This window comes from Bacillus sp. 3a, assembly GCF_017161885.1.
Classification (GTDB): Bacteria; Bacillota; Bacilli; order Bacillales; family Bacillaceae; genus Bacillus; species Bacillus safensis.
On sequence record NZ_CP067376.1, the window covers coordinates 3,106,867 to 3,222,209 of the forward strand.

At 40.8% G+C, this 115,343-nt stretch carries 114 protein-coding genes and 1 pseudogene (2 of these 115 only partly in view); 50 read left to right on the forward strand and 65 right to left on the reverse strand.

What is annotated here, in order from left to right; all coding sequences use genetic code 11:
* The 3 genes in view from JJ692_RS15860 to JJ692_RS15870 are tightly spaced (at most 22 nt apart) and all read left to right on the forward strand, a layout consistent with a single transcriptional unit that may run on beyond the window.
* A protein-coding gene (locus JJ692_RS15860; RefSeq protein ID WP_003210893.1) for a germination protein GerPD crosses the window boundary here: on the forward strand, nucleotides 1-165 show its 3' portion. It extends 12 nt beyond the left edge of the window; only the last 165 of its 177 coding nucleotides appear in the window; its start codon lies off the left edge, out of view; the stop codon is at nucleotides 163-165.
* Nucleotides 165-596 (forward strand): spore germination protein GerPE, encoded by a 432-nt coding sequence (locus tag JJ692_RS15865; RefSeq protein WP_024425504.1) that lies wholly within the window; start codon nucleotides 165-167, stop codon nucleotides 594-596. The genes JJ692_RS15860 and JJ692_RS15865 overlap by 1 nt, the downstream gene beginning before the upstream one ends.
* A 22-nt stretch (nucleotides 597-618) precedes the next feature.
* Nucleotides 619-837: a spore germination protein gene (locus tag JJ692_RS15870; protein ID WP_003211468.1), complete on the forward strand. Its 219-nt coding sequence runs from the start codon at nucleotides 619-621 to the stop codon at nucleotides 835-837.
* Between the two features lie 47 nt (nucleotides 838-884).
* Here JJ692_RS15870 and JJ692_RS15875 read toward each other — a convergent pair whose 3' ends face one another.
* The 5 genes from JJ692_RS15875 to addB are packed head-to-tail and all read right to left on the reverse strand — an operon-like array spanning nucleotide 885 to nucleotide 12,990.
* The gene (locus tag JJ692_RS15875; protein WP_151862953.1) at nucleotides 885-1,184 is read right to left on the reverse strand and encodes an HNH endonuclease; all 300 of its coding nucleotides are present in this window, start codon (nucleotides 1,182-1,184) and stop codon (nucleotides 885-887) included.
* A gap of 20 nt (nucleotides 1,185-1,204) precedes the next feature.
* Complete coding sequence (locus JJ692_RS15880) at nucleotides 1,205-4,600, reverse strand: AAA family ATPase (RefSeq protein WP_206533940.1); 3,396 nt, start codon at nucleotides 4,598-4,600, stop codon at nucleotides 1,205-1,207.
* The gene (sbcD, locus tag JJ692_RS15885; RefSeq protein ID WP_122631156.1) at nucleotides 4,597-5,772 is read right to left on the reverse strand and encodes an exonuclease subunit SbcD; all 1,176 of its coding nucleotides are present in this window, start codon (nucleotides 5,770-5,772) and stop codon (nucleotides 4,597-4,599) included. Before sbcD ends, JJ692_RS15880 begins: the two co-directional genes overlap by 4 nt.
* Before the next feature lie 26 nt (nucleotides 5,773-5,798).
* Complete coding sequence (gene addA / locus JJ692_RS15890) at nucleotides 5,799-9,503, reverse strand: helicase-exonuclease AddAB subunit AddA (RefSeq protein ID WP_206533941.1); 3,705 nt, start codon at nucleotides 9,501-9,503, stop codon at nucleotides 5,799-5,801.
* Nucleotides 9,481-12,990 (reverse strand): helicase-exonuclease AddAB subunit AddB, encoded by a 3,510-nt coding sequence (gene addB / locus JJ692_RS15895; protein ID WP_206533942.1) that lies wholly within the window; start codon nucleotides 12,988-12,990, stop codon nucleotides 9,481-9,483. Before addB ends, addA begins: the two co-directional genes overlap by 23 nt.
* A 152-nt stretch (nucleotides 12,991-13,142) precedes the next feature.
* Here addB and JJ692_RS15900 point away from each other — a divergent pair, with 152 nt between their 5' ends.
* Complete coding sequence (locus JJ692_RS15900) at nucleotides 13,143-13,589, forward strand: ferritin-like domain-containing protein (protein WP_024425498.1); 447 nt, start codon at nucleotides 13,143-13,145, stop codon at nucleotides 13,587-13,589.
* A 197-nt stretch (nucleotides 13,590-13,786) separates the two neighbouring features.
* On the opposite strand, the gene JJ692_RS15905 is transcribed toward JJ692_RS15900, so the two are convergent.
* The 3 genes from JJ692_RS15905 to JJ692_RS15915 are packed head-to-tail and all read right to left on the reverse strand — an operon-like array spanning nucleotide 13,787 to nucleotide 15,509.
* Entirely contained in the window at nucleotides 13,787-14,197 is a 411-nt protein-coding gene (locus JJ692_RS15905) for a DoxX family protein (protein WP_024425497.1), read from the reverse strand.
* A gap of 57 nt (nucleotides 14,198-14,254) precedes the next feature.
* The gene (locus JJ692_RS15910) at nucleotides 14,255-15,094 is read right to left on the reverse strand and encodes a M56 family metallopeptidase (protein ID WP_024425496.1); all 840 of its coding nucleotides are present in this window, start codon (nucleotides 15,092-15,094) and stop codon (nucleotides 14,255-14,257) included.
* Entirely contained in the window at nucleotides 15,087-15,509 is a 423-nt protein-coding gene (locus JJ692_RS15915) for a BlaI/MecI/CopY family transcriptional regulator (protein WP_024425495.1), read from the reverse strand. The genes JJ692_RS15910 and JJ692_RS15915 overlap by 8 nt, the downstream gene beginning before the upstream one ends.
* Nucleotides 15,510-15,775: 266 nt before the next feature.
* Here JJ692_RS15915 and JJ692_RS15920 point away from each other — a divergent pair, with 266 nt between their 5' ends.
* Nucleotides 15,776-16,921: an AbrB family transcriptional regulator gene (locus tag JJ692_RS15920; RefSeq protein ID WP_024425494.1), complete on the forward strand. Its 1,146-nt coding sequence runs from the start codon at nucleotides 15,776-15,778 to the stop codon at nucleotides 16,919-16,921.
* A 38-nt stretch (nucleotides 16,922-16,959) separates the two neighbouring features.
* Here the strand turns inward: JJ692_RS15920 and lepB are convergent, their stop codons facing one another.
* Both lepB and JJ692_RS15930 read right to left on the reverse strand, forming a co-directional pair.
* The gene (gene lepB, locus JJ692_RS15925; protein WP_024425493.1) at nucleotides 16,960-17,472 is read right to left on the reverse strand and encodes a signal peptidase I; all 513 of its coding nucleotides are present in this window, start codon (nucleotides 17,470-17,472) and stop codon (nucleotides 16,960-16,962) included.
* The gene (locus JJ692_RS15930) at nucleotides 17,472-18,089 is read right to left on the reverse strand and encodes a TVP38/TMEM64 family protein (RefSeq protein ID WP_024425492.1); all 618 of its coding nucleotides are present in this window, start codon (nucleotides 18,087-18,089) and stop codon (nucleotides 17,472-17,474) included. Before JJ692_RS15930 ends, lepB begins: the two co-directional genes overlap by 1 nt.
* Before the next feature lie 156 nt (nucleotides 18,090-18,245).
* Here JJ692_RS15930 and JJ692_RS15935 point away from each other — a divergent pair, with 156 nt between their 5' ends.
* Entirely contained in the window at nucleotides 18,246-18,608 is a 363-nt protein-coding gene (locus JJ692_RS15935; RefSeq protein ID WP_044335801.1) for a YhjD family protein, read from the forward strand.
* A gap of 71 nt (nucleotides 18,609-18,679) precedes the next feature.
* Here JJ692_RS15935 and JJ692_RS15940 read toward each other — a convergent pair whose 3' ends face one another.
* From JJ692_RS15940 to JJ692_RS15975, 8 genes are all read right to left on the reverse strand, one after another.
* The gene (locus tag JJ692_RS15940) at nucleotides 18,680-19,633 is read right to left on the reverse strand and encodes an LCP family protein (protein ID WP_206533943.1); all 954 of its coding nucleotides are present in this window, start codon (nucleotides 19,631-19,633) and stop codon (nucleotides 18,680-18,682) included.
* A gap of 137 nt (nucleotides 19,634-19,770) precedes the next feature.
* Nucleotides 19,771-20,715 carry a siderophore ABC transporter substrate-binding protein gene (locus tag JJ692_RS15945; protein ID WP_206533944.1) on the reverse strand — a complete coding sequence of 315 codons (945 nt, stop codon included), beginning with the start codon at nucleotides 20,713-20,715 and terminating at the stop codon, nucleotides 19,771-19,773.
* Between the two features lie 21 nt (nucleotides 20,716-20,736).
* Nucleotides 20,737-21,495, reverse strand: a complete 759-nt coding sequence (locus JJ692_RS15950; RefSeq protein WP_024425488.1) for an iron ABC transporter ATP-binding protein — start codon at nucleotides 21,493-21,495, stop codon at nucleotides 20,737-20,739.
* Complete coding sequence (locus JJ692_RS15955; RefSeq protein WP_024425487.1) at nucleotides 21,486-22,436, reverse strand: iron chelate uptake ABC transporter family permease subunit; 951 nt, start codon at nucleotides 22,434-22,436, stop codon at nucleotides 21,486-21,488. The genes JJ692_RS15950 and JJ692_RS15955 overlap by 10 nt, the downstream gene beginning before the upstream one ends.
* Nucleotides 22,429-23,379: an ABC transporter permease gene (locus JJ692_RS15960; protein ID WP_149125796.1), complete on the reverse strand. Its 951-nt coding sequence runs from the start codon at nucleotides 23,377-23,379 to the stop codon at nucleotides 22,429-22,431. The genes JJ692_RS15955 and JJ692_RS15960 overlap by 8 nt, the downstream gene beginning before the upstream one ends.
* Nucleotides 23,380-23,541: 162 nt before the next feature.
* Nucleotides 23,542-23,820, reverse strand: a complete 279-nt coding sequence (locus tag JJ692_RS15965) for a barstar family protein (protein ID WP_024426542.1) — start codon at nucleotides 23,818-23,820, stop codon at nucleotides 23,542-23,544.
* Between the two features lie 266 nt (nucleotides 23,821-24,086).
* Complete coding sequence (locus tag JJ692_RS15970; protein WP_206533945.1) at nucleotides 24,087-24,569, reverse strand: hypothetical protein; 483 nt, start codon at nucleotides 24,567-24,569, stop codon at nucleotides 24,087-24,089.
* Between the two features lie 299 nt (nucleotides 24,570-24,868).
* Nucleotides 24,869-25,447, reverse strand: a complete 579-nt coding sequence (locus tag JJ692_RS15975; protein WP_024425481.1) for a competence protein ComK — start codon at nucleotides 25,445-25,447, stop codon at nucleotides 24,869-24,871.
* A gap of 289 nt (nucleotides 25,448-25,736) precedes the next feature.
* On the opposite strand from JJ692_RS15975, the gene JJ692_RS15980 reads away from it, so the two are divergent.
* A complete protein-coding gene (locus JJ692_RS15980; RefSeq protein WP_008348804.1) occupies nucleotides 25,737-25,973 on the forward strand; it encodes an IDEAL domain-containing protein in 237 nt (78 codons plus the stop codon).
* A 56-nt stretch (nucleotides 25,974-26,029) separates the two neighbouring features.
* Here the strand turns inward: JJ692_RS15980 and JJ692_RS15985 are convergent, their stop codons facing one another.
* Nucleotides 26,030-26,890, reverse strand: coding sequence for an SDR family oxidoreductase (locus tag JJ692_RS15985; protein ID WP_206533946.1), 861 nt, complete (start codon nucleotides 26,888-26,890; stop codon nucleotides 26,030-26,032).
* Nucleotides 26,891-27,031: 141 nt separating this feature from the next.
* Here JJ692_RS15985 and JJ692_RS15990 point away from each other — a divergent pair, with 141 nt between their 5' ends.
* The 5 genes and pseudogenes from JJ692_RS15990 to JJ692_RS16005 all read left to right on the forward strand — a co-directional run bounded on the left by JJ692_RS15990 (nucleotide 27,032) and on the right by JJ692_RS16005 (nucleotide 32,130).
* Nucleotides 27,032-28,564, forward strand: a complete 1,533-nt coding sequence (locus JJ692_RS15990) for an FAD-dependent oxidoreductase (protein ID WP_151862947.1) — start codon at nucleotides 27,032-27,034, stop codon at nucleotides 28,562-28,564.
* A gap of 92 nt (nucleotides 28,565-28,656) precedes the next feature.
* Nucleotides 28,657-29,196, forward strand: a pseudogene (locus tag JJ692_RS19335) (protoglobin family protein); the annotation flags it as partial.
* A 240-nt stretch (nucleotides 29,197-29,436) separates the two neighbouring features.
* The gene (locus JJ692_RS19340) at nucleotides 29,437-29,952 is read left to right on the forward strand and encodes a methyl-accepting chemotaxis protein (protein ID WP_394336034.1); all 516 of its coding nucleotides are present in this window, start codon (nucleotides 29,437-29,439) and stop codon (nucleotides 29,950-29,952) included.
* 61 nt (nucleotides 29,953-30,013) lie between these two features.
* Complete coding sequence (locus JJ692_RS16000) at nucleotides 30,014-30,598, forward strand: histidine phosphatase family protein (protein ID WP_044335819.1); 585 nt, start codon at nucleotides 30,014-30,016, stop codon at nucleotides 30,596-30,598.
* A gap of 386 nt (nucleotides 30,599-30,984) precedes the next feature.
* Nucleotides 30,985-32,130, forward strand: coding sequence for a serine alkaline protease SapB (locus JJ692_RS16005; RefSeq protein WP_192929551.1), 1,146 nt, complete (start codon nucleotides 30,985-30,987; stop codon nucleotides 32,128-32,130).
* 46 nt (nucleotides 32,131-32,176) lie between these two features.
* On the opposite strand, the gene JJ692_RS16010 is transcribed toward JJ692_RS16005, so the two are convergent.
* Nucleotides 32,177-33,460, reverse strand: coding sequence for a M48 family metallopeptidase (locus JJ692_RS16010; RefSeq protein ID WP_073204584.1), 1,284 nt, complete (start codon nucleotides 33,458-33,460; stop codon nucleotides 32,177-32,179).
* Between the two features lie 177 nt (nucleotides 33,461-33,637).
* Here JJ692_RS16010 and JJ692_RS16015 point away from each other — a divergent pair, with 177 nt between their 5' ends.
* A complete protein-coding gene (locus JJ692_RS16015) occupies nucleotides 33,638-34,045 on the forward strand; it encodes a YhfM domain-containing protein (RefSeq protein ID WP_024426550.1) in 408 nt (135 codons plus the stop codon).
* Nucleotides 34,046-34,126: 81 nt separating this feature from the next.
* On the opposite strand, the gene JJ692_RS16020 is transcribed toward JJ692_RS16015, so the two are convergent.
* The 3 genes from JJ692_RS16020 to JJ692_RS16030 form a co-directional block, all read right to left on the reverse strand.
* A complete protein-coding gene (locus JJ692_RS16020) occupies nucleotides 34,127-35,680 on the reverse strand; it encodes a fatty acid--CoA ligase family protein (RefSeq protein ID WP_206533948.1) in 1,554 nt (517 codons plus the stop codon).
* 171 nt (nucleotides 35,681-35,851) lie between these two features.
* Nucleotides 35,852-36,841: a lipoate--protein ligase gene (lplA, locus tag JJ692_RS16025; RefSeq protein WP_024425472.1), complete on the reverse strand. Its 990-nt coding sequence runs from the start codon at nucleotides 36,839-36,841 to the stop codon at nucleotides 35,852-35,854.
* Between the two features lie 2 nt (nucleotides 36,842-36,843).
* Nucleotides 36,844-37,587 (reverse strand): MBL fold metallo-hydrolase, encoded by a 744-nt coding sequence (locus JJ692_RS16030; protein WP_206533949.1) that lies wholly within the window; start codon nucleotides 37,585-37,587, stop codon nucleotides 36,844-36,846.
* Between the two features lie 155 nt (nucleotides 37,588-37,742).
* Here JJ692_RS16030 and yhfH point away from each other — a divergent pair, with 155 nt between their 5' ends.
* Together yhfH and JJ692_RS16040 are read left to right on the forward strand one after the other, a co-directional pair.
* Entirely contained in the window at nucleotides 37,743-37,880 is a 138-nt protein-coding gene (gene yhfH / locus JJ692_RS16035) for a protein YhfH (RefSeq protein ID WP_008359029.1), read from the forward strand.
* A gap of 339 nt (nucleotides 37,881-38,219) precedes the next feature.
* Nucleotides 38,220-39,509: a glutamate/proton symporter GltT gene (locus tag JJ692_RS16040; protein WP_039177611.1), complete on the forward strand. Its 1,290-nt coding sequence runs from the start codon at nucleotides 38,220-38,222 to the stop codon at nucleotides 39,507-39,509.
* Nucleotides 39,510-39,542: 33 nt separating this feature from the next.
* On the opposite strand, the gene JJ692_RS16045 is transcribed toward JJ692_RS16040, so the two are convergent.
* The 7 genes from JJ692_RS16045 to JJ692_RS16075 form a co-directional block, all read right to left on the reverse strand.
* Entirely contained in the window at nucleotides 39,543-40,592 is a 1,050-nt protein-coding gene (locus JJ692_RS16045; RefSeq protein WP_206533950.1) for a M42 family metallopeptidase, read from the reverse strand.
* A 144-nt stretch (nucleotides 40,593-40,736) separates the two neighbouring features.
* Nucleotides 40,737-43,046, reverse strand: coding sequence for a YhgE/Pip domain-containing protein (locus tag JJ692_RS16050; RefSeq protein ID WP_206533951.1), 2,310 nt, complete (start codon nucleotides 43,044-43,046; stop codon nucleotides 40,737-40,739).
* Nucleotides 43,047-43,110: 64 nt separating this feature from the next.
* The gene (locus JJ692_RS16055) at nucleotides 43,111-43,689 is read right to left on the reverse strand and encodes a TetR/AcrR family transcriptional regulator (RefSeq protein ID WP_024426555.1); all 579 of its coding nucleotides are present in this window, start codon (nucleotides 43,687-43,689) and stop codon (nucleotides 43,111-43,113) included.
* 173 nt (nucleotides 43,690-43,862) lie between these two features.
* Complete coding sequence (hemY, locus tag JJ692_RS16060) at nucleotides 43,863-45,275, reverse strand: protoporphyrinogen oxidase (RefSeq protein ID WP_044333704.1); 1,413 nt, start codon at nucleotides 45,273-45,275, stop codon at nucleotides 43,863-43,865.
* Nucleotides 45,276-45,297: 22 nt separating this feature from the next.
* Nucleotides 45,298-46,236 carry a ferrochelatase gene (hemH, locus tag JJ692_RS16065; RefSeq protein ID WP_024426557.1) on the reverse strand — a complete coding sequence of 313 codons (939 nt, stop codon included), beginning with the start codon at nucleotides 46,234-46,236 and terminating at the stop codon, nucleotides 45,298-45,300.
* A 32-nt stretch (nucleotides 46,237-46,268) separates the two neighbouring features.
* Nucleotides 46,269-47,327: a uroporphyrinogen decarboxylase gene (gene hemE, locus JJ692_RS16070; RefSeq protein WP_024425464.1), complete on the reverse strand. Its 1,059-nt coding sequence runs from the start codon at nucleotides 47,325-47,327 to the stop codon at nucleotides 46,269-46,271.
* A gap of 125 nt (nucleotides 47,328-47,452) precedes the next feature.
* Complete coding sequence (locus JJ692_RS16075; RefSeq protein WP_206533952.1) at nucleotides 47,453-49,588, reverse strand: transglycosylase domain-containing protein; 2,136 nt, start codon at nucleotides 49,586-49,588, stop codon at nucleotides 47,453-47,455.
* Nucleotides 49,589-49,715: 127 nt separating this feature from the next.
* On the opposite strand from JJ692_RS16075, the gene JJ692_RS16080 reads away from it, so the two are divergent.
* The gene (locus JJ692_RS16080; protein ID WP_024425462.1) at nucleotides 49,716-50,201 is read left to right on the forward strand and encodes an antibiotic biosynthesis monooxygenase family protein; all 486 of its coding nucleotides are present in this window, start codon (nucleotides 49,716-49,718) and stop codon (nucleotides 50,199-50,201) included.
* A 65-nt stretch (nucleotides 50,202-50,266) separates the two neighbouring features.
* Here the strand turns inward: JJ692_RS16080 and JJ692_RS19015 are convergent, their stop codons facing one another.
* Nucleotides 50,267-50,419: a hypothetical protein gene (locus JJ692_RS19015; RefSeq protein WP_224426392.1), complete on the reverse strand. Its 153-nt coding sequence runs from the start codon at nucleotides 50,417-50,419 to the stop codon at nucleotides 50,267-50,269.
* Nucleotides 50,420-50,702: 283 nt separating this feature from the next.
* Here JJ692_RS19015 and JJ692_RS16090 point away from each other — a divergent pair, with 283 nt between their 5' ends.
* On the forward strand, nucleotides 50,703-51,890 hold the full coding sequence (locus JJ692_RS16090; protein WP_024425461.1) for a M20 family metallopeptidase: 1,188 nt from the start codon (nucleotides 50,703-50,705) through the stop codon (nucleotides 51,888-51,890).
* Between the two features lie 224 nt (nucleotides 51,891-52,114).
* Here JJ692_RS16090 and JJ692_RS16095 read toward each other — a convergent pair whose 3' ends face one another.
* The 3 genes from JJ692_RS16095 to JJ692_RS16105 are packed head-to-tail and all read right to left on the reverse strand — an operon-like array spanning nucleotide 52,115 to nucleotide 54,820.
* On the reverse strand, nucleotides 52,115-52,822 hold the full coding sequence (locus tag JJ692_RS16095; protein ID WP_087975647.1) for an EcsC family protein: 708 nt from the start codon (nucleotides 52,820-52,822) through the stop codon (nucleotides 52,115-52,117).
* Nucleotides 52,823-52,866: 44 nt separating this feature from the next.
* On the reverse strand, nucleotides 52,867-54,087 hold the full coding sequence (locus tag JJ692_RS16100) for an ABC transporter permease (protein WP_206533953.1): 1,221 nt from the start codon (nucleotides 54,085-54,087) through the stop codon (nucleotides 52,867-52,869).
* Entirely contained in the window at nucleotides 54,080-54,820 is a 741-nt protein-coding gene (locus JJ692_RS16105) for an ABC transporter ATP-binding protein (protein WP_024426563.1), read from the reverse strand. Before JJ692_RS16105 ends, JJ692_RS16100 begins: the two co-directional genes overlap by 8 nt.
* A 486-nt stretch (nucleotides 54,821-55,306) precedes the next feature.
* Between JJ692_RS16105 and JJ692_RS16110 the strand changes: the two genes are divergently transcribed.
* From JJ692_RS16110 to JJ692_RS16120, 3 genes are all read left to right on the forward strand, one after another.
* Nucleotides 55,307-55,735, forward strand: coding sequence for an HIT family protein (locus JJ692_RS16110; protein ID WP_024425457.1), 429 nt, complete (start codon nucleotides 55,307-55,309; stop codon nucleotides 55,733-55,735).
* Between the two features lie 359 nt (nucleotides 55,736-56,094).
* Entirely contained in the window at nucleotides 56,095-57,174 is a 1,080-nt protein-coding gene (gene serC / locus JJ692_RS16115; RefSeq protein ID WP_073204562.1) for a 3-phosphoserine/phosphohydroxythreonine transaminase, read from the forward strand.
* Between the two features lie 127 nt (nucleotides 57,175-57,301).
* Nucleotides 57,302-57,820 (forward strand): tryptophan transporter, encoded by a 519-nt coding sequence (locus tag JJ692_RS16120; RefSeq protein ID WP_024425455.1) that lies wholly within the window; start codon nucleotides 57,302-57,304, stop codon nucleotides 57,818-57,820.
* Nucleotides 57,821-57,869: 49 nt separating this feature from the next.
* Here JJ692_RS16120 and yhzF read toward each other — a convergent pair whose 3' ends face one another.
* A complete protein-coding gene (gene yhzF, locus JJ692_RS16125; RefSeq protein ID WP_206533954.1) occupies nucleotides 57,870-58,061 on the reverse strand; it encodes a membrane protein YhzF in 192 nt (63 codons plus the stop codon).
* Nucleotides 58,062-58,189: 128 nt separating this feature from the next.
* Between yhzF and JJ692_RS16130 the strand changes: the two genes are divergently transcribed.
* Together JJ692_RS16130 and JJ692_RS16135 are read left to right on the forward strand one after the other, a co-directional pair.
* Nucleotides 58,190-58,546 (forward strand): YtxH domain-containing protein, encoded by a 357-nt coding sequence (locus JJ692_RS16130; protein WP_024425453.1) that lies wholly within the window; start codon nucleotides 58,190-58,192, stop codon nucleotides 58,544-58,546.
* Nucleotides 58,547-58,733: 187 nt separating this feature from the next.
* Nucleotides 58,734-59,354 carry an HTH-type transcriptional regulator Hpr gene (locus JJ692_RS16135; RefSeq protein ID WP_024425452.1) on the forward strand — a complete coding sequence of 207 codons (621 nt, stop codon included), beginning with the start codon at nucleotides 58,734-58,736 and terminating at the stop codon, nucleotides 59,352-59,354.
* On the opposite strand, the gene JJ692_RS16140 is transcribed toward JJ692_RS16135, so the two are convergent.
* Nucleotides 59,332-59,676 (reverse strand): YhaI family protein, encoded by a 345-nt coding sequence (locus JJ692_RS16140; protein WP_024425451.1) that lies wholly within the window; start codon nucleotides 59,674-59,676, stop codon nucleotides 59,332-59,334. The two genes, JJ692_RS16135 and JJ692_RS16140, sit on opposite strands and share 23 nt — an antisense overlap.
* 232 nt (nucleotides 59,677-59,908) lie before the next feature.
* Between JJ692_RS16140 and JJ692_RS16145 the strand changes: the two genes are divergently transcribed.
* Complete coding sequence (locus JJ692_RS16145) at nucleotides 59,909-60,430, forward strand: DUF3267 domain-containing protein (RefSeq protein WP_024425450.1); 522 nt, start codon at nucleotides 59,909-59,911, stop codon at nucleotides 60,428-60,430.
* 82 nt (nucleotides 60,431-60,512) lie between these two features.
* Nucleotides 60,513-60,698, forward strand: a complete 186-nt coding sequence (locus JJ692_RS19020) for a hypothetical protein (RefSeq protein WP_072368131.1) — start codon at nucleotides 60,513-60,515, stop codon at nucleotides 60,696-60,698.
* Between the two features lie 51 nt (nucleotides 60,699-60,749).
* Here JJ692_RS19020 and JJ692_RS16150 read toward each other — a convergent pair whose 3' ends face one another.
* Together JJ692_RS16150 and JJ692_RS16155 are read right to left on the reverse strand one after the other, a co-directional pair.
* Nucleotides 60,750-60,839: a YjcZ family sporulation protein gene (locus JJ692_RS16150; protein WP_017360317.1), complete on the reverse strand. Its 90-nt coding sequence runs from the start codon at nucleotides 60,837-60,839 to the stop codon at nucleotides 60,750-60,752.
* A 145-nt stretch (nucleotides 60,840-60,984) separates the two neighbouring features.
* Nucleotides 60,985-61,071 carry a YjcZ family sporulation protein gene (locus tag JJ692_RS16155; RefSeq protein WP_008361129.1) on the reverse strand — a complete coding sequence of 29 codons (87 nt, stop codon included), beginning with the start codon at nucleotides 61,069-61,071 and terminating at the stop codon, nucleotides 60,985-60,987.
* A gap of 161 nt (nucleotides 61,072-61,232) precedes the next feature.
* Here JJ692_RS16155 and JJ692_RS16160 point away from each other — a divergent pair, with 161 nt between their 5' ends.
* Nucleotides 61,233-62,117 carry a peptidylprolyl isomerase gene (locus tag JJ692_RS16160; protein ID WP_024425449.1) on the forward strand — a complete coding sequence of 295 codons (885 nt, stop codon included), beginning with the start codon at nucleotides 61,233-61,235 and terminating at the stop codon, nucleotides 62,115-62,117.
* A gap of 53 nt (nucleotides 62,118-62,170) precedes the next feature.
* Here the strand turns inward: JJ692_RS16160 and JJ692_RS16165 are convergent, their stop codons facing one another.
* From JJ692_RS16165 to JJ692_RS16180, 4 genes are all read right to left on the reverse strand, one after another.
* On the reverse strand, nucleotides 62,171-62,401 hold the full coding sequence (locus tag JJ692_RS16165; RefSeq protein WP_024425448.1) for a sporulation YhaL family protein: 231 nt from the start codon (nucleotides 62,399-62,401) through the stop codon (nucleotides 62,171-62,173).
* Between the two features lie 117 nt (nucleotides 62,402-62,518).
* On the reverse strand, nucleotides 62,519-63,466 hold the full coding sequence (gene yhaM, locus JJ692_RS16170) for a 3'-5' exoribonuclease YhaM (RefSeq protein WP_024425447.1): 948 nt from the start codon (nucleotides 63,464-63,466) through the stop codon (nucleotides 62,519-62,521).
* A 62-nt stretch (nucleotides 63,467-63,528) separates the two neighbouring features.
* Nucleotides 63,529-66,315: an ATP-binding protein gene (locus tag JJ692_RS16175; RefSeq protein WP_206533955.1), complete on the reverse strand. Its 2,787-nt coding sequence runs from the start codon at nucleotides 66,313-66,315 to the stop codon at nucleotides 63,529-63,531.
* Nucleotides 66,316-66,331: 16 nt separating this feature from the next.
* Nucleotides 66,332-67,546 (reverse strand): metallophosphoesterase family protein, encoded by a 1,215-nt coding sequence (locus JJ692_RS16180; RefSeq protein ID WP_206533956.1) that lies wholly within the window; start codon nucleotides 67,544-67,546, stop codon nucleotides 66,332-66,334.
* A gap of 172 nt (nucleotides 67,547-67,718) precedes the next feature.
* Between JJ692_RS16180 and JJ692_RS16185 the strand changes: the two genes are divergently transcribed.
* Nucleotides 67,719-67,907: a YhzD family protein gene (locus JJ692_RS16185; protein WP_044333728.1), complete on the forward strand. Its 189-nt coding sequence runs from the start codon at nucleotides 67,719-67,721 to the stop codon at nucleotides 67,905-67,907.
* Between the two features lie 31 nt (nucleotides 67,908-67,938).
* Here JJ692_RS16185 and JJ692_RS16190 read toward each other — a convergent pair whose 3' ends face one another.
* Nucleotides 67,939-68,712 (reverse strand): enoyl-CoA hydratase, encoded by a 774-nt coding sequence (locus JJ692_RS16190; protein ID WP_051582030.1) that lies wholly within the window; start codon nucleotides 68,710-68,712, stop codon nucleotides 67,939-67,941.
* Between the two features lie 181 nt (nucleotides 68,713-68,893).
* Here JJ692_RS16190 and JJ692_RS16195 point away from each other — a divergent pair, with 181 nt between their 5' ends.
* The 3 genes from JJ692_RS16195 to JJ692_RS16205 are packed head-to-tail and all read left to right on the forward strand — an operon-like array spanning nucleotide 68,894 to nucleotide 70,997.
* On the forward strand, nucleotides 68,894-69,220 hold the full coding sequence (locus JJ692_RS16195; protein WP_241257972.1) for a potassium:proton antiporter: 327 nt from the start codon (nucleotides 68,894-68,896) through the stop codon (nucleotides 69,218-69,220).
* A gap of 52 nt (nucleotides 69,221-69,272) precedes the next feature.
* Nucleotides 69,273-69,770, forward strand: coding sequence for a cation:proton antiporter regulatory subunit (locus JJ692_RS16200; protein ID WP_024425442.1), 498 nt, complete (start codon nucleotides 69,273-69,275; stop codon nucleotides 69,768-69,770).
* A gap of 3 nt (nucleotides 69,771-69,773) precedes the next feature.
* On the forward strand, nucleotides 69,774-70,997 hold the full coding sequence (locus JJ692_RS16205; protein WP_024426572.1) for a cation:proton antiporter: 1,224 nt from the start codon (nucleotides 69,774-69,776) through the stop codon (nucleotides 70,995-70,997).
* Between the two features lie 37 nt (nucleotides 70,998-71,034).
* Here the strand turns inward: JJ692_RS16205 and JJ692_RS16210 are convergent, their stop codons facing one another.
* The 5 genes from JJ692_RS16210 to JJ692_RS16230 all read right to left on the reverse strand — a co-directional run bounded on the left by JJ692_RS16210 (nucleotide 71,035) and on the right by JJ692_RS16230 (nucleotide 76,927).
* Complete coding sequence (locus JJ692_RS16210) at nucleotides 71,035-72,309, reverse strand: lysine N(6)-hydroxylase/L-ornithine N(5)-oxygenase family protein (protein ID WP_206533957.1); 1,275 nt, start codon at nucleotides 72,307-72,309, stop codon at nucleotides 71,035-71,037.
* Between the two features lie 75 nt (nucleotides 72,310-72,384).
* Nucleotides 72,385-73,884 carry a coproporphyrinogen III oxidase gene (locus tag JJ692_RS16215; RefSeq protein ID WP_206534474.1) on the reverse strand — a complete coding sequence of 500 codons (1,500 nt, stop codon included), beginning with the start codon at nucleotides 73,882-73,884 and terminating at the stop codon, nucleotides 72,385-72,387.
* A 113-nt stretch (nucleotides 73,885-73,997) separates the two neighbouring features.
* The gene (locus tag JJ692_RS16220) at nucleotides 73,998-74,864 is read right to left on the reverse strand and encodes a Cof-type HAD-IIB family hydrolase (protein ID WP_039177545.1); all 867 of its coding nucleotides are present in this window, start codon (nucleotides 74,862-74,864) and stop codon (nucleotides 73,998-74,000) included.
* A gap of 451 nt (nucleotides 74,865-75,315) precedes the next feature.
* Complete coding sequence (locus JJ692_RS16225) at nucleotides 75,316-75,672, reverse strand: YlbF/YmcA family competence regulator (protein WP_024425750.1); 357 nt, start codon at nucleotides 75,670-75,672, stop codon at nucleotides 75,316-75,318.
* Nucleotides 75,673-75,793: 121 nt separating this feature from the next.
* Nucleotides 75,794-76,927: a DUF445 domain-containing protein gene (locus JJ692_RS16230; protein ID WP_206533958.1), complete on the reverse strand. Its 1,134-nt coding sequence runs from the start codon at nucleotides 76,925-76,927 to the stop codon at nucleotides 75,794-75,796.
* 213 nt (nucleotides 76,928-77,140) lie between these two features.
* On the opposite strand from JJ692_RS16230, the gene JJ692_RS16235 reads away from it, so the two are divergent.
* The 7 genes from JJ692_RS16235 to JJ692_RS16265 all read left to right on the forward strand — a co-directional run bounded on the left by JJ692_RS16235 (nucleotide 77,141) and on the right by JJ692_RS16265 (nucleotide 83,420).
* Complete coding sequence (locus JJ692_RS16235; protein WP_206533959.1) at nucleotides 77,141-78,253, forward strand: YheC/YheD family protein; 1,113 nt, start codon at nucleotides 77,141-77,143, stop codon at nucleotides 78,251-78,253.
* The gene (locus tag JJ692_RS16240) at nucleotides 78,210-79,568 is read left to right on the forward strand and encodes a YheC/YheD family endospore coat-associated protein (RefSeq protein ID WP_206533960.1); all 1,359 of its coding nucleotides are present in this window, start codon (nucleotides 78,210-78,212) and stop codon (nucleotides 79,566-79,568) included. Before JJ692_RS16235 ends, JJ692_RS16240 begins: the two co-directional genes overlap by 44 nt.
* 152 nt (nucleotides 79,569-79,720) lie before the next feature.
* Nucleotides 79,721-79,930, forward strand: coding sequence for a YheE family protein (locus JJ692_RS16245; protein WP_151039230.1), 210 nt, complete (start codon nucleotides 79,721-79,723; stop codon nucleotides 79,928-79,930).
* Between the two features lie 20 nt (nucleotides 79,931-79,950).
* Nucleotides 79,951-80,826 carry a helix-turn-helix domain-containing protein gene (locus JJ692_RS16250; RefSeq protein ID WP_024426580.1) on the forward strand — a complete coding sequence of 292 codons (876 nt, stop codon included), beginning with the start codon at nucleotides 79,951-79,953 and terminating at the stop codon, nucleotides 80,824-80,826.
* 144 nt (nucleotides 80,827-80,970) lie between these two features.
* Nucleotides 80,971-82,077 carry an ABC transporter ATP-binding protein gene (locus JJ692_RS16255; RefSeq protein ID WP_024425745.1) on the forward strand — a complete coding sequence of 369 codons (1,107 nt, stop codon included), beginning with the start codon at nucleotides 80,971-80,973 and terminating at the stop codon, nucleotides 82,075-82,077.
* Between the two features lie 236 nt (nucleotides 82,078-82,313).
* Nucleotides 82,314-82,517 carry an alpha/beta-type small acid-soluble spore protein gene (locus JJ692_RS16260; protein ID WP_206533961.1) on the forward strand — a complete coding sequence of 68 codons (204 nt, stop codon included), beginning with the start codon at nucleotides 82,314-82,316 and terminating at the stop codon, nucleotides 82,515-82,517.
* Nucleotides 82,518-82,802: 285 nt separating this feature from the next.
* Nucleotides 82,803-83,420 carry an NAD(P)-dependent oxidoreductase gene (locus JJ692_RS16265; RefSeq protein ID WP_073204529.1) on the forward strand — a complete coding sequence of 206 codons (618 nt, stop codon included), beginning with the start codon at nucleotides 82,803-82,805 and terminating at the stop codon, nucleotides 83,418-83,420.
* 117 nt (nucleotides 83,421-83,537) lie between these two features.
* On the opposite strand, the gene JJ692_RS16270 is transcribed toward JJ692_RS16265, so the two are convergent.
* A complete protein-coding gene (locus JJ692_RS16270; protein ID WP_111927066.1) occupies nucleotides 83,538-85,553 on the reverse strand; it encodes an ABC transporter ATP-binding protein in 2,016 nt (671 codons plus the stop codon).
* Nucleotides 85,550-87,307, reverse strand: coding sequence for a multidrug ABC transporter ATP-binding protein BmrC (bmrC, locus tag JJ692_RS16275; RefSeq protein ID WP_034282232.1), 1,758 nt, complete (start codon nucleotides 87,305-87,307; stop codon nucleotides 85,550-85,552). Before bmrC ends, JJ692_RS16270 begins: the two co-directional genes overlap by 4 nt.
* Before the next feature lie 556 nt (nucleotides 87,308-87,863).
* On the opposite strand from bmrC, the gene JJ692_RS16280 reads away from it, so the two are divergent.
* The gene (locus JJ692_RS16280) at nucleotides 87,864-88,370 is read left to right on the forward strand and encodes a universal stress protein (RefSeq protein WP_025093324.1); all 507 of its coding nucleotides are present in this window, start codon (nucleotides 87,864-87,866) and stop codon (nucleotides 88,368-88,370) included.
* A gap of 46 nt (nucleotides 88,371-88,416) precedes the next feature.
* On the opposite strand, the gene dat is transcribed toward JJ692_RS16280, so the two are convergent.
* Nucleotides 88,417-89,274: a D-amino-acid transaminase gene (gene dat, locus JJ692_RS16285; protein ID WP_206533962.1), complete on the reverse strand. Its 858-nt coding sequence runs from the start codon at nucleotides 89,272-89,274 to the stop codon at nucleotides 88,417-88,419.
* 296 nt (nucleotides 89,275-89,570) lie between these two features.
* Between dat and JJ692_RS16290 the strand changes: the two genes are divergently transcribed.
* On the forward strand, nucleotides 89,571-90,425 hold the full coding sequence (locus tag JJ692_RS16290; RefSeq protein ID WP_151039228.1) for a polysaccharide deacetylase family protein: 855 nt from the start codon (nucleotides 89,571-89,573) through the stop codon (nucleotides 90,423-90,425).
* Nucleotides 90,426-90,465: 40 nt separating this feature from the next.
* Here the strand turns inward: JJ692_RS16290 and JJ692_RS16295 are convergent, their stop codons facing one another.
* The 3 genes from JJ692_RS16295 to JJ692_RS16305 all read right to left on the reverse strand — a co-directional run bounded on the left by JJ692_RS16295 (nucleotide 90,466) and on the right by JJ692_RS16305 (nucleotide 92,581).
* Nucleotides 90,466-91,197: an NAD-dependent protein deacylase gene (locus JJ692_RS16295; protein WP_370880876.1), complete on the reverse strand. Its 732-nt coding sequence runs from the start codon at nucleotides 91,195-91,197 to the stop codon at nucleotides 90,466-90,468.
* Nucleotides 91,198-91,226: 29 nt separating this feature from the next.
* A complete protein-coding gene (locus tag JJ692_RS16300) occupies nucleotides 91,227-92,315 on the reverse strand; it encodes a mechanosensitive ion channel family protein (RefSeq protein ID WP_024425736.1) in 1,089 nt (362 codons plus the stop codon).
* A gap of 164 nt (nucleotides 92,316-92,479) precedes the next feature.
* On the reverse strand, nucleotides 92,480-92,581 hold the full coding sequence (locus JJ692_RS16305; protein WP_017360338.1) for a YhdX family protein: 102 nt from the start codon (nucleotides 92,579-92,581) through the stop codon (nucleotides 92,480-92,482).
* A 305-nt stretch (nucleotides 92,582-92,886) separates the two neighbouring features.
* On the opposite strand from JJ692_RS16305, the gene JJ692_RS16310 reads away from it, so the two are divergent.
* Genes JJ692_RS16310 through crcB (JJ692_RS16320) form a run of 3 tightly spaced genes read left to right on the forward strand, consistent with a single transcriptional unit; the run spans nucleotide 92,887 to nucleotide 94,367 of the window.
* Complete coding sequence (locus JJ692_RS16310; protein WP_044333771.1) at nucleotides 92,887-93,603, forward strand: glycerophosphodiester phosphodiesterase; 717 nt, start codon at nucleotides 92,887-92,889, stop codon at nucleotides 93,601-93,603.
* Between the two features lie 5 nt (nucleotides 93,604-93,608).
* Entirely contained in the window at nucleotides 93,609-94,004 is a 396-nt protein-coding gene (gene crcB / locus JJ692_RS16315) for a fluoride efflux transporter CrcB (RefSeq protein WP_044333773.1), read from the forward strand.
* Nucleotides 94,005-94,367 carry a fluoride efflux transporter CrcB gene (crcB, locus tag JJ692_RS16320; protein WP_044333775.1) on the forward strand — a complete coding sequence of 121 codons (363 nt, stop codon included), beginning with the start codon at nucleotides 94,005-94,007 and terminating at the stop codon, nucleotides 94,365-94,367. It abuts the gene before it with no gap.
* Here crcB (JJ692_RS16320) and JJ692_RS16325 read toward each other — a convergent pair.
* Both JJ692_RS16325 and JJ692_RS16330 read right to left on the reverse strand, forming a co-directional pair.
* Nucleotides 94,364-94,756: a hypothetical protein gene (locus tag JJ692_RS16325; RefSeq protein WP_024425732.1), complete on the reverse strand. Its 393-nt coding sequence runs from the start codon at nucleotides 94,754-94,756 to the stop codon at nucleotides 94,364-94,366. The genes crcB (JJ692_RS16320) and JJ692_RS16325 overlap by 4 nt on opposite strands.
* 90 nt (nucleotides 94,757-94,846) lie before the next feature.
* On the reverse strand, nucleotides 94,847-96,229 hold the full coding sequence (locus tag JJ692_RS16330) for a hemolysin family protein (RefSeq protein ID WP_044333777.1): 1,383 nt from the start codon (nucleotides 96,227-96,229) through the stop codon (nucleotides 94,847-94,849).
* Nucleotides 96,230-96,566: 337 nt separating this feature from the next.
* On the opposite strand from JJ692_RS16330, the gene JJ692_RS16335 reads away from it, so the two are divergent.
* Complete coding sequence (locus tag JJ692_RS16335) at nucleotides 96,567-97,007, forward strand: MerR family transcriptional regulator (RefSeq protein ID WP_034667702.1); 441 nt, start codon at nucleotides 96,567-96,569, stop codon at nucleotides 97,005-97,007.
* A gap of 58 nt (nucleotides 97,008-97,065) precedes the next feature.
* Nucleotides 97,066-98,397 (forward strand): hemolysin family protein, encoded by a 1,332-nt coding sequence (locus tag JJ692_RS16340; RefSeq protein WP_024426590.1) that lies wholly within the window; start codon nucleotides 97,066-97,068, stop codon nucleotides 98,395-98,397.
* Nucleotides 98,398-98,642: 245 nt separating this feature from the next.
* On the opposite strand, the gene JJ692_RS16345 is transcribed toward JJ692_RS16340, so the two are convergent.
* Nucleotides 98,643-99,245 carry a lysophospholipid acyltransferase family protein gene (locus JJ692_RS16345; protein ID WP_024425286.1) on the reverse strand — a complete coding sequence of 201 codons (603 nt, stop codon included), beginning with the start codon at nucleotides 99,243-99,245 and terminating at the stop codon, nucleotides 98,643-98,645.
* 371 nt (nucleotides 99,246-99,616) lie between these two features.
* Between JJ692_RS16345 and JJ692_RS16350 the strand changes: the two genes are divergently transcribed.
* The 3 genes from JJ692_RS16350 to JJ692_RS16360 are packed head-to-tail and all read left to right on the forward strand — an operon-like array spanning nucleotide 99,617 to nucleotide 101,437.
* Complete coding sequence (locus JJ692_RS16350) at nucleotides 99,617-100,108, forward strand: sigma-70 family RNA polymerase sigma factor (protein WP_024425287.1); 492 nt, start codon at nucleotides 99,617-99,619, stop codon at nucleotides 100,106-100,108.
* On the forward strand, nucleotides 100,101-101,159 hold the full coding sequence (locus JJ692_RS16355; RefSeq protein WP_024426591.1) for an anti-sigma factor: 1,059 nt from the start codon (nucleotides 100,101-100,103) through the stop codon (nucleotides 101,157-101,159). Before JJ692_RS16350 ends, JJ692_RS16355 begins: the two co-directional genes overlap by 8 nt.
* Nucleotides 101,147-101,437 carry a hypothetical protein gene (locus JJ692_RS16360; RefSeq protein ID WP_024425288.1) on the forward strand — a complete coding sequence of 97 codons (291 nt, stop codon included), beginning with the start codon at nucleotides 101,147-101,149 and terminating at the stop codon, nucleotides 101,435-101,437. Before JJ692_RS16355 ends, JJ692_RS16360 begins: the two co-directional genes overlap by 13 nt.
* A 64-nt stretch (nucleotides 101,438-101,501) precedes the next feature.
* Here the strand turns inward: JJ692_RS16360 and bcaP are convergent, their stop codons facing one another.
* Both bcaP and JJ692_RS16370 read right to left on the reverse strand, forming a co-directional pair.
* Complete coding sequence (gene bcaP / locus JJ692_RS16365; RefSeq protein ID WP_044333781.1) at nucleotides 101,502-102,902, reverse strand: branched-chain amino acid transporter BcaP; 1,401 nt, start codon at nucleotides 102,900-102,902, stop codon at nucleotides 101,502-101,504.
* Nucleotides 102,903-103,353: 451 nt separating this feature from the next.
* Nucleotides 103,354-104,184 (reverse strand): C40 family peptidase, encoded by an 831-nt coding sequence (locus tag JJ692_RS16370; protein WP_024426592.1) that lies wholly within the window; start codon nucleotides 104,182-104,184, stop codon nucleotides 103,354-103,356.
* Between the two features lie 353 nt (nucleotides 104,185-104,537).
* On the opposite strand from JJ692_RS16370, the gene JJ692_RS16375 reads away from it, so the two are divergent.
* The gene (locus JJ692_RS16375; protein ID WP_024425291.1) at nucleotides 104,538-105,902 is read left to right on the forward strand and encodes an alkaline phosphatase; all 1,365 of its coding nucleotides are present in this window, start codon (nucleotides 104,538-104,540) and stop codon (nucleotides 105,900-105,902) included.
* Nucleotides 105,903-105,949: 47 nt separating this feature from the next.
* On the opposite strand, the gene JJ692_RS16380 is transcribed toward JJ692_RS16375, so the two are convergent.
* Both JJ692_RS16380 and JJ692_RS16385 read right to left on the reverse strand, forming a co-directional pair.
* Nucleotides 105,950-107,371, reverse strand: a complete 1,422-nt coding sequence (locus JJ692_RS16380) for a SpoVR family protein (protein WP_370880851.1) — start codon at nucleotides 107,369-107,371, stop codon at nucleotides 105,950-105,952.
* A 67-nt stretch (nucleotides 107,372-107,438) separates the two neighbouring features.
* On the reverse strand, nucleotides 107,439-108,638 hold the full coding sequence (locus JJ692_RS16385) for a globin domain-containing protein (protein WP_206533963.1): 1,200 nt from the start codon (nucleotides 108,636-108,638) through the stop codon (nucleotides 107,439-107,441).
* Nucleotides 108,639-108,821: 183 nt separating this feature from the next.
* Here JJ692_RS16385 and JJ692_RS16390 point away from each other — a divergent pair, with 183 nt between their 5' ends.
* Together JJ692_RS16390 and JJ692_RS16395 are read left to right on the forward strand one after the other, a co-directional pair.
* Nucleotides 108,822-109,253: an Rrf2 family transcriptional regulator gene (locus JJ692_RS16390; RefSeq protein ID WP_024425294.1), complete on the forward strand. Its 432-nt coding sequence runs from the start codon at nucleotides 108,822-108,824 to the stop codon at nucleotides 109,251-109,253.
* A 159-nt stretch (nucleotides 109,254-109,412) separates the two neighbouring features.
* Nucleotides 109,413-110,888, forward strand: a complete 1,476-nt coding sequence (locus JJ692_RS16395; RefSeq protein ID WP_024425295.1) for a catalase — start codon at nucleotides 109,413-109,415, stop codon at nucleotides 110,886-110,888.
* A gap of 110 nt (nucleotides 110,889-110,998) precedes the next feature.
* Here the strand turns inward: JJ692_RS16395 and JJ692_RS16400 are convergent, their stop codons facing one another.
* Entirely contained in the window at nucleotides 110,999-111,319 is a 321-nt protein-coding gene (locus JJ692_RS16400; protein ID WP_024425296.1) for a YqzG/YhdC family protein, read from the reverse strand.
* Between the two features lie 191 nt (nucleotides 111,320-111,510).
* Here JJ692_RS16400 and JJ692_RS16405 point away from each other — a divergent pair, with 191 nt between their 5' ends.
* Nucleotides 111,511-111,759: a YhdB family protein gene (locus JJ692_RS16405; RefSeq protein WP_024425297.1), complete on the forward strand. Its 249-nt coding sequence runs from the start codon at nucleotides 111,511-111,513 to the stop codon at nucleotides 111,757-111,759.
* Between the two features lie 411 nt (nucleotides 111,760-112,170).
* Here JJ692_RS16405 and JJ692_RS16410 read toward each other — a convergent pair whose 3' ends face one another.
* The 3 genes from JJ692_RS16410 to JJ692_RS16420 form a co-directional block, all read right to left on the reverse strand.
* Nucleotides 112,171-112,821, reverse strand: a complete 651-nt coding sequence (locus tag JJ692_RS16410) for a response regulator (protein ID WP_024425298.1) — start codon at nucleotides 112,819-112,821, stop codon at nucleotides 112,171-112,173.
* Nucleotides 112,818-113,963 carry a GAF domain-containing sensor histidine kinase gene (locus JJ692_RS16415; RefSeq protein ID WP_206533964.1) on the reverse strand — a complete coding sequence of 382 codons (1,146 nt, stop codon included), beginning with the start codon at nucleotides 113,961-113,963 and terminating at the stop codon, nucleotides 112,818-112,820. The genes JJ692_RS16410 and JJ692_RS16415 overlap by 4 nt, the downstream gene beginning before the upstream one ends.
* 155 nt (nucleotides 113,964-114,118) lie before the next feature.
* Nucleotides 114,119-115,343, reverse strand: the 3' portion of a protein-coding gene (locus tag JJ692_RS16420) for a phospho-sugar mutase (RefSeq protein WP_103132141.1). It continues 521 nt past the right edge of the window; the window shows 1,225 of its 1,746 coding nt (coding positions 522-1,746); its start codon lies beyond the right edge, outside the window; its stop codon occupies nucleotides 114,119-114,121.

The following is a 115,343-nucleotide window of genomic DNA, read 5'->3' on the forward strand; positions in this document are numbered from 1 at the left end:
GTTGTCAACCGCAACATCGAGACTGGAAGCATTAAAGTAGTCGGGGTATCGTCTTCTTCCCTATTTATCATCGGGGACACAGACCATGTACAATTATCCTCGATTTTCGATACTCCGCCAGAATCACTGATTATTGGCCCGTTTGTTCCTCTGGCGCCTCGATAATGATCAAGCGCACATCTCAAGTAAAGTTCTCAAAGGTGAATTCTGTCGGGATTTCGAGTGTGGTTCAAATTGGTGATACTCAGGAGCTATGCCCGAAAGTCAAGGTATTAGCTGTTCAACGAACCATTAGTTTGTTTTATGGCTATGAAGCAGAAAATTTAGATGCGAAAGAATTTGAAGTGTATTATGAGCCCATTCCTTTGATGCTGCCAGAGCGATCAGTGAGAACGGCATTTTACCATGAAAAGCCTGTGATTAAAGTGTCTTCAATCCATGTAGAAGGGGTATCATCGTCCTCTGTCTATCAAATCGGCTCTACTTGTAGAATGAATGGCGTTGCGCGAGTGAAGCATATTAGAGAGCTGTTTAGCAATGATGAAAGTCCGCAAAACTCACAAATGGACCTACCTGCGCATATGATGGTGATATGACTTCGAATAAAGGATGTCGATTATGCCAGCAATTGTCGGACCCATTTACATTAACTCTATTTCTGGAGGCGTCGTAAACGTCGGTGACTCATTCTACCTGTCGCCTAAAAGTTCGTCAAAATCTGCTTTAGGCTCTGGAGCGGGGAATACCGGAGATTTCTTGATATTAAATAATGGCATTAGCGCCACCAACTATGTGGATCCTGACTTAAATGATCAGAATATGGTAGGCAATGCATAAAGCAGCTCCTCTACATCCATTTCAAATAGAGGAGCGCTTTTTTATGCTTATTTCTTTCTGCGCTGTCTCGATTTTTTTGTTTTGACCAGCTTGCTTGCCGGCTGTTTCCGAATCCATTTGATGTACGAAGCAAGCTTTTCATCTTGCCTCAGCGCATCAATTGTGTTCAAACGTGCGGCAAGCTCCTGGTTTGTATAGAGGGCATGTACTTGTTTATGACAAGGGATGCATAGGTAGGCAGTCGGTAAAAAAGCCCCGCCTTCTTCTCTTGGCGTTAAGTGATGTTCTGTGAGCAGGACATCTTGTCTTCCGCACAGCTCACATAATCCAATTGTTTGCTTTGCCACCCGTGTCATCACCTCAATATTTACATTAATTCCATTGAGACTGTTGTCCCTTTCCCGCTTGGATCTGCCGGATGGACAATCAGTTTTTTCGGCAGCCGCATTTTCAATTCTTCCACATGGCTGATGACACCAACAGCTAAGTTTTGAGACTGTAATTTCTCTAATGCAGTGATCACTGTATCAAGCAAGTCTTGATCAAGGGTACCAAAGCCTTCATCAAGGAAAAAGAATTGCAGCGGGAACTCACCTCTCAGCTGAATCTGCGCTGAAAGAGCTAGCGCAAGCGCAAGCGACGTCAGGAAGGTTTCCCCGCCGGACAAGCTGGACACTGGACGTCTGACACCGCCATTCGCATCATCACGCATGACAAAACCGCCTTCTGAATCAACCTCAATCGCATACCTTTGTCTTGTCAAAATACCAAGACGGGCAGATGCATCACGACTGACACTTTCCAGCTGTTCTTCTGCTAAGAACTCAACAAATGTATTTCCTTTAAACACAGTTTGCAACTTATCGAGCCGATCAATTTCTTGCTGTAGCTCCGCCAAGCGTTCATGAATACTTGCAAATCGCTGGTGATTTTCTTCCATTACACGCAGATGTTCATATGCAGAGCCGCTCATCACTGTTGCTTCTTCCAATGCCTTTTCTGCCGCTTCTTTCCTCAGTTGAATGTCAGTCCATTGCTTTTCATCTAGTGACTCATCTTTCAGCAGTTCAGAAATTCGCTTTAAGTTTGCGGCACATTGCTTTCTTTTATCCTCAAATTCGTCAATTTCTTGTTTAACAGTTTGACGTACTGATTGATTCATGAAAGCAGATTCAATCTCTTGAGGCTTATCAAAAGGAGAAGACTCCGATTCTTTAGTCCATGCTTCACTTGCTTCTTGTTTTCTCCGGTCAGCCTCTTGAAGCTGACGCTCACAGCTTGAAAAATGACTTTGTGCTTCACTAAAGAGCTCCTGCGCTTGCTGTAATTGCTTGTACGATTGCTGTTCCATTTCATTGAGACGAGCAAGCGTGTGTTCAACCTCGATCAATTCATCAGAAATGGAGACAGCTTTCAATGGATATCTCCCTAAATCTGTTTCATATTGATGAATGAGCTGCTGCTGGCTTTCTAGCTGATGCGCTAGTTTATCAAGTTCCTTCTCTACATCGTATATGGCTGTTTGCAGCTGTTCTTTTGCCTGCTGTTTTTCTTCCAAAAATGAAATACTTTTCTCAATACGCTCTTTATAGCCTTCCGCTTGCTGGTCCTTTTCGTCGATCTGCTTTTGCATCTCTTGTACTTGGTGCAATGTAAAGTGCGGGAAGGCCTGTTCAAATTGAGACGTTTGCTCTGCAAGCTCAGACTGAAGCTCCTTGATCAGCCCGTCTAATTCTTCGGTACGCTGCTGATCAAATGTCATTTGATCTTTCGTCTTGCTTATCTCTGCTGCTTGATCATATGTTTCATCCATTAAACGAGCTCGTTTACGTTCAACTTCTTGAATATCTTGTTTCAAGCCTTTCCATTCTTGCATGAGATTCTGCAAGGACTCCGGCTTTTGCACTGCTTCTACTGCTGCTGCAACTTCCGCACCTGGAGCTTTCTGAGATAAAAAGGCAAACTGCTTTACTAATTGATTGGCGTGCGTTTCCAATAACTGCTTGGCTGCATACATGTCTCTTGTATATTCCTCTGCTTGCTTGAGCTCTGTGTCCATCCGTTGAATCACTTCATCGATTTGTGCCACTGTTTCTTCATGATCAGTGTTTTCCAGTGCCTGTGGGTTATGATGAATCGATCCACAAACAGGACATGGCTCACCATCTACGAGCTCTGCCGCTAATTCTTTTCTTAATTCCGCCGCCCTAACAGCATCACGCTGTTTTAATTTTTCGAGCTTCTGACTTTGTTCTCTTTTACTCCATTCTGTAAAAGCCCGTTCGAATTCACATACATAGAAATAAAGCTGTTCAATCGCTTGAAATGATTGGTCTATTTTTTCATGATGGTCTTTTTGCTGTTTTTGAAGCTTTTCATATGCTGCTGCGCTCTGTGTTGATCGCTTTTTGAGCTCCTCCATCTTTTGTTCTTCCTTGTGTATGCTTTGGTGTATTCTTTGAATATTTTCGCTTAAACGCAAAGCATCCTGTACACTTTTCCGTTCTTTTACAGAGACTTGTAATTGCTCGAGCTCACGCTTCAGCTGTGTTTGTTTTGCCAGTGCACGTTCTAACAAAGATTGGAGATTGTCTGCTTCTTCTTTTTTTTGTAATAATTGCTGCGTTGTATCGTTTTTTCGCTGTTCGATTGCCGTCTTTTCCTGAAGAGCCGCCTCTTTTTTCCGTTCAATTTCCTTTAGCTGAAGCAGCTGCTCTTTCTTTTGAAGAAGTTCTGGCTCAGTTTCTATTTTCTTTTGCCTTGCTTGCTCATAGTTCTGTGTCATTTGATCATAGATCGTTCGTTGATGCAGCAGCTGATTTTCTGCTTCCTGCTTCTCTTTTAATGCTTGAGAAAGCTGATTTTCAGCCTTTGTTAATGCATCCGCATAAGGCTTTAATGCCTCTGCCTGCTCAGCAATATGAAGCTTGGCCTTTTTCTCTTCCATTGATGGTGCCAGTTGATTCAGATGGTTTAGTTCCGTCTCATAAGCTTCTTGTTCCTTTTGATACTGCCAAATTGTTTGCGCCTTTGTAAAAGCAGTGAACGCCTCATCCCGCGCTTGTTTTTTCTCATGAAAAATAGCCTTTGCCTGCTCTGCCGCTTCCTTTGCCTTTGCGAGCGCCTCTGGACCAGCTTCACCTAAACCATTCAGCTCAGCAAGCAGTTCATTTTTTTGTCCATACTGATTCTGCGCCTTTGCGCGCAAACGTTTAACGAGCTGATCCCCATACTTCTCCAGGTTAAACAAACGCTGAAGCATTTGTCGTCTATCGGCTCCTTTTAAAGAAAGGAATTCTGCAAACTTCCCTTGGGGCAAGACAACCGCTCGCGTAAAATCATCAATGGTTAACCCGAGTAATTCTTCTATTTTACGATTGACCTCACTCGCTTTATCTGCAAGAACTGTCTGCGTATCACCAATTTCAATCAAACGGCATAGTGTCGTTCTGACTTTCATTTCATCTGCCCGCTTGAAAGCACGTTCTACTTTATAAGAAATGTGATGTTCCTTTTGCAAAGCGAACGTAAAGGAAACTGACAGCTTCTCTTCCGCTTGGTTCAAAATACCATGTGTATTATTTAACGCACGTTCCACTTTGCCATAAAGTGCCAGGGTCATGGCGTCTAATATGGACGACTTTCCGCTTCCTGTCGGTCCAAAAATGCCAAACACACCTGCATCACATAATGAGCTAAAGTCAATTGTTTGTTCTTCTCTGAAGCTATGAAGTCCTTTAATGGTTAGTGTAATCGGCTTCAAGTCGCTTCCTCCTCTTGCATTTCATTGGCGAGCTCCAAAAACAGCTTGACTGTTTTTTCATCAGGAAGACCGCCGCCTGTCTGGCGCTCATAAAATTTCACGAACCGCTCTTCGATTGAGAGCTTTTCGACTTGCTTTTGTTCTTCCATTTGCTGAAGTTCTTTAAATTTCGGTCTAATATGGACAAACCCGCTATGCTGCTTTCGGAGCTGATGAATCTCTTCTATGGAGAGCTGATCTGTTAAATGAATCTCTAAATCAATCCATGCCTGAAGATCCCGTTTTTCATCCAGCCACTCGTGTACTTGGCTCAATCCTTCAGTTGCCTTCCATTTCACAAGTGGTTTTCCGCTTGATAACAACACTTCTTTCCAGCTTGCTTTTTCATTAGGTTTTGCCTCTACAATCGTGACTGATTTGGCATATCCTGATTCAGAAAAGCTGTAAGCAAGAGGGGACCCGGAATAGCGGGCAATCGTTTTGGCACGTTTGATGGTTTGCGGGCGGTGCAAATGACCAAGGGCCACATAGCAGGCTGCTTCTGGCAGACTTTCAGCCGCAACGGTATATGCACCGCCTACTTCAATCGGTCTTTCTGAATCTGTTTGACTTCCTCCTGCCACATAAATATGGCTTGTTGCGATATTGACCGTATCGGCTTGAAATTGAGCGCTTAAATGTTGGAACGCTTGCTGTATTTTTAAATTGTAATGATCACGAAGCAATTTCTCTTCAAATGTTTCAGCCAGCACCTCGTTAAGTCTCGCTTCAGACGGATAAGCGAGTGCTGCAATGGATAAACGTTCACTCGAAGAAGGAACATCGACGCGGATGATGTCATTTGTCGGATATCCAATTAAATGAATCCCCTGATCATTTGTTAAAGGAGATGCGGCAGATAGTCGATCCGGATTATCATGGTTGCCTGAGATGACCACGACCTGACGTTTTCCTTTATCAGATAAGGCAGATAGACTTTCATAAAAAAGCTGTTCTGCTCTAGCAGGCGGATTCACTGTATCAAAGGCGTCTCCAGCCATGACAATGACATCAATGTGTTCGTCTTTTACGATTTGATACAGCTCATCTAAAAACTGTGCTTGCTCATCAAGCCGGCTCCGGCCTTCAAGGGTTTTTCCTAAATGCCAATCTGCCGTATGCAGAATCCTCATTTGATTCACCTCTCATTCCGATACATTTATAATGAAATTTCTAAATTCCCATCAAAGAAATAAAGAATTTTCTCCTCTAATGTTCTGTTTGTTAAACGTTCTACTGCTTTTGCATATAACGCTATTTGAGTTTCATAGCGCTTTTTCAAAATAGGTACAGCTGCTTCAAGACCGCCTGTATATCTGCCTTGCACTCTATCTGTTTTATAATCTAGTAAATATAGTTTTCCATCCGTTTCAAATAAACAGTCAATCATCCCTTGAATAAGGACAGGCTCCCCCTCTGCATCAATATGGCTGTATACCTCTTTAACAGGTAACACCATACTAAATGACACTTCTCGTTTCACCCAGTCCGCTTTCAGCAGCTTTTGCCCAATAGAAGTAGAGAAAAAAGCGGAAATTCCTTCTTGATCAATTGACTGAACTTGCTCATTTGTTAGCAAGTCCCGCTGCTGTAAGGAATCGAGCAGCTGATGTATATGGATTTCATCGAGGGGCTCGTCAGAAGAAAGCGGAATATGCTGCATGACTGTATGCATTGCGGTGCCTTGCTCTGCGGCAGTGAGTGCTTTTTTCTTCATGAAAGCCGGCCGGTCATACAACGTTGCATGAGCTCTTCTAAGAGAAGAAGGAACACTGTACTCATCCTGTATTTCTTTCATTCTCTTTATCTCTGAAACAGACTGCTTTGTGCCGACTTGTGAGGCCGCTAGATACGGATATCTCCATGAAAGTCTCTCTGCTACTTTCTCATCAGCATCACCATATCCTTCAACAGGTAAGCCGTCCATCAATGCTTGTACCACCTCATCTTGCTGCTTCTTTTCAAGTGACATATCTTCTTTTAGAAGATCGGAAGCTTGAGTAAATGAGATTGTGAATGCTGATGGGTGCGAAAGAACAACATCACCTGTTTCTTCTAAAATAGATGACATTGCTTGGTGACGGATGAGAGCAGGACCAATAAAATCTAAGTATGTTTTCGATTGATAACGTTCAAAATCAGGGAGGAGCCAGTCCTCTCCGGTTGCAGCATTTTGCCATTTGCTTAATGCCTTCACCTGATTTTTGACAGAGCCGACAAGAAATAATTTTTCCTTAGCCCTTGTGAGCGCTACATATAGAACTCTCAGCTCTTCAGATAATAGCTCTTTCCTCATCTTTTTTTTCATCGCAACAAGCGGTAATGTTGCATAACTAATTCTCAGCTCTGGATGAATATATTTGCTTCCAAAGCCTAATTCTTTATCAAGTAAGTAGGACTGGTTTAAGTCCATCATATTAAAGTTTCTGCCGAGTCCTGCGGTAAAGACGACTGGAAATTCTAATCCTTTACTGCTGTGGATCGTCATCATGCGAACAACGTCCTCTGTTTCACTGAACGTTTTTGCCGCCCCAAGATCATCTCCACGCTCCTGCATTCTTTCGATAAAGCGAAGAAAACGGAACAGCCCTCTAAAAGCAGCTTTTTCATACTGCTTCGCTCGATCATAAAGAGCACGGAGATTCGCCTGTCTCTGTTTGCCTCCAGGCATCCCGCCGACGTAATCTAGATACTGCGTATCGCGGTATACTTCCCAAATCAATTCCGCTACTGAATGATTCATAGAGAAATCACGCCACTTACGCAACAACCTGAAAAATCGTTCTAGTTTTTTGCATGTAGGGTGATCTGAATGAGTCACACTCATAAATGCTTTCACAGCATCATAATAGGTGCCTTTTTTATCACTCGTGCGGATCAGTGCCATTTCATTTTCGTCTAAATGAACAATTGGTGATCTTAATACAGCTGCAAGCGGAATATCTTGATATGGATTATCAATGACTTTTAACAGAGAAAGAATCACGGACACCTCTGTTGCTTCAAAATAACCAGAGGAAAGATTCGCATACACAGGGATTCCCTGCTTCTTCAATTCCTCCATCATTTGCGGTGCCCACGGCATGGAGCGAAGCAAAATCACAATGTCTCGATACTGCAAGTTACGAGTCATTTGCTGTTTTGAATCGTACACTTGAAATGGCTGCTCCACCAATTGTCTTATTTTTTTAGCAATGACTCTCGCTTCAAGCTGTACGGTTTCTAGCTCTTCTCGCTCTTCGTCAGTTTCTGCTTCCTGTTGATCTAAATGTACAAGAAGCATTTCTGTCGTTGTATCTTCGCTTTCTGGATAACTCGCTCCAAGCTTTAATTCAGCTTGTTCATCATATTCAATTTCTCCAACTGTTTCCCCCATCAGCTGTTTGAACAAAAAGTTCGTACTGTCTAACACATCTGAACGGCTGCGGAAGTTTTTATTTAAATCAATTCTCTTCCCTGTTTCTTTGCCGTCTGGTGTGAATTGTTTATATTTGTTTAAAAAGAGCATGGGCTCAGCCAGTCTAAAACGATATATGGACTGCTTTACATCACCAACCATAAACAGGTTGCCCTCTGCAGCATGTTCCCCTTTAGATACAAGCTTTAAAATCGTTTCTTGCACAAGGTTTGTATCTTGATATTCATCAACGAGCACTTCTTCAAACTGCTGTTGATAGTACTTGGCCGCTTCTGTTTCGATCAAATTTCCTTCCGCGTCCTGCTCTGCTAAAATGCGTAAGCAATAATGCTCTAAATCCGAAAAATCCACGATTGATTTTTCTTGCTTCGCTCTTTCGAAACGCTCTCCAAACTGGATGACAAGCTCCACAAGTGTCTCGACCACCGGCTTCATTTCAGCTAAGCTTTTCAAATGCTGGGCGGGACTGCGCATAAAGTATTCATCTTTAAGCTTTTCTAATTGTTTTTTTGCTTGATTGCGTGCATCTGTGGCTTTTTCTAACAGCACAGGGTCATATTCGTCCCCTTTACATGTTTTGAGCCTTTTAAAATTGATGTTTGGCAAAAGCTCGTAAAGCTTCTCAAAATCATCTTGGTGCCTGATTAATTCATTGACTTGCTCTAAATCATCTATAAAATTTTCTGCTCTCGGTGCTGGGCCGCCCGGTTCTTTTGATAGGGCGAGAGCTCGTTCGAGCAGTTCCAGACAGCTTCGAAAAACGAGAGAAAGGTCCTCTTTGATATATGGGTAAAACGGTAATTGTTCTACTTTTGTTTGAGCATCTACATCATAAAGAGAAAGGAATGCCCTCATCCATTGCTCAGGTGAAGGGTGAGATCTGGAAAACTCATAAATTCTCTTTACAAGCCATTGCAAGTCTAAATCATGACGATCAGAAGTGTAACGGTCAACCAGTTCAAAGAACGCTGGCTTTCCAGCCTTATATTCGTCCTCAAACAGTTCATCTAACACTTCATCTCCTAATAATTCTCCTTCTGTTTGATCAGCCAAACGAAAGCCTGGATCTAGGTCAATCTCATAGTAAAAGGTGCGCAAAACCTGCAAGCAAAAGGAGTGCAGGGTGGAGATATTGGCACGATTCATGAGCGACAGCTGTCTTCTCATATGAAGGGACCCGGGGTTTTTGGCTAACTCCTTTTCAAGTGCTTCTGTGATCCGATGCTTCATCTCTGCCGCAGATGCATTTGTGAAAGTCACAACGAGCAGACGATCCACATCAACTGGATCTTCAGGACGGGTCATTTTTCGAATCAGCCGTTCAACCAAAACAGCTGTTTTACCTGACCCTGCCGCCGCCGCAACAAGAATATCTTGTCCTTCTGAAACGATGGCTTCCCACTGGTCATCCGTCCAAGTACTGTTATTCGGTTTTGGTATTTGCATACTGATCCCCTTCTTTTTTGATCCGGTCTATCACAACATCATCCTTTTCAGATGAAAGCACTCTAAATTCATTATCTTCTATCGATTCATCAAATTGGCAAATAGACTTAAATGAACAAAAGCGGCATGGTGTTTGATCCTTCAATTTATATGGATTAATGGCTACTTCGCCATTTGTAATTCTTTCGCCTGCCTCTTCAAACGTGCGCCGAACATGCTGTGTGAGTATATGGAAATGATCTTCACTTAAAACAGCAGAGTCAGAACGGAAGGACCCATCTTTTTTCAAGCCGGCTTGAATGACTTGTGATCTTCCTGATTCAAGCGTTTGATCCATTAGCTTTACCGCTTCTACATCTTCAAGCAATAGACCTTTCATTTTAAATTTCTTGAATATTTCCTGTTCAATTTCATCCTCTGCAAGCGGAATCGGTGCTTGAATGAGCGGATCATGAATATGGAAATATAAAATGCCAGCTGGTGTTGCTTCTACACCGAGCCACTCCTTCGAATACGTAATGGTCAGGTCTAAGTATGTGAGCATTTGCAAGGCCAGCCCATAGTATACTTCTGCTAGATCAAGACCTTTCTCACTCGATTTGTAGTCGACGATTCTCAACAGCAGCCCTTTTGAACCTTCTGCTTTATCCACCCGGTCAATTCTTCCGACAAGCTCCATCGTGCAGCCATTTTTCAATTGAAAAGTAAACGGCGGAAGTGGTCCTTGGCCTCCAAAGCCTAACTCAAGCCCAACGGGAGAAAATCCACTCACTCTTGCATGCTCACTTAATATAGAAGAGACTCGAATCAAGATTTTCTGGAGTTTTTCTTTAATATAAGCATGCCGGTTAGAGCTTAATAGGATTTCCTTTTGAAGACGCGGAGCAAGCTGTTCGATTGCATGTCTTGAATAGTTGACACAGTCATCCTTCGTTAGGTTTTTCCAATCCTTTTTTTGTTCAACAAGCGTATCTGAAATATGCTTTAAGGCCGAGTGAAACAGCTGGCCGATATCGGGTGCTTCCAATTTATAAAATTGCCGGTCCTTTAGTTTTAACCCGTGGGAAGCAAAGTGAGAAAATGCACACGCATTGAATTTCTCCATTCTTGAAACACTGCCTTGAATGTGATCACCGTAAAGTTCTTTTGTGACGTTTGGTTTTAAGCGCTTCGCTCGATTTGTAAAAAACAAACTCGACAAGATGTTTTTTGATACATCCCGATGAGATGACGTCATCAAATAATTATAGACACTCCACCATACACCACTAATGGGATATTGGTTGAGCCATTGCTGCAGCTGCGAGACAGTATACGATAACGAGACATGCTCATTCGCTACAAATTTTAATTGCTCCTTGTCATCCAGCTGTTCCGGGTCTAACACATACAAAGCATGCTCATGATTTGGCATAAGCTCCTGACAATACTTGATAAGAGTCGAAGGCAATAGAGAGCGCCCCTCTTCATCTGACACTGAATAAGACAGATACAAATGATGAGATGGACTCGACAGCGCCTGGTAAATTAAAAATTGCTCATCTAGCAGCCGTTCCTTTCCTGTCTCTGCCAGCTCTGCTCCTGCTCGTTTTAACCATTCCCTGTCATCCTCAGACAATACACTTTCGTCAGAAGGGCGTGCGGGAATAACGCCATCATTTACCCCAATGATAAACATACACTTCACTTGATACATTCTGGATAAATCCATACTTCCGATAAATACTTGGTCGAGTGAAGGCGGAATTAAAGCGAATTTTAAAGAGGCCAATCCTGTATCCATCATCTGTTGGAATAAAGGAAATGAGAGCTCCTCCTCACCGAGCATTTCCACAAATTCGTCCATTAATTGAATAACAGCTTCCCATACTTGTCCATGCTGCATGGCTTCAGCTAATCTACCTGCTTCTTCAGCTTCCAGCCTAGCCTTTTCAAGTTTATCCGGCACTTGTATTTCCTCTAAAAAGACATAGACTGCCTCTACCATGTCTTTTACCTTTTGCGCTTTTTTCAGCCTTTTTTGCAATTGGAAAAGCGGAGGTGCGATCCATTCCTTTACATCATTCAGCATCTGTTCCATTTCAATTTCTTGATCTGTTTGTCCAAAATCCTCATCTAAGGATTGAAACCGCCTGTAATGGAAACGGGAACCGTTTGTCCAGCGTTCTCCTTTTACACCATAAGCAATACAGTAGTTTTCAAGCTGATCTGCCTGTTCTCTCGCTTTGTTTTTGGCAAGTTCGAGCGGAAATAAGAACTCTGTCTTCACGCATCGAAACACGGCCTCATACCGCCAGTTTCCTTTTATGACATCCAAGCTCGAACGAATCAATTCAATGAGCGGATGATACTGCATCGATTCATTTCCATCAATAAAAAAAGGAATATCGTAATCTCGAAAAACCTCTTTTAACGTATCTTTATAGTCGTCTACATGCCGCGCTACAATCGAAATATCTCGCAGTCTAAGTCCTTCTTCTCTCACTAAATGAAGAATTTCTCTCGCTACTCCCTCAATTTCAGCTCGTTTACTCGCACTTTTAGATACTGTGAGATGAGGAGTGACTTCCTGATATGGCTGCACCGGTCTCTGCTCATATTGCCGTTCTAAATAAGCAAGATCCGGCGTATGAAGATGACGGTTATTTCTCTCCAAAATGTGCTCAGAAATGGCCGCTCCGCACTCTTTGGCAAGCTGATAGAGCTGGAAATACGTTTTACCTGTCATACGAAATAAATCAAGTTCATTTGGCAGCTTATCATGATAGGAACGATCCACTGTGAAAGCAGCCGTTATTTTCTCAGCATGCAGCAGAAGCTGTTCAATGACGAGAAGCTGCTGCGGTGTAAATTGATAAAAACCATCTATATAAATGTGTGCTCCTTTTATTTCTTCAGATAAAGGAATTTGCTGCGTGAGAAGTGTCAAATAGTCTTCTGAGTGCACATATTCATCTTGTAAATGCTGCTCCATCTGCTGATAAAGAACATGCAGATCATGCAATTTCTCGGCTGCCCGTCTTTCTTCTGTATACTCTGAATGCATGCTCGATAATGAAATTTTTTCAATATCCTCCGGCAGCATGCAGTATCTCTTGAACTCAGCCATCGTCTTTTCGATTTGCTCCACAAACCCCGGCTTATCACTCGCTTTTTTGAATACCTTAAACTTTTCTTTCTCCTCTTCAATCACTTTTCTTAAAAGCATTTGAATTCCTGTGCTTGTCACAAATTGCCGGTTCGCTCCGCCAGTCTGCTGTAAAATAGACCAAGCAAGACGCGTGAAACTAAATACTTTTGCCCTGATCATCCCGCCAGCTTCAGACGTTTTTGCAAGCTCGTATTCCATTAAGAATGTCATTTGATCCGGGACTAAAAAAATGATTGGCGGACCCAACGGATCAAGCCGAAGCTGTTCTTTGATTTCCTCTAAGATTGCAGTCGTTTTTCCACTCCCCGATCTGCCTGCTAAAAACTGAATCTCCACGCTCCACAACACCTTTCTTATGTACTCATATTCTAGCGAAAATAAAAGTAAATAGCTATTTTCCCCTTCTCCTTCCTAAAAAGATATAGGCACCTTTCCTTACTCTTCTCATATCATAAACCATCATGAACTCAAAGGAGGCTGGCAATATCATGTATTACAGTTATTATGACTACTCGCCATATGACATGCGCCAAAACACAAGAATCATTTCAGATCTTGAAAAAGCAATCAATGGTGAATATTCTGCGATCCAATGCTACGAAAAACTTGCCCAAAGAGCAAAAACTCCTGAGGCAAAAAAAATCATTCAAGAAATACGCCAGGATGAAGTCAGACACTATCAACTATTTTCAAAGCTATATTATTCTTTAACAGGTAAAAACCACAAACCAAGCATAACAGAACCTTGTCCAGATCAATTTAGAGAAGGGCTTCTTTTCGCATTTAAAGATGAACAAAGAACGGTCGATTTTTACTTAACGATATCAGATTATGTCCGGGATCAAGGAACAAAAGAGCTGATGAAACGTATCGCTCAAGATGAACAGCAGCATGCTGTATGGTTTTTATATCTTTTAACGCACCATGTGTCTTAGATAGTCCTATTTTAATAGGAGATCGTATGTTCCGTCAAAAAATGAAATTGTCTTTTTATTCATTCAATCTATAAAATAAAGGAAGGATTCTCAGCAAACCTCTCATCTCTTTCACTTTTTCAAACGTGAAAACGACAATTTGATAAATAAAAAACTCCTCTGCCACAAATAGCAGAAGGAGTTTTTTTCATGATCGTTTAATGAAATTTTGCTTCATTGCTTTGCTGCTGATGTTTTAGCATCCCATCAATGGACAGCATCTTACTGCCGCTAAGTGTTAAATAAAGCGCCATGACAAGCAGCGATAGTTCAAATTCATAACCGCCCACAAATCCTTTAGAAAAACCAACCGTCATAATCGCCACAGCCATAATGGGTACAAATAAGGCTGCGAAAATACGTGTTCCTAGACCTAAAATCAAGGCGATACCACCGACCAGTTCAATTGTCTTCACAATATAGGCCATAAATTCCGGTATACCGATTTGTCCAAAGAATGCGGCTGTTCCTCCCAGACCTCCTTGATATGCTTGAAGTCCGTGTAGAAAGAAGATGATACCTAAAATAACACGTACAAAAAGTGTACCTATTTCTTGATTTGTTTTCATATAGTGATTTCCTCCTGTTTTTACACTACATAATGTAATGTTAATAAGTAAAAAAAATTAGTAATTTAGATTAAGCATAATGATTAAGGCCACCATGAGAATCGTTGATGTGACAATGGGAATGATGGGTACATTGAAAGGAATATTGTATGTTGGGTTTAAGATCTTCTGTATTCTTAAATTCAATGCCCGATCTCCAAAGGATACCGCAAACTTCGTTTGTTTTTGAAACTGCGTTCTCTTTTTAATCAGTTTCAAAAGGGCTTGCCCTACTCCAAGCTCAGTGCCTGTCTGCCGAATCGCGTAGTCATCTGCGATCACTTCACGAAAAACGGAATAGCTTTGTCTCATATGCTTTAACACTGGAATGTACCAAATCACTTTTGTAAGCATTGAGAATGTGAAGGCCTTTAAAGGATCGTAGCTGTATTTGTGGTGCAATTCATGATGAACAACAGCATCAATTTCCTCTTCATCCAGCATGTCCATGAGAGATGTTGATAAGTAGACCTTTGGATGAAGCATCCCCATGGCAAAAGCAAGCGGTTCATGACAATGAAACACAATGATGTCATTTGCATATTTTTCAGATAAAGATTCGGTCGACTGGTAATCGACTGCAAGCATCAGATTTTGCTTGAATTGAATGTATGTTTTGATTTGCTTCGTCATATAAAAAATTGCAAATCCCAGTGTGTAGAGGACTAAAGCATCTAGAAAATATTTCAAAGGAGTGAATCCATAGAATTCGAGAACAGACTGGCATACATGAATGAGATTATATGCTTGATTCCAGCCAAAAAAGCTTGAAAGCACGTAATACCCCATCTGATAAAAAATCGTTAAACCAATCAATATACCGCTTAAAAATAGCAGGCTCGATTTCATTTTATTCATTTTGCTGCTCCTCTTTTTTGGATGCCAGCCTTGCTTCAAGCACTTTGAGTAATTCAGGGTCAGCACTTTCAATTGCATCCACCATATGATTCACTGCCAGTGGACCAAAATCGTCCATCAGCCCTTGCGTAATCCATTTTGTCTGCTCATTTAGAAATTCTTCTTTTGTTAAAATGGGATTATAAATAGATGAACGCCCTTTTGTTTTCTTCTCGACAATTCCCTTTTCGGTTAAGCGGTTCAGCACAGTCATCACTGTGTTGAAATTAATCGGCTTTTCATCTGACAGCTTCTGCTGCACTTCTTTAATCGGCATATCCTCACCTTGATAAAGGATTTCCATAATTCTTCCCTCTAAAGGACCGAAAAAACGATTCAATCCCTTTTCATTATATTTAAAAGAAGGAATTTTCATGTAATCACCTCACACTAAGGATTGTAGTGTAATTGAAAATGATAGTCAACTGATAACTAAAATAGGGGAAAATCGTTGTATATTGTTTTTGTTTTTGGTAAAAATTATATCTTTACTTTTATCAAGAGGCTATCTTGCTCTTGATAAGATAATCTTATGAAAAAGGTAAAAAAATTCGTATTTTATTTATAAAGACTTTTGTATTATAGTAAAGATAACAACATTTCACTTACTGAACAAATTTATAGGAAGAAGGTTTACATGTGATGAAACAAGGAAACAGCCTTCGAACCGATCTCATTTTGATCGCGATAAGCGGTTTAGGTGGATTTCTTTTGTCTTTAACAGGAATGTCTATTGGCTGGATGGTCGGTACATTAATCACAGCTGCATTTATTGCCATGCGACGTCCCACCCTGTTTCAGCGTAAAGGAAACAACACCTTGCGTATTCACAGCAGATGGCTACTCCTTGGTCAATTCATTCTCGGAATCGAACTCGGACAGAAAATGAACATGAAAGTTCTTCATATTTTTGCTGAACATTGGCTCCCTGTGAGTTTCATGCTCGTTTTTTCTATTCTACTGGCGATGCTCTCTGGTTTTGCCTTATGGAAGCTGAGTAAAACAGATATGCTGACCAGCTTTGTCGGAACAGCCCCAGGCGGTTTATCTGCTATGCCAGGGATTGCCCAAGAGGTTGGAGCAAATACAGCCGTTGTCAGTCTCGTACAAACAACACGTGTATTAATGGTGGTACTCACCATCCCATTTACGGTGTTCTATTTAAATACAAAAAATCCAGCGGATGCAGCTGCAGGCGTGCAAGGGAGCGCCTTTTCATCCGGCGTTTTCACCCTGTCAAATATCTCGTGGACTGCTGCACTTATTTTAGGTGCCTGGCTTATGTCACGCCTCGCGGTTCGGCTTCATTTCCCTGCCCCTTGGCTGATTGGCAGCATGTTAGGAGTTGCAGCTCTTCAAGTAGGTGCAGGTGCGCTCATAGGTCATGATTTGATTCCTTATTGGCCAGCACAAGCGAATATCGCATCACAGGTATTTCTCGGTGCAACCATCGGTTCAAAAATGAATAAACAGATGTTTGTCGGGCTAAAAAACACGTTAATTGTAGCCGTCGTCAGCTCAGCTGGATTGATTGCTGCAACGGTTCTCAGTTCAATTGCCATTGCAGAGGTCACAGGCATTTCTGTCATTACAGCCATTCTTGCCTTTTCGCCTGGCGGTATTGCAGAAATGGCAACAACAGCAGTCACACTCCATGAGGACTCAACCTTTGTAGTAGCTGTACAAGTCGTTAGAATCATTCTTGTCATTGCGATGCTGCCACCGTTTTTTCGATTCTTACATCATGTCTGGGCAAAAAGACATCCTGAATATAAAGCCGCAAAATAAAAAAAGAGACGCTTTGCATGTGCAGAGCGCCTCTTCTTTTATTCATCCTGATTTCTTTTGACACCAACTACTTGATCCTTTGAAATCGTTCCAAAATGCCGGCTGTCGAAGCTATGTATTCGGTTATCTCCGATTACGAAGTAATGGTTTTTTTTGATTTTATCTTGTCCTGTGATGGCTTTCAGCTGAAAATCTCCTGTCAGGACATTCCCCATTTTATGTTTTTTCTGCTCTTTTAAATAGGGTTCTTTCCATTTTTCCCCATTAACAAATAACTGATCATCTACATACTTGATCGATTCTCCTGGGAGCCCAATGACCCTTTTGATCAAAATTTGATTTTTAGGGCCGTGAAATAACACATAATCAAACCGGCTAATTTTCGTGAGTTTTGGCGAGAACTTGTTGATTAATAATTCTGTTCCATCTGTAAATGTGGGGTCCATACTAACCCCTTCTACTTTATACTTCACAAACATGAAATTCTTTACCTGGAACAATAAGACGATGCATGTAATAATCATCAACCATAGCAATGGCTTCTTTTTCATTAAGAGCCTCCTTTGTCCTCACGCTTGCTCATTCGAATGTTCAACCTATTTTCTACTCTCTTTCCAACATACCATAATAAAACGATAACTAGAACCGCAAAAACACTTCTTAACGGATTCTTTACTAAAGCAGAAAGATCATAACCAATAAAACTAATGATAAAGAGCATGACACACTTACCAGCTAAAGCAGCTAATGAAAATTGCCACATGCTAATTCTTGATAAGCCTGCGACAACATTGACAGCCGCAGAAGGTGTAAAAGGAAAGCAGAGTAAAATAAATAACGGACCAAATCCCCGCTTCTCCACCCAAAGCATTAATTTCTTAATGGAAGGGTGTCTGCTGATAAAGTTCAGCATTCTCATCTGTCCAAATTTTCTGATCAGTAAAAAGACAAGAATAGAACCTGCACTTGCACCGATCCAGGTTAATAAAAAGCCTTCCCAAAGGCCGAATGCATTCGCATTTGCCACCGCAAACGCCACGAGTGGTAAAAACGGAAGAAATGCTTCAATCAGAGGAAGCAATATAGCGACAATTGGTCCAAAGGCCTTGTAGCTTTCAAAAAATGATGTGATATTTTCATGAGTAAATAGAGAAAGAAATGATGTCAACTTGTTTGACTCCTTCAAGGTTTGTCTACATTTCATTTTACATGGAAAACATAAAAATATACAAATGAATACCACTCGCCCCCTTGAGATTATTTGACTCATTCGATATAATAAATAGGAACATTTGTTCTATTTTTAAAGAAAGCAGGCTTGGACATGACGAGACTATCAAGAATACAGCTTCAGATGATGGAACAGGCCATCTTTCTCCCAATGGTCATCTCCATCCTCAATCGTGATCTGACACACTTAAAACAACATCAAACATTTAAATTAAATGAACCATACATTCAGCTTGTGACCTCCGTGTTAAAGGAAGCACAGAAAGCACTTTACGAACTGAAGCAGCATTTACGTAAAGAAAATATGAAGGTACAGAAAATTGAACACGATGAAGGATTTACAACGTATCTATTTATCATAAATGGCTATGAAGAAAAGCATAAATACTTTAATCCGCGTATACGTCACCGGGTAGAGGAACTGCTGACTGGATATTTTCTGCATCAAGCAAATTAACTTCTTGCTGAAATGCGGCGTGGTACCCATGCAAAGAAAAAAGCCTGCCGCGGCGGCAGGCTCCTTCTTATTTATGATAATTCAAGCTGTTTTCTCAGCTCTGTTCTAACTTCTTCTAATCCTGGTCCATCTAACTCAAAGTAATACACATTCCCAGGCTGATAATCATGGCCCTTTAGCTGAATCGTATCCACTGATTTCAATGAGCTCAGTAATGGAAAAAGACCGATGAACTGCTTCATGGAAAGATTGGTTGAGACATTATCACCAAGCGTATCAATGATGTTGTCATATGACGGGATCGAAGAAATCGATTTAGATTTTTCGAAGATGGCTTGAAGTGCCTCCATTTGGCGTTTTCCGCGCATGAGGTCACTATCAGCCTTTCTCGTTCTCACAAAGGCTAAAGCTTCTTCACCATTTAACGTATGTGTTCCTGTTTGCACATGAACTTTCCCTTTTGAATCCTTTTCCATTTGTTTTGCGATGCCTTCATCTTTAATCGTTACGTCAATTCCATTTAGCTCATCCACAATGTCTTGAAACGCCTTAAAGTTCCCTGAAATCACATAGTCTACAGGAATGTTCAACAAGTTTTCGACCGTTTTGACTGACAAATCTGCACTCCCAAACGCATGGGCGTGAGCAATTTTATCATATCCTCTCCCCGGTATATCCACATAAGCATCACGAGGAATACTGAGAAGCTTAATGGTTTTGTCTGTTCGATTCACCGCCGCTAGTAAGACCGCATCACTTCTTGCTTCGTCTACCGTTTCACCTGGACGGCTGTCAATTCCAAGCAGCAGCACCGAAAAGCTGTCCTTTCCTGGATCAAAAGCTTTCACACGCTTTTGCGAGGTGTCTCCTCTTTCTAATGATACTTGCGCCTTATTCGACGCTCTTGAAATTTTATAGTATGCGTATCCAGTCACGGACACTGCCATCACCATGACAAATGCCATGATAAACAGCACGGCTTTTACCCAAGGCCTTAGTCTTCTTTTTGATCTTTTTTCCTTCATCCTTTCCGAACCCTCACTCTATCTTAGTCTATCAATGTAGGTTCCACTATAACATATTTTGATGAAAGTTTCCTGCATGCAACATATTTTTATGAATCCACAATAAAAAGCCGCTCAAGATGAGCAGCTTTCGTCCATTATTTTTGGCTAATTCCTTGTTTTACTTCATCAATCATGGCAGTGAATGATTCAAGACCGCCGCCAGATAAATACCACATGTCAGAGTTCAAATACACCACATGGTTGTTTTTGACTGCTTTCACTGATTTCACATAATCATTTTCAACAAGCTGTTTCGCAGACGTTTCTTCTCCGATCGCTGCGCCTCGGTCAACGACAAATAGATAATCTGGGTTCGTTTTGACCATGTATTCATACGAAATGCTTTGTCCGTGTTTATCAGATGGCTCAAGCTTTTGATCTGCCGGTGTGATCCCAAACACATCGTGGATGAGACCGTATCTTGACTTAGGACCAAAGGCTGTCATTTTGCTGTCGTTCGCCATGATCACCAGTCCATTTTTCTTTAACTCTTTTGCTTCTTTCTTTAAAGCATCCACTTTTTGATCAATGGCAGCTAGTTCTTCTTTGACTTTGTCTTCTTTATCAAAAATCTTGCCTAAAGTTGCGGCATTCTTTTTAAATGATTCCATATAATTGGCATTGTCTACATCCATATAAATCGTAGGGGCAATTTCAGAAAATTCATCGAATGCATCTGCTTGACGGTGCTGGATAATGATTAAATCCGGCTTGATTTCTGCAATTTTTTCAAAGTTCGGCTCTTTTAATCCGCCGACATTTTCATATTTGTCTCCTTCATATTTAGATAAATATTTAGGCACCACTTGTTTCGGTAAAGCTGTTACATTCACACCTAGTTTGTCTAGCGTATCAAGGCTTCCCATATCAAACACGACCACTTTTTTCGGGTTTTTCTTGATCTTTACACCATCTTTATTCAGCATGTCTTTTACCGTCACAGTTTCTTCTTTAATTCCTTCTGTTTTTCCTTGATTTCCGCAGGCAGCGAGTACCACGATCGCTGTTAATACAGTCATCATCCATATCCATTTTTTCATACGTGATCACCTCTTTATTTTTTAAGAAAAATATAAGCAAATACGCTCACCGCGAATAACTTCAATCGGTATGCGCATGTCATAAATTTGTTCAAGTGCATCTGTTTGAATCACTTCGTCCACTCCACCTTCTTTAATAACCTGTCCATCTTTTAAGGCGACGATATGATCGGAATACACAGAAGCAAAATTAATATCATGAAGAACGACAACAATTGTTTTCCCAAGATCTTTGACGAGCTGCTGAAAGAGCTTCATCATCTCGACAGAATGATTCATATCCAAATTGTTTAAAGGCTCATCTAAAAAAATATAATCTGTATCCTGCGCCAGCACCATTGCAATAAAGGCTCTTTGTCTTTGTCCACCGCTCAGTTCATCTACATATTGATGCTGGATATCAGCAAGCTTCATGTATTGGAGGGACACATCGATCATCTTCTCATCCTCTTTAGTCAGACGGCCCTGTGAGTAAGGGAAACGGCCAAAACTGACAAGCTCCCGAACGGTCAGCCGCACATTCATATGATTGGCCTGCTTTAAAATACTCATCTTCTTCGCAAGTTCCTGCGGAGGGTATGCGCTATATGGGTTGTCTTCTAAATAAGCTGCACCTGAGTCTGGCTGTATCAGCCGGCTCATAATGGATAAAAGCGTGCTTTTCCCCGCACCATTCGGACCAATGAGAGAGGTCAGCTGTCCCTTTTTCACACTGATTGTTGTGTCGTGAAGCACTGTTTTTCCGTTATACGTCTTACTGACGCCCTTCATCAAGACCATGAACGACTCTCCTTTAACAGTAAATAAATAAAATACAGTCCGCCGACTAAATCAATCAACACACTAAGCGGCGTTTGAAAAGTAAATACCTTTTCTACAAGAAATTCCCCGCCTACAAGGGCAATCACACTAATAAAAAAAGAGCCTAATAGCAAGTATGTATGCCGGTATGTCCGAAAAAGCTCTCGTGCGACGTTTACGACGAGTAAGCCGAGGAACGTAATCGGTCCGACAAGTGCCGTTGCGATAGACACAAGGACAGCTATTACGATCAGCATCTTTTTTGTGACACTGTCGTAGTCAATGCCTAGATTCACCGCATGCTCCTTCCCAAGAGACATGACATCTAATTTGGAGCGGAATGTCCAAATGTACACACACAGCGCCGCAAATAAAACAGAAGCAATCAGTAAGATGTCCGTGTTCATGTGATTAAAGCTTGCAAAGGATTTATCCTGTACGACTTGATATTCATTCGGATCGATCAGCATTTCCATAAACGAAGAAAGACTTTTAAACAATGTCCCAAACACAATTCCAACAAGCAGAAGCAAGAAAATATGTTTATTTTTGCGTTTGAACATGACTGTATACAGCAGCACAGAAAATAGAATCATCAGCCCAACGCAAAGGAAAAAATTAAAATTCTTATTGACGATCATTAAATGAGTCGACCCAAACACATAAATAATTGCTGTTTGCAAAAACAAGTACAGTGCGTCTAAACCCAATATGCTCGGCGTTAAGATTCGATTGTTGGTCAAAGTTTGGAAAACAACAGATGAAAAGGCAATCGCGCCTCCCGTTAATGTCATCGCAAGCACTTTCTTTAAACGACTTGGGACTGTGTACGGCCAGTACCCCATTTGAAAGGTAATAAAAATTACGATCAACACGGCTGCAATGGCTGCAATCAGGCATAATATACGTTTCTTATGCATAGCGTTTCCTCCTTAATAACATGTACAGGAAGATCGCACTTCCGATGATGCCTACCATGAGTCCAACTGATATTTCATATGGATAAATGATCACCCTTCCGAGCACATCACAAATCAGAACAAAAATAGCTCCTAGTAAAGCTGTATGCGGGAGGCTTTTTTTCAAGTGATCGCCGCGGTAGATCGATACAATATTCGGAATGATTAATCCAAGGAATGGCAGCATTCCAACAGTTAAAATGGTGACAGACGTAATCATTGAAACGATCACCAACCCAACCGCCATCACACGTTTATACGTTAAACCTAAGTTAACGGCAAAGCTCTCGCCCATGCCTGCCACTGTAAAGCGGTCAGCATATAAATACGCAATGATCAATAGTGGAACGCTCACATAGAGCAGTTCATAACGCCCTTGGACAATAAGAGAAAAATCTCCTTGAAGCCATGCGGATACGTTTTGGATCAAATCATATTTATAGGCTATAAACGTAGATATTGAACTGACAATCCCCCCAAACATTAAGCCGACTAATGGTACATAAATCGTATCGTTCACCTTAATATGCCGCAGGATTTTTAAGAAAAGAAGATTCCCAGCTAAAGTAAATAGAAACGCAATCCCCATTTTCATAAGCGGATTCGCTTGTGTAAAAACAAGCATTGCTACTAAAATACCAAGCTTCGCCCAATCCATCGTTCCTGCAGTGGTTGGTGAAACAAATTTATTCCTCGTCATGCTTTGCATAATAAAGCCGCATAAACTAAGGCTCATACCAGCAAGTACAATACTCACAAGACGCGGGAGGCGGCTTGAAACTAACGTGTGCACTTGTTCATCTGTTAAATGAAACAGCTGTAAAATGGACAGATCCTGTACACCGACAAACAGAGATATACATGCCAAACATACAAAAAACAAACTTAATTGATACAATTTCATACAGGTTTCTCTCTTTCTATCAAGCTCTATCCGCCACAAATGATTATCATTATCAATTAAGCGACAGTTCATATATTATCACATCTAGTGAAATATTCAATAGCGGTATGAAAAAGACGCAAACTCAAAAAAAACAGCCTGCGGCAGCGGCTGCTTTTTTCATCATGATTGAATATTCAATTGAAATTGTCCCTTCAATTCCTCTTCTGCTTCTTGAAATAACTGACGCAAGCTCTCAGCATAATCACCAAGAGCGTCTTTGCTCGTTTGAAAATTCACCCATGTCAGCTCTACTGGAAGAGTCACCTCCCCTGTCAAACAGTCCCAAAGGGCATCAAGATTTTTTCCGTAATAGTCAGGAAGGTGTAAAACTGTTTTTAGCTGGTCATGAAGCTCTTCTTGCGACCTGCACGCTGCACCGTCAAGCTGCACTTTTTTCATGTTCATCTTCCCCTCTCCTCTCTATATTTTAAACGAATTGGAGGAGAAAGAGAAAGATGGACATCTTACTTTTGTTTCTGCCCGGCACCTGAAATTAAGAGAATGAGACAGGCAGCAAAAGCAGCTGGTGTTGGCTTGAAAGCAATCGAAGGGATTACTACTAGGATTCGCCTGTACGGACGAAAGCATGATTCAAGAGGGCGTTCGCCGTTTAAAGAAAATCCTTCACATCTAAAAAAGCCTGGAAGGTTTACTTCCAAGCTTTTTTAGGATGATTGCTGAATTTGACCTACTTCTTCAATAAATGCGGCTGTTTGCTGCAAGCCATCCTGAAAATGATGGGTAGCGGAAATAAACAGCTTTTCTTGATCGGGATGCTTCAAGAGCTTTTCCACCTTACTGATCCCTTTTTCAAAGGAAGCAAGACCTGTCTTTAATTGTTCATCGGCCTTTTGATAAGCGGCTGGAACTTCTTGATGATCCAGCCCTTTTTGAATCACACGATCAAATGCTTTCGTCGCTTCTGTCAATTTTTTATTTGTTTGGATCTTTCCATGTCCATCTGAGATAAACTGATCGGTCATATTTTCATATGCTTTATTTAACTCATCCATATAAGACTGCACCCATTGTTCATAAGCAGCTTCTTTTGTGTCTTGCTTTGAAGGCGGCTGACCTGCTTGCTGACAGGCTGCTAGTAATGTCAAAGTTAGGATAAATAGCAGCACCAAATGTGATTGTTTTTTCATACAGAGCCTCCATTTCTTCATCCCATTCGTTCATATCGGTCAAATATAAGCATCCTTTACCACATAAGATTTCTTTTATTGTAACAGACAAGCTCGTGTCACTTCTGTGATTTATGAGTAAATGGATGAAAATACGTCAAAGGATCCACATTTCCCTGTCATTTCCCAATACAACCAATAGACGACGAGACATACGTATTTGGTTTCAATGAGTTCATCTTTATGATGCAGCGGCATCTTTTTACATTGCATTCATGCTTGATAAGAGGTCCAGCGGCTGCTCTGCCGCTGGCTTTTGACTAATATCTGTTACGAAGCTCCCTTAATATAAAATCGTATACGAGATTGAGCTGCTGTTCCTTTGGATACAGCATAAATTCTTGTTTCTTCGGAAGACCACCATCAAGACGATCTTGAAATTTCGTTCGGAGATATGCTGTCCGGTGCACCTGACTCTCAAATGATTTATATGAGACATCAAGTTTGACGGTTTGCTCATTTGTAAAGGTGACCACCGTGTCTCCGAGGGATGATTCTTGGAAGGTATGAATGTATTTGTGGGAGATCCAGCCGCACTGAGGACGGTTGGATGAATAAGTTGGGAAGAAATACAGATGATTGGATGAGTCAATCACAATTGGGGGTTTGTGAGAAATTCCTGTTACTTCGTATGTTCCCGCCTTTCTGCCTGCATAGCTTGAGCCGAAGAATCTGCAGCTGCGTTCAATAATTTGCAGGGGCTTTAATTCAACGTAAAAGCTTGTCTCTCTTTCTATGACTTTTGAATATACTCTTTTTCCTTCTTCAACTGGAAGGACCGCCATTGTTGTTTGATTAATGACGTATGAATCTAAAGGTGTTTCACTAATTCCTGACACTTCATTTCCTCCTGTGTTAATATTTGGTTATTTAAGATACTATTAATCTATCACCAACATATAAGAAACGACAGGATTTTTTCAAAATTTATTAAAAATCATCTTTTTATCATATTTTTTAGTCCATTCGATCTATCGAAAAGCCATTTTTAAAGATATATCACATCCTGTCGATTGGACAAGAGATGTCGATTCTGCTCAAAAATAAATTGTCTAAAAATTATAAATTCTTGTTGATTTTTTCTCCGCCAATCCATATACTATAAAAAAGGCATCGGGGGGATTCTTTATGAAAGAGAAAAAAACGTATGCTGAGCTCATGAAGTCCCGCAACACCCAAAAAACCGAAGAAAACGGCGTCACCATTTTAGACATCTATATTCAAATGGTTTTAGATGAGGCGCTTTATAAACAGCGCTTAACCTTCCTAAGAGAAGAGATTGATAAGGCACTGGATCAGCGTGATGAAAAGCGATTCAATGACTTGTCAGCTCAATATGCAGAACACTGCTTACATCAATCATGATGATTTTACTTGCGGCAAAGAGACAGCAACTCGTCTCTTTACCGCAAGTTTTTTGTTTATCCATTTAAAATGGTCCCGCCATTCACATGCAGCATTTGTCCATTCATATAAGATGAGTCTTCGCTCGCTAAAAATAAATAACTTGGCGCAAGCTCTACTGGCTCACCAGGACGCTCCATTGGGACATCTCCGCCAAATTCAGAGACTTCTTTTTCCGTAAAGGTTGAGGGAATCAGCGGTGTCCAAATAGGACCGGGAGCTACTCCATTTACTCTAATCCCTTGTTTAATGAGCGATAAGGATAATGATCTCGTAAAGGTTACGACCGCCCCTTTTGTGGATGAATAATCGATCAATGTTTCATGCCCTTTATAGGCGGTGACAGATGCTGTATTAATGATGCTGCTTCCTTTTTTTAAATGAGGAAGAACAGCCTTTGTTAAATAAAACATGGCAAAAATATTCGTTTGAAACGTCCGAAGAAGCTGATGCGAGGTAATTTGCTCAATGCTTTTTTGCGGATGCTGTTCCCCGGCGTTATTCACCAAAATATCAATGGAACCGAAGGCATCTTTTGTTTTTTTGACGACCTCATTTGAAAAAGCCTCATCCCCTAAATCACCTGCAATTAAGATGACACCGCCTCCCGCTTTCTCAATATAGTCCTTCGTCTCCTCAGCGTCACGATGTTCACTTAAGTAAACAATGGCGACATTGGCACCTTCTTTCGCAAATAAAACAGAAACTGCTCTTCCAATCCCGCTGTCTCCACCTGTCACAATGGCTGTTTTTCCTACTAACTTTTTATCCTGCACCTCACGATCAAAGATAGGTCTAGGATTCATTTTATATTCAAGACCCGGACGTTCATTTTGGTGCTGAGGCGGCAATGTTTTCTTCGGCTGCTTTGTTGACACGTTAGTCCACTCCTTCCTTTTATCTTGTTTATTTTTATGTGCTGGCTGCTTTTTTATGTATGACGCCCCTGTTTCCTTTCAGATGTATGATTTTCAGCATTGTGGAAAAATTATACACAACAAGTCAATGGAGGCGACAACATGGAACAAGAACATAAAGGAATGGAACAGGCAAAATCGTTATGGCTGGCGGACAGTCAGAAATATTCTTTCCCTGCTGTCAGTGAAGATCTCACAGCAGATGTGATCATTGTCGGCGGCGGTATTACCGGTATCGCTGCGGCGTTTGAAATGACAGAGCGAGGACTAGATGTGATCATCATCGATGCCGAACAATTGCTGCAAGGCACGACCGGACACACAACGGCTAAAATCACCTCACAGCATGATGTATACTATTATGAGCTGATTCAACAAATTGGGATGCCAAAAGCACGTTTGTATGTAGAAGCAAATGAGAAAGCAAAAGACCTCATTCAAGCTCGTATTAAAGAGCACGACATCGATTGTCAGCTAGAGATAAAAGATGCTTACCTTTATACAAAGGAAGAAAGCGGTGTAAAAAAGTTAAAGAAGGAATTAGATGCCTACAAACAGCTTGGTATTGACCGGGAATGGAAAACAAAGCTTTCTTTTGACGCTGACATCAAAGCAGCCCTTGCGATGACCAATCAGGCACAGTTTCATCCCCTTCATTATCTCAATGCGCTAATCGACAAGCTCCTAGAGCGAGGTGTACGTATCTTTGAACAAACAACCGCTGTTGATGTAAAAGAAGGGAACCGGCCTGCTGTCGTCACAAAAAGCGGACATCATCTGACAGGGCGCTATGTCATTTCATGCTCACACTTTCCTTTTTATGATGGAAAAGGACTTTATTTCACCCGAATTCATCCAGAGCAATCCTATGTCGTAGCAGCTAGAACAACTAAACCACTCCCAGACGGAATGTACCTAGGAATTGACCAGCCTGCTCACTCTTTAAGAACGGCAGAATGGCACGGTGAAGAAGTAGTCCTCATCGGAGGAGAAGGCCATAAAACAGGACAAGGCGGAGATGAATCCGCTCACTATGAAGGACTAGAAACGTTTGGAGATGCCACCCTTGGAATAGAAGAAGTGCTGTATCGCTGGTCGACACACGATATGGTCACAATGGATCAAATCCCTTACATTGGCCGCCTGACCAAACACCACCAGAATATCTTTGTAGCAACCGGCTTTAGAAAATGGGGCATGACCACAAGCCACGTCGCAGCCACTCTTATCGGTGATTTAATTGAAGGAAAATCGAATCCATATGAATCAATCTTTACGCCATCAAGACCTGTTACTGACTCTTTCGTCAAAGATTTCGTTAAAGAAAATGCCAATGTCGCTGCCAAGCTGATCAGTGGTAAATTCAAACGAACTGATCAAACAATCGATGATTTAAAACCAGGCGAGGGCGGCATTATCTCGTATGAACATAAAAAGTGCGGCGCCTATAAATCAGAGGATGGGAATGTCTTTCTAGTCGATACAACGTGTACTCACCTAGGCTGTGAAGTGGCTTGGAATAATAGTGACCGCACTTGGGATTGCCCGTGTCACGGTTCACGTTTTTCCATTACTGGAGAAGTAGTAGAAGGCCCTGCTAAAAAACCACTAAAAAGGTCATATAAAGAACAGTAAAATTTCACTCGTCCCCCCTTTAAAAAATCCAATATTATCCGATAAAAAACATAAAGTCTGATATTTGTGATGATTATAGGGGGACAAAAACATTGTTATTTAAAAAAGAGAAAAAACCAAAAAATACTGCTTTTTTTACACAGCAGGATGATGGAATAAAACGAATCAACTTTTCGGCCAATACAGACATCGCCAAACAAATCAAAATGATTGACCTGACGCAGCATGACCTATTGATATTAAAGCAGCTCAATCCGATTGTTCAGGATGACATCGCACATATTGTTGATAAGTTTTATAAAAATTTAGAAGTCGAGTCTTCCTTGATGCATATCATTCAAGACAATAGTTCTGTCGATCGTTTGAAAAAAACACTCCGCATTCATATTAGCGAAATGTTTGCAGGTGTGATTGACGAAGCCTATGTGGCAAAACGCATTAAAATCGCGCAAGTTCATTTACGGATTGGGCTCCAGCCTAAATGGTACATGGCAGCATTCCAAGACCTTCTGCTATCCATTATGGATTTATTCGCTAACCATATCCAAGATTTCAAAGAATATCAGACAGCGGTCAAAGCGACGACGAAAATTTTAAATTTAGAGCAGCAGTTAGTCCTAGATACATTCCAAAATGAATATTCTAAAATTCGTGATGAAGCAGAAGAGCAGCAGCAGGAGCTTCATACAAAAATCACAGAGACTTCAAATTCGCTTGCTTCGCTCTTCTCAAACACAACAAGTGCAGTCGACAAGCTTGTCTCAAAATCGGATGAGATGGCGGACATGTCAAAAGCTGGAACACAAATTTCAGCACAGGTCGAAGAAAAATCAATCGGCGGTAAAAAAGAATTAGAAATTCAGCAAACACAAATGAACCAAATTGATGGCAGCATGACAAAGATTGAAACAGAAATTAAACGCCTTGAAGAAATCGCCAAACAAATTGAACAAATCTTTGGGATTGTCACAGGCATTGCAGAGCAGACGAACTTGTTATCTTTAAATGCTTCAATCGAATCTGCACGAGCAGGTGAACATGGAAAAGGCTTTGCTGTCGTTGCAAACGAGGTACGCAAATTATCAGAGGACACCAAGAAAACGGTTTCAACTGTATCTGAACTTGTCAACAATACGAATTCACAAATCGCCATTGTTTCTCAGCACATTGCGGACGTGAATTTACTTGTGACAGACAGTAAAGAAAAAATGACACAAATCAATTCACTCTTTGATGATATCGTCAGCAGCATGAACTTAAGCAAAAACCAAAACGGAAAAATTGAAATTGACCTTCAGACCTTCCTTAACGAATTGAAGGAAGTCAAACAAACGGTGTCTCAAGTCGCAAGTTCTGTCGAATCCTTAACAAGCCTGACAAATCGCTAATACAGCCTTTTTTCTTCTGCTTTAGTATAATAGAAGAAAAGATAGAAAAGGCGGGATTTGATTGACAACAATTTGCCTAGTCAGACACGGGGAAACAGATTGGAATGCAGCGAAACGAATTCAAGGACGAACAGATATCCCTTTAAACGACACAGGTAAATGGCAGGCTGAACAAACTGGACTTTACTTAAAGGATGTCCATTGGGATGTTGTCATTTCCAGTCCACTAACAAGGGCAAAAGAAACGGCACACTTGATTTTAAATCATGTCCATGCCCCACTTGTCATCATGGATGATTTTATAGAACGAGATTATGGTGACGCTGAAGGCATGTCGTTTGAGGAGCGTCAAAAGCTGTTTCCAGATAAACAATATCCAAATATGGAACCAATTGAGACGATTCAAAACCGAATGCTAGAAGGTATTGAGAAAGTCAGAGCCGCCTATCCAGATCAACATGTCCTGATCGTGGCTCACGGCGCTGCTATCCATGCTTTACTCACCACTTTGGCTGATGAACATATGGGTCTACAGAACACGAGACTTGTTAATGCTTGCTTAAATTATGTGGAATGGTCAGATGGTAAATGGAAGGTCCGTGATTACAACGTGGTCAGCCATTTAACTCAATCCACCCCTTCTTAAAGAGCCTGTTATCTTAGCAGGTTCTTTTTTATGGCAAAAACAATGATAAAATAATATTTTTTTATATCGAAATTCGAAATAGATGCTAGACGATTCTACCTATTTTATGGCTTTTCGGGTATCGAATAATTAACCGGAAATGGATCATGAGAAAAAAAGCACACTCCCTTTTTAATAGATCATCGCTGAAATGATAGAATAAACATATTTTACCACCAGTTCCAAGTGACTTAATTCCCCAATTTTCGCTAGGACTTTCACAAAAATTCGGGTCTACTCTTATTTGCCTACTTCCCTTAAACTGAATATACAGAATAATCAAACGGATCATTCTTATAGACTACGGATGATTATTCTGAAATAAGAAAAAGGGATGTGGAATGTGCGTGAAAAAGAAAAATGTGATGACAAGTGTTTTATTGGCTGTCCCTCTTCTGTTTTCAGCAGGGTTTGGAGGCTCCATGGCAAATGCCGAGACGGTCTCCAAAACAGATAGTGAAAAAAGCTATATTGTTGGTTTTAAAGCCTCTGCCACCACAAACAGCTCTAAGAAACAAGCTGTCATTCAAAATGGTGGAAAACTAGAAAAACAATACCGCCTCATTAATGCTGCACAAGTGAAAATGTCCGAACAAGCCGCCAAAAAACTTGAACATGACCCTAGCATTGCTTACGTAGAAGAAGACCATAAAGCAGAAGCATATGCACAAACCGTCCCTTATGGAATCCCTCAAATCAAAGCTCCAGCTGTACACGCTCAAGGTTATAAAGGTGCTAATGTCAAAGTAGCTGTCCTTGATACTGGAATCCACGCTGCACACCCTGACTTAAATGTTGCAGGCGGTGCGAGCTTCGTCCCTTCAGAGCCAAATGCCACCCAAGACTTTCAATCACATGGAACTCACGTAGCTGGAACCATTGCTGCCCTTGATAACACAATTGGTGTTCTTGGGGTCGCTCCAAGCGCTTCCCTATATGCTGTGAAAGTATTAGACCGCAATGGCGACGGACAATACAGCTGGATTATTAGCGGTATTGAATGGGCTGTGGCCAATAACATGGATGTCATCAATATGAGTTTAGGCGGAGCAAGCGGTTCAACAGCACTTAAAAATGCCGTTGATACAGCAAACAACCGCGGAGTCGTTGTTGTTGCCGCGGCAGGTAATTCAGGCTCTAGTGGCTCTAGAAGTACAGTTGGCTATCCAGCCAAATACGAGTCTACAATTGCTGTTGCCAATGTAAACAGTAACAATGTCAGAAACTCATCTTCTAGCGCAGGTCCTGAATTAGATGTTTCTGCACCTGGTACTTCTATTTTAAGTACAGTGCCAAGCAGTGGATACACTTCTTATACTGGAACATCTATGGCATCTCCTCATGTAGCAGGAGCAGCAGCGCTTATTCTTTCTAAAAACCCGAACCTAACAAATTCACAGGTTCGCCAGCGCTTAGAAAATACAGCGACACCGCTTGGTGACTCATTCTATTATGGAAAAGGGTTAATCAACGCTCAAGCTGCTTCTAACTAACAAAGTGTGATAAAAAAATCCGGCTGATCCAGCCGGATTTTATTTATTACTGCTTTTTCGGCGTTTTCTCTTTTTCCGCCGCTTTTTCCATATCCATGATTCTCTCCATCATGGTTGGGTGTCCATAGCGGAAGATCTTCACTAAAAACGGTGGATTTACCTGGGACAGCCCTGATTTTGCAAGCTTTTGAAAAGACGTTACGCCTGCCTCCCCGTCTTTTGTCATGTTCACCGCATATTCGTCGGCTGCCCGTTCTTGATGCCTTGACACTGCATTTGTAAAAGGTGAAGCTGCAAAAGACAGCATCGATACGATGATTAAAAGAAGCGGAAGAGCAGCAATGTCGTGTGACACCTTGAGACGAAATGTGGCTGCTCCTTTTTGATAAAGATAAAAATAAAGACGGTCGATCGCAAATAATCCGGCCAATGACAGCACTAAATATCCTGCTAATCCAATATAGACATGTTTCATGACGTAATGTCCCATTTCATGCGCCATGATAAATAAAATTTCTTGGTCTTTCAGCTTTTGCAGTGTTGTATCCCATAAGACAATACGCTTATTTTCACCAATTCCTGTGACATAAGCGTTCATCGTATTCGTTTTCTCAGACATATTGACCTCATATACATGATCTGCCGGAATATGCGCTTTGTCTGCCAGCGTTAATATTTTCTTCTCTAGAGCTTGATCCTTTAGTGGATAAAAATTGTTATATAACGGATCAATGACGACCGGTTGTATAAAGAAGAGAAACAGCGTAACTGGGACTGTCAAACACCACGCATACAGCCACCAGCGTTTTCTTCTCTTTTGAATCAGCCAAAAGAACACAATAGCACAAAGGGAAAGAAGCGGATATTGAATCCAAAAATCCAGTGTTTGATCTTTCAACCAGCTTGCCGTACTTTGTGCAGATACTCCGTAGTGCAAAGAAAGCTGATAGCCAATCCACTTAATTGGCAATGAAATGATCATTGTTAGAAGTGACAGCACAAACACATACACAAGTTTGCTTAAAAACTTGAAACGAGCTGCTGCCAAGCTCCAGTCTGCTATTTTCCGTGAATACCCTGAAATGAGCAAAAGGAAAAAGACATACCAATCTAATGGGATGGTGATGAAATACAGCAGATTCCGTATATTCGAGAAATTCTCGCTGATCACAAGCTCATGACTTGTCATAAAGGTATGCGGATCTGCACTTGTCCCTTTTACACTTTCAGGTACCGATGAATCTCCCATTAGAAACAGATACGAATAAATAAAAAGACCGTACAATATGTATGCTACTGTTGCAAGAGCCATCCATTTACGTACTCGCACAGGTCAGCCTCCTTTCCATCCCTCTCTCTATTCTAGTCACGCATTTTTTCGTTTAGAACCTGTCTCATGTGGCTCCATCATAGCATGCCCCATCAGAAAAAGCTTTCGCGAAAAAAATGATTATGCGACTCAAAAATCGGAGAAGCTACATGTAAAACAGTAAGTTGGAGGATCAAAATGAAGAAAATCCTTGCAGGAGTTGTGATTTTTGGACTTTTATTAATCACCTTCTTTTATGTGTTCAGCCGGACGAGCGAAATCTTTGATGAGAATCGAGCTGAAAAATTGCTGCTCTCACCTGCGAATGAATCCATCTCTTATGAAATAGATGATAAGGACACAGTAGAAGATTTAATTGAAGAATTAAATAAAGGCAAACAAACAAGCAATCATCTCAAGAAAAATTTAAAAAAGCCCGATTATATCGCCAAGGTGATGTTCGGACGCACAAACGGCACCACCTTCCAGCTTTGGACCAACCGATCACAGGTCGTTTTTTTAGTTGATGGAACGTTTTATGAACTGAATCAAAAACAGTCAAATTCTTTTCAGAGACAGTTAAAAGAAGCCATTCAAAAGAGCTAAAATGATCTTTGAAAGAAAACCTTGAATTGCGAGGATTTGTCTACATGCTAAGGGAGTCTCCTCATCAGAGACTCCCTTTTTTTATTTACTTTCTTCTGCTTGATACTTTTCTCTTAGCGCTCTTCTTAAAATTTTACCTGTTGTGTTTTTAGGAATATCATCTATGAAATGGATCGTTTGGGGCTGCTTATATTTTGCTAAATAGCGTGAACAATGTGTGATGATGTCTTCTTGATTGATGTGAGCATGTTTCTTAGGGGAAATGTAACAGACGACTGCCTCTCCCGTGTTCGGATCTGGCACACCGATGACAACGGCTTCTGCTACAGCTTCATGTTGATAGAGTACTTCTTCTACTTCTCTTGGATAAACATTATAACCGCCAACAAGAATCATATCCTTTTTCCGATCGACAATATAAATATATCCTTCTTCATCTCTTCTCGCCAAATCGCCAGTATACAGCCAGCCGTCTCTTAGTGCAGCTTCTGTATCTTCTGGCATTTGATAATAGCCTTTCATGATGTTTGGCCCTTTTGCTATCAGCTCTCCGACTTCATTTGGACCGACTTCTTCTCCTAGTTCATTCACAATTTTATTCTTCACATTCATAATGTCAGTCCCGACAGAACCTGGTTTTCTTTTTCCGTCAAGAGGATTGAATGCAGTCACTGGAGAAGCCTCTGATAGCCCATAGCCCTCAAGGACCGTAACACCGAATTTTTTCTCAAAGCCATGGAGTAAGGCAACAGGCATTGAGGCACCACCTGATATACAGATCCTCACGGATGACATCGCTTCCTCATGCCCCTCCTGGCGGTACAAATAGTTATACATGGTGGGCACTCCAACAAATAGCGTTGGCTTCTCTTTTTCCATCATGCGCAAAAGCTCTGACGGGCTGAAATGCGGCAAGACATAAATCGTCGCACCATGAATCAACGGCGCATTCATACAGACTGTTAAACAAAATACATGGAACATTGGCAAAGCGGCAATAACCTTGTCCTCTTTATCAATCGATAAATACTCAGCGACATCTCTGGCATTTGAATAAAGGTTGAAATGAGTCAGCATGGCACCTTTTGGTTTTCCTGTCGTGCCAGATGTAAATAAAATAACAGCAGTATCATCTGGCTGAATGGAAGGATGTACGTTTTCATTCGCAGCACCTGACACAAGTTTTCCAAAGAAAACAAGTCGATCAGATACTTCCTTGAAGCTTGATCTGCACGCCGATTCATTTTCTGCACAAATAATGACTCTTTCAATGGACGGAAGCTGCTCATACACCTGCTCGTAAACTGGCAGAAGCTGTTCAGGCGCCACAATACCTTTCACATCGCCTGTGATGAGCATATATCCAATTTCACTAGGTGTATACGTTGGGTTAATAGGTACAACGACAAGCCCTGCCTTTAATGCGCCAAAAAAAGAAATGACAAAATGCGGTGAATTTCCTAAAATAAGCGCGATATGATCCCCGGCTTGAAACCCTTCGTTGACTAATCCATCTGCAAAACGCTCGATACTTGTCATCAGCTCTCGATAGGTCCACTTCTTTCCTTCAAAGATCAGTGCGATATTTTCTCCCTTCGTCATCGCCGTCTGCTGAAGATTTTTGATCAAATCCATTCTCCCACCCCTTACATGTCATCAATGAATGAATGACCATTCATTTTATGGCCGAACATTCCTCCTTTCTATTATAATAGACAATCGAAAAAATCCACAAGATCAAATGTAAATCGCTTTCATTTCCTTCAATCAAAAAAGCACTGCTATCTCTAGCCGTGCTTTCTCGAATTAATAAATCAAATCAAGAAAATCCTCTTTTGATACGTTGCCGAAATAGTGGCGCATATCCATATCTTCTAAGACATCACTGATCGTTTTACGATCATATTGCTGTCCGATGAGCCGCTTCTCAATATCGGCAATATCCCCTACGCCAAAGAAATCACCAAAGATTTTGCAATCCTGGATCATCCCTTTTTTCACTTCTAATCGCAAATCAATGGAGCCTGCAGGGAATCTCTTAGAATGCTGCAAATTAAATTTCGGTGAACGGCCGTAGTTCCATTCCCATTTTTGATAACGATCTCGAGAAATTTCGTGAATCTTTTCCCAATCCTTTTCAGTCAGGCGATATTGAGGAACGTCCCCATTTGTATCAAAAATGTAGCTTAAAAGAATTTTTCTAAATTCTTCTGTTGTCATTTTTTGATCCATCAGTTCACTGATATTGGCAACCCTGCTTCTAATCGATTTGATGCCTTTTGATTCAATTTTTTCTTTTTTCACATTTAAAGCCGAAACGACATGTTCAATTTCTGAATCAAATAGCAGTGTGCCATGGCTGAAAATACGTCCTCTTGTTGCGAACTGGGCATTTCCAGAAATTTTACGTCCATCTGCCATGATGTCATTTCTGCCGCTCAATTCAGCTTTAACGCCCAGCTTTTCAAGCGCTTTGATGACTGGCTCTGTGAACTTTTTAAAGTTATGGAAGCTGTCTCCATCATCTTTTGTGATAAAGCTGAAGTTTAAGTTCCCTTTGTCATGGTAAACTGCACCACCGCCGGATAAGCGGCGCACGACTTTGATTCCGTTGTCTTCCACATACTTTGTGTTGATTTCTTCTATTGTATTTTGGTTCTTTCCAATAATGATCGACGGCTGATTAATGTAAAACAGCAAATACGTTTCTTCTGGATCTAAATATTTTAAGCAATATTCTTCAATTGCCAAATTAATCATTGGATCATAATGTTGTTCGTTATCGATAAACAGCATCTCTATCTTCCTTCCTTGTTCCATCTAAGCCCTGAATGGGCAAGCTGTATACTGCCAGTATATAACGCCTGTGCTTCATTGACTAGGTCTTTATGACGACCAAAATGGGGCAGATGAGTGATGATGAGTTCCCCAACATTTGCTTCCTTTGCAATCTTCCCTACCTCTGTACTGTTCATATGTCCAGCACCTGATCCATCCTGTCCAGCGTAAAAATTGCTTTCGGCTATGAGCAGATCTGCTCCCTTGCTAAAAGGAATAAATGCCTCCTGATAGCTTGAGTCTGCTGTATACACGACCACAGCATCCTCTGCCTGAATTCTCATCGCATAGCATTCTGCCGGATGAACCGTTTTCAAAAAATCAATTTGAAATGGTCCAAGCTGAATCCCTTCTTCTGGCTGATAAGGCTTTGCCTTTGTATGTACATCATCAGAAAGCCGTCCAAATGCTTCTTGATCACCAGTATGTCCATAGATCGGAAGCTGGCCGCTGCTTTTTCCTAAATGATATCCCACTAGCTTCGCATATTGGAGTGGTCCGATATCTGCAATATGATCGTGGTGATAATGAGAAAGGAGAACAGCATCTAGTTCTTCTATATCAATGTATTGCTGAAGCTTTGAAAGAACACCGCTTCCGCAGTCTACAAGAAGCCTGAAGCCATTCGATTCAAAAAGGTAGCCTGATGTCGCTTCACCTGCTGCCGGAAACCCTCCATAGCATCCAATTACGGTTAATTTCATCGTCATTTTCCCTCCTTTTCTAAAAATCCCCTTCTTACAATATACCCATTTTTCATGGAAAAAGCATTCTTCCTGCCTATTGTTACAAAACAGATTGACAAATATTAATCTGTTATAATACAATGATAGCAACAAAACGTATTGGAGGATGACAAATGCTAGGAAAAATCACAGAGTTTTTTAGAAATTTGCCCTCAAAGAAATGCACAAAATGTGGAAATGATTTAATGGAACAGCACGAGTGTTACGGTAATGAATGTGAGGAATGCTCACAAGTAAGTTATCTTAAATAAGGGAATAAATTGAATAAAAAAGCACTTTTTCCCTCCTCCGTCAGTTGGAGTCAAAAGTGCTTTTTATTTTTTTCTGAAAAATAGGTAAAAGGTAAAACCCTTGTCACAAAAGGGTTTTTAGTATTTTTATATGATGAGTTTTAGTTCTGAAGACACTTTTTATTGACTAAAAACAATGAAGGAGGTTCTAAATGTCTATATTTTTCTAACAATTTTGTATTTTCTTAATATAATTTTATCGTGGACGAACCTCTTTAATTTTAGTTATACTTTAATTCATATATTAAAACTTAATATGATGGGAATATTCCTTTAATGAATATGTTAGGGAGGAAATCTATGAAAAAATTAAAATTTGGATTGGCTACTCAAATCCTAATCGGTCTTATTCTCGGTGTCGTTGTTGGGGCAATCTTTTTCGGTAACCCAGGAGTCGAGACATACTTAAAACCAATTGGAGACTTCTTCTTAAGACTCATTAAGATGATTGTCATACCAATTGTCGTATCCAGCTTAATTTTAGGTGTTGCAGGTGCGGGTGATGGTAAAAAAGTAGGGAAACTTGGTTTTAGAACCATTCTTTATTTTGAAATTATCACAACATTTGCGATTATCCTTGGCCTTGTCCTAGCAAACTTTGTACAGCCTGGTGCAGGCGTTGACTTTGGAAATACGGAAAAACAAGATATTAGCCAGTATGTTGAAACGGAAAAAGAGCAAAGCAGCAAATCAGTTGCTGATACGTTCCTTCATATCGTTCCAACGAACTTCTTCCAATCATTGGCGGAAGGTGATTTGCTTGCGATTATTTTCTTCACTGTGCTATTTGCACTTGGCGTTTCAGCGATTGGGGAACGCGGTAAACCAGTGCTCGCCTTCTTCGAGGGTGTATCACATGCCATGTTCCATGTCGTTAATGTTGTGATGAAAGCTGCACCATTTGGTGTATTCGCACTCATTGGTGTGACCGTATCAAAATTTGGTCTTGAATCTCTTATTTCATTAGGTAAGCTTGTAGGTCTTGTTTATTTTGCGCTCGCTCTCTTCCTTATCGTTGTATTCGGAATTATCGGAAAGATGATTGGCGTCAATATTTTCAGATTTCTTGCTTACATGAAAGACGAAATGCTTCTTGCCTTTAGTACATCCAGCTCTGAAACAGTTTTACCAAGAGTCATGGATAAAATGGAACGCATCGGATGTCCAAAAGGAATTGTTTCGTTCGTTATCCCAATCGGTTATACGTTTAACCTGGATGGCTCCGTCTTGTATCAAGCCATTGCTGCGCTTTTCCTTGCACAGGTATATGGCATTGACCTCACGATCGTCCAGCAGCTTACACTTGTTCTTGTACTGATGGTAACATCTAAAGGAATGGCTGCCGTTCCTGGTACTTCATTTGTTGTATTACTCGCGACATTAGGAACGATCGGTGTACCTGCTGAAGGTCTTGCATTTATTGCAGGTGTGGACCGTATCATGGATATGGCACGGACTGTTGTGAACTTAACAGGAAATGCACTTGCAGCAGTTGTCATGTCTAAATGGGAAGGGCAGTATGATCCTGAAAAAGGACATCGCGTGATGACAGGACAAGAGGTACCTGAGCCAACACAGCTTTCAAGCTAATGAAAAAGAACCCCATCTATAGGGGTTCTTTTTTTATACTGTAATTAATGGTGATTGAACATAGTGATAAAGAAGATCTGCTGTATGGACAAGTGAATCTTCATGTGTTCTTTCAAAGGCATGCGAGGAATCTATACCAGGACCAATCAGTCCATGAATGATATCATGCCCTGCTCTAATGGCTGCTGATGCATCAGAGCCGTAATAAGGGTAAATATCAAGGCGGTAATCAATGTTGTGCTCTTCTGCTAATGCAGCTAAATGCTTGCGTAATCCATAGTGATAAGGGCCGCTCGAATCCTTTACACAAATCGATACACTGTATTCATCTGTTGATTGACCGTCACCGATCGCGCCCATATCTACAGCTAGATATTCCACCGTTTCTTCTGGAATATTCGAGTTCCCGCCGTAGCCAATTTCTTCATTATTAGAAATTAAGAAGTGCGTCGTATGCGGCAATGTGATATTTTCCTTTTGAATTCTGTGGATGAGCCGCAAAAGCAGCGCAACACTTGCCTTATCATCAAGATGTCTTGATTTAATAAACCCTGAAGACGTCACTTCCACTCTCGGATCAAATGAAATAAAGTCCCCTACTTGAATGCCAAGTGCTTTGATATCGTCTGCATTTTTCACCTTTTCATCGAGACGAATCTCCATATTTTCTTGATTTCGTTTCGCTTTTCCAGCATCCGCATAGACGTGTACGGATGTTTGATGCATAAGAATGGTCCCTGTGTATGTATGGCCTGATGCTGTTTCAATTTCACAATATTCGCCTTCAATTGAGTTATACTGAAAGCCTCCAATAAGTGCTAGACGAAGCCGTCCATTTGATTTAATTTCCTTAACCATCGCACCGAGCGTATCGACATGCGCTGTCAGCATGCGATGTTCTTTGTCATTTGTTCCTTTAATGGTGGCAATTAATCCGCCTTTTCGATTTCGTTTTGTCTCAATGTTCAAATCTTGTAAAAAACGTTCAACAAAGCCGATCACTTTTTCTGTATTTCCTGATGGACTTGGGATTGATACAAGCTTTTGAATCAGCTGAACGGTTTCATTTACTTCAGTAGTCATTCGGCATTTCCTCCTTTGTCTGAAAGCAATTCCTTCCATGTATGCCTTTTTCAGCATCTCTTCTTAAAATATATCGCTTCAGGTTCGAGATGTCTAATTTCAAATGAAAAATCCTTCCTCTATTAAAGAGAAAGGATTCATGGATTAAGCTTCGTCCTGTTTCATTTTTCTTACGTTCCAAGCAAAGTATGCTGTTGTTGCCGCCATCATGATGATCGCAACTGTACCAAGGATCGCTGCTTGGTGCCATAAATAGCTGTCATCACCGCTTGCAATGATCGTTCTAAATCCGTTGATTGTATACGTCATTGGAAGCAGACTGTGAATGACTTGGAAGAATTTCGGCACAAGCTCAAGCGGGAATGTACCAGCACTTGCTGCGAGCTGAAGAACCAAGATGATAACAGCAATGAAGCGTCCTGGGTTCCCCATTGTTGTCGCCAGCAGCTGAATGATCGCTAAGAATGTCAGACTGACGATAATCGCAAAGAGATAGAAGCGCCAGAGGCTTTCCACCTCAAGACCAAGCCCAAAGATGAGCAAGGAGCTTGCAATAACTGCTTGCAGGATACCAACAAAAAAGAGCACACTATATTTGCTGAAAAACCATTCAAACGCATTTCTAGGGCGCCCAGCAGGGTCTTTCATTGGGAAGACAACGGTGAGCATGAGAGCCCCTACAAAGAGCCCCATCGATAAAATATAAGGTGTGAGTCCTGTACCATAATTATCGATCTTTTTCGCTGTATCATTTTCTGTTTTCACGGGACTCGCAATCATATTGTAATTGTCTTGACCCGCATCAATTTCTCCTGTTTCATCAGCGGCACTTTTTAATTTATCAGACAGCTTACCTGTACCGCTCTTTAAATCTCCCAATCCTTTATCGAGTGATTTTGAACCTTCAGCAAGCTTAGATGTGTTGCTTTGGATATTCGTTGAACCACTTTCCAGCTTATTTAACGCTGCACTAAGCTGGCTTGAACCATTCGCAAGCTTATCTGCACCGCTTTTCGCTGTATCAAGCTTTCCATTTGCTGTTTGCAGACCATCTTGTAATTGGCCTTGACCTGTTTGGAGCTTCAGTGCACCTTGATACAATTTATTCGTACCAGATGTCATTTGATCAATCGCATTTTGTATCGCGACTGTAGACGTGTACAGCTGTTCCGTTTTCTTTGGCAGCTGTTTGACTTGCTGCAGCTGAGCTTTTGCAGAAGCAACCGCAGATTGAACCTCACTAGCATCAGGCAGTTCCTGCAAGGCCGCTAAGCTTTGTTCAAGTCCAGATAGATCAGGCAGTTCGATTTTAGGCAGACTGTTTAGCTGATCCATTGCCGCTTTCTTCTCTTCGTCTGTCATTGAGCTGTTTTGGATGATGCTTTTTACTTTAGCATCTCGATTCGATAACGCTTCTTTTAATGAAGCCAGTTTTGTACTAAACGTTTTTGCGTCTTTTTTCACCTGATCAAGTTTAGGCGCCATCTTTTCAAGATTCGCTAATTCTGGTGACGACAAGACTTTTTCTACTGCTTCGATTTTTTCTGAAAAAGATTGTGCTTTGTTGTTTAGCTGCTCAATACCCGCTGTAAATTGCGGCATTTTAGAAGCGAGCTGCTGATGGCCTTCGCGGCTTGTGTTTAACCCTTCAGTCAATGTATCAATCCCTGTACCAAGCTCTCCAAATTTCTGATCAATGGTTTGATAGCCTGTTAAGAGCTGGCCAAGTCCGCTGTCAAGAGATTGTATTCCTGTGTTCAGTTCACCCATTTTACCAGCAAACTGATGAACACCTTCGCTATAGGTTAACGTTCCTTCAGCCAATTTTGCTAGATTTTCTTTTAATTTGTTACTGCCATCTTTTGCATCTTTTGTTCCGTCATCAATTTTCTTCGCACCATCGCTTGCTTGATCTAAGCCTTTTGCAATCGTTTTGAAGTTATCAAAAATGACCTCTGCGTAATTTTTTGTGACTTCCTTTGAAACCGAATCTTTTAATTTGATAATGGCATTATTCGCAATTTGTGACGCCGCATAGTTGGCGCCTGGATTCGTATAATATTTCAGATTCGATTTTTTCGGATGTTTATCAAGGACTGTACTTGCATTTTTCGAGAATTCCTTTGGTATTTCCACGACGAGATAATAATCCTCGTTATTTAATCCCTTCAAGGCTTTTTCTTCACTATCGACAAAGTTCCATTTGAAATTATCATTTTTCTTTAATTCCTTCACTAAATCATCGCCGACATGCAGTGTTTTTCCGTCATAATGACTGCCTTCGTCCAAGTTGACAACTGCTACAGGCAATTGATCAACTGTACCATATGGATCCCAGTACGCTTTTAAAAACACGCCGCTGTAAATCAGCGGAATAAATAAGACAGCGAAAATCGGGATCAGTAGTTTTTTGCTCGTCACAATGTCTTTCCATTGATTCCGAATTAAATTCATTGCTGTTTTCCTCCCATAGATGAATGACTAAATTTAGAATTTGGTCATTTGAACTTAAAAAAAATTATCTTGCTGCTAAAAGTCCTTTGAGTACATAAAGCTCCAGCGACTCGGCCACCTCTTCTTTTGTTAAAGGCTCGTATCGCTTTTCCCAATCAAAAATAAGTGCAATATATAGTTTCACCATCACAAATGCAGTCAATTCAGGATCACATGGCTTAATATCGCCTTTATCAATCGCTTCTTTTACTTTCGTTTTAATATAGCGAATGATCATTTGCTCCATCTTCTCAATCATTTCCTTGACCGCTGACGTGCCAAGCTTCGCATTTTCCTGAAAGATTTTGATTGTGAGCTGGTGATTTTTTCGAAATTCCAATATTGCAAAGAGTGCTAAATGAAGGTTTTCAGAGAAACTTTTCTCCTCATCCATTGCTTCATCCGCAATTTTCCTCATCTCACTTAAAAGGGATGTAAAAATTTCATCGAACAGCTCTTCTTTGTTTTTGAAAAAGGTATAAATGGTTCCTTTTCCGACGTTGGCAAGCTTCGCCACAAGGTCCATTGTGGTGGCTTTATACCCGAATTGAGTAAATGCCTTCGTAGCCCCGTCTAAAATCATTTGTCTCCTATCAACACTCATGATCTCACTCCCAAAATGACTATTTGAACGTTTTGGTCATTAAGTACAGAAAGTAATATACCATATCCTTTTCTCCAGATGCAACAACTTTGTTCACTTTTATGATTCACAACTCTTTTTGAATTATTCGAGCATGAAAAACTCCCTTTCCTTGATAGAAAAGGGAGTTAGTTTTATGAAAATAGATAAGATACAGCCTCTGAAATGGCAGCTTTTCCTTGATCAATACAATCAGGGATTCCGACACCTTCAAAAGCAGCACCTGTGATATAAACACCAGGATATGATTGCTTAAACGTTTCTCGCATGTTCGAAATGGCTTTTTGATGACCGACGTGATATTGCGGCATGCTCGTCTTCCAGCGAGTCACTGTCGTCAGTTCTGGATCTGCTTTAATATCCATAATTTTCTTTAAATCTTCCAGCACAATGCTGACGATTTGATGGTCTGACTGTTCGACAATTGATTCGTCGCCAGCCTTCCCTACATAAGCACGCAATAATGTTTTTCCTTTAGGAGCTGTATGCGGCCATTTTTTGTTCGTCCACGTACAAGCTGTAATAGAGAAATCACTGTTTCTTGAGATGACAAAACCAGTACCGTCATATTCATTATGAACATCCTCTTCTTTAAAACCGAGTGCAACCGTTGCAACAGAAGTAGATGTCATATCATGCAAGTACTCAAGCCCCGCTTCTTTTGGAAACATGGAATAGATTGATTGATGCGGAGTTGTCACAATGGCTGAATCAGCAAAAAGCGTTTGACCGCTGTCTAACTGCACACCGTAGCCCCCATCTGTTTTTTCAATCTGCTTCACTTTTGTCCCTTTATAAATCGTTGTCAGCTTAAGCTTGCTTTCTACTGCTTCAACAAGCGCTTGAAGTCCTTGATTGATCGTTTGGAACTGCCCTTGTTTTTTCGCTGTCACTTGCTGCGCTTTCGCATGCTGCTGTGATTTTTTCATCCCAAGAATCAAACTGCGATGCTTTTGTTCTGTTTGATAAAACTGCGGGAAGGTGGACATTAAGCTGAGACGGTCAATGTCACCTGCATAAATGCCTGATAGAAGAGGTTCGATTAAATTCTCAACTACTTCATCACCGACACGTCTTCTAAAGAATTCACCGAGCGACTGATCTTCTGTTTGCTTGCTTTTTGGCAAGACGAAATCCATTGCCGCTCTCGCTTTTCCTGCAACTGAAAAAAGACCGGTTGTGATGAATGGGCTGATTTGAGTTGGAATACCCATGACAGCGCCTTTTGGCATCGGGTGAAGGGTTTCATTGACTAGTACATACGCCTGCCCTGTTTCATTATTGACGAGCTGATCTGCGAGACCCACATCCTTCGCCAGCTGCGGTCCACTGACCTTTCTTTCTAAAAATGAATCAGGTCCACGTTCAATGATGTAGCCGTCTTTATATAATGTTTGGATTTTTCCACCTAGCCTAGGGCTCGCTTCAATAAGAGATATTTGAATGGGAAGACCTTTTTCTTCGACTTCCTTTTCCAAATAGAAGGCGGCGGCTAAACCAGTGATGCCACCGCCAATGATGACAAGGTGTTTTTGATTGTCATGCATAGGATCGCCTTCTTTTATATAATTACTTGCTTTCGTCAAGCTTCTTTAATACGACAGTTGCGAGGGCATCAATAAATGCTGGTTTCGCATTTGGCATTTCTGGTCGATAGTAGGCTGCACCGATTTCATCTGTCACGACTTTACATTCATAATCGTTGTCGTATAACACTTCAAGATGGTCAGCGACAAAACCAACAGGCACATATACGAACGTTTTATAGCCTTTTTGTTCGAATAGGTCCCGTGTTAAGTCTTGAACGTCTGGTCCAAGCCATGGATCAGGCGTGTTGCCTTCGCTTTGCCAGCCAATTTCATAATGTTCAATTCCTGCACCTTCTGCAATCATTTTGGCAGATTGTGCGAGCTGATCAGGATATGGATCTCCTGCTGCAATAATCTTTTCAGGAAGGCTGTGTGCAGACACAATGAGTACGGCTGATTCTCTTTCCTCTTCACTCATTGATGCATACGTATCCTTCACTTGTTTCACCCAATAGTCCACAAACTTCGGCTCATCGTACCAGCTTTCCACAGACGTAATCTTCAGATTGCCAAGCTTGTCTGCCTCATCTTGTGCACGCTTGTTATACGATTTCACGCTAAAGGTTGAAAAATGCGGCGCAAGAACAATACTCACTGCTTCTGTGATGCCGTCCTTGTGCATCTCTGCAACTGCATCCTCAATGAACGGCTCAATATGCTTTAAGCCAATGTAGACATGAAATTCAATGTCGTCTTGGATGTCGTTCAAATGATCACACAAACCATTTGCCTGCTGTTCGGTAATTTTTGATAAAGGAGAAATACCGCCGATTGCCTTGTAGCGATCCTTCAAATCTTGCAGCATCTCTGGCTCCGGCTTTCTGCCTCTGCGGATATGTGTATAATAACGCTCAATATCTTCTTCTTTATATGGGGTGCCATATGCCATGACAAGAAGTCCCATTTTCTTTTTCTCCACAACCAACACTCCTTCAGATCATTTGAAATAGTTTAGATGGATGATTTTTTATGTTTCGCTGAATAATCGTGAATAAAATCTGTCAGCTTCTTTAACGTATCTGGTGAAACATCTGGAAATACCCCATGACCTAAGTTAAAGATAAAGTGATCTGATTTCATTCCTTGATCTAAAATATCTTTTGCTCTCTCTTCAATGACTTCCCAAGGAGCAAGTAAAATAGTTGGATCAAGGTTCCCCTGTAACGTTTTTGTGAGCCCTTCTTTTCTTGCTTCGTCTACACTCATACGCCAATCCAGTCCAACCACATCAAGCGGCAGGTCATGCCAATCTTTCGCTAAATGGCTTGCACCAACTCCATACATGATCATTGGGACGTTTTCAGACTTCAGCTCTGTGAAAATTCGCTGCATGACAGGCTTAATGAATGTCCGGTAATCTGCTGCATTTAAAGCGCCAACCCATGAGTCGAAAATTTGAAATGCACTGACCCCGGCTTTTACCTGCGCACGTATGTACGTGATCGTCATATCAGCTAACTTGTTCATGAGCAGCATCCACGCCTCAGGATCACTGTACATCAGCGCCTTTGTTTTATGATAATTTTTAGATGGACCGCCTTCAATCATATAGCTTGCCATCGTAAATGGTGCGCCAGCAAAACCGATAAGCGGAACATTCAGCTGCTCCTTCGTTAAAAGCTGAATGGTATCAAGCACATATGGCAGGTCTTCTTCAGGATGAAGTTCCCCAAGACGTTCAATATCTGCTTTAGATCGAATCGGTGCATCAATCACAGGTCCAATTCCATTTTTAATTTCTACGTCCACTCCAATAGCCGGAAGCGGGGTCATAATATCTTTATATAAAATAGCGGCATCTACACCATATTGTTCTACAGGAAGTCTTGTTACATAAGCACATAACTCTGGCTGATGCGTAATTTCAAATAGCCCGTATTTTTCTTTAAGGGCACGATATTCAGGCTGTGAGCGTCCTGCCTGTCTCATATACCACACTGGTACATGGTCTGTTTTTTCCCCTTTACACGCCTTTAAGAACGTGTCATTAAAAACCTTCGTTTTTCCCATTACCTTTCATTCCACCTTTCGCCTTATACTCTCTTTTTGTACAAGGCTCAAACCTGCTTTTACTATACCGTTTTTTCAAGGCACGGTATACTAAAGCGGCTCAATGTTCAAAAAATCGCCGAATATTAACGTCCAAAAGCCTCTGGCTTGACATATGGACTGCCTTCTCCTTCTTCTTGCGTTTGGGTATTATATGGAACAACCTTATACTCTGCATTTGAAAATACATTGGCATACGGCATTGTATAGCTGTCCACGCCTGTCACTGTGTCGATCAGCGTCTCGCTTCCATTTCTCTTTTCATAGATGCGGTATTCAATGCGTTTATCCTCCTGATTGTCCCAAGACAACTCTAATGTAAACAAGCCTTTGATTTTAAACGCATAGCGAGCTTCAAATCCTGATAATCCCTCTAAATGGATGGGCGACTCGAGCTCTTTAATCCCCTCTGGTTTTTCAAACGTTTCATTGGTGATTTGAGCTGCTGTTAAAATATCTTTAAACAGCTGCACAGGGTATTGACTGCCTCCAGTTAAATAGTGGCTGTTATCTGTTTTGTCATACCCCATCCAAATTGCACCCGTTGTACTAGGCGTATAGCCGGCAAACCAAGCATCCTTTGTTGCACCTTTCACACCTGAATATGTGGTCGTACCTGTCTTACCTGCTAAATCTCCAGCGTATGAACCGCTCTGGGCTGTTCCGCCCTTGACGACTTGCTGGAGCATTCTTGTCATATTCCAAGCATTCTGCACACTAAATACTCGTTCTTGCTGACTACGATTCTTTTCTACAGTTTCTCCTTCATCATTGGTGATTTTTTGAATAAAGAAAGGCTTTTTATATACACCTTCATTTGCAAAAGTATGAAAGGCTCCAGCGATCTGTAATGGAGAAACTCCTTTTTCTAAACCGCCAAGTGCAATAGCTAAGCCTTTATCCGAGATATCTATCCCCATTTTCTCGAGATATGATTTCGACGTATCAATGCCCAGCTGGCTTAATGTCCACACAGCAGCGGTATTTTTACTTTTCATGAGAGCTTCCACCATTGTGACCCTACCTTCATACTGCCCATCGTAATTCTTAGGTGAATAGCCGTCATAGCTTTTTTCTTTGTCTTCAAGCAGTGAATAAGGTCTGAATTTTTTCTCCTGCATTGCCGGGCCGTAGACTGCGATCGGCTTAAAAACAGATCCCGGCTGCCTAACAGCTGTCACCCTGTTGTAGCCTCTCGCCTGATATTCTCGTCCCCCGATGGCTGCTTTTACTCCACCAGACTCGTTATCAATAAATACGGCGCTGCCTTCCGGAGAACCGCTTTTTCCCGGGAAATAACGGTTGTTCTTCATCGCATCATAAGCGGTTTTTTGCAGATTCATATCAATCGGAACTGTAATGGTATAGCCGCCTTGAAGCAATTGTTCATGCGAAATGGCATACTCTGATTCTGCTTCTTTAATAATGAGATCAACATAGCTGTCCACCCAAGGCGTTTCTGATTTCTTTTTTAAATGAATGCCTAGTGTTCTCCCTTTTGCTTCTACTGTTTCTGTTGAAGACAAATATCCTTGTTCGTTCATTAAATTCAGGATGGTGTCCCGCCTCTGTTTATTTTTATCAGGGTGTAAAACAGGCGAGTAAGAAGATGGTGCCTTTGGCATCGCAGCGAGTGTGGCACCTTCGCTGACCGTTAAATCTTTGACATCCTTACTAAAATAATAATTGGCTGCTGCCTGAATACCATAAACACCATGGCCAAAGTAAAGCTGATTCAAATACATCTCTAGCAGCTTATCCTTTGAATAATCTCTCTCTAAATTAATGGCAATAATGACTTCTTTCGTTTTTCGAAGAAAGGTTTTATCATTTGTGAGAAAAATATTTTTTGCGAGCTGCTGGGTAATTGTACTGCCGCCCTCTACCTTCCCTCCTGCTAATATATCTCGATAAACCGCCCTTGAAATAGACTGTGCATCAATTCCGTGATGCTCATAAAAACGCTTGTCCTCGACAGCCACAAAAGCTTTTGCTACTTTATCAGGCACCTCTTTTAATGACACAGGGTCCCGATTTTCTGAATACATGCTTGTGAGTTCTTTTCCATTCTGATCAATGATTTTGGAGGAAGCGTGAAAAACAAGCTTCTTTTCATCTATGACATAATGTCCTAAAAATAAAATCGTCAGATAGCCAATGAATGAGAGTACGATTGTACTTCCTGCAATGACTAATGGAATGATTATCTTCTTTTTCTTCAAATTAGGTCACCTCATTCCTTTATACGGATAGTATGGGATGTATTGCTTCATAATATGTTTTATGGATTGACTGCCAAAGAATTATATATCATTCTTTTGTTATACTATCAAGCAGGAGGCGGTTTAGATGAATTTTTATATTACATATGGAACAGCAGATTTTTTGCATAAAATCGCAAAGAAACACCATCTGGAAAATCTGCTTTATATGGTCGGAAAAGAACAAGCAGCTCTTTTTCATGAAACGGAGGGTGAGACTGTATTTAAAGCCCCTCATGCCTATGATGTGATTTATGCGAAAGGCGAGCTTGTCCAATCTGGTTTCGTCACCTTGAATCATATCCCTGTTAAGCTTGAAAGCAGAGCACTGTTTGAATCCACCTTTCAGAAAAAGACGAACATCTCAGAACATCAGCGCGGCTTCCAGGCTATTCGCGTTTTAAGACCTCAAAAAGATGAAGAAGTTTATTTGATTTTGACACTTTGGGAATCAGAGGACTTATTTCAAGACTTTCAAGAATCAGAAGCATTCTTTCAGCCACACGAAGATACAGGCTCCATTTTCTCTCGTCCAGCTTACCTCACATCCTACCATGCCGTCACAGACAATTAAGGAAGTGCTGCTCTCAGCACTTCTTTTTTTCATCAAAAAAAGCCCAGTCGCCTGGGCTCTTCATTTTATGAACTTGATTTCAGCTCGTACCGATGAATGATCGGCTGAAGCACATAGAAATTCAGCAATATCCACCCTAATAAGACCGGCCACTTCAACATAGGTGAAGCACCTTTCAATTGAATCAGCAGCACCAATAGCGGAATCAAGCAGATCATAAAAAAACTCATTTTTGAGACAAAGGTTTCTTTGATTTGATGCCGGCAGCTTGGACACATCATCATTTTCGTATGTGATAAATGAAATTTTTCGACGAAAGAAAATGTTTTTGAACAATTTGGACAGCTTCCCAACGCTACTCCTCCCTTTCCCTACTTCATATCAACTTCGACTTTTATGTAAAATGACCTTTTGATACTGACCACGAAATCCTCTTCTGTTGAAAGATTCTAACAATTACCATACAATCAGTAAAAGAGCATGAAGGAGGTTTTCGATTCAATGACAATATCCACTTTACAAAAAAGCATCAATGAACGTCTTGATGAACATTATGAGGAAATGGTTGAAATTAGACGCCATCTCCATATGAATCCTGAACTTTCTTTTCAGGAAGAAGAAACAGCCGCTTTCATCGCCAGCTACTATGATACATTACAAATACCTACGCGCACCAAGGTGGGCGGTCATGGCGTACTCGCTTTTATTGAAGGAGCTTCTCCGGGACCAACCATTGCCCTCAGAGCTGATTTTGATGCACTTCCCATCCACGATGAAAAAGATGTACCTTACAAATCAACAAAGCCTGGTGTGATGCATGCGTGCGGTCACGATGGGCATACTGCGACACTTCTTGTATTAGCAAAAGTCTTGCATACGCATCGTGATCAATTAAAAGGAAAGATCGTCCTCATTCATCAGCATGCCGAGGAATATGCTCCCGGCGGTGCAAAACCAATGATTGAAGACGGCTGTTTAGACGGGGTCGATGTGATATTTGGTACGCACCTTTGGTCTTCAGAGCCTTGTGGCACGATTCTTTATAAAAGCGGGAACTTTATGGCAGCGGCCGATCGTTTCTCCATTCAAGTCCAAGGGAAAGGCGGACACGGCGCCCAGCCTCATTTAACCAAAGATGCCGTACTCATCGGTTCACAAATCGTCGCAAACCTGCAGCAAGTCGTTGCACGTAAAGTCAATCCAATTGATTCTGCTGTTGTTTCTGTTGGAGGTTTTGTAGCGGAGAATGCCTTTAACGTTATTGCAGATTCAGCTGTTTTAACGGGTACTGCACGATCCTTTGAAGAAAGTGCACGGCATATCATCGAACGAGAAATTGAACAGGTGGTAAAAGGGGTATGCCAGATGCATGATGCTGCCTACACATATGAATACGTAAGAGGATACCCAGCTGTCAAAAACCATCCAAAGCCGACTGAATATATTGCTGGCATCGCAAACCAGACAGAAGGTGTCACAGAAGTAAAAGAAGCGGAAACCCAAATGGGCGGAGAAGACTTTGCTTACTACCTTCAGCATGTCCCTGGTACCTTCTTCTACACAGGCGCCATGCCCGAAAACAGCCAGGACGTGTATCCACATCATCATCCAAAGTTTGATATCAACGAAAAAGCAATGCCTATCGCAGCAAAGGTTCTCGCTAACGCCGTTCTTTCCTACAATGAATAAAAAAAAGCCGCTGTCATCAGCGGCTTCAGCGTGTAGACAAACCCTCGCATTCGGTGTCAGGTCTGCGCTCCGGTGCTCACGAATCTCAAATTCGCTCCGCTCCGCTGCTCGTCAGACTGCAAAGGTTTTCTATCACGCTGTGCTGAAAAGAAGACAAAGGGCTAAAATAAAGATTATTTTAGCCCTTTGTCAACAATCTAAAGCCGCTGTTATCAGCGGTTTTTCTATTTCATTTCTTTCAATATTCGCAAGTGAAACACATGGCGTGCAACCTCTCCGAGCTGTCCTGTCAGCTGATGATTTGCCACCCCGCCAACAGCGGCTCCGACGACCGGCATTAATTGAAACAGCTTTACAAGATCAATATAATCTCGATACTCCTGCTGAAAGCTGTACCAATCCATTTCCTCGCGGCTCGTTTCCCAATCATCTATGATCTTCATCATTTTTTGACGATGGGCACTGCTGGAAAAGGCGAGCTGAAATATACAGAGCAAAAAGAGTCTTTCCTCCTTTTGAGATAAATCAAAGCCATAAATACACGCCAGCTCATAAAGGCATTTCATCTTTATGCTCAGCAGCAGCGGAAAGTCTGCCATTCCGAGGAATAAACCGCCTGCACCTGTTCCAACCCCTTCGATAGCAGCCGCCTTTTGGTAATACTTCACTTTATCCTTTGCCAGTTCATTTCGTTCTACAATCGATAATTGTTCATCAATCACTGAAAATGAAGTAAAGTGTGATCCTGATACGGTGGATTCAACCATTGTTTTGACTGCACTTGTGATGACTTGATGAAATCTGGCAGGAATTCGGCGGTTCACCTGCTGCTGAACTCCTTTTGAAAACCGTTCGATCTTTGAAGGTTTTCTTAAAAAACGTGTTTGAAAAAGAATGGCTTCTTCATACAACTCCCGTTCAGCTGCATTCATCCAGTCCCCTCCTTGATGTCATCATACGCTCGCTGTAATTCCACTTATCTCATCTTTTTTAACCTGCTTTGTACGTAAGGCTTAAAGAGGACAAGCACAAATGCTAAAGAAATGAGAAAGGCAAGTCCGCTTCCCTGCCAGCCCCCTGCTGGAAGTACCGCACAGCTCAGCAATATCGATTGGATGATGAGCACATTACGGACGAGAACAAAAAAGCTTCGATCCTTTTCCTTTTGAGAAACTGGATAAAGTGCCTGTAATGAAAGATGAGCAAAGTGCTTCGTTAACGGCACAAGTTGTACACCTGTGATAAATACTGTGAACAAGACTAGTAACGCACCCACCCAGCCTGCTGCACCTGTATACAAAATAATTAGGACAAACACGGCCGTTAATCTAAACACCAGACCAAAATAGTCATTTGAGCGTACAAACGCCCTCACATACATATAAGAAAAAGTTTTACGCTGATCGTAAGGAACAAACTTCAACATCCAGTCCATGTATGCTCTTCTTTTCACCTGTTTCTTTAAGTGAGGCACATCTGTAAATAAGTTTGCCAAACGATAAAAGCGCTGCTTCCGTTTTAATTCATCAGAAATATGCATTTCCCATTGAAAGGGCTGTTTTTTCACTGCATTTGTTAAGTAGACAAGATAGACACCATAGATAAGATAAAAAACGATTGCAATCACATAGGCTGCCTGTAAGATGGTGTAGATCAACATCATATTTAATAGAAAACGAAGGGCTGCATCGAGCCATCTCACGTGTTTTCCTTGAAAATAAGTCATTCTCCATTGAATGGCTGTATTCAGGCCCTTTATTAAGATCATTTGCGCCAATATCAGCACATACTCCGTGATGCCTCCTGAAGACACCGCCGAATAAAGCGGAAGTGCGACAATGGATACAGCAATGAGAGGAAACAGCTGAGAAATGAAGCTAAAGTTAAACGCTTGTTTTAAATAAGGCTCCATCTTTCCTTCCAACGGAAGCAAAAACACGAGATCGGCTTCTTTAATCAACGTACGTACATATGAGCTTGTAAGTACCAATGAGAAAACAACTGCCATCACCCAGTAGGATGGGAAGTGAGCTGGAATATGTTTGAGCCAGCTGCTGTACCAGCTTGCTCCGCCTGCAAGGAAAAAAATGAGCACAATGACAAGATGATCGTTGAACATGTATTTTAAGTATTTTCTTGTTTCTTGTATGTGTTCCTCTAATCTTGATTTCCAAATAGTAAGCGTTGTTTTACTCATAGCTTTCTTCCTTTGTTAATTCCAAATAAAGATCATCGAGTGTCGCATCTCTCATATCGAACTGTTCTCTCAGCTCTGCCAGTGTTCCTTTCGCTCTGATTTCCCCTTCGTGCAAAATAATGAAGGAATCACAATAGCGCTCAGCTGTCGCCAAAATATGCGTTGACATCAGGACACTAGCGCCGCTTTTCTTCGCAGCATTCATCCGTTCAAGCAGTGCATTGATCGCAAGAGGATCAAGCCCTAAAAACGGTTCATCGATGATATACAGCTCTGGTTCCACAAGGAATGCACACATAATCATGACCTTCTGCTTCATTCCTTTTGAAAAATGAGCAGGGAACCATTTCAGCCGTTTCTCCATTCGAAATTCTTTCAGCAATGATGGCAGCCGTTCGTCTAATTGTTCCTTTGATAGACCGTAAGCCATCGCGGTCAGCTCTAAATGCTCTTTTAACGTTAATTCTTCATATAAAACAGGTGTTTCAGGAATAAATGTAAATTGTGAACGATACGCCTCTTGGTCGTCTTGAAGGGTTCGTCCATTCAATTCAATGACACCTTTATGCGGTTTCATGAGCCCGATAATATGGCGGATGGTTGTACTTTTCCCCGCCCCGTTTAAGCCAATGAGACCGACGATTTGATTTCTTTCTAATTCAAATGAAATATTTTTTAGAACGGGATTCTTCGTATATCCGCCCGTTACATCTTTTACAGTGAGAAGGGACATGAATTCGTTCCTTTCTTTCTTTTTTCCTTTATAGTAACAAAAACGAATGATAATTTGAAATGTTTACCTATAGACGAGTCATGAATAAAAAATAGGCGCTTTGGTCATCATAATGTATGTAGAAGAAATGAACTTGATGACCAATAAGTAAATGAGGTGTTTGTTAAAGGCAAAGAACCGCATGACAAGTTGGTTTTTCATCTAAAAACCTTAGCTTCTGTTTTGCTTCACTGATTCTTGATTTTTGTGTCCTATACAATATGTATACGACAAACCAAAACGTCAAATGAGGTGTTTACGGCAGAAATAGCAGGCACATGAATTCTTTATTTCAGTAAATAGAGAATTCAAAAGGCATTCGAATGAAAGCATCAGCATTTCTTCTGCAGGAGCAGGATGAGCGACCAAAGGAGTTCGCTTGTCCTGTTTTCTTTTTTGCTTCTTTTTGTGATACGATAAAGGAAAAATAATGAGGAGTGACATGGCGTGAGCGACTGCATTTTTTGCAAGATCATTGATGGAGACATTCCATGTGCAAAAGTATATGAAGACGAGCATGTATTGGCTTTTCTTGATATCAGCCAAGTAACAAAAGGACATACCCTTGTAATCCCAAAAATACATAAAGAAAACATCTATGAGATGACACCAGAAGTGTCTAACCACTACTTCCAAGCGATTCCGAAAATTGCAAGGGCGATCAAACAGGAGTTTGAACCAATTGGGTTAAACCTCCTGAACAACAATGGTGAAAAAGCCGGTCAATCGGTGTTCCATTACCATATGCATATCATTCCGCGCTACGGAAAAGGCGATGGCTTTGGTGCCGTATGGAAATCACATCAAGATCAATACACGTCAGAGGATTTAAAAGACATTTCTTCTGCCATCCACACGCGGCTTACTTCATCTTAACAGATGAGGTTCAGCGTGTAGACAAACCCTCGCATTCGTTGTCAGCTCTGCGCGCTGGTGCTCACGAATGTCAAATTCGCTCCGCTCCAGTGCTCGAGCTTCCTAGACTTCAAAGGTTTTCTTTCACGCTGAAAAAAAGACAAAGGGCTAAAATAAAGATCATTTTAGCCCTTTGTCAACAATCTGTACCTCATCTTAACAGATGAGATTTTTCTTATTTTTGCCCCTTTTCATTGCTTCCATCTCCCTAATAGTAAGATATTTTGAACGATTCAAATTTTTTGTCCAAATGCTTCAAATTTGTGATAGGATGGTTTTATCTTTTGATCCATTAACGCGAGAAATAGGGAGAGATTGTGATGAAGCGAACGACAAATTTTAATGCTGGTCCGGCGGCACTGCCGCTAGAAGTGCTTCAAAAAGCACAGGAAGAACTTGTTGATTTTAAACAAACTGGGATGTCTGTGATGGAGCTTTCTCATCGCAGCGGTGAATATGAAGAAGTACACAATAAAGCAAAAGCGCTTTTGGTGGAACTGATGGACATTCCAGAAGATTATGAAGTCCTCTTTTTACAAGGCGGAGCTAGTCTTCAATTTGCGATGATTCCTATGAACTTCTTACATGAAGGCGAAACAGCTCATTTCATTCAAACAGGCGCTTGGTCAGAAAAAGCATTGTCAGAAGCAAAAGGGTTTGGTCAGACATCTGTGCTTGCTTCAAGTGAAGATGACAACTACTCGTATATTCCAGAAGTAGATACTTCTGGTTTAACAGATGGTGCTTACTTGCACATCACATCGAACAATACGATCTTCGGTACTCAGTGGAAAACGTTCCCGAAAACGTCACTCCCGCTCATTGCGGATATGTCCAGTGATATTCTCAGCAAAAAAATAGACGTTTCTTCATTTGATCTCATCTATGCTGGGGCACAAAAAAACCTAGGGCCTTCAGGTATCACGATTGTGATTGCGCGCAAACGTTTATTAGAGAAAGAGAAAAGCAGCACACCGAAAATATTAAAATATTCAACACATGCAAAAGCTAACTCTCTTTATCATACACCACCGACTTTTGCGATTTATATGCTGTCACTTGTCCTTGAGCATGTCAAACAAGCTGGCGGTGTAGAAGCAGCAGAAAAACGCAATGAACAAAAAGCAGGCATTCTCTATGATACCATTGATCAAAGCGGCGGTTTTTATCAAGGGCATGCGCGCGCTGACAGCCGTTCACATATGAATGTCACCTTTACTCTTCGCGATGATGCACTTACTTCTTCCTTTGTGGAAAAAGCAAAGCAAGAGCAAATGGTTGGACTTGCCGGCCACCGTTCTGTCGGTGGATGCAGAGCATCTATTTACAATGCGGTCTCAATTGAAGACTGCCAAAAGCTTGCGGACTTTATGAAAAAGTTCCAGCAAGAAAATGAGTAAAAAGGCTTTTCTATAAGGAAATAAATTTGTTATAATAACGAGAAATATAAAGTCACGACTCTTGCAATAAATGATGAGCCATATTATTGGAGAGTCCTATAAGAGCTTAGCAGAGGAGAGCATAGAAATGAAAACAAAAGAATTAGTGATTATGTCATTGCTTGCAGCAATGGGAGCTGTCTTGCATACGATTTTCCCGCCCATCTTTTTCGGAATGAAACCTGATATGATGCTGGTCATGATGTTTTTAAGCATCATCCTTTTCCCAAAGGTACAGCATGTTGTCGTGATTGCGCTAGTGACTGGCGTGATTTCTGCATTAACAACGGGATTCCCAGGCGGACAAATTCCGAATATGATTGATAAGCCAGTGACAGCCTTTATCTTCTTAGCCCTTTTCTTATCTTGCTTGAAGATAAAGAACAAAGTCGTGCTGACCGCTGTATTAACTGCGATTGGAACCATCGTATCCGGCGTGATTTTCTTATCTGCCGCTTTACTGATCACTGGACTGCCAGCTGCATTACCGGCACTTCTTGTGGGTGTTGTCCTGCCAGCAGCCGTGATTAATACCATCGCTATGGTATTTGTCTTCCCAATTGCTCAGTCCATTCTGAGACGTGCAAGAATGATAGAAGTTGCTTAACGAATAACCGAACCTCTTCATGATAGATGAAGAGGTTTTTTTCATGCTTTTATAAAAGAAAAAGGGTCAGCAGCAAAATGAGGAGCGAAATTCCTGCACCAACCGCACACACAAGTGCTTTTTGCTTTAAAACATGTTTTGGCGGATAAGACCCTGCATACCCAAGCTGTCTTGCATAATGAATAGAACCACCTGTAAAAACGATGACGATACACATAAAAACGAACAGAAAGACAGACAACCTTCTCCCCTCCCTTTTCTTCAAAAGTATGCTAAAATAAAGCAAGCTATGTATGGAAGTTCAATGAAGCTGATCGTCAGCTCAGAGAGAACATGCGAATGTGTAAAATTTGACTAGAGGTGATTTGAATGGCTAGTGGACGTTCTTTATTAACAGGATTATTTGTAGGCGGTCTCCTCGGAGGTGCGGCAGTGCTCCTGACGACTCCCTCTTCTGGCAGAGATGTGCGCGGAAAAGTGAAAGACGGCTATGACAAATTCGAAGATACGCTGACAAAATTAAAAAGAGATGGACAAGCTTTAAAAGAGCAAATTGTGGAAACAGCAAAAGAAAGCGCAGAGGTGATTAAAGAAGTCGGGTCTGAATTGCAAACATCGATTCAGCAATGGCGCGAAGAAATCAAACCTCATCAGCAGGACTTACAAAAGGAAATTCAGGAAATTGAGGAAAAGCTCAAACAACTGGAGAAAACCTTACAAAACTAATATACTCACAAAAAAATATTCGTTTACAAAAGTGTGCGGGGTGCGTATCCCGCACTTTTTTTGTTGAAAAAAGGTTATTTTGACAATGTTTTTCATGACTTTTAAAAATTCTTGAATTTTCAGCTTTATTAATCTTTATTTTATTGGCATAATAGAATTACAAGAAAAAGAGAAGTAGGTGAAATGGATGAATCATTCGGAACAGCCTTTCGATGTAAAAGAAGCACTTTTATTCAGTCAAAGAATGGCCCAATTGAGCAAAGCTCTTTGGAAATCCATTGAAAAGGACTGGCAGCAGTGGATCAAACCGTATAACCTAAATATCAATGAACATCATATTTTGTGGATTGCGTATCAATTAAAAGGAGCTTCAATATCAGAAATTGCAAAGTTTGGCGTCATGCATGTATCAACGGCGTTTAACTTCTCTAAGAAACTGGAGGAACGAGGATTTTTAAAATTTTCTAAAAAGTTAAACGATAAGCGCAATACGTATATTGAGCTAACGCCAAAAGGCGAAGAGACATTCCATAAACTACTCGAAGATTATGACCCGGCCCGAACTGGTATTGTCAAAGGCGCACAGCCGCTTCATGACATTTACGGAAAGTTCCCTGAGATTTTAGAAATGATGTGTATCATCCGTAACATTTATGGTGAGGATTTCATGGAGATTTTTGAGAAATCGTTTTCAAACATTGAGAAGGACTTTTTGAATGAGCAAGGAAAAGTCACAAAAAAGACTGAGGAACTTGAAAACTCAGCTGAGGCAGCAGAAAAAGCGTCTAAAACAAATCAAATTGTTTAATGATCTTTATAAATTCATTCATTAGCGGCTGAAAGAGCCCTTGATCATGCAAAGCAAATATCGTCTCATGAACATCCAGCTTTTCAATTAACTGTCCCGCAAAGAGCGCAAGGAGATCGTCAAACATGACGTAGCCTTGTGCTTTTTGCTTATCCATTTCCTCTGTAAGCTCAGCACAAATACGCTCAATTTCCTCTGCCTCTTCTTTCGATACACGCTGCCTGATCAATAACGCATAATATGGATAACGGCTCATATCGGCTGCCGTCAATAAAAGTTCCATATAATATTCAAGCTGGCTCATTCGTTCCTCAATACTCATGTACGTTCCCTCTTTCTCTTAGTCCTTCTATTTTAGCCGAAATTACTCATTGACGAAAGAGACGAACCTCCCCCTTCTGTTCTTTTTTCTTGAAAAATCCAAAGTTTCCTCTCTTTATTCCATTTGAAGGCAGCATTTTATTTTTTTTCATCAAAACCATTGATTTTTATCCTCAGGAAGAGTAAATTATCTTGAGATATTCAATTCGATTTTTAGATTGGAAGGATGAAAAATGAATTGTTGGAAGACCATTAATCTTGAAAAGGATTATGGTTATACGAGAATGATGATTTCTGCCATAAGTCTTGCTATCCTTTTTTTCATTATGGCATTTTTATGTTTTCAACTGACTCATCCTGAAACGAGGCTAAGCAGCCATAACGCACCGCTTTTTGCCGTGCTCTTACTTGTGACATTGCTTGTCCACCGTGTGGTTCACTTGATCCCAGTGATGAAAAATAAGAAAAAAATGACGCTATTGATGAAACGAAATTGCTGGCAGCGCGTGCCTAAGAAAGTGATGCTTTTTTCACTTCTCAGCCCGTTTTGTGTCATCTCACCGGTTTACTTTGTGTTAGGCGTGGCGTTTCCTATGTACGCACACTATTTTATCATCATCGCAAGTATACATGCAGGCTATTGTTTGCCTGACTTTTTATTTGCATGGAAGCTGCTCAAAGCACCTAAATCCTGCATCATCGATCAAGCTCAAGACGAGTTTGATATTTTAGTTGACCAAACTTCCTCATCATGAGGTTTTTAAAGCCAACTTCTATCTTTTTCATAAAAAATTTGGTAATGTAGTATGGGAATAGCATAGAGAGGGGGGATCTCCGATAGTTTTATTTTACTTCATCGTCTTTGCCGCGTTTATTGTGTATTCAATAAACAGGCTTACTAATACATTATGCCTTGTCAGAGAGATTCCTGAAGAACGGCAAGATAAGGTGTTTCGCTTTATCAATGTATCAATACTGATCTTACTTATCTCATCATTTGTTGAAATTACCATTTCCATTTAAGATCAAAGCAAAAGCTGCCAGTTTGAGGGCAGCTTTTTGTGTATATTTTAATTAGCAAATCCAAGATGCACCGATGATGATCAATAAAATGAATAATACGACGACTAGTGCAAAACCGCCAGCAAAGACTTCTCCTCCCATGTGAAAACACCTCCTGCCAGTTCTTCCTCTGTTCTAAGCTCAGTGTATGCAGAAAAATAAAAAACGTTTAGGCACCTGTCATCGTTTGAAAAAAGAACCGCCCTCACGCACGGCAGGACGGCTCCCTTCTGTCACAGCGATTTAATTAGTAAAGATATGCTGCACCAACGATGATCAGCAAAATGAATAGCACGACCAATAAAGCAAACCCATTAGAATATCCTGCTCCCATATAATTCAGCCTCCTTTTTGTGATCACTATATGTGTATGTCGCGCGCAATTTTTTGACTAGACGAATGCCCTTCCATTTGCATTTCTTTTTACAGCGTGTCACAATATGTTATGATACAAGCAATGATAAATAAATTGGAAAGATTAGGAGTGTTTTTTGAATGAAAAAAATGGCTTTAGCAGCTGTAACAGCAGTAAGTGTTTTAACTCTTGGCGCATGCAGTAGCGGTGATAAAGATGTGATCGCCACAACGAAATCAGGAGATGTCACAAAAGGAGAGCTTTATACAACTCTTAAGAAACAAGCAGGTGGAGATGCTCTAAACCTACTTGTTCAACAAAAGGTTCTTGCTGACAAATACAAAGTATCTGATAAAGAAATTGATAAGAAATTGGAAGAATATAAAAAGACACTTGGTGAAGATCGTTTAAAACAGCTTCAAGATGAATTCGGTAAAGATTACATCAAAGATCAAGTGAAATATGAGCTGCTGACTCAAAAGGCTGCCAAAGCTAACATCAAAATCACTGATAAAGAAGTAAAATCGTATTACGATGACCTTAAAGGAAAAATCCGTGCAAGCCACATTTTAGTAGCTGATAAGAAAACAGCTGACGAAGTGGAAAAGAAATTAGATAAGGGTGAAAAATGGGATTCCCTTGTCTCTGAATATTCAACTGATACTGCTTCAGCAGCACAAGGCGGCGATGTAGGCTGGTTCGCAAAAGAAGGCCAAATGGACGAGAACTTCAGCAAAGCTGCTTTCAAACTAAAAGTAAATGAAATCAGCAAGCCAGTAAAATCCCAATTCGGCTACCATATCATTAAAAAGACTGAAGAACGCGGTAAATATGATGACATGAAAGCAGACTTGAAAAAAGAACTGCTTGACCAAAAACAAGCAGACACAAATGAAATCCAAAACATCTTAAACAAATTAGTAAAAGATGCTGATGTGAAAGTAAAAGATAAAGAGCTTCAAAAAACGTTCAAAGAAAAATCTGAACAGCCTGCACAAAATCAGCAGACACAACAGAACCAGTAATCACAAAAAACCCCTCTGCCGTAATCGTGCAGAGGGGTTTTTGTATGACGAGATTAAGCAATTGAATGATCTTCATGTGCCGCAGTATCCTGTGATCTTTTCACCTGCTGATTCTGGCGTCTGCGCTCTCTTTCCTGTTCCATTCGCTCGATAAATATTTCTCCTTCCTTTTCAATAAAGGATTGATCAATTTCTTGCTCCTCTTTGGCTGTTGTCATTAATTTATACGCACAGAAAATAATGCCGATAATACATGCATACACCCACCACGGAAAAAACAACATTTTTTCATCGCCTCCTTTTCTTAAGGACAATTCCTCTCTTCCTTTGTGTTACATGCTTATGCGAAAAGGAGACAAGTTATGAAAAAAACGCCCGCATAAACGGACGTTTTGACATGATTATTCGTGATGGAAGGTTGGTTTATAAAACGAACGATTCTCAAGTGCAAAAATACGTTCTGTATATTCTCCTGGTTTCACATGCTCAAGCGCACGATCCATCATGTTCATTTTCGCATCTAAATTATCAATATAGTGAAGAATTTCAGCTTCTTTCACCATTGGTGGTTTCGGGCTGCCCCATTCTCCTTTTCCGTGATGACTCAGGACTAAGTGCTGTAAAATGAGAATTTCCTCTGAATCAATGCTAAGCTCTTCCGCAGCTTTCGCAATTTCTGTCACCATAATGGAAATGTGGCCAATTAAATTCCCTTCCACAGTATATGTCGTGGAGACTGGACCCGAAAGCTCTTTGACTTTCCCTAAATCATGAAGAATGATGCCTGAATATAAAAGATCTCGATCTAGTGATGGATATAGGTCAACAATTGATTTTGCTAAATGCAGCATAGACACGACGTGGTAGGCGAGTCCAGAGACAAATTCGTGATGATTTTTTGTCGCTGCTGGATAATCAGCAAATTCCTGTCCATATTTCTTCAGCAAATGCCTTGTAACACGCTGAATATTAGGGTTTTTCATATCAAAGATATATTGCATAATCGTATCCATCATATCGTGTTTTGGAATAGGAGCTGTTTCGAGAAAGTCATCAATTCGAATTTGCTCGTTTTCAGCAACAGGGCGTATATTCCTAAGCTTCAGCTGATTCCTCCCGCGATAATGATGAATGTCGCCTACTACCTTCACGATGGTTTGCGGGCCGTAGGTGATTTCATCATTCTGCTTTGCATCCCATAGTTTCGCCTCAATATCTCCACTTTGATCTTGAAGAATGAGCGTTAAAAATGGTTTGCCATTACTTGCAATCCCTTTAGTAGATGATTTAATTAATAAATGCAGGTCAACTTGTTCGCCGACATCATAGGTCATGATCCCTTTAGCCATTCAATAAAAGCTCCTTCCATGTTTCTGCTCATATAAGTATAACATAAGTCATTATTTGTCAATCATTCAACTGCTAAACTCGTAATCTGTCCATCTTCTGCTGCCTGCGTCATATGCTGATGACAGGTAAAATAAAACAGCTGTGTTTCAAAACGCGTGAGTTCATTCATCAACTCCAGCACTCTTCCTAGACGAACATGATCAAAATGAACGAAGCTGTCATCCATCATAAACGGAAGCTGACATTCATGCTGATGAGACAAGGCGAGTGCAAAACGAATGGCCAGATAGACTTGTTCACAGGTTGCTTGTGAGAGCTCTTCTGGGCGGAATATTCGTCCGTCCATCCTTTTCACGATCAGCCGGTCATCCTCGGGTGAAAATAAAATGGCTTCATATCGATCATTTGTTAACGGCTGAATAAAGCGGGAAGCTGTTTGCAGCAGTGCTGGCAGCCTTTTTTCTTTATGTTCATTCAATTTTTCTCGAATGACGGAGCGAACAAGCTGAACCGCCGCCCATTTTTTCGCAAGGTGCTTTGCATGCTCCTGCTCAGCTGAAAGCTGATGAGTCAAATCAGACACCGTACCTGAAGCTTCTATTTGCCGGATTTCCACTGCTCGTTCTGCCAGACGTTTTTCCATTTTCGCCGTATTCGATTGTATGTTATTCAGGTGCTGCTTTGCTTCCGCACACTCTTCTTCAAGAAGACGCAATCCTTTACGAACAATCGATTCTTCCTCATCAAAGCAGCCGCTTCTATGCAGCTCTTGATTCAGCTGCTGCAAATGGGAAAGCCGTTCCCGATATTCTTTCGATAGATGGGAAAGAATTTGGTAATCTTTTTTGGACTCTGCCTCTACTTGACGAAAAAGCGTGTTCATTTGTTTTTCGTAATAGTCAATTTCCCCTTCTAGTGTCGTGATCTGCTGTTTCACATGTTGAATCGATACATCCAATGTCTGACGTTCTTTTTCTCTTTTCGCCTCATCTTTCAAAATCTCTTGAAAGGCCGAGATGTTCTCTTGAATGGTGCCTTCCTTTCGTTGCAGAAGACTGCTTAACGCTTCCACCCTTTGCTCATAATTGGATTGCTGGCCGGCGAGGTCGTCTATTTCCCGGCTAAGCTCCTCATATTCCGCTGTATCCGTTTTTAATTGCTTCAGAATAAGAAAGGCTTCTACTAGGAAAGAAAGCTCTGAGGACAAGCCCAGCTGTCTTTTCTTTTCCTCTACTTGCTGCTGGACAGGTTCCAGCTCCTGCTCCCAGTCTTCATATTGCCGGATGATCCTTTCGTACAAAAGCTCCTTCTGCCTCACAAGCGTTTCAGCTGAAGCTGCCTGTACTTGGAAGGAATCGAATGTTCCCCAGCCGCTTCCCTGTTTCACCTGTGTCGATTTAAAAAATGGGTAAATAGCAAAGAAGACAAAAACAGAAAACCCTGCAAATAAGAAAGTAATCCACCACTCTGTTAAAAAGAAAAGGACAAGCAGAAATGCAGCATCAAACGTCACCATCACAGGAAATAACCACGCCCGGGAATGAACCTGTTTCTCTTTTGTTCTTGTTTCCCCAACTTCTACTGTACTGTGCGATTTGGCCTGCTGTTCCTTTAATCCTTTTAAAGCGGTTTCCGCTTCTTCTAGCTCATGTCTTGCATGATCAAACCGTTCATCCAACTGTGCCTTTCTGTCCATTAAACGAACGTATTGGCTGACAGCCTCCTTTAATTCCCACTCAAATTCAAGGGAGTCGTCAATCTGATCAAGCTTGACTGAACGCTGCCACTTTAGCTTCGCTGCAGCTTCGTCCATTTTTTGTTTCAATGAATCACGTTCTGCTTTACATTCAGCTAAGCGGTTTTTGACACGTTCAGCATGAGAAGATTCATCAACGACACGCTTCATCTCCAGTAATGTATCCTTGTCATAAAGCGGTTGAACTTGTGCCAGCGAGGTTTGCAAATGATCTAATTTTTGCTTTAGTGCAGTCATTTGAGCCTTTTTCGGGTGAAGGTGTGATTCTAATTTATCCAATTCATGCTCTGTTTCTGCTCTAAAGCGTTTGACTCGTTCTGGATAACGGGCTAATTCTTTTTTTAACTCCATCTTCTTCTCTATCATGGGATAAAGTCGAATGTGTTCGTTTAACTGCTGAATCTGTTCTTCTGTCTGCTTCATTTTCTTTTGAAGCGCTGCGATATTCTCTATTAATTCAGAATGCTCCCGTTTTTTTTCTGTATAACGGCCTTCTGCCAATCTAGCTTGTTTCAGCTGGGCAGCCAGCTCTTTTAAACGATCAAGCTGCTGGTTTAATTCCGGCTTGCGTCCATTTGGCTTAAACAGCTGCTCCTGCTGCTTAAGCAGCCTGCTATCCATCTTAGAGGCAGCATCTGAGCCAAATAAACTTGAGAAAAGGAGGAATTCACCGATTTGATCTTCGTTTAAGGCTTGGACATTTTGCAGTCCAAACACATCAAATGAATAGATTGATTGGAATAATCTGCGATCTGTTCCCTTTAATAGAGTCCGCAAGAATGCTTCATCTTTCACTTCACCATTCGGTAAAAACACCTGTGCTTGACCGCCTCGATCGGACGATCTCTCAATGTGAATGACACCTAACTCCTCATCTAAGCAAGTGAGGGAGCCGCCATAGAAAGATCCTTGTTTCGGCTTGTATATCTTGTTTTTTGAAAAACCAAATAACATCGACTCAATAAACGCCTTCAATGTCGTTTTCCCCGATTCATTCAGGCCATAAACTAGCTGAAAACCGTCATCAGAAAAGTGAAAGGTTCGATTTGAAAATTTCCCGAAATTCGCTATATGGAGTGAACGTATTTTCATCATACCTCTCCTTTTCTCATAATTGCTTCAGCTGTTCCGTCAGCAGCCTTTGTGCTTCTTCTTTTATATCCAATTCATCCTCTTTTGTGAGCGCTTTTCCTGACTTCCTGTAGATTGGGTGACGCTTGATCGGTAAAAGCAGCTCTTCATATGACTCAAACTGTGCAATTTCTGCCGTTAGTTCCTTCAAAAAAGAATCCTCTGGATAGATCACATCCTCATTTGTTCGGCAGTCAATTGACATCACCCAAACGAACACGTCTTCATCTTCCTCCTGCTCATGAAAAACAGTCAACAGCTCTTCGAGGACCTCAAGCTGCGTATGCTCAAAGTAAGAAGGTGCATCACCTGTCAATTCAATTCTCACAAAATGAGGAACGCCTTCCTCTTTCAGCTCATTGATTTTGCCTTCCACTAGTGTGACAAGATCCGTCATATGAACCGTTTCTGTGATGTCTATGGCCAGTTTCTCAAAGATGATATCTGCACAGCTGATAAAATCCGCTGCCTGAGAATCTTCGGAGAGGTGAATCAAGTAACAGCCTTTTTCTCCCGCTTCTTTAATATGTCTGCCCTGCACATTACCAGGATAAATAATATATGGATCTTCATGCATAAGGGCTCTTTTATGTATATGTCCAAGCGCCCAATAATCGAAATCCCGTGCTATGAGCTGCTGAAGCTGAAATGGGGCATATGCATCGTGTCCTTCTTGTCCGGCTAAAGTGCCGTGAAGCATCGCAATGTGATAGGCAGCATCTGTTGTTTTGACATAATGAGATGTCATATTTTCATAGACAGCCCGCTCTTTGTAGCTAAACCCATAAATACTCGCGACAAGCTGATCTCCTCGATAATAGGAGAGCTCACTTGGTGTACTGCTCGTAAAGACATGTACATTCTCGGGCCACTCAATCGGTGTCCATTCACCGCCTAAATGATCATGATTCCCATAAATAATAAAGACTTCAATGCCGTGCGTTTGCAGTCTTACAAACTGATTTCTTAAAAACAGCTGTGCTTTTAAGCTGCGATTGGCTTCATCAAATAAATCTCCGCTCAGCAGCACAAAGTCTACCTCCCGCGCAACGGCGAGATCAAAGATGTTCTTAGCACTTTGAAATGTACTTTCTTTGAGCCGCTTAAATATAGAACTGGGTATAGTTGACATTCCTGCAAATGGACTGTCTAAATGTAAATCTGCGGCATGAATAAAGGTGAGCTTAGTCAAACGTCTATCTCCTTGTCCGATACTGTCATTGTCCATATTTTATCATGCCATTTTTACGAATGCACGTTCTATCACTCTCAATCTAAAAAACACATTTTTAAGGGCTAAAAAAGAGGTTTTGTCTTATTCCATGTTTAATTACATTAAAAAACAGAGGAAAGGAAGATGAGGAATGGAGAAGACATACTTTTTAACCGTATTTGACCGGTCGGGTGAGACTTTATTAAATGAAAAAATCACAGCGGATAGTGACAAGAAAGCAAAGGAATTAGGACGTCATCGCTTAATGGAACAGCAATACACAAAGCATGCTCATCGACTCGTTGATCAAGCAGGAAAGCTGCTTTTATTTGAACGTTAAAAAAGCCGGCTTTCGCCGGCCTCATGTTCATTTATGCTTTTTGAAAGACAGGACGTCTTTTTTCTAAAAAGGCTTGTATACCTTCCTTGTGATCATGACTTTTTCTCAGTCTTGCCTGTGCTGCTCTCTCTTTTTGAAGAACTGCTAAGAGCTTTGATTCTGACTGCTGGAAATAGATCATCTTAGTTTCGATAAAGGCTTGAAGCGGCATGTTCATAAATGGCTTCACACACACTTTTTGGTACGTATCGACCTCATCCTGAAACACCCCGTCTGCAAGGCGCAGCTTTAACGCTTCTTCAGCCGGCAGCTTTTGTCCGCTCCAAATCAATTGTTTAGCGGTTTGCTCACTCACTCTTTTTGTGAGGAAAAAATGCCCCCCGCCATCTGGAATTAATCCTACTCCATTAAAATTCATGGCGAGTTTTGCATCCTGATGCATAAACAAGTAGTCACAGCTTAGGGCAAAGCTAAAAGCGAGGCCTGCTGCTGACCCGTGGACAAGCGCAATCGTCACTTTTTTCATACCAGCTAGAGAAAGTGTAATTCCCTCGATCAAATCCATCACACGATGAAAATCTTCTTCACTTTCCTGCTTGAGCATCATCCCAATATCTCCGCCTGCTGAAAATCCTTTTCCCGCTCCCTTGATGACAACGACTTTTGCACTGCTTTCCTCCGCTGCATCACATGCTTCTTTAAATTCAGCAAACATGTCCACATGAAAAGAATTATAAGCTTCAGGCCTATTGAAAACGATTTCAAAAACATCCCCGTCTAACTGACAATTGATATATGTCATCATCCATCCCCCTCTTCTTTTAAAAGCTCATAACTTACTTCCATTTCCATCATGTAAAACCTTTTTCTCTAAATAAAAAATTTCAAGATCAATTGATACTAAAATAAGCATAATGATTGAAACAAGAAATATATTTTTATATAGTAAAAAAAGAAAGAAAATAAATTTGAAAGGAGGAGGATGATTGATCAGATGTTCCATCATGATATTGGTTAGCTTCATCGTCATGTTTTCTCCTTTTTCAAATGTCGTTTTTGCTTCACAGGCAGAAGCGAGCACACCTAGCCTGATTTCTCCATCCATTTATGATGAAGAAATCAATGCTGTGAAGACACCTTCGTTTTCAAAAAAACATGCTTCATCCATTCTGTTGAAGGCCAGATTATCAATGATGGATGCCAAGACTTTTCTACCAAAGCCTGCCCCATCAGCTGCATTGTCCATTGATCTATGTTTTTTGGAAATGAAGTGTGCGATCCCCGTTATGTATCAATCTAATTACCTCTACTGATTCATTTTATTTCATCCGCATTTACTCAGACTATCAAATTCGGAGGGATAAAATGAACATTAAAGAAAATGATCTTCCTGGGATCGGAAAGAAATTTGAAATTGAAACGAGAAATAGAGAAAAGATGACGATTGTGATTCATGATGATGGCAGACGGGAAATTTATCGTTTTGACGACGATGATCCAGATGAAGTGCTGTCTACCATTTCACTCGATGATGCTGAATCCCGGCAAATCGCTGCTATTATCGGCGGTATGGTGTATAAACCGCAGGCACTAGAAACCATTGAAATGGCCTTCAACGACTTGATCATTGAATGGTTTAAGGTGGAAAAAGGTGCAAAAGCGGTTGGACATACACTCGGTGATTTAGATGTGAGACAAAATTATGAAGTCACCGTGATTGCGATCATTAAACATACAAATGAAAAATTACTCAACCCTGGTGCCGATTCAATTATTCAAGCAAATGATACGATGGTCATTTCGGGCGAAAGAAAACACTTGAAACGATTGGTACGTGATTTTCTTTCTAGAGGGGGAGAGTGATGAATGGATCATTTAGTCTTTGAAGTTGGGACGGCGCTAATTCTTATCGCCATCGCCAGCTTAATCGCCAATAAAATTAAATTTTCTATCATCCCTTTTCTCATTGTCCTCGGAATGATTGTTGGGCCGCATGCTCCAACTATCGGGATCATTGATTTGAAATTTATCGAAAGCACGGAGATCATTTCGTTTTTTGGCAGAATGGGCGTCCTGTTCCTTCTTTTCTATCTTGGACTTGAGTTCTCTGTCGGAAAGCTCATTAAATCGGGTAAATCTATTGCAGTCGGCGGATCTATTTATATTTTGATCAACTTCAGCTTAGGACTGCTCTACGGTTTTATCACAGGGTTTGGATTCCTTGAGATTCTCATTATGGCAGGTGTGATCACCATTTCATCCAGCGCCATTGTGGCCAAAGTCCTTGTCGATTTGAAACGGACGGCAAATCCTGAAACAGAGTTAATTCTAGGGATTATTATGTTTGAGGATATTTTCCTTGCCGTATATTTATCTGTCGTATCAGGTCTTGTCCTTGGAGATGCCACTACTGTTGGCGGTGCCTTATTATCGATTTTAATCGCTTTTGGTTATATGATGCTTTTCTTTATCATTGCGCGGAAGCTGCCAAAACTATTAAATAAGTTGTTTGATATCCGTTCGAACGAAGTATTTATCATTGTGATTTTTGCCGCTTTGTTCTTTGTCGCTGGTTTTTCAGAAACAATTCATGTAGCAGAGGCTATTGGAGCTCTCTTACTTGGTCTTGTTTTCTCAGAAACAGAGCACTCAGACCGCATCGAGCATCTCGTGGTTCCGTTTAGAGATTTCTTTGGAGCGATGTTCTTTTTCAGCTTTGGTCTCAGTATCGATCCGTTTACATTGGGTGATGCCTTCTGGCTTGCGATCGGCGCTGTGATTCTTACCTTAATTGGGAACTTCACAGCCGGAATGTTCGCTGGACGGAGAGCTGGATTTTCTCATAAAGCCTCTTCTAATATTGGATTAACCATCGTATCGAGAGGAGAGTTTTCAATCATTGTTGCCGAGCTTGGCATCGCCGGCGGACTTGCCGCTACTTTGAAGCCCTTTGCTGCTTTGTATGTCTTAATCCTTGCGATCTTAGGACCGCTCGTAACGAAAGAATCTAAGAAAATCTATCAAATCCTAAACAAAATCTTCAAATGGAAACCTGAAAAACCAAAAGTAAAAAAAGAAACGACGATCTAATGAAAAAGGGCCCTATGCTTGGGCCCTTTTTTATGTTTTATTCAAATTGCTGAAATGCAGTTTCTTGCTTGACTGGCGCTTCCTCGGCCCCGCGAATGGTTCGAATGACTTTCTGGTTGCGGTAAATCGATAGTTTCAAATTGGTTGCCGCTGTTCCATGAGAATGATCAAGATTCGTGAATGTAAAGAAATGATTTGAACGCTTGTCTTTGAACACAAGCCTGAAGTCGTCTGTCACTTTAAAATGCTCTTCACTTTCCCATTCAATCAAAGGTTCATATGCACTAAACCATTCAGGAATATTCGGTGTATACCCTGTAGCCAATACAGCATGATCTACAGTTATGCTTTTTTCTTTCTTCAGCTGCCACTGTTTGAGATACAGCTCCAAAGGCTGATGCTCTCCTCTTTGAATCGCTTCAAGCTCTGTCATTGGCTGAATGAGCACAGATGGCTCTTCACCTGAAACAGAGCGATGATACAACTCCTGATAAATGCGCGAAAGCGTTGATGCATCGATGCCATTTCTTAATCCTGTCAGCCTAGGCAATGTGTTCATACGTTCTTCATAAGGAAGCGAATGAAAATACTCGACATACTTTGGTGTAAAAAGCTCTTGGCCAAGCTCTGCCGTCTCCAGCTCTCTAAATTCACTAGAACGCGTAAACCATGAAAGCTGCTGTCCTTTCTTTTGATGCTGAAGCAGGTCTAAGAAAATTTCAGCTGCACTCTGCCCTGAGCCGATTACCGCCACCGACTCAGCTTCGTGAAGTGCTTTCTGCTGATCTAAATAACGGCTGCTATGGGTCACATATGGGTATGCTGCTTCAGGCACATCGACTGGAATCATTGGTTTGCTTCCTGTGCCTAACACGACATGCTTTGCACGATATTCAGAAAGCGAACCATCGTTCAGCCGTCTGACTTTCACAAGGTAGCCATCTTGGCAGTCCGTCACTTCTTCTACCTTCATCCCGAACTGACAGCTGTCTAATTCCCCTGCCACCCATGATAAATACTCATTGAATTCTCTCCGCGGGATATCAAACTGTTCAAATGTATAGAACCGGTGAAGTCTATTTGATTCATGTAAATAATTTAAAAATGTATACCTGCTCCTTGGATTCGCCATTGTGACAAGGTCTGCTAAAAAGGAAACTTGCAAATCCGTTCCTTTGATCAGCATACCAGGATGCCAAGCAAACTCAGACTCTTGTTCAAAAAAACAGCATGAGACATCCTCATACTCCTCTAACAAAGCGGCCAATCCTAAATTGGCGGGCCCAATCCCAATTCCGATCACATCTATCATATGTACACCTGCTTTAACTTTTTATCACTTATATACCCTTTTACAAATGAAAAAAACACTGCGTCATCGCAGTGTTTAAACGTGAGAAACAAATAATGATTCAAGGAATTGAATTTTCTCTTTTGTATAGTGTTCATACCGGTCATTATACGATTTTGGATCTTTTGGATTGGCATACTGCGTAATTTTTCCTGTCCGTGGATCAATGAATTTACTCGCTGCACCGCACCCAATGCCAATGATTGTCTGTACTTCTTCCATGATAATGATATTATACAAACTTTCCTGTCCATCTAATGAATACCCGACATTTTCGAGATTTCCCAAAATATTTTTTTGTCTATATAAATAATACGGGTGATATTGATGTGCTTTCGTCCAAGAGACCGCTTCATCCATCATACGTGTGATTTCTTCTCGGTCTGCTACTTGGTATTTCTCCTTATTGCGCGTCATTTCAGATGCTCTTTTAAAGGAGAGTGTATGCACGGTTAAAGATTCAGGCTTGAGCTCTTCAGTCTGCTGCAAGGAGTGCTGAAATTCTTTGAGCCCTTCTCCCGGCAATCCAATGATTAAGTCCATATTGATATTATTCATGCCGTACTGTCTTGATAAGTGATACTTTTCAATCGTTTCTTCCACACTATGATGCCGGCCAATAGCCTTTAGTGTTTCATTCTCATACGATTGCGGGTTAATGCTAATCCGGTCAATATTGTAGCGGTTTAGCACCTCTAGCTTATCAGGCGAAATCGTATCAGGACGCCCTGCTTCGACAGTCACTTCCCGTATATGCTTCACATCTGGGAACGAGCGATACATTTCTTCATACAGCAAATCCATTTCTTCCGCTGTGATGCTCGTTGGCGTGCCTCCGCCAAAGTAAACAGTCGTCACTTTAATTCCATGTTCTTTAAGCCATGCGCCCATTTTTTGCATTTCATAATGCAGACCAAACAAAAACGTTCCCACTCTGCCAGCTTGTCCTTTAATGGCGTAAGCAGGGAACGTGCAATAAGCACATTTTGTGGGGCAGAAAGGAATGCCAATATAAATACTCACTTCCTGCTGAAGGTCATACAGATCTGGAATGGCTTTAAGCTGACGATCGACAATCTCCTGCATCAAATTGATTTTTTCATCATGAATCAAGTAATCACGCTTTAATGCCTCATGTGCATCTTCCTTTGACATGCCTTCTCTCAGCATCTTATGGAGCAATTTCGTCGGACGTATTCCTGTGAGAATCCCCCACTTTTGTGTCATTCCTGTGTGCTCCTGAAGCAAGTGTAAATAAACAGACAGCACTGTGTTTTTGATTTGTTTCCAGCGCTCCTTATCGTTCAAGCTCTCTGGGACATTCCGCGAAAAACGACTGGTGATGTCTGATCCATCGATATGACCAGATGCTTCCACCATGCCATTTTCTTCCTTCCAGCTAAATTCCATGATCAAACCATCATCCAGTTCACTTGGTTCAAACATCACTTCACTATCTTCTTCAAATAAATTGGCTATATTGACAAGCGGGCGATGAAATCGTTCATCTGACAGCCCTTTAATTAAAATTCGCATCATATCACCTTTATCTTCAAACTTGTTTCATTTTACAAAATTCATGTAGGAAAAGCAATGAAGGGAACAGACGAAGGCCCTGTCATTTCTTGATTGACAGGGCCTTCACTGTATTATCGCTTAATATCGAATTGATGTAAAAATCCTTCTCTTTGCTGCATTCTAAAGTATTCCTTGATCATATAAGCCACACCCTGTTCATCATGCGAGCGCGTCACCCAATCGGCTTTGCGCTTGACATCATTGGGGGCATTTCCCATAGCAACGCCTAAACCAGCCAATTCAAGCATTGGAATGTCATCTGTTCCATGACCAATGACAACCGTATCTTCTAAAGTAAAACCGAGTGCAGAGGTTAAAAGAGAAAGTCCCGCTTCCTTCGAAACCCCTTTGCATACAATATTCATTTTCTCATCACTGATCCTAATAAGATCAACAGATGGGAATGCTTGTTGAATGGTCCTGTGAATCTCAGGCTGAAGCTCCGCGGTCGAATATACTTCAATCACTGGTGTACTGACTGGTTCATCCATCAGCATATCACTTAAAGATTCAACAAATTGGACGGGATAGAAAATGGGATCAGACGGATGAATGAGCGTCTTTCCCATCAGCTGAGACTGCGTTTTTTTCCGGTTGCCGATCGAGAATTTTTCATGCAGCAAGCGGACATTACAATCGAAGCTTTCAAGGATTTGCACAAGATTAAACGTCTTTTCTTCCGTTAATTTTTTCACATGAAGCGGCTCATCGAGTTTATCGGCGATAAATGCACCACTATGCGTCACAAGGGTTGATGTTGGAATCTTCAACGCCTTGGCAATTTTTTGAGCGGAACGAAAATGCCGGTTGGTGACAATCGTCACGTAAACCCCTTTTTTCTTTACATATTCCACAGCTTCTTTTGTAGCAGAATGGATTTTACCATTGGAACGAAGTAACGTCCCATCTATATTGAGTGCAAGTAGTTTTTTTGACACTGAGGCATCCCCCTTCTTGATGACTGTACTTACGATGAGGATATGCCCTAGCTTGGTGCTTTAGAACATGCAGTTGAAAGAGCCCCAGGTTATGAATAGATGGATAAATAAAAAAAGCCTACCCCTAGGCTTTTTTTTATGTATGGTTTGGATGCGTTACAATGGAGTGATGAAGCTCCCCATGATCCCCTTATCATTTACACACCAAAGCATTGCTTATATCAGATCCCCTTATGATGCTTTGCGTTTCTCCCAGAAGCGCTTCTCTCTCGTTTGGCTCACCGCCATAAATCCCAAGTGAAACGCACCCAATTGTCCCTTGAGAGCGCCTTTTGAAAGCACTTTCAATATAAGTATTATCGCAGAATTTATGTGCTTCGACAACCTTTTTTTAAAAGATATTGAGGAGAAAAGATAAAACAAAAAAGGGCGAATGACATCGCCCTTTCCATTAGTTTTCTTCTGGATTCCCATAAAGCTCTTCAAGTGGCTTCATGATAATTTTATTTAACTCACCGATAAGAACACTCACACGTTGTTCTGCTTCCATCAACTGAGAGATTTTGTCGTGCTGCTGAACAAGAGCAACTGTTTTTTGAGCTTGCTCCACTTCTTCTTGTGTGATCTCTTGACCAGTCATTTGTTTTTGTTGAAGGTTTACTTGAATGTCACGGAAGTTCTCAAACATTCTTTTAGAGGACTCATCCGCGTTTACCTCATCATAAAGATTTCTTAAAGTTGAATATTCTTCGCTATGACGCAATGCTTTTTCAAGGTCATATGCAACATCATAAAGATTTACAGACATGTTATGTCTCCTTTCTATCCGTTATCACCGATATGATCGGCGGACACCACTCCACTATAACAAACTATGGCTTTCGTTTCACATATATACAATGAATTCATTAAAATTTCTATAGCTTGTCTTAGAATAGCGCCACAAAAACAGCCTGGATAGCACCAATCATCCCGCCTAAAAGACCGCCTAGAAATGTTATCATCTTCAGCTCCTTATTAGAGATGCTGACTACAAGCTCTTCCATTTTTTCAAGCGGGAAAAGTTCAATTTGTTCACGAATGATATCTTCAAATTGCAGCTTTGCAAGCAGACTCTCTAAAGCATTTGAAGCCGCTTCGATCCCCTTATCAATCAACACTGGCGCAAAATGTGTTTTAAGGTCATCCGCTACAGCACTGACATATGTTCCAACTGGTTTGTCTAATATCAGCTTTGTAGAGAAATGAGAAAGCAATTGATTTTTCACACTAAAAATAAGTTCCTTCACATTCCATTTTTCATCAAGCTCATGAAGAGAAAATAGCTTCACCTTGTCCCATTCTTGAACAAGTAAATCTGATAAAAATCTTTTTGTTTCTGCGTTTCTTAAAAACTTGATGATTTCGGGATGTACACGATCAATTAAGCTTGAATTCCCTAGAAACATTTGGACCATACTGCCAAGCATTCCCCGTTCTTTTAAGAAATCATCAATCATATTGCCAAGCCTGGCTTTGCCTTCATCACTTTCAAAATAATGAATGCCTCTCTTTAAAATATAATCTGCTGCATCTGGAATTTTTGATGATATTTTGGTTTCCACTTCTACCGGGAGCAATTCAGATAAAGTTTGCTCGTTATATGTTTCAAGCAATGAAGCGAGCTTCTGGTCAGACCACTGATGGAGCCATCTATCTGCTTTGACATCAGCCTGTGAAAAGCCGAATTTTTCTAGCAGTGAGAATACGGTGATCTCCATATTTGCGCCTTTGTCAATATATCGATGGAATGTACGCAGGATCTCCTGCTTTGCCTCCGATGATTCAAATCGCCTTTGAATACCTTCTGGCGTGAGCAAATGCTCCATAACCATGACACCAACCTGCTTGGCTACTTCGTCTCTTCTTTTAGGAATAAGCCCTGGTGTAAATGGAAGCTGTTTTCCGAATAAGTAATATGGCTTATAAGGCCGAAAAAGCATTTTAATTGCAAGATGGTTTGTCGCTGCTCCTATGACTGCGCCGATAACAATCATAAAGATAAACGTTGTGAATATATTCAAAGTCGTCATCTACCTTTCAAACAACACCCGAGGTTTATTGTTTTGATCTATACGTATTATAGTTGTTGTCAAGTTCCCAAGCAAATGAAGCATGCAGCGAGACATATGATCAAGCGATCTGTCGTAATGATAAAGGAGCGTAAGCTTTATGTAAAATCATAAAAAAATGTTTTTTGATGGTAAAAAAAGAAGTTGAAAAGAAGGTGTTTTTTAATGACAACATTAGGTATTGCGAGCCTTTCTCCGCAGTATGAAGAGGCATTCACACGGCAGCTCGCCAAAGCTGCCTCTTCTTATCGTTTAGAGGTTGTTCGTTTTACACCATTTGATTTAAAGCCGGCTTCAAATTTGATACAAGGCCAAGCATATACGAATGGCCAAGGGTTTGCCGACGCACAAATTCCGATTCCCGACTTGATTTATGACCGATGTCTTTACCGGCATGACGCACAATCTAAAAAAGCAAAACCCATCATGGAATGGCTAAAAAAATATCCAAAAACAGTTTTTTTGAATACCGGCATTTCAAATAAAATGGTGCTCTTTGAGCAGCTCCGTCTCCTCTCTGCTTTACAGCCATATTTACCTGGCTGCTTTTTATTAAAAGAGCCCTCAGACCTGATCAATATGGTAAGGGAGTACGGTGCTGGCGGTTATTGTAGAATGCAGCCTCTCTCCCCTCAGCATGCAGCATCTACTTACTTCATTTCCTTTGATGGCAAATCAACATTTACTGTTCAACTAAGTTCCAATCAAACCATTACATTTTCTCGTACGTCAGAGCTGGAGCGCTGGTGCAAAAAATATGCAGGCCGGTATTTCCTTCAATTTTTCAACACGAATGATCAAAAAGAAATTTTATTCAATGAAATCAAGATTTTCCTTATGAAAGATTCACAAAATCAATGGAAACACATGGGAATTCACACAAAATCACCTGCAGAAAATTGTCTTTTAAGTCATACACAAAAATCAGCTCCTGTGATAGGCTTTGAACACTATCTAAATACATTGCAGCCACACATCAAGGAACTCCTTTTAGATGATATGACATCCATTCAGGCATCACTCCCAGCTTATATAGATAAAACTTACTCTCCTTGCTTTGAATTCGCAGTAGACTTACTTCATACAAGTGAAGGCAGACTTTTCATATCAAATATCAGATCAAAGCCAGGGCGGTCCGCTTTTTTAAAAGTTTATCCTGAGAAGGAACACGAATTGATTCGTATCATTCTTGAACATGCGCAATCGATAAAGTCTCAACCGAAGGAGGTTTCTTATGAACAGAAAGCGCTGCATCATCGCCCCACACCTCACAAGTGAAAAAACAATTCATCTTCCCGTCCATTATAAACAGAAAGATGCCATCTATTCTCTTGCTCTAGGGTCTCGTTTAGTAGATGGCTTCAACATTTCCTATCATCAGCATCGAAATAAAATTTTATTATCTGAAGATCTATACAGAGGTTTACTGATTCCTTACCAATCAAAAGCTGATGTGATCATCATTGACCATACACTTTTTATAGGGCCGTTGATGGGCATTTTCACTGCAGGTTTTGAGCAAAGTACACAGCCATTAGGAACGAGATCAGAATTTTTTATCAAACTGCTGCACTCTTTCAGGCAGCATCCTGGTTTTGCCTATCTTTTTGGGTCACATTCTATTGATTGGGAAAAAGGAATTGTAGAAGGACTGTTGTACCACGAAGATTCATGGGTTAAAAAACAGCTTCCCCTTCCGTCAGTCATTTATGACCGGCTTCCAAATAGAAAAGCTGCTCAGTCGGCACTCATTCAAGAAACGAAGCGAAAGCTCACCCAAGACTATGATATCCCTTGGTTCAACCCTTACTTTTTTAATAAATGGGAGATTCATGAACAGCTATTAACAGATGAAAAAACATGGTACTTTCTCCCACATTCTGTACAATTAGATCCCGTGGACGCTCTTAGTAAAATTGAAACACTCCTCCATCTGCATCAAGTTATATACTTAAAACCGACAAACGGAAGTCATGGAGACGGGATTTATCAGTTAAAGAAGGAAAACAACGGAATCACTGTATTCTCAAATTTTGGAAGGTCTATTCCATATGATTCAATAGATCAGTTTCTTCAAAGGCTGCGAAATGATCATGCAATTCATGATTTTATTGCACAACAAGGCATTGAGCTTCTTCAAATAGACAATCAACCGATGGATTTCAGAGTTCATACGAATAAAAATAAAGAAGGTGATTGGACAGTCACAGCAGCAGCAGCAAAGGTTTCTGGAGATCATACCATCACGACTCACCAGTTACACGGGGGAACGGTGAAAACACTTTATGCTGTCTTTCCAGAAGAAAAGAAACGTTTGCAGATTTTACAGCAGCTTTCTCATACTGCCATCATGCTTAGCCAGGTGATAGATAAAAAAATGACCGGGCATATTGGTGAAATCGGTTTTGACTTAGGCATTGATCAAACAGGTGCAATTTGGATGTTCGAAGCCAATTCTCGCCCTGGCCGAGAGATTTTCCAGCATGTCTCTTTGAAAAAATCAGAATGGCTGATTGGGAAAAGAATCATGGATTACGCATCTTACCTTTCAAAAACGGCACTCACCACTTCAGATCACGCGAACGTCTACTGACCCTTTTTTGTCACATGTCAGTGCTCATAAATCTATGCTTTTTCTATGCTCTTTTCATGAGATGAGATACAATAAAATCAAGTTCAAGGTTGTTTCCGTGTTGTCGTGTTTGTTTATTGTTTCATCAATAAAAGCAAGGAGGCAATGATGATATGATTTCTCATTTTCAATGGAAACCCCTTTTTAAGAAAGCACAATTGCCAGGCTGGAAAATATCCTTTTTCCACAACGGTGCGCACTATGAAGGCATCTACCACAAAACAGGTGACATTGAATGGGGCTCTCACCTTCCGCCTCATGAAGTTGAGCCAACTTTAAAAGAAGAAATCCACGAATTAATGCTGTACCATGTCTATGATTAAACTGTTTAAGGAGCCCCGCCATGTTAGAAAAATTAAAACTTGTTTACGGAGACCATATCATCAGCACACCTACTCATGACAAACAAATTCTTTGGTATCAAACAGACGAAGGCGAAATATTTGGAGTAAACAAATCGGAGCTTTCAGAAAGAGAAACACTTCTTCTCAACTCTTTTCTTACACCAATTGATCTATTTCAAAAAGCGCAGACCGAGGATGAACAAAAATGGTTCAGCTATCTTTTTGAAAACAAGCCACTAACTGTCCAACATCCCGTCCGTGTTTATTATTTTCAAATGATCCATCAAGAAGAACAAAGACAGCAAATAAAAGAGGCTGTGAATAACAGCCTCGAACATACTCATTTCATATGGACAGGCCCTGAAACAGCTATGCTGATTCAACCAAATGCCACATCAGAAAACAGTCAATTAGATCAGTTAAATGATTTGTCTCTGGCTATTACAAGTGATTTTTTAACAGACTCAGTCTTTATACAAGGACAGCTGCATTTGCCAAATGACCATTTACAGATGAGGTTATTAAATGAACAACAGCTATTTTTATACCATATGCAGCGAGAAAAGCTTAGATCAGGGGCTGCCACATTTTATCAATGCCTGCCTTCGTTCATTTGTTATGATGCATCCGCACTCTCTCATGCTATTTCAGATGCTTTTAAAGAAGCGGTCTTTGACCGGGATGTTTACCGAACTCTCATGACTTATATGCAATGTAATTTAAACGCATCCAAGGCAGCAAAAGCGTTATATGTTCACAGAAACAGTCTTCAATATCGAATTGATAAATTTATTGAGCGCACTGGGCTAGATATACGACATTTTCCAGAAGCATCCGCTGCTTATTTGATGATGACTCTACTCGATCTTTCATAAAGAATGAAGACATGAGCACCCTGCCCAAAAATGAAAATAGGATGTTGTGCACGTTGTCCATTTACAGACTCTTCCTCATTTTATACACTTTATTTACTAGTAAAGCGCTTTCAAAAAAAGAGGGACTGAGGAGGCTGACATCTAATGGCTGAAATGATGCTGAATCAAATTTATAAAGTATACGATAACAAGGTAACAGCAGTAGACAACTTTAATCTACATATAGAAGATAAAGAATTTATTGTGTTTGTTGGTCCATCAGGCTGCGGAAAATCAACAACCCTTCGCATGATTGCAGGTCTAGAAGAAATATCACAAGGAGACTTTCTGTTAGATGGAAAACGGATGAATGATGTAGCGCCGAAAGACCGGGATATCGCAATGGTTTTCCAAAACTATGCATTATATCCTCATATGAATGTGTACGATAATATGGCTTTTGGATTAAAGCTTCGGAAGTTTCCAAAAGCAGAAATTGATGAGCGGGTTCGAAATGCCGCTAAAATATTAGGGCTTGAGCAATATTTAGACAGGAAACCAAAAGCACTGTCTGGAGGTCAAAGACAGCGTGTTGCACTTGGCAGAGCGATTGTACGTGATGCAAAGGTTTTTCTTTTGGATGAACCGCTTTCTAATTTAGATGCAAAACTCCGTGTTCAGATGCGTGCTGAAATTTCTAAGCTTCATCAGCGTCTGCAAACGACATTTATCTATGTGACACATGATCAGACTGAAGCCATGACAATGGCAACACGCCTTGTTGTCATGAAAGATGGTTTTATTCAGCAGGTAGGAGCTCCGAAAGATGTATATGAAAACCCAGAGAATGTGTTTGTAGGTGGATTTATCGGCTCACCTGCGATGAACTTTTTTACAGGAAAGCTCTCTGACGGTGCCATTGCGGTTGGAAAAACTCATATTCGTGTACCAGAAGGAAAAATGAAAGTATTACGCAGCCAAGGCTATATTGGAAAGGATGTCATTTTAGGCATCAGACCAGAAGATTTTCACGATGAACCAGTATTTATAGAGGCGTCTGAAGGCACAAAAATTCATGCTGACGTAGAAGTAGCTGAATTAATGGGGGCAGAAACGATGCTTTATTCTTCTATCGATGGTCAATCGTTTATTGCACGTGTGGATTCTCGTACCGATGTACAGGCCGGACAGTCTATCCCTCTTGCGATTAATATGAACAAAGCCCATTTCTTTGATTCGGATACAGAGCTGCGCATTCGCTCAGCAGAATAAAAAGATATATAAGCAGCACCATCACTCATCATTGGGTGATGGTTTTTGTATGTTAACACAACATTTACCATGTTCTTTTTTCGTATGTTTTTTTCGGATATAACCATAATACTTAGTACAAAGCAGTTACTGCATTGGGTTTCGCCAAGTGGCAAATGACTTGATCATTCGCTGGTGCGATTCCAGCAAACCCAACCAAAAAAAAACAAATCATATACAAAAAGGAGAATCACATCATGGCTAATTCTAATAGTTCAAACCAATTACTAGTTCCTGGAGCAGAGCAAGCGATCGATCAAATGAAATATGAAATCGCTTCTGAATTTGGTGTAAATCTTGGAGCAGAAACTACAGCTCGTGCTAACGGTTCAGTTGGTGGAGAAATTACAAAACGTCTTGTGTCTTTCGCTCAACAAAACCTTGGCGGAACAAAAGCTTAATTTCATATCTGGATCATAGAAGGCACCTCTTATGGTGTCTTCTTTTTTTGTTTTTATCCCTCACCAAACTCCTTTCAGCTCATATCATGTAGTAGAAAGGAGCGGATCTTCATGGACATTTTTTCTGGTATGAACTTTGAACTTTTACAATTTGTAGGGATCTCTCTATTATGTGAATATGCTCATAGTATTCGGTCCTTTCATCTTTATAAAAAAAGCATCACATAAAAGTTGTACCAATTTGGGTTCTTTTCACTTATAGTATGTAGTGGAGGGATCGAACAGATGAAAATAGCTCTTTTCGGTGCTCATGGACGTGTAGGACAAGCATTTCTTCGTTTCGTTCAAGTAGATGAACGTTACATGGTTCGTTCATTGATTCGGACAAACCGGGAAGAAATGCTTGCGGGTATGTTTCAAGTCACCGGCAATTCAAGAAATCGAGAAGATGTGCTTGAGACAATCAAAGGAGCAGATATTGTTGTGAGCTGTCTATCAACAGATGGTGATGATACATTATCTGTTTCAATGGAGCATATCGTACAAGCCATGAAGCAAACGAATACATCAAGAATTATTACAATTGGTACAGCAGGTATTTTAAAAGCAAGGCAGCAGCCGGAGCTCTACCGTTTTGAAACAAATGAATCAAAGCGGACCACTTCCCGAGCAGCTAAAGAGCATGCGAAAGCGTTTGAAATCCTTCAATCGACTGATCTAGATTGGACCATTATTTGTCCAACCTATTTACCAGATGGAGAAGTGACACGGTCATATCGCTATGAGAAAGATTTTCTCCCTATAGATGGAAAGAAAATTTCAGTTGAAGATACCGCACACTTTTTATATCAGCAGTTAAATTCGAAGGAGTTTGTACATCAACGCGTCGGCATCGCTTATTGATGATGATGCCTGTCCAAACAATATAACCAGTAAAAGTCGAGGACATAACCCTCGACTTTTTCATGCAAAGGAAAGAGCCTCTTCCAATTGAATGAGGCTCTTTTTTTCTACTATTCATCAGCTGTTTGCAACAGCACCTTTTTGCAGTTCATACATTTGTGCATACAGCCCTTCTTGCTGCATGAGTTGTTCATGACTGCCACGCTCGACGATTTCACCTTTTTCTAACACCAAGATCATATCGGCTTTTTTAATAGTGGATAATCGGTGAGCGATCACAAAAGTTGTTCGTCCTTCTTTAACTACATCAAGCGCCCGCTGAATGATCGCTTCTGTTTCTGTATCAATGTTCGCGGTGGCTTCATCTAAAATTAAAATCGCTGGATCGTACGCCAATGCGCGCGCAAATGAAATCAACTGACGTTCCCCTGAGGAAAGGGTGCTTCCCTTTTCAACGACTGGTTCATCAAAGCCTTCTGGCAGGTGCTTCAATAACTCTGCGGCACCTACTTGCTTTAATGAGGATTCAATCGTTTCTCTTTTGATGTCTTCATTCCCTAAGCTCACATTGGAGGCAATCGTTCCAGAAAATAAATACGGGTCTTGCAGCACAATGCCCATTTGTTTACGCAGCGTTTGACGCGACTGATCATAAATGCTTTCGCCATCTATGAGAATGTCTCCTTGCTGAATGTCATAAAAACGCAGCAGCAAGTTCATGATCGAGCTTTTCCCAGAACCAGTATGCCCCACAAGTGCAACCGTTTGACCTTTCTTCGCTTCAAACGTAATGTTCTTTAAGACATTTTTCCCTTCATTATAAGCAAAGGTGACATCTTTGAACTGAACGTGTCCCTCCAGCTTCTTCTGAACAGGTTCTTCCACTTCTGTTCCTGGTTCATCTAATAATCGGAAAACCCTTTCTGATGAAACCCTTGCTAATTCCAACCTAGAGAACTGATTCACAATGCCTGTAATCGGCTGGAACAATCGATTTAAATAATCGACAAACGCATAGAGCACACCAATGGACACAATGCCTGTCGCACTTAGCGAAGCACCACCAAAATACCAAATGAGCGCCACATATGCTAAATTTCGCAGCAAATTAACCAAGTTATGTGAAAGAAGTGAATTTAAATGCAGCATCTTTCGCTGATATCGAAAGTGATTGTTGTTCAGCTCATCAAATTCCTCCTGCGTCGCTTTTTCATGACGAAAGGCTTGAATGATTGTCATCCCTTGAATGGCTTCATTTAGTTTGGCATTGATTTCACTGATGATCGAACGAATGCGGTGATTGTACACCGATGCAAACTTTCTATAAGTCATCGACCATAGGAAAATAATCGGTACAGCGACCAAACAGATGAGTGCCAGCTTCACATTTAATAAAAACATGGCAATGTAAATCCCAATCATGTAAATAGCACTTGTCACGAAATTTGCAAGGACTGTTACATATAAATCACGAATGGTTTCCGTGTCATTTGTTATCCTTGCGACAACCTTTCCAGCCGGTAAATTATCAAAATAGCGGATCGGCAGCGTTTGGATGTGCTCAAATACGTCTACCCTCATTTTTTGAATAATTCGATTTGCAATCCTCTGGAGCAAATAATGCTGCCCATACTGAAAGAAAATCGCAACGATGAGCAGTCCTAGATAAAATAGAACAAGCTGCACCAAACCACTGATTTCTGGCTGATAAAAAGCGAAAATCTCCTCTTTTGATAAACGCTGTACCTCATATGTCTCACGCTCGTTCCCATTATCAATGGTGAGCTGATCTCCCGATATTTTTCTGTTTCCATCAAAACGAATCGGCTCATTCACAAAATAGTAACCGAACCCGACTTGCACTACATTGATTTGCTTTCCAGAATCCATTCCATTATTTAATCGATCGCTTCGTATATAGTTATTTCCCTGGTAATAAACGGTTTTGTCTGTCTTTTCATTGACCTCGACATACGGTTTTTCTACACCTAAAATATGATCATCAATCATTTTCTTCCCAATAAACGGCCCTGTCAGCTCAGCACCAACTGCAATCATCAGAAAGATTAAGGCAACAGACAATACTTTCTTATATAGGAGTGCGTAGGCAAGGAGTCTTCTTCCTGTTGTCATGCCTCATCCCCTCCTTCCAGCTGATTTGTTAGCTGCTGACGCAAAAATTGTTCTTTGTACCACCCATCCTGCTGGATGAGCTCGTTGTGGGTGCCCTTTTGGACAATGCGCCCTTCTTCCATAACAAGAATGAGATCGGCATGTTCAACAGCTGATAGGCGATGAGTTGTAATAAACGTCGTTTTGCCATGACGGTTTTGCCTTAGATTTTCTAGGATAGCGGTTTCTGTTTTTGCATCTACCGCAGACAATGAGTCATCCAGAATTAAAATGTCTGGATCAATTAATAAAGCACGTGCAATGGATATTCGCTGTTTTTGTCCGCCTGACAGCGCCACACCTTTTTCCCCAACCATAGTTTCCAGACCCTCTGGTAAAAGGCGTAAATCCTTTTCAAAGTAAGCATCTTTGATTGCTTGTGCTAACTCATCTTGTTTCGCGTCACGATGACCAAAGCGCATATTCTGTTCCACGCTTTTTGAGAAAAGTATATGATCCTGCGGTACATATCCGATCCATTGAAATAACTGATCTAATTCAATGTCTTGGATCGGAACACCTGATAGCAAGATTTGCCCATCACCTGCCGGGTACTGGCGCAGAAGCTGTTTGACAATGGTCGTTTTGCCGCTTCCCGTTTTGCCTGTAATCCCAATCGTCTGCCCCTTTCGAACGGTAAAGGACACATCAATGAGATTATCTTTAGATGAGGTTGGATATCTGAATGTCACATGATCAAACTCAATATCTCCAGGCTCTTGTAACGTTTTCGGCTGAGCAGCATCTGTTACGTCCGGCTTGTAGCTGAGTGTATGATTTAACCGGTCTAACGACGCATTTCCTCTTTGCATAATATTAATCAATTCGCCGATCGCAAACATTGGCCAGATCATCATGCCAAGATAGACGTTAAATGCAACAAGCTCCCCAATGGTTAAATCACTTTGGAACACGAGATAGGCTCCGTAGCCGATTCCGATTAAGTAGCTGATCCCCACAAGTAATTTCACTGTCGGCTCAAACAAAGAATCAATGATCGCCACTCGCATGTTTTTTTGAAATACATCATCTGTCATTTCTCGAAAGCGTTCGACATCTTGTTTCTCCTGCACAAAAGACCGAATGACCCGGACACCTGCCACTGATTCAAGAACGCGATCGTTCATATCACCAAATGCATCTTGAGCGACTGTAAAGCGCTCATGAATTTTGCTTCCATAAAACGCAATCAAGAGCGCCATCAGCGGCATAGGAATAATCGCCATTAAGGTTAATTTCCAGCTAATCGTCAGCCCCATCGTAAAGAAGATCATCAGCATATAAGCAGTGGAATCAACCAAGGTCAGAACGCCAAAGCCTGTTGTTAAGGCCACAGCATTCAAGTCGTTTGTACCTAATGCCATTAAGTTGCCGGTTTTTTTCTTTTCATAAAAGGTAGGCGTCATCTTAAGCAAGTGGCGCATCAGTTTCCCACGCATCACACGCTCCATGACATTTGCGCCGCCAAATAACTGATACATCCAAAAATATGTAAGTGTATAGACGACGACACCTAGTAAGCAAAAAATGGTCACATAAAACACAATACTGGATGTTGTAAATTGACCAGAACGAATGTCATCAACTGCCTGGCCAAGGTATCTTGGCGGCAGCATTTCAAGCACATTCACAATGAGCAGGAGCGTAATAGCAATCGTATAACGCCTCCACTCTTGTTTAAAGAACCAGCCTAATTTCGCAAATACTGAAAACATGTTTGTCTCTCCTTTTCAAGCTAGCCGCTTTCTAAATTTTCCTGCAAGTCACCTTGTTTCGTTTTTTGAGCTTTTGTCATTTGTCTTGATTTTGGCATGTTCACATGCTTTCACTCCTCTTCATTTACTTGTTGTTTTTCATCCCTTTATTTCGAAATGCGAAATGAATTCAACAAAAAAAGAGGCCACCAGCTGGCTGGTACGCCTCTTTTCGTCATGTAAAAAGGCGCATGTTGACAAATACGCAACATACGCCTTGATTCATCCGATCAATTGGAACAGACGAGTTCCTTTTCCATGACCAATGAAGGTGTAATTGTCACGTGAATCAACCCATTCATGCAGTTTGATTTCATTCTTCCAATGTTGCACATGACATTTCCTCCTTTTGGCTCTTGAATCTTTTTTTATCTTATAGCGCCTGTCACTATTTTGTCAATAAATATTTTTCAATAAATGAAATTTTCTAACAAAAATCATTCCCCTTCATGTGTATCTTTTTCTATTAACGGGTATACCATGAGTGTAAAGACTCCTTTTGAAAGGAATGAGGACATTGTTTCAAGCTGATCGGATGGTCGTTGCGTTTGATGGACATGAAGACAGTAAGAAAGCATTAAAAAAGGCAATCGCTTTAGCTAAAACCTTACATGCCAAGCTGACCGTTACCTATGCACATGATGGCAAAACAGACAGACAGGTGTTTGATGTGCCGCGCCCAATGACTGGCGGAGCTTATATCGGCGGCGGTACGGCAGATCTTCAAACACCCCCTGTATATGTACCTCATGATGAACAGCAAAGTCCCTTGATTTTTGAAGACCATACAGAAGAGGTCGTTGCGGAAGCAAGAATGCTTTTAAATGAGGAGCAGTTTGAGGCTGCCATTGAAATTGTAGAAGGAGAACCAGCGGAAGCGATTATCGAATATGCGGAGGAAATATCAGCAGACCTCATCGTCATGGGAGCACGTGACCAAAGCAGATTGAAAAAAATGCTGTTTGGCAGTGTGAGTGAAAAGTTATCAGCAAAATCAGATATACCTGTGCTTATTGTGAAATAAATGCATCACAAAAGGCTGTAAACATTAGTTTACAGCCTTTTTTTATTTATGAAGAGATCGATGCTTCACTTTCATGGTTAATTTTTTGCTGGAAGCCTTCCTGTACGCGCTTTGTCAGCTTGCCTGGAACGCCTTCCCCTACTGGCTCGCCATCTATTTCAACAATCGGAATGACTTCAGCTGTCGTCGAGCTGATGAAGATTTCCTGAGCGCGCAGCAGTTCTTCTTTGCTTATACGAGTTTCTTCAACAGTACACCCTTCTTCCTCACATACCTCCAGCAGCTTTCTACGAGTAATGCCGTTTAAAATGAGATTGTTTGCAGGGTGAGTACGAATCACGCCATCAATCACGGCATATACATTCGAGGAGGTTCCCTCGGTCACAAAACCATCTCTCACAAGGATTGCTTCAAACGCACCAGCTTCAGATGCTTTCTGCTTTTCCATGATGTTATATAAAAGGTTTAAGCTTTTGATATCACACCTTAACCAGCGAAGATCCTGAGATAAAATGGCTTTTGCCCCAGCTTCCTGCTCTTGAACAGGCTTTTTCACCTGGAACGTATATGCCGTGATTTGAGGAGTAAGAGAATCACTATATTGATGTTTACGAGGGGCGACACCCCGCGTGACTTGAATATACACACCGCCATCTGTTAATTGATTGTGAGCGACGAGCTGTTGTAACTTTTCTTCCATATCTGATACTGTACCTTGCAGATGAATGCCAATTTCCTTTGCACTCTTGAACAGACGCTCTGTATGTTCCTTTAACGTAAACAAAGTACCATTGTATACACGGATGACCTCATAGACTCCGTCACCAAATTGATAGCCTCTGTCCTCAATATCAATATGTGCATCCTTTTTTTCAATGAAATCTCCATTGTACAATATTTTCATATGGAATCTCCCCTTCGCTTTGCATTAATGGTTGAATCTGATGCTATCTTAGCGGATAAATGGGTTCGTTTCAATGATTATTCAGAATTATTTCACATCATATGAAATGGATAACCTTTCATTGTAACAAATATAGATTGATAACCAAAAAGATTCCAATTTTTTAGCATCTTCTATATTCATAGGCTCTTTTTTCCTGTATACTTACTCCATATAAACACGACAAAAAACAGCGGAAAAAGACAGAATCCACTACATGGTTCGACACAAATTTTTGATTTATTGGAGCGATTGTAATGCAACGGGTTAAAAAAAAACAGACACCTTCAAACACAATGCTGCTCTCAAAGGCGATTGGTTTTGTCATCCTGACACTGATCCTCTTTTTTATTTGGGATATGTCCAAAACCAATATGCAGGCAGCAGATCAGCCGGCGAAATTATCTGCGAGCAGTCAATTTAGAGACACAAGCACTAGTATGAAAGCAAAAGATGCTTCTCGGAAAACATTAGATGCACATTTTAAGATCAATTCAAATAAACATATAACGGATCAAACGATCTTTTTAACCTTTGATGATGGTCCATCAGCGACTTCAAATCAGCTGTTAGATGTGCTAAAAGCGCATCAAGTGAAAGCCACATTCTTTATGCTCGGACCGCAGATTAAAGAACACCCAGCAGCTGTGAAAAGACTCCATCAAGAAGGTCATCAATTAGGGCTTCATGGCATCACCCATGATGTGAAACGCTTTTATCAAAAAAAAGATTCTCCTGTTAACGAGATGAAGGAAGATCAGCGCATTTTGGCTTCTGTCACAGGTGAGTATACCCATCTTGTGAGAACACCTTATGGCAGCACCCCAAATTTAACCGATCAGCAAAAAGCACGTTTAAAACAAAAAGGCTTTGTCTACTGGGACTGGACCATTGACAGTCTTGACTGGAAATATAAAAGCTCAAAATATGTACCAGAGGTATTAAATCAGCTGCAAGTGCTGGAGACAAAATATCCAAAAGAACCAAAAATCATCTTAATGCATGATCAGCCGGCGACGGCAAAATACTTAAGCAGCTTAATTACGCAGCTAAAGGCAAAGGGCTATACATTTGAAGTCCTTGATGAAACAATGAAGCCGCTGCAGCAATAAAGTAAAACCCGCACCTTTAGGATGCGGGTTTTTTAATGATTTATAAAGCTTTCACGAGATCGCCAATCCGCTCATGAAAGACAAGATCAAAAAGCGGATCGAATTCTGTTTCACTCAAATTCATCATCACCATGAAGATGGAAGGATCATGAGCTGCATCTTCTGGAATATACCTTGCTGGCGCTACCTCCAAGGAAGTCCCCATGACGAGGAGCATGTCCGTTTTCTGAAGTGATGTTTCCACTTGGTCTAAATGTTTGACCATATCGCCAAATAGGACAACATCTGTTTTTAGCACACGTCCACACGTACTGCCGTCTGAGGAAACCCTTTGACAGACCGGCACCTCTTCTTTTAATAAATAAGGCAGATCATATACCGCCTGACACGATGGACAAGTGGCCGTTTGAATGGAGCCATGGAGTTCATATACATGCTGGCTTCCCGCCTTTTTATGAAGACCGTCAATATTTTGGGTAAAAATATCCACATGCTTCCCTTGTTTCTCAAGGCTGGCTAAAAAGGTGTGCCCGCTGTTTGGCTCGTATTCTCCACTCATTTTCATCTGAAACAATTCCTTAAATTTCGGCCAGAATTGATGAGGATTTGATAAAAAGTAGGATCGGCTCATCGCCTCCATGCGGGAAGTATCTTCTGTCCACAGACCACCCGTTGATCTAAAATCAGGAATACCCGATTCTGTACTCATACCTGCACCTGAGAGTACTGTGATATGTGAAGCCTGCGATAATTTCTCTCTTAACACATCCACCTTTGTTTGGTCCACGCACCATTCCTCCTTTATTCACCCAGCTGCTTCTCACCTTTTTGTTTCATATAAATGGCCTGACCAGGGAAAGCAAATTCTACGCCTTCCTCGTGGAAAATATCTATGATGCGATAGTTAATATCCTGCTTAATATCAAGGTTTTCAGACCAAGCTGTCGTGTTTGTGTAAAAGTTGAAAAACAAGTTCAAATAGCTGTCTGCCAGTACATCGAGATTTACCATGATTGTCTCCTTATGCACACCATCATGCTCGTGAAGCATCTGTTTGAGACGCTTAATACACTGATCAATGTTTTCCTTTGGTGTATTGTAGGAAACGCGAACAGAGAACGTGATCTGACGTTTATTCATTCTTGTCCAGTTTGTGATTGGCTCCTTTGAAAGCGTAGAATTCGGAACGGTCACGACGGCTTCAGCAGGTGTTCGAAACCTTGTACTTCGAAATGTAATGTCCTCCACAGTCCCAAGAACACTTGGTGTCTCCACAAAGTCGCCCATCGTAAAAGGCTTCTCTGTAATGATGACAATCCCTCCAAAAAAGTTAGCCACTGTATCCTGAGCGGCGAGCGCAAAGGCTAGACCACCTAGACCGAGACCTGCCACAAGTCCATTTACGTCATAATTAAATTCTTGTGCAATGACACTAATACTCAGTGCAATAATAATGAAGCGAAGTACCTTTGATAAAAATGGTGCTAAAATATCATCCATATCTAATTCAAATTTCGAATTGACCTTTTGAAACAAGAAAGAAGATGCAGCGGTTAAATTACAAAGCCCCCACGTCAGCATCAATATAATAGAAGATCTATACAATTTAATGATGACATCCATATGATGCTCAAAGTATGGTGCCTGTCTTAACGCAAAATATAAACCAAGTGCCACGAAAAACAGCCTCGCTGGTTTTTCAAATGCCACAACAATTTGGTTAATGACCTCCGTTTTAGACCGATTCGTCAGCCTAAACAGAAGCTGAAATAAATACTTCGTAAATACTTTCCGAAGCAATAAAAAAAGCAATAAAATACAAAGGCTAATACCAATTTGGATCGCAATATCTACTGTAAAATATGTATCCATCCATTTTTGTGTAAACATGTCTGTCTCTCTCCTTTAAAACAATCCTCTCTAGTTTATAATATAACCTTCGTTCATGTCCTCTCTTAAATGTCTGACCTCTACATAAAAAGCCTCGGGACTGATCCCGAGGCATGAAGTTCAAATATGAAATTTTGGCTAGAGACATATCGACGGGCAGCAAACTACTTTTTCTTCTGAGCCTGATCAAGGAGAGTCGCTTTAAACATTTCAGCATCCGTTTCGGCCTTAATACGTTCTTCCACTCTAATTCTCCCTTTACCCAATCATCTCGCCTCCTTTTCATCATTATAAAACATCAGAATTTTCAGTCAACATGACGAAAGCACTAATATTTTGACGAACGCTGACGATTTGGACAAAATTGATCGAAGAAAAAATGATGTAGTTCAGATTTACTCAATAAGAGCTTGGGATATTCCTGCAACTTTTCACCTTTCATACACGATGCTTACTCACCATATGCCATGTTCCATTACATACAGCTCTCCCTCGTACCATATAGTAAAGAAGGAAAAACTGCAAAAATTTGATATGATAAGACCAGAACTTATGTCAGGAGCTGGAGCATGTGTATATTATCGCGCATAGAGGGTCTCCAAGCGCTGCCCCAGAAAATACAATCGCCGCATTTGATTTAGCCGTTCAGCAGGGTGCGGATTATATTGAGTTGGACGTCCAGCTGACAATGGATCAGCACGTAGCCGTCATCCATGATGATACTGTTGATCGAACGAGTAACGGAAGCGGTTTAGTGAAAGGTTATACACTTGATCGGCTGAAGAAACTGGATGCAGGAAGCTGGTTTGATTCTCAGTACGCCAACGAACGAATTCCCACCTTACAGGAAATTCTTGAAAGATACAGTCAGCGTGTCGGGATACTGATTGAGATCAAGCATCCAAAACGGCAGATTGGGATTGAAAAGGCAGTTGTCGACATCATCAACCGGTTTGCCTATTCTCGTCACATCATGGTTCAATCTTTTGATGCCAATGCACTTCAAAGAGTCAAAGCTTACGCCCCTTCTCTTCGAACAGCTTTTATTATAAAACCCTCTGCCTTCAAACTGACGAAAAGGAAATTAGCGGAGTACAGCTCCTTTGCGGATTGCCTTAATATGAAGAAAACGATGATCAACAGATGGTGGATTGATCGCATCCACTCATTTGGAATGGATGTCTTTATATGGACAGTGAAAGATCAAAAAACAGCCGACAGGATGAAAACATACCCCATTGATGGAGTGGTGACGGATCACCCGCCATTTTTTCTAAAGGAGAAATGATGTAAATGAAAGCATATCTCGCCGTATTTATCGGTGGATTGGTTGGTACTCTTTGCAGATATGAACTTAGCCAATCCGTTGTCAGCCAGACATTCCCCTATGCAACACTGATTGAAAACATGACAGGCAGTCTGCTTCTTGGCTTTTCAACAGGTTATTTTATGTTTCGGAAAGGAAAAAAATATCTTGCTGCTTTGATCGGAACAGGATTTTGCGGTGGTTTTACGACAATGTCCACTTTTTCTAAAGAAACGGTTCTCTTATTACAGGATGGACTGTTCACATCAAGTATCATGTACATTGTACTCTCAGTGATTGCTGGAGTGGGCGCTGCCTTATGTGGACTGATCACCGCTCAGCGCCTCTTTCAACAAGATGAGCAGCCGAAAGGAAGCAGATAAATGATTGTATTTTATACAGCTGTGGCCGGCGGGATGGGCAGTGCCCTTCGATTTTTCCTCAGTCAATCGATTCAGAAAACCAAGTTTCATACTCGTTTTCCGTATAGTATTATTCTCATCAACTTACTCGGCGCTGCCGGTTTAGGTTTACTGACAGGTGCAGTAACTGACAATGATCCGCTGCTTATGATCATTGGGACTGGTTTTTTCGGTGGTTTTACAACCTTCTCTACATTTAGTGTAGAAGCTGCGGCCATGCTGCATGAGCGGCAAATTGGACAACTTGCTGTCTACTTATTGGTCACAATCATCGGATCTTTATGTCTCTTTGCTGCGTTTTATCAAATAGGACAGCATCTTTAAATATTGGTGATGGCGGCTAAGCTGATGAGCAGCTGATCCATCAGCTGGCGCTTCATCAAAAAGAGTGTTTTTTCACTATAGCCAATTTCCATAGCACACTTTGCCATCCGCCAATCTCGAAAATATTTGTAATCGATGAGCTGCTGCTCTATTTCGTCCAACTCTTTTAATGCCGTTTCAATACAAGCAACGATGAGTTCATACTGATTTTTTTGCTCTTCTAACTTTTTCCGTGTCATGTGGTCGAGATGATGCGGGCTTCTTTTTTCAAGCTGCCTTTCGATATTTAAAATTGCTGCTTGATAATTTTTGAAATTCTTTAAATGAAACTCAATTCGTTTCATTGAGGTTTTTTTCTCCGTGATACTTGCTGTTTCATACCAAAGCATGTCCATCCCCCTTTATCGAACGTTTGTTCTTATTATATACCGAACATACATTCGTTAAAAAGAGACTAAATACCTAAAAAAACCTTGAGCTTATTTTTCGCTCAAGGTCATTTCGTTTACTAGCAGCGGCTCCTTTATATCAAGTCCCGTGCGTGCACTGCCTTTTTCTGACGATGTGACGCCTTTTTTCAAATCGATCTTTTTAACGTAGCGTCCATCCATTTCCAGCACTTTCATTCGAATATCATCAAGATAGACGGATTGTCCTTCTCTGATATCAATATTCTCTTTTAAGATGAGTCCGCCGATTGTATCAATTTCCTCATCATGATAAGAGATCTCGATCAAATCTTGAATTTCATCTAATCTCACTTTGCCATCTAAAACATAATGATGATCGGCTCTTTTTTGAATAACTGGCTGTTCATCTTCATCGAATTCATCTCGAATATCTCCGACAATCTCTTCTAAAATATCTTCCGTTGTGACAAGTCCAGACGTTCCGCCATATTCGTCAGTTAAGATCGCCATATGCATTCTATCACGCTGCATCTTGACGAGAAGCTCTTGAATAGGAATCGTGTCGATAACCTCAATCACTGGATATATATAATCTTGAATTTTCAGTTGATCTTTTTCACCTTGATACACAAGATCTGCAAAGAGCTGCTTTTTGTTCAACATGCCGATGACATGGTCTTTATCTCCTGAAAACACAGGGAAACGTGTATACTTTTCCTGCGTCATGATGGCGAGGATATCATCTAACGGCATATCTTCTGGAATCGCACAAATTTCTCTCCGCGGTACCATGATCTCTCTGGCAATTCGATTATCGAAATCGAAAATCTTGTTCATATAATTATATTCTGATGGGTTGATTTCCCCATTTTTTAAGCTCTCAGATAATAAAATCTTCAGTTCCTCTTCAGAATGGGAATGTTCTTTTTCAGACCCCATATCGATGCCCATCATTTTAGTTAGCAGACGGGCTGATCCGTTTAACACATAAATGAAAGGGAACATAAGGATATAAAATGCATGCAGCGGGCCTGACAGCCATAGTGTCATTTTTTCCGCCTTTTGAATGGCAAGCGTTTTTGGTGCAAGCTCACCTACAACTACATGCAAAAAGGTAATAATAGAGAACGCAAGTGTTGCTGAGATCAGGCTGATTGCTGAATCAGGAATGTTTGTCAAACCAAAACCTCGAACCAAAAGTTCTTTCACAGCCGGCTTACCTATCCACCCTAAACCAAGGGATGTCACTGTAATACCGAGCTGACAGGCTGACAAATATTCATCTAGCCTTGATGTCACCTTTTTCGCCATGATGGCCTTTTTGGACCCTTCGGCAACAAGCTGATTAATTCTTGAACTTCTCACCTTTACTATGGCAAATTCAGATGCAACAAAGAAAGCTGTTAAAGCAATCAAAACACCGACTATACTCAGATTAACAATATCGTCCATTTAACCTTGCTCTTTCTTAGAAGAACAAGGAGTCACCTCCTGATTGATGATGTTATGTTTTGCAAAACGGTTAACTGATTAAATAAGACTACATTGAGGGCCCCACTTAACCACCTCCGGTTCACGTAAAATTCCGCCTCTCTACATATATATGAAACGGTATTCATTTTATCTTACCATAAATAATCTGAAAATTCCTGTATCATCATGCTGTTTTTGACATGACTGACTAAATTGAGGGAAATCCTCCTCTGTTTCTTCTTATTGGCAGGAAATATGAACAATTAACTTGTGTTTCAGACTAGAATTATATTAAACTATTTTCATAAACTATAACGTGACGGTTAGGAGGAGATGTTCAGATGGGGCTGAGAAAAAGTATCGTATTGGTGAACTAGCACAGATTGCACAGGTGACGAAACGAACTGTAGATTATTATACAAATCTAGGTTTGCTTGCGCCTGTTAGATCTTGCTCAAATTATCGTTATTACGATGAATATGCTTTAAAACGATTACAATTAATCGTTCTTTGCAAACAGCAGAGATTGGCTCTTTCTGACATCAAATCCAGATTAGATGAACAATTCCCTTCTCAAAAGGAAGATCATGATGAACTTGTCCATTTAACCTCTGATATCGATCGGATGAATGAGCATATGGACCGCATTTTGGCACGTTGTAAGCAGCTTCAGCCAGAACAACGTGAAAAACTAAAAGAGCAGCTTACTCCTGAAAAAATGACGGCTGTCCAATCATTTTTACTGCTGTTAAGTTAAAATTTTTACTAAACAGGAGGTGTTACCTTCGTTCTCAAAGTCAGAACGAAGGCCTTAATTGGACATAGTTAATTTACTCATAGTTGCTTTACTTATAGCTTTAACCGCGTTTTTCGTTGCATCAGAGTTTGCGATCATTCGCTTAAGAAGCTCAAGAATTGATCAGTTAATCGCAGAAGGTAATAAAACAGCAGTTGCTGTCAAGCATGTAACGACTCACCTTGATGAGTACCTATCAGCCTGTCAGCTTGGTATTACCATTACCGCCCTTGGTATTGGTTGGTTAGGGGAAGAAACAATTGCGCATATGCTTGCGCCGCTCTTTGCAGAGTTGTCCATTCCTCAATCAGCTAGTTCTATTGTCACTTTTATTATTGCGTTTAGTATCATGACGTTTTTACACGTTGTCGTTGGAGAACTTGCACCGAAAACACTCGCCATTCAAAAGGCTGAGCAAGTATCCCTTCTTTTTGCTAGACCACTGATGATCTTTTACAAAGTGATGTTCCCGTTCATTTGGGTATTAAATGGATCTGCTCGTTTGTTAACGAAAGCGTTCGGTCTTCAGCAAGTATCTGAGCATGACATGGCGCACTCTGAGGAAGAATTGCGGATTATTTTATCAGAGAGCTATAAGAGCGGCGAGATTAACCAGTCTGAATTCAAATATGTAAATAAAATTTTCGAATTTGATGACCGTCTGGCGAAAGAAATTATGATTCCTCGTACCGAAGTTGTCAGCTTCCCGTATGATATTACCATTGAGGAAATGCTGAAGGTAACAAAGGTAGAGAAATATACACGTTATCCAATTGAAGATGGCGACAAAGACAACATTATCGGTGTTCTCAATATTAAAGAGGTTCTCACTGCCTGCATTAGCGGTGAGTGCTCTACAAGCGATACGATCGAAAAGTTTGTCAATCCGATTATTCATGTGATTGAAACGGTTCCTGTTCATGATTTACTGCTCAAAATGCAGCGTGAACGTGTACACATGGCCATTTTATCAGATGAATATGGCGGTACAGCAGGTCTTGTGACCGTTGAAGACATCCTTGAAGAAATCGTTGGTGAAATTCGTGATGAGTTCGACATTGATGAAATCAATGAAGTACGTAAACTTGGAGAAGACCATTACATCTTTGATGGGAAGGTCCTTGTTGATCAAGTCAACCTGCTATTAGGTACACAGCTTGATAATGAAGAGGTCGACACAATCGGCGGCTGGTTCCTTACTCAGAAATATGAAGTAGAGAAAAATGACGCCATTCGTGAACAAGGCTATGAATTTATTATTAATGAAGTCGATGGACACCATGTGGCATACATCGAAGTAAAAAAGTTAAATGAACAATTATTAGAAGCAGCTGAAGAAGGCGCTTCGTAACAAAAAACGCCCACTTGCTTAAGCAAGTGGGCGTTTCACATTGTGGACAAAGGGCTAAAATGATTTTATTTTAGCCCTTTGTCTTCTTTTTCAGCGTGATAGAAAACCTTTGAAGTCTAGGAAGGACGAGTACCGGAGCGGAGCGAATTGAGCATTCGTGAGCACCGGCACGCAGGACTGACACCGAATGCGAGGGTTTGTCTACACGCTGAAACGACCCTTGCCTAAGCAAGCGGTCGTTTTTCTTATGCCTTTTCCATTAATTGAGCTTCTAGCTCTTTGATTCTTGTGTTTAATACTTCTGTCATGGCACCTAATCTTTCTTTTGGCGGCAGATGGTCAAATTCAGACAGCTCAATCGGTTCACCAATGATTAAGCGCATTTTCCCTTTTTTGAAAAGGCTTTTCGCATTTGAAGGTCCTTTGTATGCGGCTGGAACAATTGGCGCTTTACCGAGCTGCGCAATGGTAACCGCCCCTCTTTTTAAAGGAACATCCTCTGTTGTACGTGTTCCGCTTGGAAAAATCCCAACGATCTTTCCCTCTTTTAATAATTTAATGGGCGTTTTAATACTGCTTGGCCCAGGATTCTCTCGATCAACAGGAAAGGCATGAATCTTTTTTAAAAATCCACCGATCCATTTATTTGCAAACAATTCTTTTTTCGCCATGTAGTGGATCTCAAACGGAAGAATTCCTGCGCCTAATGCAAGAACATCCACAAAACCCTCATGTGTACAAGCAATGACAAAACCCCGATCAGTTGGCAGATTCTCTTTTTGATATACTTTGATTCCACCTCGGAGACCAAATAATAGTTTGACGGTATAGCCTGAAAATTTATACATAGTGCACTTCCTTTGTTTGAAGAATGAAGGATTTGTCTCTATTATAACAAATTTTTTATTACCTGGTACTAAAAATTTGTACACAGTCCAATCCTCCCTATTTTTTTCGTTTAAAAATGAACGTTCTGCCTGTATTCAAGCACCAGGTTTTAGGGGAGAATAGAATAGGAATTGTGTCCAATTTTGTCGTTTTTCGATGTTTTTTCCTGATTTGTTCTATTGAAAATACTTTATAAATGATGCAAATTTCGCTATGATAAGGAGAAATGATTTTGATTCGGCGAAAGAAATGAGTAATGTACGGTAATGAGAAGTTTCGTGCAACTTTATGCCTTTCTTATGCGTGTATAACATAGAGGGGAGAAAAATCAGTGACGATCGATGAAATTTATCAAATGTATATGAACGATGTTTACAGGTTTCTGCTCTCCATGACAAAAGACAAACATTTGGCAGAAGACTTATTGCAGGAAACCTTTATGCGTGCGTATATACATATTCATTCCTACGACCATAGCAAAGTGAAACCTTGGTTATTTCAGGTGGCACGAAATGCTTTTATTGATTATGTCAGGAAACATAAAAAAGAAGTGACCATATCGGATGACCTCATTGGCGGTCTTTTACAAACGTCTGTACAAAGCCCTGCTGAACAGGTTGAAATAAAGGAAGTCCTCACCATGTATTTAGAGCAGCTTCCAGATAACTACAAGGAAGCGTTGACATTGTATTATTTAAAAGAACTAAATTACAAGGAAGCATCCAAGGTCATGAATATTACTGAAGCAAATTTCAAAAGTGTTTTATTTCGTGCAAGGCAGCGCCTAAAAGCACTTTACAACAGAGGTGTTAATGATGAATGAAGAGTTTAACAAGCGATGGGAACAATATAATAATGGTGAGATGAATGAGGAAGAAATGATAGCGTTTGAGGAAGAGCTTGAAGAAAACGAAAAACGCTTAAGCCAGGAACTGAACGACTCGGATTGGACAGATTTTTCCATCAGTCCTGAGAAGCAAAAAGCCATTTTACAATACGGAAAGAGAAAGTCATATTTACGTATTTCCGTACTTGCTGTCATATCGACACTCATTATTTTACCGCTTTGTACATTAGGAAGTTATTTATACTACGGCGTTGGCGGAGCCGAGAGCAAAGGCAATCACTTCATGGAAACAGCCGCTGTCACAGTCGCTTTGACCAAACCAAACGTGGCCATTGATATGAAGGATTTAAAAGGTCAGGTCAAGCTTTTTGGGATGAACACCGAATTGAAGCTGCAAAAACAAATTGGCAATAAAACAGAAGCCATTGGCAGTGAACAAATCGAGATGTTTTTCGATAAATTAAAGCAGCCTACTATCTCTTATTATGGTGACAGCGCACGCGAAACGGAGGGTTTCTTTACCCATCCTTCGGCGCAGGCAGATGCCTCAAAAAAACAAACACTCACTACGTTAGACAAGCTTCCTGAAGGAACAGTAAGTGAAGTGTATGTATCCTATGATAGAGCTTACACACCAAAGGATATTTATTCCTTTGCTAAAAAATATGATATGAAAGTGCTGTGGAATGCGATTAAAACAGAGGATTCATTAAGTGGAAATCAGCGGCCTATCGGCTTTCCTGGGAAGGACTCTGAATTTTTAAAAGAGCTTCAGCACACATCAAAAACTGAGGTGGATCAATTCAAAGATGCCCTTGCTTATGTTAATCAGCACCCGACATGGGCAACAACGATCTCTGGCAGACCTGATCTTGATCTGTCTAATCGTATACGCTATATCGATCAAAATGGCGTCACCGTTTATGGCTCTGTGGTCACTGGACCTTCTAAAGAAATTGAGAAATTTGTAAAGACAAAACGCATTAAAACGGCAAAAGTGAGCGAGGTGGAATTATGGAATTGGTAAGAATTTTTAAAGAGCATAATGTATTTGGCTGGATTTCTGTCGGCACAGCGATATTATCCCTGCTCATGCTAAACCTCGCCATTATCAGCAACGTGACATTTTATTCTTTTCAAATGCTTCCTTTTGCAATGGCCGCAGTTCCATTTGGCATTATTGAACTGTTCATTAAAAAAGGTCGTACGGGTCCAGGTTTCCTCGGTGTCGTACTGAATATCTTTGTCATTGTTTGTGTCTATGCCATCGTATCAATCGATGTCGATCTTCAGTTAGGTTTTTAATCAGCACTCCATAGCAAAAGCCCGTGTTACTTGACTAATGCCAAGCAGCACGGGCTTTTTTCATTTACTTTTTATTCAATTCTGAATGCTTTCTTGAATATAAGAAATACACAACCAGCCCAATGGCAAGCCAGATTAAGAAACGAACAAAGGTGATTGCACCAAGCTTATAAATGAGCAATCCGCAAGATAGAATAGCTAAGATTGGAATGAGCGGAACTGCTGGGCATCTGAAAGCTCGTGGTAAGTCCGGCTGCGTTTTTCTCATCACAATGACCGCCACTGAAATCAAAATGAATGCTGAAAGTGTCCCGATGTTCACTAGGCTTGCCAGCTCATCAAGTGGAATAAATCCACCCATTAATGCTGACAATGTACCGAAGAACAGTGTATTGATGTAAGGAGTTTTATGCTTTGGGTGAACTTTTGATAATACCTTTGGCACCAAGCCATCACGAGACATAGCAAACATCACGCGTGTCTGGCCGTACAGCATGACAAGCATTACGGTTGTCATCCCTAGAATCGCTCCGACATCCACAATACCAGCCACCCAGTTTTGTCCGGCTACTTGTAAAACGAGAGACACTGGATGTGATACTCCTTCAAAATTCATGAAAGGAACAATGCCCGTCATAATCGCACTAACAATGACATAAAGCAGTGTACAAATCAATAAGGAAGTAATAATCCCTCTAGGCAGGTTGCGTGATGGATTTTTTGTCTCCTCTGCCGCAGAAGCAACTGCATCAAACCCGATAAATGCAAAGAATACTAGGGCTGCTGCACTTAAGACCCCTGATGTCCCAAATGGTACGAATGGTGTCCAGTTTTCAGGTTTTACATATTTCACAGCGACTAAAATAAAGAGCAGAATCACAGCAATTTTCATAATAACCATGATGTTATTTACTCGTTTTGATTCTTTAATACCAAAGTACAGCAGGAAGGTGATGACCATTAAAATAATAAATGCTGGAAGATTAAAATATGTCACTTGCCCCTTTAAACCACCTGGTGCTGCTGTTAACTCAACTGGTATATGAATCCCTATCCCATTTAAAAATGACACAAAATAGCCTGACCAGCCCGCTGAAACGGCACTAGCGGCCAGCATATATTCTAATATTAAATCCCAGCCAATGATAAACGCTAGAAATTCCCCCATTGATGCGTACGTAAATGTATACACAGACCCTGATACAGGCACTGTGGAAGCAAATTCCGCATATGACAGTGCTGCAAACAAACAAGCAAGACCTGCGATGACAAATGATAGCACAAGTCCTGGCCCCGCAGTGACGGCTCCTGTACCTGTTAGAACAAATATCCCTGTCCCGATTATGGCTCCAATGCCAAGCATGGTTAAATCAAATGAACCCAATTCCTTTTTTAATGCTTTTTCCCCTTGTGTTGCCGCAATGAGCTCTGAAATGCTCTTTTTTCTAAACAACGAATTGCTCATACCATCACTCCCAAAACTTAGTATCAGTCTAAAGACGCCACATTCATATAATTCACAATATTTTCTGAATATTTAGATTAAATTTAGCACAATAAATTGGTGGCGTAAAATTATTATATATGAAAATTAAAAAATGAAAACACTTTTTTTAAAAATAGAGTGAAAATTCTTATATATCAACGAAAATATTGTCAATAAAACGGTTAGATTTTCTTCAATCCTTATTCAATTGATAGTTTGTCTCCCTCTATTTATTATACAACATGGAAGATTATATTTTTTTCATATACTTATTATTCAACAAAAATAAGAACCTTATTTTAAAAGAGGGTCCACAATTATGTTATTTTAAAGTCTTTAGACTGATAGTGATCTATGAGAAAAGACCAGTTCCGCGGCACAAATGATATATGAAAAAAGAGACTGCTTCATAGCAGTCTCTTAAAATGAATTAGTTTACAAATGTTTTCGCTCCAAGATAAATAGGCTTCCAATAGCTTGATGTCATATCACTGATCGTTACACCGTCAGAAGCAGCATGGATAAACTTATTGTTCCCAAGGTAGACACCCATGTGAGATGGACCCGATTTATACGTTGTAAAGAAGACAAAATCTCCAGCCTTTGGTTTGGATACACTTTTCATCGATCCCCAGAAACCTTCAGTTGTTTGTCTTGAAATCTTTTTTTGTTTGTTAATGATATACCACATAAATCCGCTGCAATCAAAGCCCTTCGGTGTCGTTCCACCCCATCTATATGGAGTACCGTTTTGCGCTTTAGCATCTGCTATGAGTTTAGACGTGTTTAAGGAAGAAGTAGAGACTGTTTTTTCTTTCACAGGTTTCGTCTTTACTTTAGACGTCTTTTTCACCTTTAGCTTTTGCCCGATTTTAATGAGGTCTGTTTTAAGTTTATTTAACGATTTCAGCTCTTTCACAGTCATCCCGTATTTTTTGCCAATCTTAGATAATGTATCACCTTTGACAACTTTATGTGTGGCAGTTGCTGAAGCCGTTTTTACTTTTGTTGTTGTTTTTGATGTCTTCACTGCTTTTTTCGAAGAAGTGCCATTCACTTTTAAGGTTTGTCCAACATAAATCACGTTAGATTTCAGCTTATTGTCTGATTTAATTTTGCTCACGCTTGTTTTGTATCTTTTCGCTAGAACAGAAAGAGAGTCACCTTTTTGAACTTTTACTGATTGTGCTGAGGCAGCTCCGGCAAATAATGTCGTCCCAAGTAGAACTGCACTTGCAGCTGTGATCAATTGTTTTTTCATTTGTTCCTCCTGTATGTATCTATCTGATCCGAATTTTTATCTACTCCCTATTATAAGGATCAAATACCAGAAGAAATAGTCTTGACTTCCTACGACATTATGCTTATTAATTCGGCAAAATTTATTTTTTTTTAGGGTTCTTTTTATTTCATTTTTATTACACAATCATGACAAAATAATCGCATCTTGTCATGGATAAATGATACATTCATTTCTCTTTTTGGTTCATTCTATGTAAAGTGGACCTTTACAATTTTAAAGTGAACTTTACGGTGCTGTAAAAAGGAATCCACACTTCTGCTCTACCATTGTAAACGTAAGAGCGATACATAAACAATGAGGAGGCAAAATGAATGAGTGTGTTGAAAAGCTCGAAAACGAAAATCGCTGCAGTGGCAGCAGCATCTGTGCTATCGATTGGCATTTTTTCAGGGATTGAATTTGGACAAGCTGACAAAGCTGAGGCTAAAAAGAAGCCGAAAAATGACGTGCAAAATGTGATCGTGCTGATTGGAGATGGCATGGGAACACCTTATCTTTCAACTTACCGCTCATTTAAACACAACGGTGACCTTTCAAAGCAAACAGCGTTTGACCCTTACCTCACTGGCATGCACAAAACATACCCTGACGACTCTAAAAATAACATTACCGATTCAGCAGCAGCTGGTACAGCCATGGCTACTGGTAAAAAGACATACAACAATGCCATTGGTGTAAACAAAAACGGCAAAAAACTAAAAACCGTTTTAGAAGAAGCCAAACGAAAAGGAAAATCGACGGGTCTTGTCGTGACATCTGAATTAACAAATGCTACGCCTGCTGCGTATGCCGCTCACGATGTGTCTAGGAAAAACACTGCAGCCATCGCCGATGACTTCTTCGATGAGAAAATCGGAAAACAGCATACAGTCGATGTCATGCTTGGCGGAGGACTTGTCGACTTTGTCCGAAAGGATCGTGATCTGACGAAGGAATTCAGACAAGCCGGTTATGATTATGTCACCAATAAAGCCGCCTTACAAAAAAACAAAAATGAAAAAGTGTTAGGCATTTTTGCCGATGGAGGTCTCGATAAAGCCATTGATCGTGATCAAACGACCCCTTCCCTGCAAGACATGACATCCTCAGCCATCAAACAGCTGTCTAAAAACAAAAAAGGATTTTTCCTTATGGTCGAAGGCAGTCAAATTGACTGGGCTGGACATGATCATGATATTGTCAGTGCGATGAGTGAAATGAAGGATTTTGAAAAAGCATTTGAAGAAGCGATTCGTTTTGCGAAAAAGGATAAAAACACGTTAGTCATCACGACCGCGGATCATTCAACTGGCGGACTTTCCTTCGGAGCAGACGGTTCAGGGAGCTGGGATTACAAACCGGTAAAAGCAGCGAAAAAAACGCCTGACTTTATCGCAAACAAAATTGTCAGCGGCATGCCTGTCGAGTCAGCCCTGAAACAATATATCAATCTTGATTTCACAAAAGAAGAAATAGCATCTATTCAAAAGGCCGCTGAAACAAAGGATACTGTTAAAATTGATGATGCGATTGAAGAAGTGATCAATACAAGATCACATACAGGCTGGACAACATCTGGTCATACCGGTGATGAAGTTCCATTCTTTGCGTATGGCCCAACAAGCCAGCAGCTAAAAGGTCTAATGGAAAATACCGATCAAGCAAAACACATTTTCAAACTGCTGAAAAACCAATAAAATGGACAAAAAAGATGTCTGCTAAGAGACATCTTTTTTGGTCTTTTTCATGCAAGATATTTCCTATGAACCCCTTTTCCATCATAAGAAAACATCACTTCTTTTCCTTCAAGGACGGACTCGATATGCACACTTCTTCCCCACAGCTGATATAAATACGGAAGGACTTTTTCTAAGTATTTCAGATCAAGTTCAATGCCTTCATACCAATGCTTGATATAAAGTTCGTTATTTTTTAAATAGTCGCCATCGATCACGGTCAAATACGGAAAGCCGCCATTCACTCTCATACTGACTAACTGATCACGAACCGCCTTCCATTCTTTATCAATGACTTTATAGTCTCTCCCCTGCTTTTGAAACAAGTACAAATCTTCTCTCATCACAAGGTCTTTCGTTAAGTAGTTTCGAATAAAGGAAATATCTGACTCAATTTCTCTGACTTCAAACATTTTACTGCGGCCAGATCCTTCTGTGACCCCTGCTTTTTTTAATTCTTCACACGGGTTGTTATAGCGCTCTTCGATATCTTCAAAAATCTTCAGCCCTAAATAGTAAGGATTGATGCCTGTTTTAGATGGCTGCACCACACCTGCATTTAATTTCGCAAACTCTATCGATTCACTTGAATCCAAATCAAGCTCCCGCATAATCCGCTGGTGCCAATACGATGCCCAGCCTTCATTCATAATCTTTGTTTCCAGCTGCGGCCAAAAATAGAGCATTTCTTCTCTCAGCATGGTAAGGACATCCCGCTGCCACGGCTCCAGCTCGCGGGAATGCGCCTCAATAAAGAGTAAAAGATCCTTTTCCGGCTTTGGCGGAAACTGCTTAACAGTTTTCTTTTTCTCACGCGTTTTCGGCTCATCCATTCCCCACAAATCATCATATGGCGTTTGACGTTTTGGTTTATCATCTTCACTTTCTTCATCGTCCATATTCCAACTTAATTTTGATCGAACAAGAGATGGATCAATATGCTCTTGGATAGCCAATACGGCATCTAAAAAGGACTCGACTTCTTTTGTTCCATGGATATGCTCATATTCTTTGATCCGCTCTGCCGCTGCTGACATACTTTCGACCATATCTCGTTTTGTGTTTTGGAAACGGCAATTATTTTTGAAGAAATCACAGTGTGCCAATACATGAGCCACAATTAATTTATTTTGAACGAGCGTATTGTTATCAAGTAGAAAGGCGTAGCAAGGATTTGAATTGATGACCAGTTCATAAATTTTGCTTAACCCTAAATCATAATGAAGCTTCATTTTATGAAATTGCTTCCCAAAGCTCCAGTGGCTGAATCGTGTTGGCATTCCATATGCACCGAACGTATAAATAATTTCCGCGGGACAGATTTCATACCTCATCGGATAAAAATCTAGACCAAATCCTTCTGCAATCTCTGTAATTTCATCAATCGCTCTTTGTAAAAGACGTTTTTCAGATACGCTCAAGGAAACCATCCCTCCTCATCGGACTTATCCCTACTATATGAGCGTATGTAAAAAAACATGATGTTCCGCCAATCGTTTAGACGACTTCTATTTCTTTCGTGGATTGCCCGCCGAATGCTTCGAAATGAATATGGTGTGCTGGAATTCCCAGCTCTTTTAGATGATGAATGATCTCCTGTGTAAACACCGGGGAACCGCATAGATAAAATTGGCCTTTCCCTTCTCCGATTACCGATTGAAGAAATGGACGGTCAATGCGGGAAGCCGCTTTCTCAACAAGTTCACCCTTTCCAGACTGCGCAAATTGTTCGTTACATAGGATGATACGTCCATAGGAAGCTGAAGCTAGAACGCGTTCAAACTCATTTTCAAAAGCGTTTACATCCTCTAATCGATCTGCATGAATCATCGTGAATGTTTGGCTGTTTTGTGCGGCAGTTTTCACTAAACCAATCATTGGTGTAACACCAGACCCAGCACTGATGAAATAAACAGGCTCTTTTATGTCATCTTGCAAACAGAACATTCCCTGCGGCATACTCACTTGAAGAACGTCCCCTTCTTCCATTTCATCATGCAAAAATGTAGACACATGACCGTCACGCTTCACTGTAATACGATAATAAGATGGATGATGCTCGTCTGATAAGCTGTATTGTCTGCTGCACATATAGGCTTCTCCTGGCATATCTGCCTGAACCGTAATGTATTGGCCTGCTTTATACATTGGCAGCTCTGATTCATCTTCTGGTACTAAATAAAAAGAGATAAGCGAAGGAGATTCTTGCTTCTTTTTCTTAATCACAAACGGCTTCACATCTGCCCATCCGCCTGTCTGTTTCACATTTTTATCCATCATTTCTGCTTCTATGGTCATGAAAATATTCGCAATGATGTCATATGCAGCCTTCCAAGCTAATAAAGTGGCATCTTCTTCTCTTAAACCAAACACCTCTTTCATCGCTTCAATCAGGTGATATCCGACAATTGGGTATTGTTCTTTTTTGACCATGACACTGACATGCTTATGGGCAATTTGTTTGACCGCAGGAAGTAATTCCTCTAACCGATCGATGTGCAGTGCAGCTTGATATAGTGTCGCAGCAAGTGCCTCTGGCTGACTTCCGTTCATCAGATTTGTTTTATTAAATTGATTGAGCAGCTCCGGGTGCTGGCGAATCATATTTTGATAAAAAACAGTGACAAGCTTGGTTCCCTCGGCTTTTAGTAGAGGAGCTGATTGCTTTATTGCATTCATTTGATCTTTAGATAACATCGTCATTCCTTCTTTCAAAAGAAGTATTTTAAATACATCTTTATCGTAATGGATGACAGTCTCTAAAAGCAATATTTATAATACATGTTTTAAATGTTGTCACATTTTACACTTTCTCGAACAGTTTTTGTCTAAAATGTGTTACGATGATACAAAACTCTATTAGGTTTAGAGGTCGTCAAAATGAAACTTACGAATTACACAGATTTCTCATTAAGGGTACTCATTTATTTAGCTTCGAGAGAAAATAATGAACTGTCAAATATTCAGCAGATCGCCGATGTTTATGGCATTTCTAAAAATCATCTGACGAAGGTGATTTATCATCTTGGAAAACGCGGGTATGTGGAAACAATTCGCGGAAGAAATGGCGGGATCAGGCTTGGAAAAAGCCCAGAAAGCATTAATATTGGAGAGGTTGTCCGTTATACAGAGGATGATTTAGTCATGGTTGAATGCTTTGATCCAAAGAAAAACAGTTGCATCATCTCCCCAATTTGTTCATTAAAGCATGTACTTCATGAAGCACTCACTGCTTATTTAAGCGTTCTAGACCGATACACACTAAACGATTTAACACAAAACAAAGATGCTCTTAGAGAGCTCCTGCTTTAAGGCGAAAGAATTTATTCTTTCGTCTTTTTCTTTACCTTCTTGTAATAATAATTTATTTAAAATTATTATAAATAAATATTGACTATCATGTTTGATTCAATATAATTAGGGTATATAGATTGCTAGAAAACACTTTTTTGTTTACAGGAGGAGAATAGAATGACAAATTCAAATCATAAAAATTTGACAACGAACCAAGGCGTGCCTGTTGGCGATAACCAAAACTCAAGAACAGCTGGTCACCGCGGACCTACCTTTCTTGATGATTACCATTTGATTGAAAAACTCGCACACTTTGACCGTGAACGTATTCCAGAGCGCGTCGTTCATGCAAGAGGCGCCGGCGCTTACGGTGTGTTTGAAGTAGAAAACAGCATGGAGAAACATACAAAAGCAGCTTTCTTAAGTGAAGAAGGAAAACAAACAGACGTTTTTGTTCGCTTCTCTACCGTTATTCATCCGAAAGGTTCACCTGAAACATTGCGTGACCCGCGCGGATTTGCTGTCAAATTTTATACAGAAGAAGGCAACTATGATCTCGTTGGTAACAACTTGCCGATCTTCTTTATTCGTGATGCATTGAAATTCCCTGATATGGTTCACTCTCTCAAGCCAGATCCTGTAACCAATATTCAAGATCCTGACCGTTATTGGGATTTTATGACCTTAACGCCTGAATCCACTCATATGCTCACATGGCTTTTCTCTGACGAAGGAATCCCTGCAAGCTACGCTGAAATGCGCGGTTCTGGTGTGCATACATTTAGATGGGTGAACAAATACGGCGAAGCAAAATATGTGAAATATCACTGGAGACCTTCTGAAGGTATTCGCAACTTATCTATGGAAGAAGCAGCGGAAATTCAAGCAAACGATTTCCAGCATGCGACAAGAGATTTATATGACCGCATTGAAAAAGGCAACTTCCCAGCATGGGACTTATATGTTCAGCTTATGCCGCTTAGCGATTATGATGACCTTGATTATGATCCATGTGACCCAACAAAAACGTGGAGCGAGGAAGATTACCCGCTTCAAAAAGTAGGACGCATGACACTCAACCGCAATCCTGAGAATTTCTTTGCTGAAACAGAACAGTCTGCTTTCACGCCAAGTGCATTTGTTCCAGGAATTGAGGCATCTGAAGATAAACTACTTCAAGGCCGTCTGTTCTCATATCCTGATACGCAGCGCCACCGTCTTGGTGCGAACTACATGCGCATTCCGGTTAACTGCCCTTATGCACCTGTACACAATAACCAGCAGGATGGCTTTATGACAACGACTCGTCCAAGCGGTCATATTAACTATGAACCAAACCGTTATGCCGATCAGCCAAAAGAAAACCCTCACTACAAAGAAAGTGAGCCAGTTCTTCACGGTGACCGTATGGTGAGACAAAAAATTGAAAAACCGAACGATTTCAAACAAGCTGGAGAAAAATATCGAAGCTACTCTGAAGAAGAGAAACAAGCATTGATTAAAAACCTAACAGCTGATTTGAAAGATGTGAATGACCAAACAAAATTACTTGCAATCTGCAACTTCTATCGTGCCGATGAAGATTACGGCCAGCGATTAGCGGATTCACTTGGTGTGGATATTCGCGCTTATCTTCAAGGTAGCATGAAGTAATTCCATTTCGAAAAAAATTGTTGGACAAAGGGCTAAAATGATCTTTATTTTAGCCCTTTGTCTTTTTTGACTGAACGCCTCAAGCACCCTTTACAAAAAAAGGGGCTTTTTTATAATCGAAACACGTTAATACTAATCAAATGACCGGTCACCGGATGAAAATAAATTTCTGCATGTGCGGCAAAGCGAGTTGATCCTTCCTTTACAGTGACGCGAAACACATCTTTTGTCTGCTCATCATTCACTTCTGTCCGGCCAATGTAATGATAATCATTTAAAGCGGCACCTTTATATTCATCTTTAAACGCTGTGTACGCAAGTCTTTCCCAATTTTCAAACGGCTGCACCGCTGCTTTTGATGCAGGATGAATCATCAAACTGCCAAGCAAAACGATTCCTGCTGCAATAAGCATCCACCATTTCGGCTGCATGATATCATTGATCTCACTTTCATATATGTTTTGTTTAGGTTTAGCTGGCCGGTCCTTTTTCATACATGAAGCAATTATTCAGCCTATAATTCCCGGTACACGATTGATGCGGACACCAACTTTTCCCCTGAAAAAGTCGATATGATCCGAGCAAACTAATGAGGACTTCTCAAGGGAAAGGAGAAGGTTTAATGAATGTGGCGGATTATGATAAAGCACTTTATTATACGCATCGCTCGCAATGGGATAATTTACTTATTCTTATGGTACGTACGCAAGATGATTTGCTCTCGAAACGTATTGAGCATTTCTTACATGCGTATCAATTTAACCGGAACGATGCAGATGTTGAAAAATGTTTATATGGGCTTCTGCAGTACATTGACCATGCTTCAGAGGCTGCTGCTGCTGAAGTTTATTCACAACCGATGTACACATAAAGAAAAAGGGCTAAAGTGAATTTTTTTAGCCCTTCTCTTTTCCATACAATTAGCAGTGCGCAGTGCTGGGAACCTAAAGTGGCTGATATGAAATAGACGGAAGCGTTAGAGATAATGTATGGATCACAAGCTTATTAAAGCTCTAATTTGTCATCACTTACTAATTCATATGCCTCCACTTGATCCCCTCCGATTTTACATTCACCTTTGATTGACCAGCTCATCACCTCCTTTAAAATAAAAAAAGACTTGATGAGCATACTCTCATCAAGTCTTTTATTTGTTTTTCTATTAGAAATTAGGCTGTTCATGCTTCTCTTTTTACGCAAAAGGGCACGTCAAATAACCAACATCTGTGCTCTTTTTTATTCAATTCACTGAATTGAATGTGCGCTTAAAAGTTTTAGTCTGTCATAGCAGCTCTTTTGGCTGATTTTTTTGATAATCCACTGCATACAGAGCCGCTTGGGTTCGATCTGCCAGCTCTAATTTTGATAATACATGAGATACGTGCGTTTTGACAGTTTTTTCAGAAATAAACAGCGATGAGGCAATTTCTTTGTTGCTTTTGCCTTTTGCAATCTCAAATAAGACATCTCGCTCTCTATTGGTGAGCTCTTTCATCAATGCCCATTTCTGCTCTTTTGGCTCTGTCAGATGCTGCACAAGAAAGGTCGTGATATGACCATCTAACTGATAGGTGCCATTTTGCACTTCAATCATGGTCGAAAGCAGCTTTTCTGGTGCCACATCCTTTAATTGATAGGCTTTCGCCCCTGCTTGAATGGCGGGAATGACATAATCTTTATCCGCATAGCTTGTCAGGATCACAATGCGGGAGTCCGGCATTTCCAGCGTCATTTGTTTCGTTGCCTCAATGCCATTCATGACAGGCATAGACAAATCCATTAAGACAATGTCAGGCCGGGTTTCTCTGACAACCTCTAATGCCTCTTGCCCATTGGACGCCTCACCAACGATGTCCACATCAGACTGTGTCTGCAAGAAAAACACAAGCCCTTTTCTCACAATATGATGATCATCTGCAATGACAACTCTCATGACGATCCCTTCCTTTCTTGTGAAAATGGCACTTTTACATGAATCGTAGTTCCTTTACCTAACTCTGAATGGATACAAAATGTACCATCTGCTCTTCGGATGCGGTCAGACATCCCTTTCAGCCCAAGTGAAGGAAGGCTCATCTGCTCGTCATATTGAAAACCTTTTCCGTGGTCAATGATTTTCATCTCCAACATGTCTTTTGATTGCTCAAGCTTGACCTCGACTTCTTCTACTTCCGCATGTTTTTGACAGTTATTCAGCGCTTCTTGACATACCCGAAACAAAGTTTCATTGTGAGAATGATCCATTTCTATACAGCCTGATAAAGATAAAGTGCAGCGTAATCCTAAAAGCTGTGCATACTCTTCAATTGCTGTCGTAAACCCCTTTTCAAGGCCTCTTGGTCTCAGCTGCCAAATGAGTGACCGCATTTCAATCAGAGCGTCTTGTGACAAATGCTGAATAAAATCAATCATTTCCCCTAAATTCTGATCACTTGTCATTTGCCGTGCAGCCTTAGCCGTCAGACTCACAGAGAACAGCATTTGGTTGACAGAATCATGCAAGTCCTGTGCGAGCCGGTTTCTTTCTTCCAGAAGTGCGTGCTGCTGTTCATTTTGCACAAGCTTCATCCGCTGAATGGCGGTGCCAATTTGAAGTGCAATGCTTTCAAGCAAATTCAGCTCTTCTTGCATAAACGTGACTTTTCCTTTTGCCGCCACATTTAATAAGCCGAACGTACGCTTACACGCTTTTAGCGGTACGGTCGCATGATGAGTAATTCCTTCTGTATCCCCAAGCTTTTCTTCTATTGCCGTTTCAATCCGTTTGCAATTAATAATATTGGTGGCTGATTGCAGTGAACCTTTTGTATATCGGTTGATGCAATAACAATCATTTTGACACATGAGCTGCTTTTGATGCTTTGCAAGTGCTTCAGGTAAGGAAATCTCTGCCATCAGTTCATATGACCCGTCTTTTTCTATAAAATAAATCCATGCTGAATGAAAGCCTGTGACATCCATCAGCATATGGAGCACTTCATGGAGCGTTTCTTTCATTTCCATGCCTTCATTAAGCTTTTCAGCAATTTCTTTTAACATTTTTAATGTTTCAACCTTCTCTTGGTATTCTCCCATACTGTTTACCCCCGGCATTTGCAGCCTTCACTTATTATTACGCTCATTATACCATGAGCCCCCTCGTCGCTCTTTCTCCAAAAGAATGATTTCTTCTCATCCTTTTGGCTGAGAAAAAGCCATCATGTATTCATACACGACGGCCTTGTCTTTCGTTATTTCGCTGTTTCTTCCACAATATCATAAACGACTTTCATCACTTCTTCTGACAAATGCTTTAGCTTTTCTTCACTATCTGTTAAAGACGTGCCTTTGACTGCAATATAAAATTTCACTTTAGGCTCAGTGCCAGAAGGTCTTAAGCAGAACCACGAACCATCCTCAAGGAAATATTTCAGCACATTTGATGCTGGCAGGTGAATGGTTTCCTCTTTCTTTTCAGCCACAAGTTGTCTTTGACTTGATTGATAATCCTCAATCACTGTGATGCGCTGCCCTGCGATGGCAGCTGGCGGATTTGTTCTAAAGGTATGAAGGATCGCTGAAATCTGCTCTGCTCCTTCTTTTCCTTTTAAGGTTAACGACTTTAATCCTTCCCGGTAAAATCCAAACTGCTTGAAAATATCGACAAGCGCATCGTATAAGGACTTGCCCTGCTTTTTATAGAAAGCAGCGACTTCAACGGCTAAAAGTGCCGCTTGCACCGCATCTTTATCTCGGGCAAAGTCACCAATCAAATAGCCATAGCTCTCTTCATAACCGAATTGAAACGTGTATTCTCCACTCTCTTCAAACTGCTTAATTTTTTCTCCAATAAATTTAAAGCCAGTGAGTGTGTCTATCGTGTCGGCACCAAAAGCTGATGCTACAGCGCGCCCAAGCTCACTTGTAACAATGGTTTTCATTACAACGGGACGAGGCGGCAGCTGACCCAGCTTTTGTTTTTCAGACAATAAATAATGAAGCAGCAGAGCGCCTGTTTGGTTGCCTGTTAAGACGGTAAATTCTCCTTCATGATCTCTGACCGCAATGCCTAACCTGTCAGCATCTGGGTCTGTGGCAATGAGGATATCGGCATTTTGTTTTTCACCAAGCTTGATGGCGTACTCAAATGCTGCATGCTCCTCTGGATTCGGCGAGGTCACTGTTGAGAATTGTGGATCTGGTTTTTCCTGCTCAGGCACAACAGTGACATGCTGATATCCAAGAGCCTGCAGCCCGTTTCTGACAGGGTGATTGGCTGTCCCATGAAGCGGAGTAAACACGACTTTGACATCGACCTCATGTGCCAGCTCAGGGTGCACACTAATGGTTTTTAATTTTTCAATATAAGCATGGTCGATTTCTTCTCCGATTATTTTGATCAGCCCTTGCTGTTTCAACGTTTCTTCAGAATCAACTGAAATCGACAGTTCATTTTCAATTGCATCTACTTCTTGA

Coding starts and splice junctions, on each gene's coding strand:
- JJ692_RS15865 (WP_024425504.1), top strand. CDS start 165: ATGATCAAGCGCACATCTCAAGTAAAGTTCTCAAAGGTGAATTCTGTC.
- JJ692_RS15870 (WP_003211468.1), top strand. CDS start 619: ATGCCAGCAATTGTCGGACCCATTTACATTAACTCTATTTCTGGAGGC.
- sbcD (WP_122631156.1), bottom strand. CDS start 5,772: ATGAGGATTCTGCATACGGCAGATTGGCATTTAGGAAAAACCCTTGAA.
- addA (WP_206533941.1), bottom strand. CDS start 9,503: ATGCAAATACCAAAACCGAATAACAGTACTTGGACGGATGACCAGTGG.
- JJ692_RS15900 (WP_024425498.1), top strand. CDS start 13,143: ATGTATTACAGTTATTATGACTACTCGCCATATGACATGCGCCAAAAC.
- JJ692_RS15905 (WP_024425497.1), bottom strand. CDS start 14,197: ATGAAAACAAATCAAGAAATAGGTACACTTTTTGTACGTGTTATTTTA.
- JJ692_RS15910 (WP_024425496.1), bottom strand. CDS start 15,094: ATGAATAAAATGAAATCGAGCCTGCTATTTTTAAGCGGTATATTGATT.
- JJ692_RS15915 (WP_024425495.1), bottom strand. CDS start 15,509: ATGAAAATTCCTTCTTTTAAATATAATGAAAAGGGATTGAATCGTTTT.
- JJ692_RS15920 (WP_024425494.1), top strand. CDS start 15,776: ATGAAACAAGGAAACAGCCTTCGAACCGATCTCATTTTGATCGCGATA.
- lepB (WP_024425493.1), bottom strand. CDS start 17,472: ATGAAAAAGAAGCCATTGCTATGGTTGATGATTATTACATGCATCGTC.
- JJ692_RS15935 (WP_044335801.1), top strand. CDS start 18,246: ATGACGAGACTATCAAGAATACAGCTTCAGATGATGGAACAGGCCATC.
- JJ692_RS15940 (WP_206533943.1), bottom strand. CDS start 19,633: ATGAAGGAAAAAAGATCAAAAAGAAGACTAAGGCCTTGGGTAAAAGCC.
- JJ692_RS15945 (WP_206533944.1), bottom strand. CDS start 20,715: ATGAAAAAATGGATATGGATGATGACTGTATTAACAGCGATCGTGGTA.
- JJ692_RS15950 (WP_024425488.1), bottom strand. CDS start 21,495: ATGGTCTTGATGAAGGGCGTCAGTAAGACGTATAACGGAAAAACAGTG.
- JJ692_RS15955 (WP_024425487.1), bottom strand. CDS start 22,436: ATGCATAAGAAACGTATATTATGCCTGATTGCAGCCATTGCAGCCGTG.
- JJ692_RS15960 (WP_149125796.1), bottom strand. CDS start 23,379: ATGAAATTGTATCAATTAAGTTTGTTTTTTGTATGTTTGGCATGTATA.
- JJ692_RS15965 (WP_024426542.1), bottom strand. CDS start 23,820: ATGAAAAAAGTGCAGCTTGACGGTGCAGCGTGCAGGTCGCAAGAAGAG.
- JJ692_RS15970 (WP_206533945.1), bottom strand. CDS start 24,569: ATGAAAAAACAATCACATTTGGTGCTGCTATTTATCCTAACTTTGACA.
- JJ692_RS15980 (WP_008348804.1), top strand. CDS start 25,737: ATGAAAGAGAAAAAAACGTATGCTGAGCTCATGAAGTCCCGCAACACC.
- JJ692_RS15990 (WP_151862947.1), top strand. CDS start 27,032: ATGGAACAAGAACATAAAGGAATGGAACAGGCAAAATCGTTATGGCTG.
- JJ692_RS19340 (WP_394336034.1), top strand. CDS start 29,437: ATGAACCAAATTGATGGCAGCATGACAAAGATTGAAACAGAAATTAAA.
- JJ692_RS16015 (WP_024426550.1), top strand. CDS start 33,638: ATGAAGAAAATCCTTGCAGGAGTTGTGATTTTTGGACTTTTATTAATC.
- JJ692_RS16020 (WP_206533948.1), bottom strand. CDS start 35,680: ATGGATTTGATCAAAAATCTTCAGCAGACGGCGATGACGAAGGGAGAA.
- lplA (WP_024425472.1), bottom strand. CDS start 36,841: ATGCTGTTTATCGATAACGAACAACATTATGATCCAATGATTAATTTG.
- JJ692_RS16030 (WP_206533949.1), bottom strand. CDS start 37,587: ATGAAATTAACCGTAATTGGATGCTATGGAGGGTTTCCGGCAGCAGGT.
- yhfH (WP_008359029.1), top strand. CDS start 37,743: ATGCTAGGAAAAATCACAGAGTTTTTTAGAAATTTGCCCTCAAAGAAA.
- JJ692_RS16040 (WP_039177611.1), top strand. CDS start 38,220: ATGAAAAAATTAAAATTTGGATTGGCTACTCAAATCCTAATCGGTCTT.
- JJ692_RS16045 (WP_206533950.1), bottom strand. CDS start 40,592: ATGACTACTGAAGTAAATGAAACCGTTCAGCTGATTCAAAAGCTTGTA.
- JJ692_RS16050 (WP_206533951.1), bottom strand. CDS start 43,046: ATGAATTTAATTCGGAATCAATGGAAAGACATTGTGACGAGCAAAAAA.
- JJ692_RS16055 (WP_024426555.1), bottom strand. CDS start 43,689: ATGAGTGTTGATAGGAGACAAATGATTTTAGACGGGGCTACGAAGGCA.
- hemY (WP_044333704.1), bottom strand. CDS start 45,275: ATGCATGACAATCAAAAACACCTTGTCATCATTGGCGGTGGCATCACT.
- hemE (WP_024425464.1), bottom strand. CDS start 47,327: ATGGGAAAAACGAAGGTTTTTAATGACACGTTCTTAAAGGCGTGTAAA.
- JJ692_RS16080 (WP_024425462.1), top strand. CDS start 49,716: ATGAATTTTTATATTACATATGGAACAGCAGATTTTTTGCATAAAATC.
- JJ692_RS19015 (WP_224426392.1), bottom strand. CDS start 50,419: ATGATCTGCTTGATTCCGCTATTGGTGCTGCTGATTCAATTGAAAGGT.
- JJ692_RS16090 (WP_024425461.1), top strand. CDS start 50,703: ATGACAATATCCACTTTACAAAAAAGCATCAATGAACGTCTTGATGAA.
- JJ692_RS16095 (WP_087975647.1), bottom strand. CDS start 52,822: ATGAATGCAGCTGAACGGGAGTTGTATGAAGAAGCCATTCTTTTTCAA.
- JJ692_RS16100 (WP_206533953.1), bottom strand. CDS start 54,087: ATGAGTAAAACAACGCTTACTATTTGGAAATCAAGATTAGAGGAACAC.
- JJ692_RS16105 (WP_024426563.1), bottom strand. CDS start 54,820: ATGTCCCTTCTCACTGTAAAAGATGTAACGGGCGGATATACGAAGAAT.
- serC (WP_073204562.1), top strand. CDS start 56,095: ATGAAGCGAACGACAAATTTTAATGCTGGTCCGGCGGCACTGCCGCTA.
- JJ692_RS16120 (WP_024425455.1), top strand. CDS start 57,302: ATGAAAACAAAAGAATTAGTGATTATGTCATTGCTTGCAGCAATGGGA.
- JJ692_RS16130 (WP_024425453.1), top strand. CDS start 58,190: ATGGCTAGTGGACGTTCTTTATTAACAGGATTATTTGTAGGCGGTCTC.
- JJ692_RS16135 (WP_024425452.1), top strand. CDS start 58,734: ATGAATCATTCGGAACAGCCTTTCGATGTAAAAGAAGCACTTTTATTC.
- JJ692_RS16140 (WP_024425451.1), bottom strand. CDS start 59,676: ATGAGTATTGAGGAACGAATGAGCCAGCTTGAATATTATATGGAACTT.
- JJ692_RS16145 (WP_024425450.1), top strand. CDS start 59,909: ATGAATTGTTGGAAGACCATTAATCTTGAAAAGGATTATGGTTATACG.
- JJ692_RS16150 (WP_017360317.1), bottom strand. CDS start 60,839: ATGGGAGGAGAAGTCTTTGCTGGCGGTTTTGCACTAGTCGTCGTATTA.
- JJ692_RS16155 (WP_008361129.1), bottom strand. CDS start 61,071: ATGGGAGCAGGATATTCTAATGGGTTTGCTTTATTGGTCGTGCTATTC.
- JJ692_RS16160 (WP_024425449.1), top strand. CDS start 61,233: ATGAAAAAAATGGCTTTAGCAGCTGTAACAGCAGTAAGTGTTTTAACT.
- JJ692_RS16165 (WP_024425448.1), bottom strand. CDS start 62,401: ATGTTGTTTTTTCCGTGGTGGGTGTATGCATGTATTATCGGCATTATT.
- yhaM (WP_024425447.1), bottom strand. CDS start 63,466: ATGGCTAAAGGGATCATGACCTATGATGTCGGCGAACAAGTTGACCTG.
- JJ692_RS16175 (WP_206533955.1), bottom strand. CDS start 66,315: ATGAAAATACGTTCACTCCATATAGCGAATTTCGGGAAATTTTCAAAT.
- JJ692_RS16185 (WP_044333728.1), top strand. CDS start 67,719: ATGGAGAAGACATACTTTTTAACCGTATTTGACCGGTCGGGTGAGACT.
- JJ692_RS16190 (WP_051582030.1), bottom strand. CDS start 68,712: ATGATGACATATATCAATTGTCAGTTAGACGGGGATGTTTTTGAAATC.
- JJ692_RS16200 (WP_024425442.1), top strand. CDS start 69,273: ATGAACATTAAAGAAAATGATCTTCCTGGGATCGGAAAGAAATTTGAA.
- JJ692_RS16205 (WP_024426572.1), top strand. CDS start 69,774: ATGGATCATTTAGTCTTTGAAGTTGGGACGGCGCTAATTCTTATCGCC.
- JJ692_RS16210 (WP_206533957.1), bottom strand. CDS start 72,309: ATGATAGATGTGATCGGAATTGGGATTGGGCCCGCCAATTTAGGATTG.
- JJ692_RS16215 (WP_206534474.1), bottom strand. CDS start 73,884: ATGCGAATTTTAATTAAAGGGCTGTCAGATGAACGATTTCATCGCCCG.
- JJ692_RS16225 (WP_024425750.1), bottom strand. CDS start 75,672: ATGTCTGTAAATCTTTATGATGTTGCATATGACCTTGAAAAAGCATTG.
- JJ692_RS16235 (WP_206533959.1), top strand. CDS start 77,141: ATGACAACATTAGGTATTGCGAGCCTTTCTCCGCAGTATGAAGAGGCA.
- JJ692_RS16240 (WP_206533960.1), top strand. CDS start 78,210: ATGAACAGAAAGCGCTGCATCATCGCCCCACACCTCACAAGTGAAAAA.
- JJ692_RS16245 (WP_151039230.1), top strand. CDS start 79,721: ATGATTTCTCATTTTCAATGGAAACCCCTTTTTAAGAAAGCACAATTG.
- JJ692_RS16250 (WP_024426580.1), top strand. CDS start 79,951: ATGTTAGAAAAATTAAAACTTGTTTACGGAGACCATATCATCAGCACA.
- JJ692_RS16255 (WP_024425745.1), top strand. CDS start 80,971: ATGGCTGAAATGATGCTGAATCAAATTTATAAAGTATACGATAACAAG.
- JJ692_RS16260 (WP_206533961.1), top strand. CDS start 82,314: ATGGCTAATTCTAATAGTTCAAACCAATTACTAGTTCCTGGAGCAGAG.
- JJ692_RS16265 (WP_073204529.1), top strand. CDS start 82,803: ATGAAAATAGCTCTTTTCGGTGCTCATGGACGTGTAGGACAAGCATTT.
- JJ692_RS16270 (WP_111927066.1), bottom strand. CDS start 85,553: ATGACAACAGGAAGAAGACTCCTTGCCTACGCACTCCTATATAAGAAA.
- bmrC (WP_034282232.1), bottom strand. CDS start 87,307: ATGTTTTCAGTATTTGCGAAATTAGGCTGGTTCTTTAAACAAGAGTGG.
- dat (WP_206533962.1), bottom strand. CDS start 89,274: ATGAAAATATTGTACAATGGAGATTTCATTGAAAAAAAGGATGCACAT.
- JJ692_RS16290 (WP_151039228.1), top strand. CDS start 89,571: ATGCAACGGGTTAAAAAAAAACAGACACCTTCAAACACAATGCTGCTC.
- JJ692_RS16300 (WP_024425736.1), bottom strand. CDS start 92,315: ATGTTTACACAAAAATGGATGGATACATATTTTACAGTAGATATTGCG.
- crcB (WP_044333773.1), top strand. CDS start 93,609: ATGAAAGCATATCTCGCCGTATTTATCGGTGGATTGGTTGGTACTCTT.
- crcB (WP_044333775.1), top strand. CDS start 94,005: ATGATTGTATTTTATACAGCTGTGGCCGGCGGGATGGGCAGTGCCCTT.
- JJ692_RS16325 (WP_024425732.1), bottom strand. CDS start 94,756: ATGCTTTGGTATGAAACAGCAAGTATCACGGAGAAAAAAACCTCAATG.
- JJ692_RS16330 (WP_044333777.1), bottom strand. CDS start 96,229: ATGGACGATATTGTTAATCTGAGTATAGTCGGTGTTTTGATTGCTTTA.
- JJ692_RS16345 (WP_024425286.1), bottom strand. CDS start 99,245: ATGTATAAATTTTCAGGCTATACCGTCAAACTATTATTTGGTCTCCGA.
- JJ692_RS16355 (WP_024426591.1), top strand. CDS start 100,101: ATGAATGAAGAGTTTAACAAGCGATGGGAACAATATAATAATGGTGAG.
- JJ692_RS16360 (WP_024425288.1), top strand. CDS start 101,147: ATGGAATTGGTAAGAATTTTTAAAGAGCATAATGTATTTGGCTGGATT.
- bcaP (WP_044333781.1), bottom strand. CDS start 102,902: ATGAGCAATTCGTTGTTTAGAAAAAAGAGCATTTCAGAGCTCATTGCG.
- JJ692_RS16370 (WP_024426592.1), bottom strand. CDS start 104,184: ATGAAAAAACAATTGATCACAGCTGCAAGTGCAGTTCTACTTGGGACG.
- JJ692_RS16375 (WP_024425291.1), top strand. CDS start 104,538: ATGAGTGTGTTGAAAAGCTCGAAAACGAAAATCGCTGCAGTGGCAGCA.
- JJ692_RS16380 (WP_370880851.1), bottom strand. CDS start 107,371: ATGGTTTCCTTGAGCGTATCTGAAAAACGTCTTTTACAAAGAGCGATT.
- JJ692_RS16385 (WP_206533963.1), bottom strand. CDS start 108,638: ATGTTATCTAAAGATCAAATGAATGCAATAAAGCAATCAGCTCCTCTA.
- JJ692_RS16390 (WP_024425294.1), top strand. CDS start 108,822: ATGAAACTTACGAATTACACAGATTTCTCATTAAGGGTACTCATTTAT.
- JJ692_RS16395 (WP_024425295.1), top strand. CDS start 109,413: ATGACAAATTCAAATCATAAAAATTTGACAACGAACCAAGGCGTGCCT.
- JJ692_RS16400 (WP_024425296.1), bottom strand. CDS start 111,319: ATGCAGCCGAAATGGTGGATGCTTATTGCAGCAGGAATCGTTTTGCTT.
- JJ692_RS16405 (WP_024425297.1), top strand. CDS start 111,511: ATGAATGTGGCGGATTATGATAAAGCACTTTATTATACGCATCGCTCG.
- JJ692_RS16410 (WP_024425298.1), bottom strand. CDS start 112,821: ATGAGAGTTGTCATTGCAGATGATCATCATATTGTGAGAAAAGGGCTT.
- JJ692_RS16415 (WP_206533964.1), bottom strand. CDS start 113,963: ATGGGAGAATACCAAGAGAAGGTTGAAACATTAAAAATGTTAAAAGAA.